At 41.6% G+C, this 115,343-nt stretch carries 107 protein-coding genes, 1 tRNA gene and 4 pseudogenes (1 of these 112 running past the window's edge); 55 read left to right on the top strand and 57 right to left on the bottom strand.

Annotation, left to right across the window (positions count from 1 at the left end; translation table 11 throughout):
* Positions 1–48 (top strand): annotated as a pseudogene (locus HWQ58_RS07325) (site-specific DNA-methyltransferase); it begins 857 nt to the left of the window's first position.
* Between the two features lie 73 nt (positions 49–121).
* Here the strand turns inward: HWQ58_RS07325 and HWQ58_RS07320 are convergent.
* Both HWQ58_RS07320 and HWQ58_RS38360 read right to left on the bottom strand, forming a co-directional pair.
* Entirely contained in the window at positions 122–334 is a 213-nt protein-coding gene (locus HWQ58_RS07320) for a hypothetical protein (protein WP_099099566.1), read from the bottom strand.
* Positions 335–549: 215 nt separating this feature from the next.
* Positions 550–693: pseudogene (locus HWQ58_RS38360) on the bottom strand (helix-turn-helix domain-containing protein); the annotation flags it as partial.
* Positions 694–1,299: 606 nt separating this feature from the next.
* Here HWQ58_RS38360 and HWQ58_RS07315 point away from each other — a divergent pair.
* Both HWQ58_RS07315 and HWQ58_RS07310 read left to right on the top strand, forming a co-directional pair.
* On the top strand, positions 1,300–2,355 hold the full coding sequence (locus HWQ58_RS07315; protein WP_292859698.1) for an SGNH/GDSL hydrolase family protein: 1,056 nt from the start codon (positions 1,300–1,302) through the stop codon (positions 2,353–2,355).
* Positions 2,356–2,422: 67 nt separating this feature from the next.
* Positions 2,423–2,779, top strand: a complete 357-nt coding sequence (locus HWQ58_RS07310) for a DUF4864 domain-containing protein (protein WP_292859695.1) — start codon at positions 2,423–2,425, stop codon at positions 2,777–2,779.
* 25 nt (positions 2,780–2,804) lie between these two features.
* Here HWQ58_RS07310 and larE read toward each other — a convergent pair whose 3' ends face one another.
* Positions 2,805–3,632, bottom strand: coding sequence for an ATP-dependent sacrificial sulfur transferase LarE (gene larE, locus HWQ58_RS07305; protein ID WP_292859955.1), 828 nt, complete (start codon positions 3,630–3,632; stop codon positions 2,805–2,807).
* 94 nt (positions 3,633–3,726) lie between these two features.
* A complete protein-coding gene (gene hrmK, locus HWQ58_RS07300) occupies positions 3,727–5,577 on the bottom strand; it encodes a hybrid histidine kinase/response regulator HrmK (protein ID WP_292859691.1) in 1,851 nt (616 codons plus the stop codon).
* Between the two features lie 208 nt (positions 5,578–5,785).
* Here hrmK and HWQ58_RS07295 point away from each other — a divergent pair, with 208 nt between their 5' ends.
* A complete protein-coding gene (locus HWQ58_RS07295) occupies positions 5,786–6,652 on the top strand; it encodes a branched-chain amino acid ABC transporter permease (protein WP_292859688.1) in 867 nt (288 codons plus the stop codon).
* Positions 6,653–6,673: 21 nt separating this feature from the next.
* Here the strand turns inward: HWQ58_RS07295 and HWQ58_RS07290 are convergent, their stop codons facing one another.
* Both HWQ58_RS07290 and lipA read right to left on the bottom strand, forming a co-directional pair.
* Positions 6,674–6,811, bottom strand: coding sequence for a photosystem I protein PsaX (locus HWQ58_RS07290; protein WP_292859685.1), 138 nt, complete (start codon positions 6,809–6,811; stop codon positions 6,674–6,676).
* A gap of 197 nt (positions 6,812–7,008) precedes the next feature.
* On the bottom strand, positions 7,009–7,929 hold the full coding sequence (lipA, locus tag HWQ58_RS07285) for a lipoyl synthase (RefSeq protein ID WP_292859682.1): 921 nt from the start codon (positions 7,927–7,929) through the stop codon (positions 7,009–7,011).
* Positions 7,930–8,163: 234 nt separating this feature from the next.
* Between lipA and HWQ58_RS07280 the strand changes: the two genes are divergently transcribed.
* On the top strand, positions 8,164–8,799 hold the full coding sequence (locus HWQ58_RS07280) for a response regulator (protein WP_292859679.1): 636 nt from the start codon (positions 8,164–8,166) through the stop codon (positions 8,797–8,799).
* Between the two features lie 384 nt (positions 8,800–9,183).
* Positions 9,184–14,862, top strand: coding sequence for an ATP-binding sensor histidine kinase (locus tag HWQ58_RS07275; protein WP_292859676.1), 5,679 nt, complete (start codon positions 9,184–9,186; stop codon positions 14,860–14,862).
* Positions 14,863–15,022: 160 nt separating this feature from the next.
* Here the strand turns inward: HWQ58_RS07275 and HWQ58_RS07270 are convergent, their stop codons facing one another.
* Together HWQ58_RS07270 and HWQ58_RS07265 are read right to left on the bottom strand one after the other, a co-directional pair.
* Positions 15,023–16,414 carry a cytochrome P450 gene (locus tag HWQ58_RS07270; RefSeq protein WP_292859674.1) on the bottom strand — a complete coding sequence of 464 codons (1,392 nt, stop codon included), beginning with the start codon at positions 16,412–16,414 and terminating at the stop codon, positions 15,023–15,025.
* 149 nt (positions 16,415–16,563) lie between these two features.
* Entirely contained in the window at positions 16,564–17,529 is a 966-nt protein-coding gene (locus HWQ58_RS07265) for a terpene synthase (protein ID WP_292859672.1), read from the bottom strand.
* A gap of 666 nt (positions 17,530–18,195) precedes the next feature.
* On the opposite strand from HWQ58_RS07265, the gene HWQ58_RS07260 reads away from it, so the two are divergent.
* The 6 genes from HWQ58_RS07260 to HWQ58_RS07240 all read left to right on the top strand — a co-directional run bounded on the left by HWQ58_RS07260 (position 18,196) and on the right by HWQ58_RS07240 (position 23,956).
* Entirely contained in the window at positions 18,196–19,515 is a 1,320-nt protein-coding gene (locus tag HWQ58_RS07260) for a response regulator (protein ID WP_292859669.1), read from the top strand.
* Positions 19,516–19,553: 38 nt separating this feature from the next.
* Positions 19,554–20,705: an FIST N-terminal domain-containing protein gene (locus HWQ58_RS07255; protein ID WP_292859666.1), complete on the top strand. Its 1,152-nt coding sequence runs from the start codon at positions 19,554–19,556 to the stop codon at positions 20,703–20,705.
* Positions 20,706–20,711: 6 nt separating this feature from the next.
* Positions 20,712–21,317 (top strand): hypothetical protein, encoded by a 606-nt coding sequence (locus tag HWQ58_RS38355; RefSeq protein ID WP_366837507.1) that lies wholly within the window; start codon positions 20,712–20,714, stop codon positions 21,315–21,317.
* Positions 21,318–21,395: 78 nt separating this feature from the next.
* Positions 21,396–21,749, top strand: a complete 354-nt coding sequence (locus HWQ58_RS38350; RefSeq protein WP_366837505.1) for an ATP-binding protein — start codon at positions 21,396–21,398, stop codon at positions 21,747–21,749.
* 189 nt (positions 21,750–21,938) lie between these two features.
* The gene (locus HWQ58_RS07245; RefSeq protein WP_292859663.1) at positions 21,939–22,481 is read left to right on the top strand and encodes a methanogen output domain 1-containing protein; all 543 of its coding nucleotides are present in this window, start codon (positions 21,939–21,941) and stop codon (positions 22,479–22,481) included.
* A gap of 86 nt (positions 22,482–22,567) precedes the next feature.
* Positions 22,568–23,956: an ATP-binding protein gene (locus HWQ58_RS07240; RefSeq protein WP_292859660.1), complete on the top strand. Its 1,389-nt coding sequence runs from the start codon at positions 22,568–22,570 to the stop codon at positions 23,954–23,956.
* 88 nt (positions 23,957–24,044) lie between these two features.
* Here the strand turns inward: HWQ58_RS07240 and HWQ58_RS07235 are convergent, their stop codons facing one another.
* The 4 genes from HWQ58_RS07235 to HWQ58_RS07220 all read right to left on the bottom strand — a co-directional run bounded on the left by HWQ58_RS07235 (position 24,045) and on the right by HWQ58_RS07220 (position 28,471).
* Positions 24,045–25,649 carry an NAD(P)H-quinone oxidoreductase subunit N gene (locus HWQ58_RS07235; protein WP_292859657.1) on the bottom strand — a complete coding sequence of 535 codons (1,605 nt, stop codon included), beginning with the start codon at positions 25,647–25,649 and terminating at the stop codon, positions 24,045–24,047.
* A gap of 331 nt (positions 25,650–25,980) precedes the next feature.
* Positions 25,981–26,253 (bottom strand): hypothetical protein, encoded by a 273-nt coding sequence (locus HWQ58_RS07230; protein WP_292859654.1) that lies wholly within the window; start codon positions 26,251–26,253, stop codon positions 25,981–25,983.
* Positions 26,254–26,329: 76 nt separating this feature from the next.
* Positions 26,330–27,388 (bottom strand): hypothetical protein, encoded by a 1,059-nt coding sequence (locus HWQ58_RS07225; protein WP_292859651.1) that lies wholly within the window; start codon positions 27,386–27,388, stop codon positions 26,330–26,332.
* A gap of 111 nt (positions 27,389–27,499) precedes the next feature.
* A complete protein-coding gene (locus HWQ58_RS07220; RefSeq protein WP_292859648.1) occupies positions 27,500–28,471 on the bottom strand; it encodes a GTP-binding protein in 972 nt (323 codons plus the stop codon).
* A 313-nt stretch (positions 28,472–28,784) separates the two neighbouring features.
* Between HWQ58_RS07220 and HWQ58_RS07215 the strand changes: the two genes are divergently transcribed.
* Positions 28,785–29,729 (top strand): all3515 family Zur-repressed PEP-CTERM protein, encoded by a 945-nt coding sequence (locus HWQ58_RS07215; protein ID WP_292859645.1) that lies wholly within the window; start codon positions 28,785–28,787, stop codon positions 29,727–29,729.
* Positions 29,730–29,781: 52 nt separating this feature from the next.
* Here HWQ58_RS07215 and HWQ58_RS07210 read toward each other — a convergent pair whose 3' ends face one another.
* From HWQ58_RS07210 to prfC, 5 genes are all read right to left on the bottom strand, one after another.
* Entirely contained in the window at positions 29,782–30,696 is a 915-nt protein-coding gene (locus HWQ58_RS07210) for an alpha/beta hydrolase (RefSeq protein WP_292859952.1), read from the bottom strand.
* Positions 30,697–30,791: 95 nt separating this feature from the next.
* Positions 30,792–31,226, bottom strand: a complete 435-nt coding sequence (locus tag HWQ58_RS07205) for a SufE family protein (RefSeq protein WP_292859643.1) — start codon at positions 31,224–31,226, stop codon at positions 30,792–30,794.
* 544 nt (positions 31,227–31,770) lie between these two features.
* Positions 31,771–32,280 (bottom strand): RNA-binding protein, encoded by a 510-nt coding sequence (locus HWQ58_RS07200; RefSeq protein ID WP_104907545.1) that lies wholly within the window; start codon positions 32,278–32,280, stop codon positions 31,771–31,773.
* Between the two features lie 646 nt (positions 32,281–32,926).
* Entirely contained in the window at positions 32,927–35,185 is a 2,259-nt protein-coding gene (locus HWQ58_RS07195; protein WP_292859639.1) for a M48 family metalloprotease, read from the bottom strand.
* 197 nt (positions 35,186–35,382) lie between these two features.
* Positions 35,383–37,011: a peptide chain release factor 3 gene (prfC, locus tag HWQ58_RS07190; RefSeq protein ID WP_292859636.1), complete on the bottom strand. Its 1,629-nt coding sequence runs from the start codon at positions 37,009–37,011 to the stop codon at positions 35,383–35,385.
* A 124-nt stretch (positions 37,012–37,135) separates the two neighbouring features.
* On the opposite strand from prfC, the gene HWQ58_RS07185 reads away from it, so the two are divergent.
* Both HWQ58_RS07185 and hemB read left to right on the top strand, forming a co-directional pair.
* Complete coding sequence (locus tag HWQ58_RS07185; protein WP_292859633.1) at positions 37,136–37,495, top strand: DUF4870 domain-containing protein; 360 nt, start codon at positions 37,136–37,138, stop codon at positions 37,493–37,495.
* A 466-nt stretch (positions 37,496–37,961) separates the two neighbouring features.
* The gene (hemB, locus tag HWQ58_RS07180; protein WP_292859630.1) at positions 37,962–38,945 is read left to right on the top strand and encodes a porphobilinogen synthase; all 984 of its coding nucleotides are present in this window, start codon (positions 37,962–37,964) and stop codon (positions 38,943–38,945) included.
* A 210-nt stretch (positions 38,946–39,155) separates the two neighbouring features.
* Here the strand turns inward: hemB and HWQ58_RS07175 are convergent, their stop codons facing one another.
* The 5 genes and pseudogenes from HWQ58_RS07175 to HWQ58_RS07155 all read right to left on the bottom strand — a co-directional run bounded on the left by HWQ58_RS07175 (position 39,156) and on the right by HWQ58_RS07155 (position 40,338).
* Entirely contained in the window at positions 39,156–39,380 is a 225-nt protein-coding gene (locus HWQ58_RS07175; RefSeq protein WP_292859627.1) for a type II toxin-antitoxin system HicA family toxin, read from the bottom strand.
* Positions 39,373–39,600, bottom strand: a complete 228-nt coding sequence (locus HWQ58_RS07170) for a type II toxin-antitoxin system HicB family antitoxin (protein ID WP_292859624.1) — start codon at positions 39,598–39,600, stop codon at positions 39,373–39,375. The genes HWQ58_RS07175 and HWQ58_RS07170 overlap by 8 nt, the downstream gene beginning before the upstream one ends.
* A gap of 119 nt (positions 39,601–39,719) precedes the next feature.
* Positions 39,720–39,929, bottom strand: a pseudogene (locus tag HWQ58_RS07165) (hypothetical protein); the annotation flags it as partial.
* Positions 39,926–40,072, bottom strand: coding sequence for a putative toxin-antitoxin system toxin component, PIN family (locus HWQ58_RS07160; protein ID WP_292859621.1), 147 nt, complete (start codon positions 40,070–40,072; stop codon positions 39,926–39,928). The gene HWQ58_RS07160 and the pseudogene HWQ58_RS07165, both read right to left, overlap by 4 nt.
* On the bottom strand, positions 40,069–40,338 hold the full coding sequence (locus tag HWQ58_RS07155) for a hypothetical protein (RefSeq protein ID WP_292859618.1): 270 nt from the start codon (positions 40,336–40,338) through the stop codon (positions 40,069–40,071). The genes HWQ58_RS07160 and HWQ58_RS07155 overlap by 4 nt, the downstream gene beginning before the upstream one ends.
* 291 nt (positions 40,339–40,629) lie before the next feature.
* Here HWQ58_RS07155 and HWQ58_RS07150 point away from each other — a divergent pair, with 291 nt between their 5' ends.
* Positions 40,630–40,776 (top strand): hypothetical protein, encoded by a 147-nt coding sequence (locus HWQ58_RS07150; RefSeq protein ID WP_292859949.1) that lies wholly within the window; start codon positions 40,630–40,632, stop codon positions 40,774–40,776.
* Positions 40,777–41,113: 337 nt separating this feature from the next.
* Here HWQ58_RS07150 and HWQ58_RS07145 read toward each other — a convergent pair whose 3' ends face one another.
* On the bottom strand, positions 41,114–41,326 hold the full coding sequence (locus HWQ58_RS07145) for a hypothetical protein (protein ID WP_292859615.1): 213 nt from the start codon (positions 41,324–41,326) through the stop codon (positions 41,114–41,116).
* Between the two features lie 501 nt (positions 41,327–41,827).
* On the opposite strand from HWQ58_RS07145, the gene HWQ58_RS07140 reads away from it, so the two are divergent.
* The 5 genes from HWQ58_RS07140 (at position 41,828) to HWQ58_RS07120 (ending at position 46,514) form a co-directional block, all read left to right on the top strand.
* Complete coding sequence (locus HWQ58_RS07140; RefSeq protein ID WP_292776035.1) at positions 41,828–42,811, top strand: alpha-ketoacid dehydrogenase subunit beta; 984 nt, start codon at positions 41,828–41,830, stop codon at positions 42,809–42,811.
* A gap of 144 nt (positions 42,812–42,955) precedes the next feature.
* Entirely contained in the window at positions 42,956–44,368 is a 1,413-nt protein-coding gene (secD, locus tag HWQ58_RS07135; RefSeq protein ID WP_292859947.1) for a protein translocase subunit SecD, read from the top strand.
* Positions 44,365–45,354 (top strand): protein translocase subunit SecF, encoded by a 990-nt coding sequence (gene secF / locus HWQ58_RS07130; RefSeq protein WP_292859612.1) that lies wholly within the window; start codon positions 44,365–44,367, stop codon positions 45,352–45,354. The genes secD and secF overlap by 4 nt, the downstream gene beginning before the upstream one ends.
* A 72-nt stretch (positions 45,355–45,426) precedes the next feature.
* On the top strand, positions 45,427–45,840 hold the full coding sequence (locus tag HWQ58_RS07125) for a hypothetical protein (RefSeq protein WP_292859609.1): 414 nt from the start codon (positions 45,427–45,429) through the stop codon (positions 45,838–45,840).
* Positions 45,841–46,019: 179 nt separating this feature from the next.
* Entirely contained in the window at positions 46,020–46,514 is a 495-nt protein-coding gene (locus HWQ58_RS07120) for a GNAT family N-acetyltransferase (protein WP_292859606.1), read from the top strand.
* 68 nt (positions 46,515–46,582) lie between these two features.
* Here the strand turns inward: HWQ58_RS07120 and HWQ58_RS07115 are convergent, their stop codons facing one another.
* From HWQ58_RS07115 to HWQ58_RS07090, 6 genes are all read right to left on the bottom strand, one after another.
* Positions 46,583–47,515: a HAMP domain-containing sensor histidine kinase gene (locus tag HWQ58_RS07115; RefSeq protein ID WP_292859603.1), complete on the bottom strand. Its 933-nt coding sequence runs from the start codon at positions 47,513–47,515 to the stop codon at positions 46,583–46,585.
* Between the two features lie 96 nt (positions 47,516–47,611).
* Positions 47,612–48,220, bottom strand: a complete 609-nt coding sequence (locus tag HWQ58_RS07110; RefSeq protein ID WP_292859600.1) for an L-threonylcarbamoyladenylate synthase — start codon at positions 48,218–48,220, stop codon at positions 47,612–47,614.
* Positions 48,221–48,285: 65 nt separating this feature from the next.
* Positions 48,286–49,176, bottom strand: a complete 891-nt coding sequence (prmC, locus tag HWQ58_RS07105) for a peptide chain release factor N(5)-glutamine methyltransferase (protein WP_292859597.1) — start codon at positions 49,174–49,176, stop codon at positions 48,286–48,288.
* 25 nt (positions 49,177–49,201) lie between these two features.
* Entirely contained in the window at positions 49,202–50,017 is an 816-nt protein-coding gene (locus HWQ58_RS07100) for a Tic22 family protein (protein WP_292859594.1), read from the bottom strand.
* Positions 50,018–50,608: 591 nt separating this feature from the next.
* A tRNA-Pro gene (locus HWQ58_RS07095) sits at positions 50,609–50,682 on the bottom strand.
* Between the two features lie 305 nt (positions 50,683–50,987).
* Positions 50,988–51,536 (bottom strand): GNAT family N-acetyltransferase, encoded by a 549-nt coding sequence (locus HWQ58_RS07090; RefSeq protein WP_292859591.1) that lies wholly within the window; start codon positions 51,534–51,536, stop codon positions 50,988–50,990.
* A 480-nt stretch (positions 51,537–52,016) separates the two neighbouring features.
* Here HWQ58_RS07090 and HWQ58_RS07085 point away from each other — a divergent pair, with 480 nt between their 5' ends.
* Positions 52,017–52,736 carry a hypothetical protein gene (locus HWQ58_RS07085; RefSeq protein WP_012410214.1) on the top strand — a complete coding sequence of 240 codons (720 nt, stop codon included), beginning with the start codon at positions 52,017–52,019 and terminating at the stop codon, positions 52,734–52,736.
* 114 nt (positions 52,737–52,850) lie between these two features.
* Complete coding sequence (locus HWQ58_RS07080; RefSeq protein WP_292859588.1) at positions 52,851–53,768, top strand: alpha/beta hydrolase; 918 nt, start codon at positions 52,851–52,853, stop codon at positions 53,766–53,768.
* Positions 53,769–53,810: 42 nt separating this feature from the next.
* Here HWQ58_RS07080 and tsaD read toward each other — a convergent pair whose 3' ends face one another.
* The gene (tsaD, locus tag HWQ58_RS07075; RefSeq protein WP_292859585.1) at positions 53,811–54,860 is read right to left on the bottom strand and encodes a tRNA (adenosine(37)-N6)-threonylcarbamoyltransferase complex transferase subunit TsaD; all 1,050 of its coding nucleotides are present in this window, start codon (positions 54,858–54,860) and stop codon (positions 53,811–53,813) included.
* Positions 54,861–55,183: 323 nt separating this feature from the next.
* On the opposite strand from tsaD, the gene HWQ58_RS07070 reads away from it, so the two are divergent.
* The 3 genes from HWQ58_RS07070 (at position 55,184) to HWQ58_RS07060 (ending at position 56,665) form a co-directional block, all read left to right on the top strand.
* Complete coding sequence (locus HWQ58_RS07070; protein ID WP_292859582.1) at positions 55,184–55,678, top strand: Photosystem I reaction center subunit III; 495 nt, start codon at positions 55,184–55,186, stop codon at positions 55,676–55,678.
* Positions 55,679–55,717: 39 nt separating this feature from the next.
* Complete coding sequence (gene psaJ, locus HWQ58_RS07065; protein ID WP_292776063.1) at positions 55,718–55,867, top strand: photosystem I reaction center subunit IX; 150 nt, start codon at positions 55,718–55,720, stop codon at positions 55,865–55,867.
* 276 nt (positions 55,868–56,143) lie between these two features.
* On the top strand, positions 56,144–56,665 hold the full coding sequence (locus HWQ58_RS07060) for a photosystem I reaction center protein subunit XI (RefSeq protein WP_292859579.1): 522 nt from the start codon (positions 56,144–56,146) through the stop codon (positions 56,663–56,665).
* A 62-nt stretch (positions 56,666–56,727) separates the two neighbouring features.
* On the opposite strand, the gene gmk is transcribed toward HWQ58_RS07060, so the two are convergent.
* From gmk to tyrS, 6 genes and pseudogenes are all read right to left on the bottom strand, one after another.
* Complete coding sequence (gene gmk / locus HWQ58_RS07055; protein ID WP_292859944.1) at positions 56,728–57,324, bottom strand: guanylate kinase; 597 nt, start codon at positions 57,322–57,324, stop codon at positions 56,728–56,730.
* 169 nt (positions 57,325–57,493) lie between these two features.
* Positions 57,494–57,760: an extracellular matrix/biofilm regulator RemA gene (gene remA / locus HWQ58_RS07050; RefSeq protein ID WP_073639751.1), complete on the bottom strand. Its 267-nt coding sequence runs from the start codon at positions 57,758–57,760 to the stop codon at positions 57,494–57,496.
* A 968-nt stretch (positions 57,761–58,728) separates the two neighbouring features.
* Positions 58,729–59,514, bottom strand: a pseudogene (locus HWQ58_RS07045) (serine/threonine-protein kinase); the annotation flags it as partial.
* A gap of 194 nt (positions 59,515–59,708) precedes the next feature.
* A complete protein-coding gene (locus HWQ58_RS07040) occupies positions 59,709–60,389 on the bottom strand; it encodes a hypothetical protein (protein ID WP_292859577.1) in 681 nt (226 codons plus the stop codon).
* Positions 60,386–61,102 carry an orotidine-5'-phosphate decarboxylase gene (pyrF, locus tag HWQ58_RS07035; RefSeq protein WP_292859574.1) on the bottom strand — a complete coding sequence of 239 codons (717 nt, stop codon included), beginning with the start codon at positions 61,100–61,102 and terminating at the stop codon, positions 60,386–60,388. The genes HWQ58_RS07040 and pyrF overlap by 4 nt, the downstream gene beginning before the upstream one ends.
* 39 nt (positions 61,103–61,141) lie before the next feature.
* Positions 61,142–62,332 (bottom strand): tyrosine--tRNA ligase, encoded by a 1,191-nt coding sequence (tyrS, locus tag HWQ58_RS07030; RefSeq protein WP_292859941.1) that lies wholly within the window; start codon positions 62,330–62,332, stop codon positions 61,142–61,144.
* Positions 62,333–62,505: 173 nt separating this feature from the next.
* Between tyrS and HWQ58_RS07025 the strand changes: the two genes are divergently transcribed.
* Positions 62,506–64,431: a transglycosylase domain-containing protein gene (locus tag HWQ58_RS07025; protein ID WP_292859571.1), complete on the top strand. Its 1,926-nt coding sequence runs from the start codon at positions 62,506–62,508 to the stop codon at positions 64,429–64,431.
* Between the two features lie 108 nt (positions 64,432–64,539).
* Here the strand turns inward: HWQ58_RS07025 and HWQ58_RS07020 are convergent, their stop codons facing one another.
* The gene (locus HWQ58_RS07020; protein WP_104907522.1) at positions 64,540–64,863 is read right to left on the bottom strand and encodes a DUF1825 family protein; all 324 of its coding nucleotides are present in this window, start codon (positions 64,861–64,863) and stop codon (positions 64,540–64,542) included.
* A gap of 126 nt (positions 64,864–64,989) precedes the next feature.
* Complete coding sequence (locus HWQ58_RS07015) at positions 64,990–65,922, bottom strand: DnaJ domain-containing protein (protein WP_292859566.1); 933 nt, start codon at positions 65,920–65,922, stop codon at positions 64,990–64,992.
* 347 nt (positions 65,923–66,269) lie between these two features.
* Here HWQ58_RS07015 and HWQ58_RS07010 point away from each other — a divergent pair, with 347 nt between their 5' ends.
* Complete coding sequence (locus tag HWQ58_RS07010) at positions 66,270–66,644, top strand: NINE protein (protein WP_194042368.1); 375 nt, start codon at positions 66,270–66,272, stop codon at positions 66,642–66,644.
* A gap of 14 nt (positions 66,645–66,658) precedes the next feature.
* Positions 66,659–67,192 (top strand): ComEA family DNA-binding protein, encoded by a 534-nt coding sequence (locus HWQ58_RS07005; protein ID WP_292859563.1) that lies wholly within the window; start codon positions 66,659–66,661, stop codon positions 67,190–67,192.
* Between the two features lie 85 nt (positions 67,193–67,277).
* Here HWQ58_RS07005 and lepB read toward each other — a convergent pair whose 3' ends face one another.
* Positions 67,278–67,850, bottom strand: coding sequence for a signal peptidase I (gene lepB, locus HWQ58_RS07000; RefSeq protein WP_292859561.1), 573 nt, complete (start codon positions 67,848–67,850; stop codon positions 67,278–67,280).
* Positions 67,851–69,463: 1,613 nt separating this feature from the next.
* Between lepB and HWQ58_RS06995 the strand changes: the two genes are divergently transcribed.
* Positions 69,464–70,372 (top strand): polysaccharide deacetylase family protein, encoded by a 909-nt coding sequence (locus HWQ58_RS06995; protein ID WP_292859559.1) that lies wholly within the window; start codon positions 69,464–69,466, stop codon positions 70,370–70,372.
* A 169-nt stretch (positions 70,373–70,541) separates the two neighbouring features.
* Positions 70,542–70,850, top strand: coding sequence for a PPC domain-containing protein (locus HWQ58_RS06990; protein ID WP_366837541.1), 309 nt, complete (start codon positions 70,542–70,544; stop codon positions 70,848–70,850).
* A 336-nt stretch (positions 70,851–71,186) separates the two neighbouring features.
* Here HWQ58_RS06990 and gltB read toward each other — a convergent pair whose 3' ends face one another.
* The gene (gene gltB, locus HWQ58_RS06985; protein WP_292859557.1) at positions 71,187–76,001 is read right to left on the bottom strand and encodes a glutamate synthase large subunit; all 4,815 of its coding nucleotides are present in this window, start codon (positions 75,999–76,001) and stop codon (positions 71,187–71,189) included.
* Between the two features lie 791 nt (positions 76,002–76,792).
* Between gltB and HWQ58_RS06980 the strand changes: the two genes are divergently transcribed.
* The 9 genes from HWQ58_RS06980 to HWQ58_RS06940 all read left to right on the top strand — a co-directional run bounded on the left by HWQ58_RS06980 (position 76,793) and on the right by HWQ58_RS06940 (position 86,496).
* Positions 76,793–78,838: a phosphodiester glycosidase family protein gene (locus HWQ58_RS06980; RefSeq protein ID WP_292859554.1), complete on the top strand. Its 2,046-nt coding sequence runs from the start codon at positions 76,793–76,795 to the stop codon at positions 78,836–78,838.
* 307 nt (positions 78,839–79,145) lie between these two features.
* Positions 79,146–79,565 carry a cupin domain-containing protein gene (locus HWQ58_RS06975; protein WP_292859551.1) on the top strand — a complete coding sequence of 140 codons (420 nt, stop codon included), beginning with the start codon at positions 79,146–79,148 and terminating at the stop codon, positions 79,563–79,565.
* 250 nt (positions 79,566–79,815) lie between these two features.
* Complete coding sequence (locus HWQ58_RS06970; RefSeq protein ID WP_292859935.1) at positions 79,816–80,139, top strand: iron-sulfur cluster assembly accessory protein; 324 nt, start codon at positions 79,816–79,818, stop codon at positions 80,137–80,139.
* 132 nt (positions 80,140–80,271) lie between these two features.
* Positions 80,272–80,655, top strand: a complete 384-nt coding sequence (rpsL, locus tag HWQ58_RS06965) for a 30S ribosomal protein S12 (RefSeq protein ID WP_012410236.1) — start codon at positions 80,272–80,274, stop codon at positions 80,653–80,655.
* Between the two features lie 547 nt (positions 80,656–81,202).
* Positions 81,203–81,673 (top strand): 30S ribosomal protein S7, encoded by a 471-nt coding sequence (gene rpsG, locus HWQ58_RS06960; RefSeq protein WP_069070112.1) that lies wholly within the window; start codon positions 81,203–81,205, stop codon positions 81,671–81,673.
* Between the two features lie 138 nt (positions 81,674–81,811).
* Positions 81,812–83,890 (top strand): elongation factor G, encoded by a 2,079-nt coding sequence (gene fusA / locus HWQ58_RS06955; RefSeq protein WP_292859548.1) that lies wholly within the window; start codon positions 81,812–81,814, stop codon positions 83,888–83,890.
* 23 nt (positions 83,891–83,913) lie between these two features.
* Complete coding sequence (gene tuf / locus HWQ58_RS06950) at positions 83,914–85,143, top strand: elongation factor Tu (protein WP_099099763.1); 1,230 nt, start codon at positions 83,914–83,916, stop codon at positions 85,141–85,143.
* A gap of 183 nt (positions 85,144–85,326) precedes the next feature.
* Complete coding sequence (gene rpsJ / locus HWQ58_RS06945) at positions 85,327–85,644, top strand: 30S ribosomal protein S10 (RefSeq protein ID WP_292859545.1); 318 nt, start codon at positions 85,327–85,329, stop codon at positions 85,642–85,644.
* A 204-nt stretch (positions 85,645–85,848) separates the two neighbouring features.
* On the top strand, positions 85,849–86,496 hold the full coding sequence (locus HWQ58_RS06940; protein ID WP_292859542.1) for an LON peptidase substrate-binding domain-containing protein: 648 nt from the start codon (positions 85,849–85,851) through the stop codon (positions 86,494–86,496).
* A 127-nt stretch (positions 86,497–86,623) separates the two neighbouring features.
* Here the strand turns inward: HWQ58_RS06940 and pheA are convergent, their stop codons facing one another.
* Complete coding sequence (gene pheA / locus HWQ58_RS06935; RefSeq protein ID WP_292859539.1) at positions 86,624–87,499, bottom strand: prephenate dehydratase; 876 nt, start codon at positions 87,497–87,499, stop codon at positions 86,624–86,626.
* Between the two features lie 453 nt (positions 87,500–87,952).
* Between pheA and HWQ58_RS06930 the strand changes: the two genes are divergently transcribed.
* Positions 87,953–88,540, top strand: coding sequence for a DUF1997 domain-containing protein (locus HWQ58_RS06930; protein ID WP_292859536.1), 588 nt, complete (start codon positions 87,953–87,955; stop codon positions 88,538–88,540).
* Between the two features lie 136 nt (positions 88,541–88,676).
* On the opposite strand, the gene HWQ58_RS06925 is transcribed toward HWQ58_RS06930, so the two are convergent.
* The 4 genes from HWQ58_RS06925 to HWQ58_RS06910 form a co-directional block, all read right to left on the bottom strand.
* Positions 88,677–89,336, bottom strand: a complete 660-nt coding sequence (locus HWQ58_RS06925; protein ID WP_292859533.1) for a ribonuclease HII — start codon at positions 89,334–89,336, stop codon at positions 88,677–88,679.
* A gap of 8 nt (positions 89,337–89,344) precedes the next feature.
* Positions 89,345–91,483, bottom strand: coding sequence for an Rne/Rng family ribonuclease (locus HWQ58_RS06920; RefSeq protein WP_292859531.1), 2,139 nt, complete (start codon positions 91,481–91,483; stop codon positions 89,345–89,347).
* A 937-nt stretch (positions 91,484–92,420) separates the two neighbouring features.
* Entirely contained in the window at positions 92,421–95,120 is a 2,700-nt protein-coding gene (locus HWQ58_RS06915; RefSeq protein ID WP_292859528.1) for a TIGR03936 family radical SAM-associated protein, read from the bottom strand.
* A 148-nt stretch (positions 95,121–95,268) separates the two neighbouring features.
* Positions 95,269–95,598: an STAS domain-containing protein gene (locus HWQ58_RS06910; RefSeq protein WP_292859525.1), complete on the bottom strand. Its 330-nt coding sequence runs from the start codon at positions 95,596–95,598 to the stop codon at positions 95,269–95,271.
* A gap of 472 nt (positions 95,599–96,070) precedes the next feature.
* Here HWQ58_RS06910 and HWQ58_RS06905 point away from each other — a divergent pair, with 472 nt between their 5' ends.
* The gene (locus tag HWQ58_RS06905; RefSeq protein ID WP_292859522.1) at positions 96,071–96,268 is read left to right on the top strand and encodes a hypothetical protein; all 198 of its coding nucleotides are present in this window, start codon (positions 96,071–96,073) and stop codon (positions 96,266–96,268) included.
* Positions 96,269–96,523: 255 nt separating this feature from the next.
* A complete protein-coding gene (locus tag HWQ58_RS06900) occupies positions 96,524–96,745 on the top strand; it encodes a hypothetical protein (protein WP_292859519.1) in 222 nt (73 codons plus the stop codon).
* 283 nt (positions 96,746–97,028) lie between these two features.
* On the opposite strand, the gene HWQ58_RS06895 is transcribed toward HWQ58_RS06900, so the two are convergent.
* Positions 97,029–97,394, bottom strand: a complete 366-nt coding sequence (locus tag HWQ58_RS06895) for a hypothetical protein (protein WP_292859516.1) — start codon at positions 97,392–97,394, stop codon at positions 97,029–97,031.
* Between the two features lie 295 nt (positions 97,395–97,689).
* On the opposite strand from HWQ58_RS06895, the gene clpS reads away from it, so the two are divergent.
* The 7 genes from clpS (at position 97,690) to HWQ58_RS06860 (ending at position 101,203) form a co-directional block, all read left to right on the top strand.
* Positions 97,690–97,971, top strand: coding sequence for an ATP-dependent Clp protease adapter ClpS (gene clpS, locus HWQ58_RS06890; protein ID WP_292859513.1), 282 nt, complete (start codon positions 97,690–97,692; stop codon positions 97,969–97,971).
* 72 nt (positions 97,972–98,043) lie between these two features.
* On the top strand, positions 98,044–98,877 hold the full coding sequence (locus tag HWQ58_RS06885) for a type II CAAX endopeptidase family protein (protein ID WP_292859510.1): 834 nt from the start codon (positions 98,044–98,046) through the stop codon (positions 98,875–98,877).
* Positions 98,874–99,809 carry a pentapeptide repeat-containing protein gene (locus HWQ58_RS06880; protein WP_292859508.1) on the top strand — a complete coding sequence of 312 codons (936 nt, stop codon included), beginning with the start codon at positions 98,874–98,876 and terminating at the stop codon, positions 99,807–99,809. Before HWQ58_RS06885 ends, HWQ58_RS06880 begins: the two co-directional genes overlap by 4 nt.
* 107 nt (positions 99,810–99,916) lie before the next feature.
* Positions 99,917–100,459, top strand: coding sequence for a hypothetical protein (locus HWQ58_RS06875; protein WP_292859505.1), 543 nt, complete (start codon positions 99,917–99,919; stop codon positions 100,457–100,459).
* A gap of 69 nt (positions 100,460–100,528) precedes the next feature.
* Entirely contained in the window at positions 100,529–100,705 is a 177-nt protein-coding gene (locus tag HWQ58_RS06870; RefSeq protein ID WP_292859502.1) for a hypothetical protein, read from the top strand.
* Positions 100,706–100,709: 4 nt separating this feature from the next.
* A complete protein-coding gene (locus HWQ58_RS06865; RefSeq protein WP_292859499.1) occupies positions 100,710–100,955 on the top strand; it encodes a hypothetical protein in 246 nt (81 codons plus the stop codon).
* 80 nt (positions 100,956–101,035) lie between these two features.
* Complete coding sequence (locus tag HWQ58_RS06860) at positions 101,036–101,203, top strand: virulence-associated protein VapC (protein WP_292859497.1); 168 nt, start codon at positions 101,036–101,038, stop codon at positions 101,201–101,203.
* 12 nt (positions 101,204–101,215) lie between these two features.
* Here HWQ58_RS06860 and HWQ58_RS06855 read toward each other — a convergent pair whose 3' ends face one another.
* From HWQ58_RS06855 to HWQ58_RS06845, 3 genes are all read right to left on the bottom strand, one after another.
* Positions 101,216–101,854: a pentapeptide repeat-containing protein gene (locus HWQ58_RS06855; RefSeq protein WP_292859494.1), complete on the bottom strand. Its 639-nt coding sequence runs from the start codon at positions 101,852–101,854 to the stop codon at positions 101,216–101,218.
* Complete coding sequence (locus HWQ58_RS06850) at positions 101,851–103,248, bottom strand: DICT sensory domain-containing protein (RefSeq protein WP_292859491.1); 1,398 nt, start codon at positions 103,246–103,248, stop codon at positions 101,851–101,853. Before HWQ58_RS06850 ends, HWQ58_RS06855 begins: the two co-directional genes overlap by 4 nt.
* A gap of 67 nt (positions 103,249–103,315) precedes the next feature.
* Positions 103,316–104,908 carry a photosystem II high light acclimation radical SAM protein gene (locus HWQ58_RS06845; RefSeq protein WP_292859488.1) on the bottom strand — a complete coding sequence of 531 codons (1,593 nt, stop codon included), beginning with the start codon at positions 104,906–104,908 and terminating at the stop codon, positions 103,316–103,318.
* 592 nt (positions 104,909–105,500) lie between these two features.
* Between HWQ58_RS06845 and HWQ58_RS06840 the strand changes: the two genes are divergently transcribed.
* The 4 genes from HWQ58_RS06840 to HWQ58_RS06825 all read left to right on the top strand — a co-directional run bounded on the left by HWQ58_RS06840 (position 105,501) and on the right by HWQ58_RS06825 (position 108,020).
* On the top strand, positions 105,501–105,896 hold the full coding sequence (locus tag HWQ58_RS06840) for a DUF1830 domain-containing protein (RefSeq protein WP_292859485.1): 396 nt from the start codon (positions 105,501–105,503) through the stop codon (positions 105,894–105,896).
* A gap of 171 nt (positions 105,897–106,067) precedes the next feature.
* Positions 106,068–106,529 (top strand): DUF4079 domain-containing protein, encoded by a 462-nt coding sequence (locus tag HWQ58_RS06835; protein WP_292859483.1) that lies wholly within the window; start codon positions 106,068–106,070, stop codon positions 106,527–106,529.
* A 68-nt stretch (positions 106,530–106,597) separates the two neighbouring features.
* Positions 106,598–107,164 (top strand): hypothetical protein, encoded by a 567-nt coding sequence (locus tag HWQ58_RS06830; RefSeq protein ID WP_292859481.1) that lies wholly within the window; start codon positions 106,598–106,600, stop codon positions 107,162–107,164.
* A gap of 82 nt (positions 107,165–107,246) precedes the next feature.
* Entirely contained in the window at positions 107,247–108,020 is a 774-nt protein-coding gene (locus HWQ58_RS06825; RefSeq protein WP_292859478.1) for an ATP-binding cassette domain-containing protein, read from the top strand.
* A gap of 61 nt (positions 108,021–108,081) precedes the next feature.
* Here the strand turns inward: HWQ58_RS06825 and HWQ58_RS06820 are convergent, their stop codons facing one another.
* Complete coding sequence (locus HWQ58_RS06820; protein ID WP_094349507.1) at positions 108,082–108,855, bottom strand: response regulator transcription factor; 774 nt, start codon at positions 108,853–108,855, stop codon at positions 108,082–108,084.
* Positions 108,856–109,446: 591 nt separating this feature from the next.
* Between HWQ58_RS06820 and HWQ58_RS06815 the strand changes: the two genes are divergently transcribed.
* Complete coding sequence (locus HWQ58_RS06815) at positions 109,447–109,695, top strand: DUF6761 family protein (protein WP_104907495.1); 249 nt, start codon at positions 109,447–109,449, stop codon at positions 109,693–109,695.
* A 355-nt stretch (positions 109,696–110,050) separates the two neighbouring features.
* Here HWQ58_RS06815 and grxD read toward each other — a convergent pair whose 3' ends face one another.
* The 7 genes from grxD to HWQ58_RS06780 all read right to left on the bottom strand — a co-directional run bounded on the left by grxD (position 110,051) and on the right by HWQ58_RS06780 (position 115,013).
* A complete protein-coding gene (grxD, locus tag HWQ58_RS06810) occupies positions 110,051–110,374 on the bottom strand; it encodes a Grx4 family monothiol glutaredoxin (protein WP_292859475.1) in 324 nt (107 codons plus the stop codon).
* Positions 110,375–110,461: 87 nt separating this feature from the next.
* Positions 110,462–110,719: a BolA family protein gene (locus HWQ58_RS06805; RefSeq protein WP_292859473.1), complete on the bottom strand. Its 258-nt coding sequence runs from the start codon at positions 110,717–110,719 to the stop codon at positions 110,462–110,464.
* 222 nt (positions 110,720–110,941) lie between these two features.
* A complete protein-coding gene (locus HWQ58_RS06800) occupies positions 110,942–111,550 on the bottom strand; it encodes a hypothetical protein (RefSeq protein WP_292859470.1) in 609 nt (202 codons plus the stop codon).
* Positions 111,551–112,314: 764 nt separating this feature from the next.
* Positions 112,315–113,073 (bottom strand): 1-acyl-sn-glycerol-3-phosphate acyltransferase, encoded by a 759-nt coding sequence (locus tag HWQ58_RS06795; protein ID WP_292859932.1) that lies wholly within the window; start codon positions 113,071–113,073, stop codon positions 112,315–112,317.
* A gap of 112 nt (positions 113,074–113,185) precedes the next feature.
* On the bottom strand, positions 113,186–113,671 hold the full coding sequence (gene tadA, locus HWQ58_RS06790) for a tRNA adenosine(34) deaminase TadA (RefSeq protein WP_292859467.1): 486 nt from the start codon (positions 113,669–113,671) through the stop codon (positions 113,186–113,188).
* Positions 113,672–114,077: 406 nt separating this feature from the next.
* A complete protein-coding gene (gene grxC / locus HWQ58_RS06785; RefSeq protein ID WP_292859464.1) occupies positions 114,078–114,392 on the bottom strand; it encodes a glutaredoxin 3 in 315 nt (104 codons plus the stop codon).
* A gap of 48 nt (positions 114,393–114,440) precedes the next feature.
* The gene (locus tag HWQ58_RS06780) at positions 114,441–115,013 is read right to left on the bottom strand and encodes a DUF981 family protein (protein ID WP_292859462.1); all 573 of its coding nucleotides are present in this window, start codon (positions 115,011–115,013) and stop codon (positions 114,441–114,443) included.
* Between the last annotated feature and the right edge of the window lie 330 nt (positions 115,014–115,343).

Below are 115,343 nucleotides of genomic sequence, written 5' to 3'. Positions count from 1 at the left end.
ATTAATGAAAGTTATGTAATTGGAAGTCGTTATCGATTTAGCCAATAACTAAATTAAGTAAAGAGTCAGGAGTGAGAAGTTAAAATTTATAACTTATAACTCTTAACTCATAACTACTCAATTAAATTTCTCCATTCACCTGCATTTGATGAACTTGATCTGCTAGCTCTTGACGACCTCGATCATCTAGTTTATCAATAGCTAACATCCCCATCAGAATAACTTCTTTCAGGGTCAAACGTGTGGAATGTGCCTGTTTTTGCACAATCTCTTTAATAATGGGACTGACACCAATCGCTGTACTAGCTCTTGCCACAGAAGAAAAGGAAAACACTAATGATTCAGCCTAAATCTTAGCACTTTCAATGAGGTTATTCTTTAGAGTTAAAACTTAATTTAAATGTATTTCAACTCATACTTCAATTAGTAAACATAAATTTTAAATTACGTATAGTGAGTTCTGAAATTCTCAGTATGGCAAACGTCATACTTGCTCATTGAGTACACATCATCGTATGATATCAATATTCTCAACAGTTATAATTTTGCCTATTTCTCCAAAATTTCCACCAAGTCCTCAATTGTCACATTAAAGGCAAGAGCTAATTTGTATATAGCAGGAAAGTCAACTGTTGTTATTTTGCGACGACGCACATAACTTATAACTGTGCTGCAAATTATCCCAGAACGGTCAGAAACTTCTTTTAATTACAATCATTTCACTTGTGCTAGTTCTCGAATCTCTAATCTGAACTAATCACATCTTTAATAACTGGTGCATTTGCATTGCTTAATTTCACATGACAAAGTGAAAAATGTAGACGTGTACTCCTGCTCTTAAGCAAGCTACGCGTAGTGTCTTTTAGAGAAATGGCTTGTCGAGCCAACTCTCACGCGATCGCAACAATTGACTGAAATCTAGAAACCTAAAATATGATGGTTATTTCACATACTAGCAACATCAAAAGCAAAAACCTCTGTCCTGAGATCCTCAAAAATCACTCATTAATTGCCGAGTTTGCAAACACTAGTAATATTTGTGATAACTGAGTTAAAAAAGTAGTCGGCTGATGAAAACAATGCTTTCAGTAGAAGTATTCGCACAAATAAGACTTGTATACCACCGGGAAAACCGTACTTTAAAGAGATCGTAAATTGTCAAATATAATCTCATAAACACGCTTTACAGAACTATACAGCGTAAATAAGAATAATAACTTAACCGAAGTAAAATTTTCCTGAATACAGGCAACTAATGCCGTGATATGGAAAAGCAGTGAGTAGAGGAGAGAAAAAGCGATGAGGGACCCTTATCTGTTGGCAGCAGGCTTGTTAACAGGATTAGCAATACCAGCATCGGCTCTTCCACATCTGTCAATTGTCCTGCCAGAAAGTTCTAGATTCCTGTGGGATTTAAAACAGGGTTCGCAGACAATAGCCAGTACAAAAATTATCAATAGCGTCGATCTCTCCTTACCAGAACTCAGCGGTCAAGCGTTCCAACCCCTAAAAAGTTCGCAGCCAATAGTAGGTGAGAAAAACGTCCCTAGCGTACCAGAATTCAGCAGTCAGGCATTACCAGTATCAACAGAGTCATCACTCAACCCCAGCGCCCAAACAACTAGCCTCTTATTGACATCTGGAAATCAACTTTACTACCAAAGATTGGCGGCTCTGAAAACAGGTCAGATTTATAAACGCGTAGATAATGATAATTTGCAATCATTGTGGGAGTCGATCAAGAAACGTCAACTAACTTACGACGACTGGAAAAGTTTACTAGCTTTAGAAGCTAGAGCGATCGCTCAAGGTCAAGGAGCCAATCATCTAAGTATTTTAGTTGGTGATTCTTTGAGTATGTGGTTTCCCAGAGAAAAACTGCCTGCTGGTAAATTGTGGCTGAATCAAGGCATATCTGGAGATACTTCTAGTGGCGTTTTAAAAAGATTGGGAGCATTTTCGGCAACGCGGCCAGATGTAATTTACATCATGGCTGGGATTAACGACTTACGAAAAGGCGCTACTGATGAAACAATTTTGCGTAATTATCGCCGGATTGTCCGTCGTTTACGGCAGGCTCACCCCCAAGCTCAAATCATTGTCCAATCAATTTTGCCTACTCGTCTACCAAAAATTTCCAATAGCCGCATTCGTCACATCAACATCCAACTAACCGTGATTGCTAAACAAGAAGGCGCTAATTATCTCAATATTTATAGCTGGTTTACGGATATGGAAGGCAATTTGCGTCCAGAGTTGACCACAGATGGGTTGCACCTGTCTCAAGAGGGATATGATGTGTGGCGAACGGCACTACAGCAGATAGAATACAAGCTCACTCGGCGTCAGAATTGAGCGATCGCTTTGCTGACCCTTGGAGCGATGTCTAAAGGCGGGCTGCGCCTACGCAATTTTTAAATTTATGGAAGTTCCTGATATCGATGCCATCAATATACGTTCTGTAATTGAATACCAATTGGCAGCTTTTAAAAAAGATGACGCCCAAAGCGCTTTTGCCTATGCTAGTCCGGCGATTCAGGCGCAATTCGGAACCTCAGAAAATTTTATGCAGATGGTAAAGACAAGCTATCCAGCAGTATATCGTCCTCGTTCTGTCTTTTTTGAGAAGATAACAACCATCCAAGGAAATATAACTCAACCAGTTTTGCTACTTGCTCCTGATGGAGTTCCCTTGAGGGCTTTATATTTTATGGAAAAACAGCCCAATAATATCTGGAGGATTAACGGTTGCTTCCTAGTTTCTCTAGAAGATAAATAAACTCTATATTTATACAACTAAAATCCTATACTTTAACGCCCAAGGCTTCCCTATTTAAAACCTGATTCAACTTACCGCTACGATAACCTTCTAAATCTAAGGTTACGTAGATAAATCCAAAATCTTGAAATGCTGAAACTAACGTTTGTAAATCGTTAGTCAACACAAACTCTTTGATTTGTTCTGGTGGTAATTCAATACGTGCTGTATCCCCTTGGGATCGCACGCGCAAATTTTGCCAACCTAGCTTTCGCAGATAAATTTCTCCTCTACCGACTCGTTGCAACTTAGCGACAGTAATCTCTTCACCGTAAGGAAACCGGGAACTGAGGCAAGGCTGGGCAGGTTTATCCCACCAAGGTAAACCGAGTTGTTGCGAAAGTTGGCGAACTTCAACTTTAGTGACACCCACTTCTGCTAAAGGCGATCGCGCACCTCTTTCCTTAGCCGCCTGAATTCCTGGGCGATAATCATGCAAATCATCAGCATTCACCCCATCTACTACATAGGGATAACCCAACTGTAAAGCTAAAGGTTTGAGAGTGTCGTGCAACTCACTTTTGCAAAAATAACAGCGATTAACAGGGTTAGAGGTGTAATTGGGATTTTCCATCTCGTGAGTCTGAACGATTTTATGAGGAATCCCAATAGTTGCAGCTTGAATTTTCGCGTCTTCCAATTCTTCTGGTAACAGTGAAGGAGAAACAGCTGTTACAGCCAAAGCGCGAGCGCCCAACACATCATAAGCAATTTTGGCAACCAAAGTGCTATCAACGCCCCCAGAGTAGGCAATCAACGCCTGCTCCATTTCTTTAAATAAGGTTTTTAATTGCTCAAATTTTTCTGTCAGCATCATTTCCCAATCCTGCCAAAACCTTACAGCACCCAATAATTTATATTGTAGTCATTAGTTATGGGGCATTGGGCATGGTTTCTTCTTGTCTCCCTCACTCTCTACTTTCTACTCCCCACTCCCCATCAACCAAGGTTGGTGCTTGACTGTACTTGGCCACCAAACTGGCTAAAAATGGTAAATCAATTGGTTTAGAAATATAGTCATTTACTCCAGCTGCTAGACAGGTTTCGCGATCGCCTTTCATCGCCATTGCTGTTTGAACAATTACCGGAATCGTCCGATATTGCCCATGTTCTCGCAGTTGTTGCACTAAGTTCAGACCATTTCCATCTGCCAGATAAACATCCATTAAAATCACAGCTGGGTCTAACTGTCTTAGAGCTTCCCACATCTGGGCAGCATTCTCAACCCAAGTCACCTGATATCCCAAATTACGTAAATAAATTTGCATCAAATCAGCATTGGGTAAGTCATTTTCTACCAACAAAATATCTACAGAGGAACTAGGAGTCAAAGGCAGAGGAGATGAGGAAAATTTTGCTTCCCCTGCTTCCTCTACTCCCCCCACTCCTACCTCTTGGTTAAGGGGAAGTATGAGGGTAAAACGGGAGCCGCGATCTACTTCAGATTCCACTTTCACAGAACCACCGTGAATTTGGGCGAGTTTTTGAGTCAGTGCTAAACCCAAACCAGTACCTTCAACACCATCAGCCTTGGCAATTTGAAAATAGCGTTGAAACAGTTGAACTTGGTCTTCTTGGGAAATGCCAGTGCCAGTATCCCAAACTGTAAAATGCACAAATACACCTTCAAGAACAACCTCTAAGCCAACACTTCCTTCGCTAGTGAACTTTAGGGCATTCAAGAGTAAATTCAACAGCATTTGCTTGAGTCGCAAATCATCAGCTACTAGGGTTGTGATATCGGGGTTAATTTCTTGACGCAGGTTTAAACCCTTATCAGCGGCTTTCTCTTTCACCAGTGCGAAAACACTGTCGCATACGAATCGCACATCTAGTGTTTCCCACTTCACTTCTAGCTGATTTGCTTCAATTTTAGAAAGATCCAAAATATCATTAATCAGAGCTAGCAAGTGCTTGCCACTAGACTGAATGATATTTAAATAGTTTCGCTGGCTTTCTTTAGTTGGTTCAAACCCTGGGGTTAAAAGCATGTAAACCGGCACAGTAATACAATTAAGCAGTGTGCGAATTTCATGGCTGGTGTTTGCTAAAAACTGATTTTTCAGTTGATTGGTGCGCTCCAATTCTTGATTAGAGTTACTTAACTGTTGATATTGTTGCTGCCAAGATAAAATATGTCTAAGTTGTACTAAGGCTGTTGTACAGTATTTGGCAGACCTTGCCATCAATTGCGATCTGAGTTGAGCTTGTGATTCTATGAGCGACTCATGATCGGAGCTTAGGGGCGCGGTGGCGATAATTAGCCAGCCCATAACGCTGCCAGAATCATCAGCTAACCGCCAAGCGCTTGGTAGTTGTTGATTCTCAAGCTGTTGCAAATCTTCAAGTTTTATGACCTCTTGCAACCTCAATAGCAGCTTTTTTTCTGCTGTCAGCACTTCTAGAAATAAAGGCTGTGAATTTGGGGATGGAGAACGAGAAATATAACAAACTGTGGCAACAGTTTCTTGTGGTTGACACATGGCGATGCCTACGGCACATTCTGTAAGTGCCAGATTACTGCTGTGAACAGCACTGTTAATTTCGTTAACCACGGTTCGTAAAATTTCCGCTTGTGCGGCTTCTGGCTGTGGGACAGTGTTACAAGCAGAAAGCAAGCAATCATTAAGGCGACTTTGCAACTGGTTTAAGCTGCTCTCCAGCCACAGCTGCGCGCTAAGTTGCTCAATTGTTGTCAAAAGTTTTGGCGTTGCATCTATCAGTGAGTTCTGGTCTGGTAAGCTTGAGTACTGCTGCATGGTCAACTAGACCGCTGAACAAGTTTAGCTACGCATAAAAATCCCAACAGGATTTTATGTATATTAGCGGACAATTCTTTTTTATTTATAAACGATAACTTATGTTGTTATAAACCATAACTTATGATGTCGAGTTTAGCAGCTAGTCCAAAAAAAAATTATTGTATGAACCACTAACCTAAAATTTTTTAAACGCAACTTAAGACTTATGGATACACAATTCGCCCAACTAATCGTTAATGGGATTGCGGTGGGGAGCATTATTGCTCTAGCCGCAGTCGGACTGACTCTTACTTATGGAATTTTACGGCTATCTAACTTTGCTCATGGTGACTTTCTCACCTTAGGAGCCTATCTGACTTGGCTGATAAACACCATTGGAGTCAATATTTGGCTGTCGATGATCTTGGCGGCGGCGGGAACAGTAGCAGCAATGCTGTCATCGGAAAAGTTACTGTGGTCAAAGATGCGCTCTATCCGTGCTACTTCCACTACGCTGATTATTATTTCTATCGGGCTTGCCTTATTTATTCGCAATGGGATTATTTTTATCTGGGGCGGCAAGAACCAAAATTATAATTTACCTGTTACTCCGGCTTTAGATATTTTGGGTTTAAAGATACCGCAAAATCAATTATTGGTATTAGGATTAGCGGTGCTAGCAATTTTAGGGCTGCATTACCTGCTGCAAAATACCAAAATTGGTAAGGCGATGCGAGCAGTTGCAGACGATCTGGACTTAGCCAGGGTTTCAGGCATCAATGTTGACAGAGTAATTTTCTGGACTTGGCTAATAGCTGGTACTCTTACGTCATTGGGTGGCAGTATGTATGGGTTAATTACAGCCGTGCGCCCGAATATGGGATGGTTCTTAATCTTACCATTATTTGCCTCAGTAATTCTTGGTGGGATTGGCAACCCCTATGGTGCGATCGCAGCAGCTTTTATCATTGGCATCGTCCAGGAAGTCAGCACTCCTTGGCTGGGTTCACAGTATAAACAAGGTGTCGCACTGTTGATCATGATTTTGGTGCTGCTCATTCGTCCCAAAGGTTTATTTAAAGGAACGATTTGAGCAGCACCACTCCACTTCTAATTATTCAATAATGTGGAAGTAGTAGGCTGCTACCAAAAAATTGATCGCTAACAAGAACAGTGCCCAGCCTGTGCGAAAGGCGTAGGGAGGTTTAGCGCCGCTGTCGGCAACGGGGGAATTCTTAGCTTTAGCAGTCATAATGCGATTCTCCTTATGTCATGACTTTTTAAGAAATACCAAACTGGCGTACCAAATACTCAAATTCTTTAAGAATATTTGTGTGAAGTTGGGAATTGGGGATTGGGGACTGGGGACTGGGGATTAGGGATTGGGGATTGGGGATTGGTTATTTTTTCTTTCCCTGCTCCTCTGCTCCCCTGCTCCCTGCTTCATCCCTACTCCCCACTGCCTACTCTCTCCTCTCCAGCATGATAGGAACTGCGAACCAGAGGCCCAGAACGAACATGGTTGAATCCCATTTCCCATGCTAATCTGCCGAGTTGATCGAATTCCTCTGGAGTCCAATATTTTTGGACTGGCAAATGTTCTAGAGAAGGACGCATATACTGCCCGATAGTCAAGCGATCGCACCCCACAGTCCTTAAATCAGCCATTGCTTCAATGACTTCATCAAGTGTTTCTCCGTGTCCCAGCATCAAACCTGATTTGGTGGGAATTGTTGAATCGATTTCTTTAACCATAGCCAGCACCAAGAGCGAGCGATCGTACTTGGCTCCCCGGCGCACTCGTCCAGTTAAGCGTTGCACTGTCTCGATATTGTGATTAAAACAAGCTGGTTTGGCTTTGACAATCGTAGCTATTCGCTGGCGTTGACCTGACTCTCCAACACCAGCACCACCCCAAAAATCTGGGGTCAGCACTTCAATTTGAGTCTCTGGGTTCAATTGGCGGATAGTCGCGATCGTCTTCACAAAGTGTCCTGCCCCCTGATCGGGCAAGTCATCACGGGCTACAGAAGTCAGCACCACATAACGCAATCCCAAAAGCTGCACCGCCTGTGCTACCTTTTGAGGTTCATCTAAATCAAGAGGCATCGGTGCATGACCTTTATCTACTTGACAAAAAGCACAAGAGCGTGTACACGTGGGCCCCATTAGTAAGAAAGTTGCAGTTTTTTGGGCATAGCACTCTCCCCGGTTGGGACAGCGTCCTTCTTCGCAAATTGTGTGAATTTGGCGCTGCTTAATAATGCGTTGTACGGTAGAGATTTCACTGGCTTTGCCAATTGGGCGACGTAGCCAGCTAGGCATTGCCGTAATTTCAGACTTTAGGTCGGTTTGTTGTGACGAAATCATAGACATCCCAGTAAGATGCGGATATAGATGTAGTGGTCTGTCGATTAAATATCACCATGACACAAATTGAAAAGAGCGCGAGCAAAAGTTTTGCACAACACTTCTAACAATGTCATTTATACCGAAATATACTATCCCCCAATTGCTAGAAATTATGTATATAGTGGGAGGATTCTCAAGGACAATCGGCAAAGCCGCTATTTACACTTATAGTTTCTGTTAGAGCAAACAGTCGTGGCAAGCAACAAGATTTTAGTTATCGATGACACTACGGTTGTCAGGGTAAAAGTACGAGAAATGTTGCCTCCGGGCAATTTTGAGGTACTAGAAGCAAAAGACGGTGTGGAAGGACTAAATTTTATCCTTCAGGAAAAACTCAGCCTGATAATGCTGGATTTCCTGTTGCCTAAAATGAGTGGCTGGGAAGTTTTTCAGCAAGTTCAAGCCCACCCAGAATTAAGAAAAATTCCTTTAGTGATCATGTCGGGTCGCAAGGAAGAAGTGACGGAGAAAATCACAGAACCATTTGAATATTTTGAATTTCTGGGCAAGCCTTTCGATCAGAAACAACTAATTAACGCGATTAAGTTAGCTATGGCTAAGGCGAAACAGCCACGCCCAGAACTAGTTTCAGTAGGAGCAGGAGTTTCCGTAAAAAATGGCACATCATCAACCTCTGATGTCGCCAATAGTACGGTAGTAGCCCCTAGCGTCGCAATTCCTAGTGTCGCAACCCCCACTAATGGAGGAGTCTCCGAGGCAGAAATTAATGCATTGAATGAGAAAATTGTCAAAATGCAAGCAGAAATTGATGGTTTGAAGAAACAGCTAACTCAGGTTGTGACTTTTATTAAACAAAAAATCAAGTAGTATTTGTGCTCGTTATTATTATCGCAGCCAAAAATACACCATCTATACTGGTGTCCGATTAAAAGCGGATAAAAATAGTTAGTTCAAAAACACTTATGTTGACAAATCATCATTATTTAGTGAGGTACAGCTTTACCTTAGCCTGGTAAAGCTGTACTTTATCTTCCCTCTTCGTAAGTTCGGCTATCCATTACCCGACTCTTTGTTAACATTCACTTGATGAGGAAACGCTACAGTTCAAGATTCAGATATTTAGTAAAAAAAATATATTAAAAGTCATATTTTCTAATACAAATTAAACAAAAAAATCCTATTTCATGATGAGGATAGCCTTTGCGCGGGAATAATAAGCCATAGAAACAATAATTATGAGCTTAGTCCGCAATGTTAGTAGTATTGGATACAATATATTCGTTTCCTGGCTATCGCATTACTGAACAAATCTACTCAGGCAGTAAAACCCTGGTTTATCGAGGTATTAGAGAAGAAGACCAAAAATCAGTCGTTCTCAAATTGATGCGGAATGAATATCCTACCTTTGCGGAAATAGCTCAGTTCCGAAATCAATATATCATCACCAAAAACCTCGATTTTCCTGGCATAGTCAAAACCTATAGCTTAGAAAATTACCGTAACAGCTATGTCTTAGTGATGGAAGATTTTGGCGGTATTTCCCTCCAAAATTGGCGAATAGAGGACAAGGGAAAAAAGGAAAACTGGCTTTCCCTGAACGAGTTTTTCCACATTGCGATTAAAATTGCTTCTACCCTGGAAAGACTCCATCGCGATCGCATCATTCACAAGGACATCAAGCCTGCCAACATTCTCATCAACCCTAGCACAAATGAAATCAAACTCATCAACTTTAGTATTGCCACCCTTCTGCCAAGAGAAATTCAATTTCTCACGAATCCCAACATCTTAGAAGGTACTCTGGCTTACATTTCCCCAGAACAAACCGGAAGGATGAACCGAGGTATTGACTACCGGACTGATTTTTATTCCCTTGGTGTCACCTTCTTTGAGCTCCTCACCGGACAGTTACCCTTCACCAGCAAAGATCCGACAGAGTTAGTTTATTCTCACATTGCCAAACAACCGCTAAGAGCCAGTCGGATTAACTCCAATATTGGGCCAATTTTGTCTGACATCATCAGCAAACTGATGGCAAAAAATGCCGAAGACCGCTATCAGAGTGCTTTGGGGTTAAAGCATGACTTGGAGACGTGCCAAAGCCAATGGCAAGAAACAGGAAATATTGCACCCTTTGAACTCGGTGTGAGAGACATCTCAGACCGTTTCATAATCCCTGAAAAACTCTACGGTCGCCAAAGTGAAGTTGAAACCCTACTCGCTGCTTTTAAGCGTGTAACAGAAGGGGCAACAGAAATGATATTAGTCGCAGGTTTCTCTGGCATTGGCAAAACTGCCGTGGTCAATGAAGTCCACAAACCGATTGTGCGGCAGCGTAGTTACTTCATCAAAGGAAAATTTGACCAGTTTCAACGTGACATTCCTTTGTCAGGATTAGTGCAAGCCTTTCGGGACTTAATCGGGCAACTGCTCTCAGAAACTGATGCCCAAATTCAACAATGGAAAGTCAAAATTCTGCGGGAATTGGGTACACAAACTCAAGTGATTATTGATGTCATTCCTGAACTCGAACAGATTATTGGTAAGCAATCTCAGGTTACAGAACTCTCTGGCAGCGCTGCCAAAAATCGTTTCAATTTATTCTTTCAAAAATTCATCCAAATCTTTACAACTAAAGAACATCCCCTAGTTATCTTTCTCGATGACTTGCAATGGGCAGATACAGCTTCTTTGAAATTAATTCAGTTATTAATGTGTGACAGCGGGTTGTCTGCTCTTTCAGAAGAGACAGAACAGATGCGTGAAACCAAAGGAGGCTTTTTGTTAGTTGGTTCCTATCGAGATAATGAAGTTTATAAGGCACATCCGCTTTATTTAACACCACAGGAGATTCAAAAAGCAGGAGCAATCATTAATACGATTGCCTTAGCACCTTTAAATCAGGGTGATTTAAATCATCTAATTGCTGAGACACTTCATTGTCCAGAATTAGTTGCTGTTCCTCTAACCCAGATGGTGTTTGCTAAAACTAAAGGCAACCCCTTCTTTTCTGTTCAATTTCTCAAATCTTTACACGATGATGGGCTAATTGTATTAAATTTTGATGTTGGTTATTGGCAGTATGATATTTCCAGAGTTAAAGATTTAGCTCTCACGGATGATGTCGTAGAATTTATTGCCATGCAAATAGAAAAATTACCAATATATACCCAAAAAGTTTTGAAACTTGCTGCCTGTATTGGGAATCAATTTGACTTAAAAACTCTGGCGATCATCAATGAAAAATCTGTAGTAGATACAGCATCAGATTTATGGCAAGCATTACTTGATGGGCTAGTTTTACCACAGACTGAAAATTACAATATATTTTCCAAAAATAATACTAATCAAGAATTCATTGTTCATGGAATAGAATCTACACAATTTTCAAATTATAATTTACAGCTACCCAAGTATAAATTTGTCCATGATAGAGTGCAGCAAGCCGCTTATTCTTTAATTCCTGAAGAACAAAAAAAGCCAATTCACTTAAAAATTGGGCTACTGTTATTGAACAATATTCCTGTTCTGCAACAGGAAGAAAAGATTTTTGAGCTTGTCAATCAGTTTAATATCGCAGTAGAATTCATCTCCCCTCAATCTAAACGAGATGAACTGGCCCAGATGAATCTAATTGCTGGACGTAAAGCTTTAGCATCAACAGCTTATCCCGCTGCTGTTAAGTATTTAACTATCGGCATCCAACTGCTGGCAAGTGATAGTTGGGAGACTAAATATCAACTAATCCTAGCTTTATATGAGACAGCAGCCGAGGCGGCGTACTTGGACGGCAACTTTGAGCAAACCGAGCAGTTAGCAGAGGTAGTGTTGGCACGAGGAAAAACTCTTATAGACAAAGTTAAAGTTTACGAAGTAAAAATTAAAGCCTATGGGGCACAGAACCAAGCACTCAAAGGAATTAATACTGCACTAGCCTTTTTGAAGCTTTTAGGAGTGGAGTTTCCTGAACATCCAAGCCAATCTGATGTTCAGCTAGTAATGGCAGAAATAGCATCAAATCTGGCTGGGAGGCATATTGAGGATTTAATCGACCTACCAGAAATGACAGAAGCTAAAACGCTGGCAGTTATGAGTATTCTATCAAGTACACATGCTTTGACCTATCAAGCTATTCCTGAGCTATTTCCACTGATTCTTGTTAAACAGATCAATTTATCCCTACAATATGGCAACGCACCATTGTCTGCCTTTGCCTATGTTAATTATGGAGTAATACTGTGCGGGCTAGTGGGAGATATTGAGTCCGGCTATCAATTTGGTAAACTAGCTGAAAATCTTTTGTCTAGGTTACAAATTAAAGAAATTAGTGTGAAAGTTCTTGGATCTTTTCATCCACTTGTTAGACCTTGGAAGGAACACGTAAAGGAAATATTAAAACCTTTAATGGAAGTTTACTTTTTCAGCGTAGAAACAGGAGATTTAGAGTTTGCATCTTATGCTTTACACGCTTATTCTTACGGTTCATATTTTATTGGGAGAGAACTGTCAGGGGTAGAACAAGAAATGGCAAATTACAATAATGCCATAAGAAAAATAAAGCAAGAAACAGTATTACAATGGAGTACTATTTATCGGCAGAGCGTATTGAACTTGCTAGGGCGTGCAGAAAATTCGTCTTGTTTAATTGGTGAAGTTTATAACGAAGATAAAATGCTGCCGATTCACCTGGAAACTAAAGATGGACTCGGACTTCTATATCTATATTTCAGCAAACTTCATCTCTGTTATCTATTTCAAGAATTTCATCAGGCAGTTGAAAATGCTACACTGGCGAAAAAGTATTTAGATACTGCAATAGGACATCTAGTTATTCCGATTTTCCATTTTTATGATTCTCTGGCAGGTCTGGCTGTGTATTCTGACGTATCCGGCTCTGAGCAAAAATGCATTCTCGATCGGGTTCAAGCCAATCAAGAAAAAATGGAGCATTGGGCACATCATGCCCCAATGAATTATTTGCACAAATATTATCTTGTAGAGGCTGAACGCTATCGGATTGGAAGTCAATATCTTGAAGCAATGGAATTCTATGATCGCGCTATCTTCCTTGCCAAAGAACATGAGTACGTTAATGAAGAAGCCTTAGCTCAAGAACTTACCGCCAAATTCTATTTAGAATGGGGTAAACATAAGATTGCTCAAACCTATTTAACAGATGCTTACTATAGCTACGTTCGCTGGGGAGCGTTAGCCAAAGTTGACGATTTGGCAAAACGCTATCCCCAATTACTGGCTCCTATATTCCAGCAAGAAAAACTGAGTATCCATTCCAGCGAGGAAAGCGCTTCTTTCAATAGCATATCTATATCATCTTTATCTACCCTAAGTAATCAACAAACTGTTATTGGCTCGAAGACAAGTATTTCTGATTCTCTGGATTTAGCCGCATTCATTAAAGCATCTCAAGCACTTTCTGGGGAAATCGAGCTTGAGCGACTACTTTCTACTTTAATGGAAGTTGTTATGGAGAATGCAGGAGCTTCTAAATGCGCTTTAATTTTGAGTGAAGGTGACAACTTAGCATTAACTGTCACAGCAGTTTGTTCAAGTTCAAATTTTGAGCATACCTACACTGAGTTTCCATCAACTTGCCTTGAGTCAAGCTACGATGTTCCCATTACTTTGATTAACTATGTTAAACGCTCTAGAGAAATCTTGGTTATTGATGATGCAATGGCTGTTTCTTTTCTAGTAGGTGATAGCTATATTCTTAGTGAAGAGCCTAAGAGTTTATTGTCTATACCTCTTCTAAATCAAGGTAAATTAATTGGGATTCTTTATCTAGAAAATCATCTAACGACAGGAGCATTTACACGCGATCGCGTAGAAGTCCTGAAACTCCTCACTACTCAAGCAGCAATATCTCTAGAGAATGCTATCCTCTACAAAAATTTGGCACAAGCTAAAGAAAGCTTGGAGGAATACAACCATACCCTAGAGGAAAAAGTCCAGAAAAGAACGCAGGAACTCAACGACAAAAATCAATGTTTACAACAAACCCTACAAGAATTGCAAAGTACCCAAATACAATTGATTCAAAGTGAAAAAATGTCCTCTTTAGGACAAATGGTGGCAGGAATTGCTCATGAAATCAATAACCCTATTAACTTTATTCATGGCAATATTAATCATGCTAGTGAGTATGTCCAAGATTTGCTGGATTTGATAGTTATTTATCAGCAAGAATATCCCCATCCTTCGCCTTTAGTTAAAGAGAAAACTGAGGAGATTGACATAGATTTTTTATCAGAAGACCTGCCTAAGATTATAGATTCAATGAAAATGGGGAGTTCGCGTATCCGAAATATTGTTTTGGGCTTACGTAACTTTTCTCGCTTAGATGAAGCTGAGATGAAGCCTGTAGATGTTCATGAGGGTATAGACAACACCTTAATGATTTTGCAGCACCGACTTCAAGAAAAGAGCAATTTACCTGAAATTGAAGTCGTCAAAGAATATGGGAAATTACCGGAAGTTATTTGTTACCCTGGTCAACTCAATCAGGTATTTATGAATATCCTCAGTAATGCGGTCGATGCTTTAGAAGAGGCATTTGCCATTGGTCATCTAGCATTGGTAAATGACAAGGAACAAATCACAAAGGGCATAGACGCGTTAGCATCTCCTCATAAAGTAGGAAAAATTCATATCTTTACTGAACTAACAGATTCTAATACGGCGATAATTCGGATTGCCGATAACGGTTCTGGTATGACAAAAGCGGTGCAGCAGAAAATATTTGACCCATTTTTCACTACCAAGTCGGTAGGAAGTGGCACGGGGTTGGGGTTGTCGATTAGCTATCAGATTATTGTGGACAAACACAAGGGTAGCTTAACCTGTGATTCCTCATTAGGAAAGGGGACTGAGTTCGTGATTGAGATCCCGATGCAACAGTCAGATATCTAGACTAGCAACACTTTTTTTAAAATACAAAGTTGGGTTAAGTAAAGTGAAATCTAACATTTGGAAGTGTGTCAAGTTTTGCTCTGCTCTACCTAACCTTGCATCTTAGAAGAAGTGGGTGGTTTCGGTTTCTAAGGCTCATCAAAACAACTCTGATAAGCTACTAGGATACGGGTGTAGTTGCCATATTAACTAAAGACTCTTGACGCGCACGTCGTCCTGTAATTACCATCTTGATTCCACTAGCAGGTGCCAGCATAAAACCTCGACGCTGAAGTCGCTCAGGTTGCTGATTAACTAGCGCGAACTGATAGCGTGACACGATGGTTGCTAATACTAGTTTCATTTGAAATAAGGCTAAAGCCTCACCCATACAACGACGGACACCACCACCAAAAGGCAGAAATTCATAGGGAGAAAATTGGCCTTCTATAAAGCGCTCTGGTCGAAACTCCTTAGGTTGAGGATATAAATCTTCACGTTGATGAGTAAGATAAACACTGGGAAGCAATACTGTTCCAGGCTCTAAAGGATGTCCCAAAAGTTCAACTGATTCTCGTACCACTCTAGGGAATAAAATCATCAAAACAGGATGAATTCGTAAGGTTTCATTACAGACAGCAGTGAGATATGGCAGCCGATAAATGCTCATAGGATCTGGGAAATCACCAAGGGTATCTAGTTCCTTGAACAGTTTTTCGCGGACTAGTGGCTTGTGGTAAATCCAGTAGAAGCCCCAAGCTATTGCTGTTGCCGTAGTTTCATATCCTGCAATTATTAGGCTCATCAACTGATCGCGCAATTGATGATCTGTCATGAATTGACCAGTTTCATCTTGAGCTGACATCAGCAAGGAGAGGATATCGACGCGTTCTGAATTAGGTTGTTGTCGGCGTTCGGCAATTTCAGCATAGAGCAATTGATAGATTGTCTCCCGATCACGTAGAAACTTTCCCCAATGACTCCAAGCTCCTAAATCCTGTTGCAAGAATCGGAAAAAGAAAAAACTGGAAGTGAGGGGTGAGCGAAACAAATCTAACATCAATGGCAGTAGATGCTTAAGTTTCTCAAATCTTTCTCCCTCATACAAGCCTAATACAATCTGTAAGATGAGTTCCAAGGATATGTTCTGTGCGACGTTACGAGCTAAGAAGGGCCGATCAAGTGGTAACTGACTAAAGACTTTATCACTCAGATTACAGATTAGTTGGCCGTACACTTGCATTCGCTGTCCATGAAAACAAGGCGTCATCAATTGTCGTAGCCATTTGTGAGGACTGCCATCAAGCATAAGAAGTGAATTTTCTCCTACAAAGGCTTCAGTAATTCTGTTGAGTTCACCAGCAGCTACAAATTTCTTTCTATCATTCGTTAAAATTTCTTGGATTCCCTGAGGATGATTGACAAATACGATGGTGTCCCCAAAGCCAATTGTCCTACCAGTAAAAATGTCAGGATATTGTTGAGCTGCATTTTCCATATAGCTCACAGGGTCAGCAACCCACTGAAGCTTTTGTAGTAAAGAAGGGGTTTTGAGAGGATTAGGTAGTTGCATGTGAATTTTAAGTCCAAACCAAAATCTAAAAGTTGCATTAGTAGGGTTAAACCCTTAACAGAATAAGGTGGAGTTTATCTGTGAGAAATTTTTAACGGAATAGTGTACTTATTAGGTACTTTTATTTCTTCTGAAGATAGAGTGGAGTTTTATTTAGCTAACTCCAATCTTTCTATAGTTTCATAACGACCAGAGTGAGAATACCAAGTCAGATTGGCAAATATCCAGCTATGTATTCCTGATATATATTTGGCAAGTTCAGCATCTAATTCTTCTCCAAAAGATGGAATAGATAATTCAAATTTTTGCAAGCAATTCACTTCTTTATCGTGCATTTCAATAGCCGCCACAATTGCCTTTTCTAAATAAATATTTTGTTGGTAATGAATTAGCAATACTAAATTATGAACATCGCCACTTGACATTTCTCTATGTACGGAGAAAATATCATTACACCAGGCAAGAATGTTAATTGTCATCACTTTTAACTCTTTCATCACCTCATGATTTCGGAGAAAATCAGGAATTGTTAAATAATTACAAAATTCCATCAATGCAAGGCAAAGATACCCCCCTAAACTTAACCTACGTATAAGCATATAGCTCTCAATATCGGGTGTAATTTCCTGTGCTCGATTAATTGCTTCTTGAACACATCCATCGAAGTAGCCTTCATAACGATCAACAAAGTAATGAAACCATTCTTTACTGCCTCTTTGAAGTATCCGTCGTCGTAAATCACTTAAGGCATAAGCAAGTGGTATATCATTACTTGTAAGTTCTGCACCATTCAATATTTCCAAAAATCTCTTATGAAAAGCTTTGAGAACATCAGGTTGTCTTCCTAAATTTGACAAATCACACTGGTCATCCCAAATAAATACCCAACTCAACCAATCATTTGCGATTTTCAATTCTTCAAGCTGGCAGTGAGGATAAGCACTTGCCGCTAGAAAGAAAAATTTTGATTTGCAAAAACGCTTATAAGATGATTCATTGACCAAGATATTAAAGTGAAGTACCCATTCAAGAGCGTGCTTTTCTAAAACATCAACATACTTATTGATATGGGATGAAAATGGACAGTATAAATTAGAGGAAAGTAGTTCCTTCATAGAAATATATTGGTTAGAAGTAACCAACATGAATTACAGGAGAACAAAATCAATAGACTCACTCATAGAGAGCCTATGACAATTCCTTGAAAAGAATTAGCTAAAACACCAGATGCTATATAGTGTGCAAATCATATTTGCATCACTGTTAGTGGTGTATAAATCTATCTGAATATTTCCTAACTTAAACAGTATTCTTCAATGTTTTCTTTAAAAGCATAACCGTAACTTTACTGAAATTCTCCAGAATTATATTTTTTTGATAAAAAGTTTATATCTATAAAGACTCATGATAAATACTATTGACTAACTAAAAAAATTAACTTATGGCATCAACAATCTTGAACTTTAATACCGCTACTTTTATAAAAAGACAAGGGTAATAATAACTAATTTTAAAGCGTTCGCTTCATGAAAGAGGATTTTCAACTTTAGTGAAAGTACAGATGAGTGGTTAATTTCCATGCTATAGCGATAGATAGGTCTGTTGGTTGCATAGGGCAATTTAGTCTGAAAATGTTGGTGTTATCAGAGTTTTTGGGAACTATAGGGTTGTCAGACGATAAATTTGCAGTCAGTATGCCAATAAAATATAGGGGACTTAGCTGCGCTCGCAGAGCAAATAGGGAATAACTAATAATGAATAAATAAAATTAATTTAAATATATGAATGAAAAACCAGATATGAGAATTCTTTATACCCCAGAAGATAGTTTAATCCTAGTGGTAGATGATACTACTACTAATTTAGAAATTGTCTTTAATATATTAACTAATGTAGGCTTTAAAGTTATCACAGAAAATAATGGAGAAAGAGCACTTAAGCAGGTTGAGTTTCAACTTCCTGATTTAATTTTATTAGATGTTATGATGCCAGGAATAGATGGATTTGAAACTTGTAAAAGACTGAAAGAAAATTCAGCTACTTGTGATATCCCCGTAATTTTTATGACAGCCAATTCTGATACTCATAGTAAGGTAAAGGGTCTAAATATAGGAGCAGTTGATTACATCACAAAACCCTTTCATGAAGAAGAATTATTAGCTAGAATTAAAACCCATCTTCAATTACGAAATCTCACAAAAACTTTAGAGAAACGAGTTTTAGAAAGGACATCAGCATTATCCAGGGTATTAAAAGACTTACAAGAGTCTCAACTTCAGCTTGTACAGACAGAAAAAATGTCTGCCCTTGGTCAATTAGTAGCAGGAGTTGCTCATGAAATTAATAATCCAGTTGGTTTCATTCATGGCAATCTTGGACACGCTTCAGTATATTTCCAAGACATGATTAACATTATTGACCTCTATCAGCAGCATTATCCTAATCCAGTTCCAGAAATTAAAGAGGAAATTGCAGCGATAGATTTGAAGTATATACTTGCCGATCTACCTAATTTAATTTCCTCAATGAAAGAAGGAGTTCAGCGCATTCGCAACATTAGTACCAGCTTGAGAACCTTTTCTCGAGCAGATAGCGATCGCAAAGTTTCTTGCAATATTCATGATGGCATAGACAGTACAATTATGATTCTCAAACACCGTTTAAAAGCATCTGAAGCTCGACCCGATATTCAAGTAATTAGAGATTACGATATATTGCCAGAATTAGAATGTTTTATCGGACAACTAAATCAGGTATTTATGAATTTATTAGCTAATGCTATTGATGCTTTAGAGGAGTCTAATGTAGGACTTACCTATATGGAGATTGAAGCAAATCCTAATCAAATTTTGATTCAAACTACTCTCACTGAAGAGAAAAATTATATCTTGATTAGGATTAAAGATAATGGCATAGGAATGTCGGCTGGTGTCCAACAAAAAATCTTTGACTATTTATTCACCACCAAGCCTGTGGGTCAAGGTACAGGATTAGGGTTATCAATTGCCCGTCAAATTGTTGTCGAAAAACATGGAGGAACTCTAGAGGTAAATTCATCAATAGGGCAAGGTTCAGAGTTTATCATTAAACTTCCCATTTAATAATTGTAGTAAGTTACGTTTATCAACATAATAAATTTATGTTCAAGGTAGTAGTAGGTCACAGTAACGATCCAGATTCTTTAGCAGCAGTTGAAGAAGTTCTTCAGCAATGTGCCAGTTCTCTTGCAGGAAATATACCAAAAGCTGGGATTATTTTTGCTGCAATTGACTTCGATCATTCTCTCATTTTGCAGCAAATCGATCGGGTTTTTCCGGGGATTGAGTTGATTGGTGGAACAACAGATGGAGAAATTTCTTCAGTCTTAGAGTTTCAGCAAGATTCAATCACTTTGATGTTGTTTTGTTCAGACGAAATTGAAATTTATGCAGGAGTTGGACGCAAAGTTTCAGACGATCCAATTACTGCAACTAAACAAGCTGTGGAGCAAGCCAAAGCAAAAAGTACCGCACCTCCAAAGCTATGCTTAACTCATCCAGAGAGCCTCACAACTAGTGGTGTCTCTATATTGAATGGCTTAAAGCTAGCTCTTGGTCAATATGTGCCGATATTCGGTGGTTTAGCAGGTGATCAATCAAGATATCAAAGTACATATCAATTTTTTCAAACAGAAGTATTAAGTGATTCTGTACCAATTCTGCTTTTTTCCGGCACAATATTGTTTTCTCATGCTGTTGCAAGTGGTTGGCATCCTATTGGTCAAACAAGCAAAGTGACTAAAGTAGATAAAAACATAGTCTATGAAATAGATGGTAAACCAGCTTTAGATTTTTATCATCATTATTTAGGTTTGCTTCCTCCTTCAATGGAATATCCACTAGCAGTCTTTGATGAGAATGAAGACAATTTTTATATAAGAGCACCTATTGCTTACAATCAAGAATCTAGTAGCATAACCTTTTTTGGAGATATTCCCGATCGAGCAATTATCCAGATTTCTGAAGCAGCTTATGAAGATATTTTGGCAGCTTCCAAAGCATCATTTATGAATGCCTTAGATAATTATCCTGGTACACAACCAAGTGCTGTTTTATTTTTTTCATGTGTAGCTCGTCGGCAAATACTTGGTACTAGGGCACAAGAAGAATATCAAAATACGAAACTTTGTCTGAGTGACTATTTACCTGCCTGTGGATTTTATTATTATGGAGAAATTGCTCCTATAGATGGAATTAGCCAAACGCAATTTCACAATGAAACTTTTGTAACTTTAATTTTGGGAAATCAGTAAAAGCTAATGGAAATTTTAGATTACCAAAAAGAAATTAATGAATTAAAAAAAGCCAATAGAATTCTCCAAAAAAAATTAGAGCGCTCTGAATCTGACCGGATAAAACTTGAAGAAAAAAATCGAAAAAAAGAATGTTTGCTCAGGAGAGTAATTGATGAATTAAAGGAATATCAAAATAAGTTAGAAGAAAGAAGCCATGAGCTAGAAATAATGCTTCTTAATCTTCAGATAATGGAGAATAAAATGTCTACTTTGGGAAGCATGGTAGCAGATGTAGCTCATGAAATTAACAACCCAGTTGGCTTTATTGCAGCTAATCTGACTCCGGCTAAAGAGTATATTGATAATTTATTACATCTAATTGACCTCTATCAGCAGACCTATCCCAAAACATCTCAGCAAATTCAAAAAACAATCGAAATGATTGACCTAGAATACGTGCGCGAGGATCTACCTAAACTCATTTCCTCAATGAGAGAAGGTACAGATCGTATTTCCAATATTAGCCACAGCCTACTAATTTTCTCTAGAGCAGATACAGAACAAAAAATTCTCTTTAATATTCATGAAGGTATTAAGAGTACTCTCCTCATTCTCAAGCACCGTTTATAAGCGAATAAGATTCGTCCTGCTATTCAAGTAGTTCAATATTACGAAGAATTTCCCTTAGTAGAATGCTTTCCGGGACAATTGAATCAGGTATTTATGAATCTCTTGGCAAATGCCATTGATGCTTTAGATGAGTCTACTGCTGGACTTAATTTTAATGATATTAAGCTAAATCCCAATCAAATTACAATTCATACTGCCCTCACTGAAGATAAAAATCATGTCTCGATTCGGATTCAAGATAATGGGGTGGGAATATCGGCTGATGTTCAGCAAAAAATGTTCGATCATTTATTCACAACAAAATCTGTGGGAACAGGATTAGGATTATCAATTGCTTATCAAATAATTGTCCAAAAACATAAAGGAACTCTAGAAGTAAATTCTGTATTAGGAAAAGGTTCTGAGTTTATAATCATTATACCTATTTATTAAAGTAGCAAAAATATGAATTAATAAACTATTTAAAAAATAAATGTTCAATATATTAGCAAGTTATAGTAACAAAATTATTTGTACTTCCTACCTTAAATTCTCAGAATAAAAAGATTAAGTAGTTACTTTAGAGGCATTTTGGGGAACTCTATATATAACTGTATTTCCAAGATTGTATCTTCAAAATTTATGATCGATGCACCTAAGCACTCAATAGCTACGCTTAATCTTTCTTTGGAACGCGATATATTTTTACGTACATTAATTAGAGAATTATCTGGTACTTTACAGGATGTAGTTGGTTTAGAAGAAGCTTCGGGATTTATTAGCGTTGTTGGTGAAAGGATGGGGAGGCAGATTAACCAAGATTATAAATCTGCCCTGGAAATCTCTAACCTTTCTCGTAAGCAGGTAGCTGATGTCTTGATTGATTTAAAAAAACGAATCCAGGGCGATTTTTATGTTATTGAGCAGAATGATGAAAAAATTGTCTTTGGCAACCGTGTTTGCCCATTTGGCGACAAAGTACTTAATCGCCCTGCCATGTGCATGATGACTTCAAACGTTTTTGGAACGATCGCAGCTAATAATCTAGGATATGCGAAAGTAGAATTGCAAGAGACGATAGCACAAGGCTATTCTGGATGTAAAGTTATTGTTTACTTAAAACTTACAGAAGAGGCAGAAGATGCAGAAGGTCGAGAATACTTTAGGGGACTAGAATCTGTGTAAATCCTTCACCATCAAACAAAATAACTCCAGAATTAAGCTTAGTGCAGATATGTAAACTAGAGTCAAACCGTGAAAGTTGAAGCCCCATGACTCCTGAACAATTTCTTGAACTTGCCAGAGTTCTACCAGAACCTTTACTCCTGGTGAGTGGAGAAGGTCAGTTGTTAGCTACGAATCAACCAGTAACAGATATGCTGGGGTTACGCCGTCAGGAACTGCGGGAAATAATGCTGTTTGAACTTGTAAGTGAGCCTGTCAACGATATTGTAAAGTACCTACAAGCTTGTTCAAGTAGCAGGGCAATGGTTATTGGCTCCTTGACTTTCCGAAAGAATGATGGACAAACGTTAATATGTCGTAGTCAAGGAGCAGTTATTCAACCTTGGTCTCCTGAATCTTCAGCTTTAATTCTCTTACGCTTGGAAAATAGAAACCTGGCCAGCAGTAATTTCGTTCTTTTAAACGAAAAAATCGATGAATTAGGAAAGGAAGTGCAGAGACGAAAACAAGCGGAGGAAGCGCTTTGGAAAGCGAATCAAGAGCTAGAAATTCGGGTTGAGGAACGTACAACTGCTTTACAAGAAACACTAAACGAACTACAACTTACCCAAACTCAGCTTATCCAAGCTGAAAAAATGTCTAGTTTAGGTCAGATGGTCGCTGGTATTGCCCATGAAATTAATAACCCTGTAAGTTTTATTTATGGGAATCTTCACCACGCCCATAAATACACTCAAGATTTACTAACATTGGTGCAAATTTATCAACAACTTTGTCCAAATATTCCTCCAGAAATCCAAGATAAAGTAGAAGAAATAGACTTAGATTTTCTGATTCAAGATATAACTAAACTCTTCCAGTCGATGAAAGTGGGAACAGAACGCATTCAAGAAATTGTTAAATCACTACGTAACTTTTCCAGACTTGATGAAGCAGAATTTAAGCAAGTTAATATTCATGAAGGAATTGATAGTAGTTTAATGATTTTAGAACATCGCCTGCAAACTAGGCATGAGTACCCAGAAATCAAAGTCATCAAAAAATACAGTCAACTGCCGAATGTAACTTGCTATCCTGGTGAACTTAACCAAGTGTTTATTAATATTCTTGCTAATGCGATCGATTCACTGGAGGCGTCGGCTAATAATGGTCAAAGGTCAGCAATAAATCCACAAACTACTGACAATCAAGAATTCGCAGAGAATAATCCTAAAATTCAAATAAAAACTGAGTTAATCGATCAAAACTGGATAGAGGTTACTATTGCTGATAATGGTTTAGGTATAAATGAACAAGTTCGCTCAAAGCTATTCGATCCGTTTTTTACCACGAAAGCAGTTGGCAAAGGCACTGGATTAGGGCTATATATAAGCTATCAGATTATAGTTGAAAAACATAACGGACAACTTAGCTGTTTTTCGGTTCCAGGAAAAGGTGCAGAATTTGTAATTAAGATACCTATTAACTCAGTCTGATTAAATTTAATTTAAAAGATATGATAAACGCCTGTCTGCTAATTTGCAAACAGGCGTTTTTTGAGTATAAAGTTTGATGGATAATCGGTTAAATCTTAGCAGTAGAATCAACTGAGGGTTGAGACTGACTAACCGAATCTAACTTTGGCAAAAGCAGTTGATTTTCTGCTTTTAGATTACTGTTGATTGTTGCTTGCAAAAATGGGGTATGGGAGATGGAATTGTTAGCCAATGTAAACAGTGGATTTGACAAAATCCCTGCTATGGAAGTGGCAATTAATGTTACTATCAACCCGACCTGTAAAGGTCTTAGCCCAGGCAAATCCCAACGCACTTGTGGATAATTCTTCACCACGTCGGACATTTCATGGGGTTCTTTGACTACCATCATCTTGACTACGCGAATGTAGTAATAAATGGAGACTACGCTGGTGACTAAGCCCAACAAAACTAACCAATAAAGTCCTGCTTGCCAACCAGCCCAGAATAAGTAAATCTTGCCGAAAAACCCAGCCAATGGTGGAATACCACCCAAAGAAAGCAGGGCGACACTCAACCCCAGTGTTAGGAGTGGGTCTTTTTGATATAAGCCAGAGTATTCGGCAATCTGGTCGGTTCCTGTTCGTAGTGAGAACAGGATGATGCAGGTAAAGCCGCACAGGTTCATGAACAGGTAAACCAATAGGTAAAATATCATACTGGCGTATCCTGCCTGTGTACCAGCAATCAAGCCAATCATCACAAACCCAGCTTGGGCAATGGATGAATAAGCTAGCATCCGTTTCATGCTGGTTTGGGCTAGGGCGACTACGTTACCCAAGATCATGCTGAGAACGGCAAGAGCTGTGAAGACAAACCTCCACTCGTCAGCAACAAGGGGGAAGGCTGTTGTTAGCAAGCGGATAGCTAGGGCAAACCCAGCTGCTTTGGAACCGACAGATAAAAAGGCAATCACTGGGGTGGGAGCGCCTTCGTAAACGTCTGGTGTCCACTGGTGGAAGGGTGCAGCGGAGATTTTGAAGCCAATACCTGCGATCGCAAAAACCAGGGCAATCACTAAACCTAAAGATTGTCCGACTTTCGCTGTGGCAATGCCATTAGCGATCGCACTTAGTTCAGTTTGTCCTCCAGATAGTCCATACAGCAGTGATACACCGTACAAAAATATTGCCGTACTGGAAGCTCCAATTAACAAGTATTTCAGCGCCGCTTCATTGGAGCGGGGGTCACGCTTGGTATAACCTGTTAACAAGTAAGAGGAGATACTCAGGGTTTCTAGGGAGATGAAAATCATCACCAACTCACTAGCCCCGGATAAAAACATCCCTCCTAAAGTAGCACTTAGCAAAATAGCGATGAATTCAGCTAAAGCGGTGCCGCTCTGCTCAACGTAGCGAATTGACATCAGTATAGTCGCGATCGCAGACAAGGCAATAATACCGCGAAAGACGATACTCAGGTCATCACTATTAAAGCTACCGGTAAAACCGATGGGATTAGGAGCGTCCCATTGAAAATATAGGGCGACAATCGAAGCAAATAAACCTGTGATCGCTAGATATCCAATCCAGCGTGCGGATGTACGCCCCAAAATCAAATCAACAATCAAAACCCCCAAGAGGGTGAGAATAACAATCCCCTCTGGCAAAATCGTTCCAGCGTTTAGCTGGGATGCAATATTAGCAAAATCCATGAGATGTATAGGTTTTGGCGATTAGACATTAAGGCTAACTCTACGTTCACTCTAGCAAGTTTTCTAATCCCCGGACTAGCTCTTTTAACAAGAGCTTAACAGCTTAGGTGCAGATGGCGAACGTACCAACTTCACTGACTTACCAGCAGCTTTCTCAGTATCTAGGAATTCACCTAACAGCTTTCCTACCTCGTTTTTTAGGCGCGAACTTCAGCGAATATCATAAATAATTATGCCGCAACCAGTGCGATAGTTAGGTACAAATAGCTTATAAAATTAATAAGGGCACAGCAATGCTGTGCCCCGACAATATTTATAACTCCTAAGTTTATTAAAAACCTGCTGATGGCAGCTTGCCTTGTAGTGACTGAAATTTGGCTTGAACACAGTTGGCACAATTGCAAGCAAGTTGATCAATAATCGAATTAGATGTTTGAATCAAGTTTAGTGTTACCAGGTCGGGAATTTGTTGTGTAGATACTACTGTCACAATTTGGGTAGCGTATGTAGATTTCAGGCTGGATGCGTTTGCTGGATTGACTACCAGCAGCATGGATACCAGAAATGCAGGACAGGCAAGTAGAATCAGTTTGATAATGTTCATAATTTACAAAGATACCTTTGCTGATACAGCATAGCCAATAAATTGTCGAGGTTCAACTTTAATTAGTGAGTATTGCTTAACTACGCCCAAATCCTTGACCCCGCAAAACCTTTGACCATACAACTAATTCGCCCTGTTCACCGCCTGCGGCCAGTAACTTACCTTGGGGATGCCAAGCTAGGCTAGAAAATCCTCCTGAGACACCTGTGATAATTTGGGATACTTCCTTGGCTTTGTTCCACAAACATAACCAGCCGTCAGCAGCAGCAGAAGCGAGAAGGAAGCTTTTGGGTGCAAAGGCGATCGCATTAATCACACCTACATGATTAGTTAATACTCGTGCTTCCCAACCTAAAGAATCATCCTCTAGCTTTTCCCACACTACAATACCTTCAACGCTAGAAGATGCCAGTATTGGCGCACCTACTTTAGTTATAGCTTCTGACCATGCCAATTGGCGAATTTTACCGGGGAAGCCACGCATTACCCAAGGATCGGGGTTGTTCCATTCCAAAACGGTGACACTACGATCCATATTGCCAGAAGCCAGGAATTTGCCATCGGGCGACCAAGCCATCGCTAAACTGACAGTAGTCATATCTAAGCTGTATGGTTCTTCATCCCAGCTTTGACTATGCCAAATCTTCACTCCCTTGTAACCACTAATTGCTAAGTATTGCCCATCAATGCGCCAATCTATACCCAGTACTGAAGAGTTGTCAAAATTCAGCGTCACGATAATTTCACGAGTACCTGCATCCCAGACTTGGACGTAACGCCCCAAACTAAAAGCCAGTTGGTTACTGGTGTAATTCCAAGCTAACTTGTCAACCCATGCAGGGGCATTTTCCAACGTCGCGATTAATTCAGTGTCGCACCAAATTTTCACCTGTCCATCTTGTCCGCCAACGGCTAAAAATTTGCCATCTGGCGAAAAGGCGAGACAGTCTACTGATTTACCGTTAGCTGTTTGTAAGGTTGTGAGTTCGCCATCATTCCACAAAACTACTTCACCGGCGGCGGAAGTTGCTGCTAAAGTTTGACCTTGTGGCGACCAAGCGATCGCAGTTACATAATCTGAAAGTGTCCCCGAATAGTTTTGTTCAAATTCCTTAGATTTGGTTGTGGAGTTCATATTTATTGGGTACTGGGTACTGGGGATTAGGGACTGGGGAGTAATGGCTAGGGACTAGAGACTGGATTCTTCCCAATCCCCAATCCCTAGTACCCAATCCCCAATCCCTATTTAAGCTAGACAAGTGAGAAAATCTTGCTTGAGTTGGGCTGCATCAAGATTGCGGCCGATAAAGACTAGTTCGTTTTTGGGGGTTTCGCTGGGTTTCCAGGGACGATCGGGTTTGCCATCAAATATCATGTGTACTCCTTGGAATACAAATCGATTATCTTCTCCAGCAATATTTAAAATGCCTTTCATCCGAAAAATATCTGGACCTTGGGTACGCAGTAACTCCGAAAGCCAAGTGTTTAATTTTTCTCCATCGACTGCACCTGCTTCTACTAAAGCCACAGAAAAGACAGTTTCATCGTGTACGTGGGCATCTTCACCTAAAAAATCTGGATCAATTTCTAATGCACGGTCTAAATCAAAGGCTTTTACACCTAACAAAGCATCCATTCCTAGTTCAGAATTGCGGGTACGGTAGATTTTTGCGATCGCATTCATCGCCCGAATCCGTTTTTCTAATTCATCTAATTCTTCTGGCGCGACTAAATCTGTTTTATTAAGTAAAATTACATCGGCAAAGGCAATCTGTTCTTGGGCTTCGTCTGCATCCCAGTGCTGCGAGATGTGCTTGGCATCTACGACTGTCACCACTGCATCTAGAGACAGTTGACTTTGCAAATCTTCATCAACAAAAAATGTCTGAATCACTGGTGCAGGATCGGCTAATCCAGTTGTTTCAATTACTAAATGGTCAAATTTATCGCGCCGCTTCATCAAATTGCCAATGATCCGAATTAAATCGCCGCGCACTGTACAACAGATACAGCCATTGTTCATTTCAAATATTTCTTCATCTGTATCGATAATCAATTGATTATCAATACCCACTTCCCCAAATTCATTGACAATCACAGCAACTTTTTTGCCGTGTTCGTAGGTGAGGATGTGATTGAGTAGAGTCGTTTTACCTGCTCCCAAATAGCCTGTAAGAACAGTAACGGGAACTGAATTGTTAATTACGTCAGCCACCATACTCTAAATTCCTCTTGTCTCACCTTATGGATAATCATTATCGCCCATGATAAATCTTTTTCTATTTTTGTGCGAACTTGCTGTTATTTTGGGTTTCAGCAAAATCATCACATAATTTAATCAAAAAACATTTTATTTTTATGCATCTGTAATAAGTAATAAATATTTACAAGTTGGACTAACCTGATAGGAATATTGCATAGAAAGCCAACCCACCCTGCGGGAAGTCGCAGGTTAGTACCTTGACAATGCCACAGAGTTCATGATAATCATTATCACAAATAAAGAAATTATACTTTGATGGAGAAGCGTGGTGGTTTCAAGAAACACTACTTGCTCGAAAAAGCAAGTAACTCAAACAGGGCAAGCATCTGCGTCTCTTGCAGTCAGTTTTTTAGTCGTTGCACCACTGGTTTTATTTACCGCTTTGGCACCCGCACAAGCAGATGATACTCATAATCATTCGGATGAAACCGGCTTTTACATTGGGTTAGATGGTTTGGATGTTCTCTCTACAGGGACATACGCAGGTTTGGAGAACCCTAACTACAATCGTTTGACCTTTCTATTTGCACACAGGAATGAAGACCAACCCGAATCAAGCCATTTCCACAGCATTGGTGCTTATAGCTACTCAGGGTCTTTAGATAACCTAACTATTAACCCAACCAATACAAATAACCGAATTCCTGAATCTTACTCAGAACAACCGCCGCTAACATTATTAGCTGGCACAGGGTTTTATACTGGTCGCTTGATTAGTACTCCCACAGATAAAGAATATGGCAATCTGACAATAGAACCTGTAGCGTCTCTAAAAACTTCAAAAGAATTAGACAACCAATATCTGTTCAATAGCTCTAATGGTCGTTGGCGATCGTCCCTTGAGGGTGCAAATATTGGTTTACAATTAGCGTCAATTAGTAGTGGATTAAATATTGGCGATTCAGCAGGCGTTAATATTGTCAACTCAGTCGGTGATATCTACACAATCGCCAGTGGTGATAATTTTTCGTTCACCCCTACCTTTTGGACTGATGCTGCTGCACCACTGGGAAATTACTCTGCATCATTCAAACTCGTGGATTTAGGCACTGGTAGTAACCCCACTCCCTTTGAGGAGTCTGGCACTTTCAGTTTTGATTTTGAAGTCAAGACAGTGCCTGAGTCATCAACTGTTTTTGGTCTTGGTATAGTCGGTCTACTGGCGCTTTCTCTTTCTCGCTTGCAAAAACTTACTCGCAGTAGCTTAAATTAATCTTAATCTTCTGCCAAGGCGCAAAATGATCTTTGCGTCTTGGTGTGAGGATTTAATTTTCTGGGGAGAACAAAAAATCTTGAACTGCTTCTAAAACAACTGCTGGGTATTCTTCATGTAGTCCCAGAGAACCAGGAATGACAACGCTTCTCACTCCTGGTAAGGCTACCAAAGCGTTCATTTCTTCTCGTGATTTCGGGGGGCTAGATTCTCCAATTACTACCATCAGCGGTACGGTTAAAGACTGCACAAGTTCTAAAAAATCAGATTGTTTGTGTACAGCATCAAGATTACCAGTTACAAAGGCAGCAGATGCAAATCGCGCTCCTGGTTGTTGAGTTGTTTGCCATTTCTTCTCAATGAAACTGGGTGTAATTTTAGCCGTGTCAGTAAAGACATGACGGCGGTACATAAAACTTAAGAAAGATTGGGTAGTGTTGAGTTTGTAGAGAGCTTGACCAAGTATAGGCGATCGCACCAATTCTCTTACAATGCCAGCTATTTGCTGACTTGCCCCCATTGTCGGCAAAGGCCCACGCCAAGTAGGAGCTAATAACACAATTCGTGAGAAAGCAGCCTGCTGTTTGACAGCTAATTGTAAAACGTAACTAGCAGCATGACCAGCCGCTACCACAGTAATAGGAGTATTAAAAACAGCTTTGACAAAATCTTCCAGAAATTGCTGATATATTTCTGGTCGATAATTCAAACTAGGGCGAGAAGATTGTCCAAATCCAGGCCAGTCTATGGCTACAACTTGAAAATAGGGAGTTAGTAACTTGGCAAGTTCGCCCAGTTCCAAACGCGTCGAAACACTGCTGAAAGCTGGTAGTAGCAATAGCGGTGAACCTTTACCGAGGGTTTCATAAACAACACGCAATTGCTGATTTTCCCAGTTCCAGAGATATTCTTGAACTACTCCACCAAAGCCAATAGCAGCAGAGGTAGATAATAAATTTGTTGACATTAGACTAAATTTTGGTAGTTGTACCTTATTTGTCATTTGTCAGTTGTCCTTTGTCATTTGTCCTTTGCTAATGACCAATGACTAATGACCAATGACTAATGACCAATTTTAGATTCCAATGCTTTTTTTTGCATGGTTTTAAAAATGTTGTAAAATCCATTGGCACGGGAAGGTGTCAGGCTAACATTTAAACCTGTTTCTTGAATAAAATCTGGAGTAAGTTGAACAATCTCAGTTGGCGTTAGTCCATGTAATCCCTCTACCAGAAGCCCTACTAATCCTTTGGTTAATTGGGAATCGGAATCGCCCTGAAACACAACCTTACCGTCATCCAAGGCTGCGGTGATATAAACTTGAGATACGCAACCAGGAACTTTATTTTCGGGTAATTTATCAGCTTCTGGGAACTCATTGAGCTTCTGAGCATACCAGATTAGCTGTTCGTAGCGTCGCTTCGGTTCAGAAGCGCGTTGAAAGCGCTGGACAATTTTAGCGAGCGCAGGTGGCAAAGAATCTAGAGTTGAGGACATAAACAGAAGCTGGAAACGATCGGTATCTCCTTGAGTGTAGATTATCTTTAAAGCGATGCCTACGGTGGGCTGCGCCTACGCGCCTCCGGTTCTCTTCGCATTACTGACTGTAATTTATCAAATCTAGCTAATTACTGCGATCGCATTGATAAAGATCGAGTTTTTTGATGTGTCTAATCATAAAAACTTAATTTTATGTTTTTATAAGCAAGTTTTAACAACAAGTCTACATAAACTATAGTTGCATCAATATATACTTATGACGCAAGTATGATAAATTCGTGAAACTTATGTGTCGTTTGATTTAATTAAAATGTAGATAGATTTTGTGGAGCTTGGTCGGTTTACACGCTTCTAGCTGCTAACTTTCAGGTACGCCTTATTGTGACTAGTGGCGATGCGATGCCTACGGCGGGTTGCGTCTACGTACTTACAAAATTAGCTGCAAGTTCATTAAACTAAGCAGCTAGATAATTATCAACAATTAAAAATTAAAAATCAAAAAAATTCTGATTTTTAATTTTTAATTTCTCTCCCTTGAGGATTAATTTGTAGTTTGTGCAGCTAGCATCTGCTTCAGCTTTTCTAATTCCGAAGCCCAACGAGGATCTGGACGAATAGCATCTGAATCGGTGGTTGTGGTGTTGTTTTCACGAGAACCGCCGCCGCCACCGCCGCCACGACGAGGCTTCTTAGAGCTTTTCTCGCGGCGGCTACCTTCTCTGTTGGGGCTAGGAGTTGGGGTACTATTACTAGCAAGAGTGACTGGTTTAGGAGCTTGCTCGTCACCCTCTTCACCCTTTGTCCGAGGTAATGCCTTCTCTAGCTTAATGGGAGTATCTTTGAACATCTGACCATTATACTTTTCAATAATTTCGTCAGCTTGTTCGTCATTGTTGACTGTAAGAAAACCGAAACCACGGCATTTGCCAGTTTTGCGGTCTTTAATTAATTTAGTAGTTACAGCATCCCCTTCTGCTGCAAAAACGGCTTGTAGATCTTGACGATCTATTTCATCTTTAGGCAAATTACCTATATATAGGCGAACGGACATGAACTATACCTCCAGAGTTGAATGAACATGGCAAGGCAAGAAAACAATCATTTAGCTTTAGCTTTTAAATAGATGCTATTGACCAAGACTGCCATAAACCAATTTTTTTGCTCGAAACTGTCAACCTATACAACAATACAGTTTTTCGTCGGGATCAAGCTTATTTAATCCAAAGGCTCACACTATGGTGAGCTAATAACACCTTAATTCTAAGAGTTGTAAATTTAATAGCCTATTGCCTGCTAAAGTACACGCTTTCTTTTATGCCCTTATTCGCAGAATCAAATACCATTCCTTACATTACCACGGTATATTCTACGTAGCTAGTTTAGCGCATACATTTCCGACATTAGTATTATTGCATCGTAACATAAAACACATTTTTTTATTCAAGTGAGCATATTTTGAAACAAAAACCAGCCAGTGGCTGGTTAATTTACTGCTGTGTTGGGAGGATAAAAAGGTATAGAGCGGGGAAAAAGCACCTAAATCCATAACTAAGCAGTGATGCTGAGTTATGTCGGTTGCTCTTGTTTGTGTAAAAAAATGTAACATTTTTTAAGAAGTCCTGCAACTTTTCTTTACATTCCGATTTGTCCTTTGTCCTTTGTCCTTTGCTAATGACCAATGACTAATGACCAATAGACTAACCAGTGAGAAAAACGTATGCGCCCCAAGCCTGTGCTGCAACAGCCAAAAAAGTAGACCAAATGGGATGAGGGCTATGAATGGTTTTACCACTTTGAGTTTCTAGGGTTTGGATATCGATCCAAGGTGTTGCTCCTCGCCGGAACCAACCTGTGACGATAATTTGCCGCCCAATTAGATCCTGGTGATTGACTGACTGTCCTAGCCAAGAAATATGGTGTAATTTCACCAAACCTGCGCTGGATTGAAGGATTAAATCTTGCGCTAGGGAGTTGCTAGTACCTTGACGACCTAATAATTTACCCACAAGACGCACGCTGACGCTATCAATAGGTAAGGCAGAAGGGTCAGCTAACAGGTTGGGTAAGCTGTCGTCAGTTTGTACGGTGGCAGGTTTAATATCGGGGAAGAAAGAATTAATCCGCATCACAGTACCAATGCTAAAGCCAATCAGAAGGCAGCCTGTAATGAAAGACCAATCTTCATATATCCACTTTAGATTTAAAAACTTGAGTGTGAATGCTAGTTGCCAGGTTAGCCAGACGAAAGCTGCAAACAGAACCCCTAGAGGAATTCCCAACCAGGGAGCGATTTGTAATAGAAAAGACTGACGCTTAACCTTTGATGGAACGCTTGCAAAATGTAGTTCGGTGTCTAGATGCCAGTGACGGGCTATTTGGCAGAGGCGTTCGAGGCGATCGCCCATTAAAGGATGGCTATTATTAATCGTAAACCATCGGCGATAGGAATTGGCTGTATCCCACTTCAAAAAGGATTCAAAAGATAGATTACTGGCAATAGTGCCCAAAGATAAACTCTGTTGGTAGCTGACTGGTGTTAAAAGATTTAAGCTTTCCAGTTGCCAACTGGTGTGTTCTTGTTTTTGGATATCAGCTGCAATGCCAATAGCGATTTTGAGTAAAGCGCGAATCAGGGCATTGGGATTACCAGTAATTTCAGCAGCAATGCGATCGCTATAATAAAGCCGCAACCGCGACAACCACAATGCAGTTCCAGTCAGCAAACACCAAACTCCATAAATTAGACTTGCCAGAATTGTTACTGGCCAGCGCCAAATTTTCGCTGATATTTTGTCTGCCAACTCCGATACTTGTTGATATAGCTTATGAGTTGGTAGTGTCACCAGCAGCAACAAAGACATTACAGCAAAGTCCCAGTGAGCAATATGCCCTAGCTGCGTGGCGTAAATAATGGCGATTTCATCATCTGCCAACTGCTCTAATAGCCCTTGACTCACAACAATTCTGGCATTACGTGGTAAACTACCATAAGTCAGGATAATTGGTGCAGCCGTTGGTAAAATCCGCAGTTTGGGTAACGGCCAGTGCCGCTGTTGGCAACAACGTTGTAGCACCCGAACAGCTTCGCGGCTATGGGTATTCAATACATCTTTGGGAAATTCTCGCTGACTATACAAGTTCGCTAATAGCAGATCCAGTAACCAAGGTGATACTCCGATTAAAATCACCAAGACTATTAGCAACAGTTGAGTAGGGTCGTAGTATAAAAGCTGTATCGGCTCTACATAAGGTAGTTTGACTAAAGTCTGGTTGATCAATCCTAGTGCTAACTTGAGGATTTCTCGGATCACCCAAAACAGGGCGATGAATGTTCCGGCTGACAATAGCCGCAAAGGAATTAATTTTGGTTTACGTAGTGGTTGCCATGCTCTGGCGCGTTGTGCTTGTCGCCAATAAATAACGCCGAATAATTTGGCTTGGGTGCGGGTAACAGAACCCATGAAGCCGCTTAGGGGCGTAGGTGGTGGTGGTGCTAATGTAGCTTTGAGTCTAGCTAGTGGTACCATCGCCGGGATGTCGTCGCTTTTGGTTTCTATTACTTGCTCGTTCGGCTTTTCCTCTAACGTAGGAGTTTCCGGGGGAGTAACGGGGGTTGAATCTGGAGTTGAATTATCAAAGGCAACAAATCCAGTTTCGACTTTTTTGGATTCTTGCTCAGATTTTTTACGTTTTGTCAGGTGTTCGAGAGCGCGTGTAGCCCACTCTTGAACTTGCGGATTGTTACTCTTAATGAGATTCTGGGAAATAGCGATCGCTTTGGGAACTTCGCCAGTGCGAGCATAAGCCATCACTAAACCAACCTGGGCTTGTAAGCTAGCAGTCGCATTGCTTTGGCTGCTAGCAATAGGTTCTAGTTGGGCGATCGCTGTTTGGTAATTTCCCTGCTTGAGGGCAACTAAACCAGCCTCCAAAGACGGTTTGGCATGTGAAGGCATACAAATTCTGGCACTCCAATCTCTTCTAAATGATCCACGTTTGTGCGAAAGCGCGAACCTCGGATACCGTGGAAATCAACCGCGCTCAAGTTTTGCTTGTCAAGTGAATGATAAAGATTGAATAAAGACGTCAGTCGTCAGAATTCAGTTGGCTCTTTTGTAGGAATAATTCTGAATTCTGGATTCTGTATTCTTCTTCACTCCTCCACTGGTTGTTGACTAGAAAATACTGGGGCAATCGCGCTTAATTTTAACTCTGGATGGTCGCCCAATAACTGTTGACAATTCCATTCATTACGGAATAGCAACACTGGTCGTCCCATGCTGTCTTTAACTGTAGTGGTATTGAATATTCGTCCCACTTTTTCTAATGCTTCCCAACCACCCTCAACCCAACGGGCGACACTGTAGGGCAATAAGTCTAGTATGGTTTCTACACCATACTCATTTTGTAAGCGAAACTGCACTACCTCGAATTGCAACTGACCCACCGCCGCCAAAATTGGATCGCGCTTGGCTTCATCAGTTGAATACATAATTTGTACAGCACCTTCTTCTCGCAATTCCGCAACGCCTTTTTGGAATTGTTTAGACTTCGAGGGGTTGGGATTCCTCAGAGACGCAAACAGTTCCGGCGAAAAATACGGAATCCCCTCATATTCGAGCTTTTGTCCCGTGTAAATTGTATCCCCGATCGCAAAAACACCGGGATTGTTCAAACCGATCACATCGCCAGGATAAGCCACATCAATCGATTCTCGCTCTTGAGCAAAAAGTTTTTGCGGGCGAGATAGACGGATAAGTTTACCAATGCGGGCGTGATTCACCATCATATCTTTTTCAAACTTACCAGTGCAGACCCGGATAAATGCGACGCGATCGCGGTGTTTTGGGTCCATATTCGCTTGCAGTTTGAAGACAAACCCTGAAAATTCCGGGTATGTAGGCGGAACTTCGCCAACACTGCTGACATGAGAACCGGGTTTGAGGGCATAGTCGAGGAAATACTTGAGAAATAACTCTACCCCGAAGTTAGTCATGGCGCTACCAAAGAACACAGGCGTCATTTTGCCTTGGTGTATCAACTGTAAATCTAGCTCTGGACCAACTCCTTCTAACAGTTCTAGATCGTTTTTCAGTTGGTAGTACAAGTTTTGTTCTAGCTGTTCTTCTATTCTCGGATCGCCTAATTCCACTATCGTATCACGGGCTTCTCGGCTACCGTGGGCGCTGCGTTCAAACAGGTGTATTTGTTGCTTGTGTCGGTCAAAAACACCTTTAAAGCGATCGCCCATACCAATTGGCCAATTTACCGCATAGGTTTGCAATCCCAATTCTTGCTCAATTTCATCCAACAGTTCCAGAGGTTCCCTTCCTGGGCGATCAAGCTTGTTGATAAATGTAAAAATTGGGATACCCCGCAACTTACACACTTCAAACAATTTGCGCGTTTGGGGTTCCAAACCTTTTGCCGCATCAATCAACATCACGGCATTATCGGCGGCGGCAAGGGTGCGATAAGTATCTTCACTGAAATCTTGGTGTCCGGGAGTGTCTAATAAATTAATTTGACAATTCCGGTATTCAAATTGCAACACTGTGGAGGTAATGGAAATACCCCGTTGTTGCTCCATCGCCATCCAGTCAGAAGTAGCCTTTCGCTGTGCCCGTCGTGCTTTGACTGCCCCAGCTTCGTGAATTGCACCCCCATACAGGAGTAGCTTTTCAGTTAGTGTAGTTTTACCTGCATCCGGGTGAGATATAATCGCAAAGTTGCGGCGAAGTTCAACTGCTTGAATCAGTTCAGACTGAAGTTCAGTAGACATAAATGTATTTGTTTGTTAGGTAGCTTAATTTTTTTTGACTCTGGCAAGTCTTTTAATCTTAAGACAACGATGCTCGTGATAGGGTCGTAGTATAACCAACAATCTGACTAAATAGGAGAAAGTAATGTACGACACAGACAAGCGAAAGCTTCTATCTGCCTTGTCTCATGGAGCGATTTTTTTCAGCACAACATTGGTATCTGTAGGCATACCTATCGCCATACTGCTTGTATCTGACGATCCTGTTGTTAAAGAAAACGCCAAAGAATCTATCAATTTCCACTTTAATGTTTGGTTTTATGGTGCAATTCTAGGAGCGCTGTTTTTTATATTCGGCTGGTTAGTCTTACCTTTATTATTGTTGGGGCCACTAGCTGGTGTGGGATATCTATTACACTGGGGATTAACAATTTGGGCGCTTATCGGAGTTTTCAGCAATCCTGATATACCCTTCCGTTATCCCTATATTTTCCGAGTTGTTTAACACAAATTATCATTGGGCATGGGGCATTGGGCATTGTCAATTATCTGCTACCGAGTACAAAATTTCATTAATTCGTAGCGAATTCTCTGCGTGCCTCTGCGTTGACCTCTGCGCCGGCAGTCACTCATGGGGTAAACCCCCTTGGCGCTAGCCTCTCCCTTTGGGAGAAGACCGCGCTTGCCTCCACTTTGCGTTTAAATTTCCACCCTCAATTCTCCAATATTTTGCCAACAGATGGTCTTATCATTTTGAATTTTGAATTGCTTCATAATGTTGTTTTTTTTCCAGTCCGTCGGATGGGTACAACCAAGCTGTAGAATACAAAATTGCCCTACAACTTGATTAAGAGTAGGGCAAAGGACAGTTAAGCACTGTTTGTAGTCTGTCTGACGGCAGGAAAATTTTAGCCTGCTTTTGTGACGCTTTGTTTTGTGTCCATTTGCGTTGTTCTTCTTCATAAAATTTTATGTTTCCTATACATCGCCCCCGTCGTCTGCGTACTCATCCTCAACTGCGCCGGATGGTTCGTGAAACTGTTTTAACAACAAGCGATTTAATCTACCCACTATTTGCTGTACCAGGTGAGGGAATCGCTAATGAGGTGAAATCGATGCCTGGAGTCTACCAACTTTCGGTAGATAAAATTGTTGAAGAAGCAAAAGAAGTTTACGACTTAGGAATTCCTTCTATTATTCTATTTGGGATTCCGGCTGATAAAGATGTGGATGCCACTGGCGCTTGGCATGATTGCGGTATCGTCCAAAAAGCAGCGACGGCGGTAAAAGCAGCAGTGCCAGATTTGATTGTAATTGCTGATACTTGTTTGTGTGAGTATACTAGCCACGGTCATTGTGGTTATCTGCAAGTTGGTGATTTAACAGGACGAGTTTTAAATGACCCAACTCTGGAATTGTTGAAGAAAACAGCGGTTTCTCAAGCAAAAGCTGGTGCCGATATCATCGCGCCTTCGGGGATGATGGATGGGTTTGTGCAAGCAATTCGTCAGGGTTTGGATGAAGCAGGATTTCAAGATACGCCGATTTTATCTTATGCTGCTAAGTATGCTTCGGGCTATTATGGCCCATTCCGGGATGCAGCAGACTCAACACCACAATTTGGGGACAGAAGAACTTACCAAATGGACCCAGGTAATGCCCGCGAAGCGATTAAAGAAATTGAATTAGATATCGCTGAAGGTGCTGATATGCTCATGGTTAAGCCAGCCTTGGCATACATGGATATTATATGGCGCGTTAAAGAAGCGAGTAACTTACCAGTTGCGGCTTACAATGTTTCTGGTGAGTATGCGATGGTGAAAGCTGCGGCTCTCAATGGTTGGATTGATGAAGAGCGAGTGGTTTTAGAAACTTTAACTGGGTTTAAACGCGCTGGTGCTGACTTGATTTTGACTTATCATGCTAAAGATACGGCGCGATGGTTAAATCAGTGAACAGTCAACAGTTAACTGATAATTGATAACTGTTAAAGTAGGCTAGGCATATTGAATACTAATTTAGTGGGAAATCTCACGCAGAGGCGCAAAGACACAGAGTTGTGTTTTAGTGTTTGGGCGTGAGATTCTTTGTTTATGGCTAGTGCGATGCCTGGGTTGGGCTACGCCTACGCAAGTTCAATATAAAGCGAAAAAGGCTTTTTCGCTTTAAGTAACTTCAAATAAAACACGAGGTAATCCTGACTGACGAATAATAGATCGCAAAGTACCGATGCGTAACTCTTCGTAATTAGGAATAGGAATAGTAATTGTTGAATCTTCGATTTGCATCTGCATGATAATGTGACTACCACGCTGGCGCACTTGTACAAAACCGTTCTCTTCCAGAATGCGGCAGACTTCTCTAGCAGAAAAAACACGCAGTTTACCCAATATTTACCTCTAGGCGTGTAACAAAAACTTCTGTGTGCAACCTTTGCTGAATTTCAGAAGGATCTGCTGTCTCAAAAAATAATTCTAATGCCTCAATTAGGTTATTCTGTGCCTCTTCAATTGTGTCACCTTGGCTGGCGATATCGAGTTCGGGACAGAGGGATACATAGCCATCCTTTTCGCGCTCAATGATAGCAGTAAATTGTGTTGTTTGCTTCATTTTTGTTTTTAGTGCAGTAGATATATCAATCTAAATAGTAAGTTACTTTAGACAGTATATTGTCAAAAGCCTTTTGAGCAGGTGTTTTAGGAATGCGATCGCTACTTAATTATAATTTTTCACCAGACACCACTACCTAAGATTCCTAAAATTTTATTGACATCTTTAAGATAATATTCACTTAAATCAATCTGGATAGATTGACCTTATAATTTTCAAAATTGCCAAATACTTCCAGTTGTGACAGTTCCATAAATTATCAAATTTTCATTACCTGCTTGTTCGTTAAATATTCTTGCTGCTAACATTTTGGCTACACATTGTCCTAAATTAAAGTTGTTTCTAGTTCTAATAAAAATTCAGAAGCAAATATATTAATTTGTTTATTTCTTGCTAAACGCAAGGTTTTACCAGGAACACCTCCCCACAACAAGGCTGAAATCCAAACATTTACATCAAGGATAACTCTCATGGATTAGACCATAACTCCTGTCTGACATCCTTAACAATTTCACTAATTTCTTCTAGCGTGGGTTGATTTGGATCGGGTTCTAATTGTTCAAGACTTTGTAAAAAATCATCTAAATCTACATTTTGCTGAGTAATTTTTTCTAAAACAATACAATTTTGCTTTAGAATTACTCTGTATTCATCACCAGGTATCAGTTGAGATTCAATTTCTGCTGGGAGATTTATTTGCTTTTCATCAGTGACTCTGATAATTGGATCTGTCTGCATAAGTTTACTCCTTTATCGCATTCTAATGAATACCTAATATATCAGTCCAAAGTTCTTGCCTAACTTATTTGACTATTTGGCTGATTTCTTCAAGCGTTGCTTGATTTATATCTGAACCAGTCTCTTTCACTCGTTTTCTTAATTATTTTAGTGTTAATCGGTTATAAGTTTTTTTGAAACCTATCTCATCTTCTGTAACCGAGACTTCATATTCAGTAGAAGGCTGAATTAGTCTACAACGATTTAGGAGAAAAGCAAGAAGCGCTCAAATACTACAACCAAGCTTTACCCATACGCCGTGCAGTGGGGGACAAGGGAGGGCTAGTCATCACCCTCTATAACATAGCTAAACTAGAACGCGATCGCGGTAATTTACAACAAGCCCAAACACATATTCAAGCAGCTATTGAAATCATTGAAGATTTACGTACCAATTAATTGGAGGTGAGCCATATATTATAGCACTGAATAATGCTGAAATTACGGACGCTGCTACAAATAGAGGGATAATCAATCTGGCGGTAAAAATTGATTTCTTGGATCGATTGTTTGGGAAAAATTAATTATTAGTTATTGGTGTAGATAATTGGTCTTTGAAGACGCGATTTTTCGCGTCTCTACATGAGGTTTTTGTTGCTCTATGTTAACTGTATTGAGTTATGAGTGCGCTTAACTCACCATACAAAACCATAAATTTAATGCCCAGATACCGGACTGATACATCAGAAGTCCGGTATATATCTTCATAAGCTTCGTTTGTTTTGTTGGAGAAGGTTTAAGCTTGCTTTCGTAGTCTTTCTAAGTTCTGTTGATGCAACTCTGGGAAGTTTTCTAAATCATCTATTGACTGCGGCGCAGGGAAGATTACAGCGTCTTCAGAGGTGAATCGATCTAAATAAATTTGAAAGGCTTGATCATCTTCTCTGTGGTCAAGGATATATTGACGCAATTGGACACGGGGCATTATCATAAAATCTGGCTTACTCATACATATCTCCACTTCCCGTCTAGGTAAATTATAATTTCATTTTCCTCGCCAGCGAGAATTACAAGATTTTTTGTTCGTTCATCGATTCGCACTAAAAACACAGGTAAATACATTTTAGTAGCCCAAAAACTTAAGATAAACAACGTTTTCAATTGTTCTACAGTAGGCATATTTAAATTATTGCTACAACAAATTTTTTACTCTGGTGTGACTAGAGTGAGTTAGAATCTTTCAATCAGAATTATTTTAGGTATATTTTACACATATACCTACGTTTTATTACATAGACAAATCAGCCGCATTTGCTAGAGTGGGAGGCGATCGCTTACAAAACCTCTAAAATCTAAGTTAAATAGCTTTGATATAGTTATGGCAATCACTCGCTCTATGCTAGGGGCCGTTTATTTAAAAAACCTAAACTCTAACTAGTGCGATCGCTCACTGTATTTGGGACAGCAGCACGATAAAATTCTAAAACCATAATCGTACTAAAAGGTCTAAATGGCAGAAACACTATTCTTCAACGCCTTACGGGAAGCCATCGATGAAGAAATGGCGCGTGACTCCAGCGTATTCGTTCTCGGTGAAGATGTCGGACACTACGGCGGTTCCTATAAAGTTACCAAAGACCTGTACCAAAAATATGGCGAACTCCGCATTCTAGATACCCCCATCGCTGAAAATAGCTTTACTGGGATGGCTGTAGGAGCCGCAATGACTGGGTTGCGTCCAATCATTGAAGGCATGAATATGGGCTTTTTACTGCTTGCCTTTAACCAAATATCCAACAACGCTGGAATGCTGCGCTATACTTCTGGCGGTAACTTTAAAATTCCGATGGTAATTCGCGGCCCTGGAGGTGTAGGACGGCAGCTAGGCGCAGAACATTCCCAGCGACTAGAAACCTACTTCCAAGCTGTGCCGGGGTTGAAGATTGTTGCCTGCTCCACACCAAGAAACGCTAAAGGACTACTGAAATCCGCTATCCGCGATGATAATCCAGTGTTGTTCTTTGAACACGTTCTGCTTTACAACTTGAAAGAAGATTTACCAGAAGAAGAATACCTGCTTCCCTTAGATAAAGCAGAAATTGTCCGTCCAGGAAAAGACGTGACAATTATTACTTACTCGCGGATGCGCCATCATGTAGTGCAAGCCGTAAAAACTCTTGAAAAACAAGGATACGATCCAGAAGTTATCGATTTAATATCCCTCAAACCATTAGATTTTGATACCATTGGTGCATCAATACGTAAAACCCATAAAGTCATTGTTGTGGAAGAATCGATGCGAACTGCGGGTATTGGAGCAGAAGTCATCGCCTCAATAAACGATCGCTTATTCGATGAATTGGATGCGCCAGTACTACGACTTTCTTCCCAAGATATTCCCACACCTTACAACGGCAATCTGGAACGACTAACAATCATCCAACCAGAGCAAATAGTAGAAGCTGTGGAAAAAATGGTGGCTTTGCGAGTCTAGGGACTGAAGACTGACGAGGCAGAGAGGCAGAGGGGCAGAAGGGCAAGAGAAGAATAACAATGCCCAATGCCCCATCCCCAAACTCCCAACTCATAACTCTTCAAAAGAGCGCTATTATAGCGTTTGTCAGTTGCGAGTTATGGTATGCAAAGACAGCGATCGCTATTAATTTTGATTTTAGTCCTGATAATCGCCGCTATTACGGTGATTGCCACAATTCCAATACCTCTTGGGCTGGACTTGCGCGGAGGTTCACAGCTCACAATTCAGGTGAAACCATCAGCGGATATTCCCAAAATCACCGACCGAGAATTAGAAGGTGTGAAGAAAGTTGTCGAAGGCCGGATTAATGGTCTGGGTGTTTCTGAGCCAGTAATCCAAACAGTCGGCGCAGATAAAATATTAGTGCAACTACCAGGAGTCAACGATCCAGAACAAGCAGAACGGGTGCTAGGGGGTACAGCACAGTTAGAATTTCGTACCCAAAAGCCGAATACAGAAACTCAACTGCTTGCTTTTCAAGCATCAAGAGCCGAATTGAAATTCAAGCAAGAAGAATTAAGAAAGAGTACCGACAAAGCAGCAATTGTCAAGAATCAAGAAAATTTACAGAAAAATAATCAAGCGATCGCAGAATTGTTTGAAAGCACTAATCCACCGCTCATTGGCAAATACCTCAAGGATGCCTATGGTGAACCCACTCAAGGTAACAACTGGAATGTTGCTATTCGCTTCGACCAAAAGGGTGGTGAACTGTTTGCCAATTTGACGAAAAATCTCGCTGGTACTGGGCGTAGCATTGGTGTTTTTCTGGACAATGAACTAATCAGCGCTCCCACCGTGGGTATAGAATTTGCTGCTACTGGCATTACTGGTGGTTCTGCCGTGATTACAGGACGTTTTACCGCCCAACAAGCCAATGACTTAGGCGTGCAGTTACGCGGTGGCGCATTACCCGTACCAGTAGAAATCGCCGAAAGGCGGACAGTCGGAGCAACCTTGGGTAAAGATAGCATTCAAAGTAGTATTTATGCTGGAGTCGGTGGTTTGACTTTAGTATTAATATTCATGGTGGTTTACTATCGACTACCAGGATTGATTGCGGATATATCATTAGTGATCTACTCTCTCTTAACTTGGTCAACCTTTGCTTTGTTGGGCGTTACCCTAACTTTGCCGGGAATTGCTGGTTTTATTCTCAGTATTGGGATGGCAGTTGATGCCAACGTGCTAATTTTTGAAAGGACGCGGGAAGAATTGCGGGCGGGTAAATCTCTGTATCGTTCTGTGGAATCTGGTTTTTATCGGGCATTTTCTAGTATTTTAGATAGCAACGTCACTACATGGATTGCTTGTGCTGCCCTGTTTTGGCTAGGGTCTGGTTTAGTCAAAGGCTTTGCTCTTACCTTAGCTTTGGGGGTAGCTGTGAGTATGTTTACCGCAATTACCTGTAGTCGGACATTGCTATTTTTGGCAATTTCAATTCACTCCTTGCGGAAGACAGAACTTTTCTGTCCAAACCTGCCAGCATCGAATAAGGCAGAGGTGACTCAATGAAACTGAGTATTAATAAATCGCGATCGCTTTGGTGGACTATTTCTGCCGCTATCATCCTCGCTGGTATCATCTCAATGGTGATTTCTTGGCAACAACCCAATATTCGTTCCCCCCTACGCCCCGGTTTAGATTTTATCGGTGGTACGCGGTTGCAGTTTGTCCGAGATTGCACCAAACCCGGTAACTGCGACAAACCAATTGATATCAACGCTGTCCGGGAAGTAGCAAAAGCACAGGGACTAGGTGATAGCAGTATCCAACTTGTCTCCGAAAATGGTGCAGAAAATGGTGTACTAATTCGATCGAAAGATTTGAGCGTCGATCAGCGTACCAAATTACAAAACGCTTTGAGCGAAGAAATCGGCGTTTTTGACCCACAAAAGAACCAGATTGACTCCGTTGGCCCCACCTTGGGAAAAGAACTGTTTACATCTGGGATGTTAGCTCTGATAGTTTCCTTCATCGGTATTACTATCTACATGAGTTTCCGCTTCCAGTTAGATTATGCTGTGTTTGCGATCGTTGCCCTACTCCACGATATCTTGATCACAGTAGGATCTTTTTCATTTTTGGGTTTGGTAGCAGGCATCGAAGTAGATAGCCTTTTTATCGTCGCCTTACTTACCATCACAGGTTTTTCAGTCAACGACACAGTGGTAATTTACGATCGCATTCGGGAAACCCTTAAAATCCATCCCGAACAGCCGATTGCCGAAATTGTAGATGATGCGGTTAACCAAACATTGACAAGATCGATCAACACTACCTTAACCGTATTACTGACATTATCTGCAATTTTTCTATTTGGCGGAGAAACACTGAAAAACTTTTCCCTCGCTTTGATTATTGGCTTCACAATGGGAGCTTATTCGAGTATTTTCATCGCCAGTACTCTTCTAACTTGGTGGCGAGAGCGTAAAGGGGAATCCCAGGTGTTAGACAACGCTGATTCAATTGATACATCTCCCAGTTCCCAGGATAGTTAAACTTGTGTATATTTCACAATTGGGTGAAAGCATTTTGAATTGCTCACCCACGCCTTGCACTCTTATTCCCCTATGGATCAACCGAAAGAACGATTAAATACTGTCCCAGATTCTGAGAAATCTGACCCATCGTTTGCTCAACAAGTACAAAGACTACATCAGCTAACAGTATATGGTCGGTGGCTGTTTGTCGGCTGTTTATGGCTAACCATTGCGCCTGTCTCCTTGTGGGGTCTACGTGCAGAAATTGCTCTGTGGCAACAATATTTTACCTGGGTGGCAGTGAGATTTGGATTGTTTTACCATCCACTGTCTACCTTCGGTCTAGCCTTTTGTCTGGGGATGACTGCTGCTGTTTTAGTTTGGCAAAGTCGAAATATTTTACTCGGACTGCCACCGCAGGAAAAACAACGTTTAGAAAAACAAGTTTATCAGATACGTCAACAGGGAGCAACTCATCCTCTATGGAAGTGGGTTTGTCATTAAATTTTATTTCTCTACACGTACAGCAATTTATAGCAAAATATGACTTAACCATACTAGACATCTGCTGAAAAAGAATGTAGAGACTTAGCAGTGCTACGTCTCTACAAGATTTCTGGATAATACATATTTAATTTCACCAAATATCTGCTCAAAGATACTGCCAAAAGTGGATGCCATACATGAACGATCTTCAGATTAAATTTAGCGACCGCAAGTCTGAAATTGACCTTTATCAACTCCAAGAACTGTTAAACGTTTCCGCTTTTTGGGCAAAGGGACGCAGTATTGAAGATTTAGGTATAGCTATTGCCAACAGTGAGCCAGTGATTTCTGTTTGCGATCGCGATCGACTCATTGGCTTTGCCAGAGCAACATCTGATGGCATCTATCGCGCCACAATTTGGGATGTTGTGATTCATCCAGAGTATCAACATTGTGGTTTGGGAAGCAATTTAGTAGAAACCGTTTTGAGACATCCCCGCATGAAGTCGGTTGAGCGCGTTTATCTGATGACTACTTACCAACAGGGTTTCTACGAAAAGATTGGTTTTCAATCCAACACTACCACTACGATGGTACTACATAACCGAGCTAACCGTACTTTCCTTGCTGCTACAGAAGTTCAGCTTCAGGAATCACCGAAACAGTTCCGAGCAATGAGTGCTGAGTGCTGAGTATAAGAACTGTAGTAGTAGGCTAGTCAAGAAGCAAGATTTCGTCTCTACTACTCAGGACTCAGCACTTAAAACTCAGTACTACTTACTAGGGGGATAGAGATTTGTAGTCTGGTAAGCTGCTGAAGTGGTTCCTTCATAGTGATCGAGGGTAGGATTTCTAACTTTCCTCCCATAACTTCCAGTAAAGTCTGATTGATTAATAGCCTCATTCCTGGGGAAATAGGGTTTTTGTAGTCAATCTGGTTCAACCGATCTTCAATTTTGAGCAAATCAATCGGCTCACTCCAAGCCATAGCATGGGTTGGGATATCTAGCCAAATGTTTACAAAATTGTTTGTAGGTAGGGTGCTACTGGAAATACAAATGCTGCCTTCCTCCATCTGAGTAATGGCAGTGTCTATTAAACTGATTAATACTTGGCGGAGCCAGAGGTAATCTGTCAAAACATAAATTTCTGGGTCGGCGGCTAATAGTTGTAACGGAAAATTGCGATTTGCCGCCAGCATATAAGTTAAGTCATGAACCTCATCTAAAATTTGGGCTAAGGGTCTGGGCTGAATATCTAATTTATTAGTGCCGTGTTCAGCTCTTGCAACATTAAGAATTTCATCCATTAGCTTCAGCAGCTTTAGTGTTCGCTCATGAGCTTGGGCAATAAATTCTCGCTCTTCAGCTGGATTTTCACACAAATCTGACAAAATTAATTGATGTAAGCCAATCAAACCATTAAAAGGCGATCGCAATTCATGGGTAGTCCGCGCCAAAAAACCAGCTTTAAACTGGCTCATCTCCCTTGCCATCAGGTATGCCAGCTGTGTTTGCTGTAGCTGTTGCGATATTGGTGGCATATCCTGTTCAGCTAATGGCGCTACTGGGGATGAGCTAGATGAAACATTAGGCGATGCCTGCGGTGGGCGTAGCCATCGCCCAAATAACTGACGGAAAACCATACCTAGTGCTATTCCTACTCCTAGATATATCCAGTTGCTCCAATTCATATCTGGCAATTATTAACTTGCTAATTAAATACAACAGCGCAAACTAAAGTTTCAGATTTCTCTGTTGTTAAAACACGAAAACAACATTATAGCTAGCTATACTTGGTTATCACTCGATAAATCTAACTCAATCGCACCTTGCCGCAAAATCTGCCAATTTATCCCTGTCCATTTAGCAACGGTAGAAGGTATACCCATCCCTGGTATTTCACCCTGGTATTCTGTCATTGATAAAGTCAGAACCTGGGGAAACTGATTCTCAATTTTTGCCATTGTTTGCAAAGGCGGCTGACCAGAAAAATTGGCGCTAGTGGTAGCAAGAGGGCCTGTTTGCGCCAAAATAGTTTGAGCGATCGTACTGTTTGGTACTCGAATGCCAATTGTTGTGGGATCGATGGGATTCATAACTTTTGGTAGGCGTTGACTCGCTGGCAAAACTAATGTCAGCCCTCCTGGCCAATATTTATCTGCTAGTTGTTGCCAAACTTTATACTCGTTCTCACTACCTTTGACATACAGCCACAAATCTTCAGCCCTAGCAGCCATCAAAATCAGGGGTTTGTCTTGACTACGTTGCTTCGCCGCAAAAATTAATGCTGCTTTTTCTGGTACTACTGCAAGTGCTGGAACAGTATCAGTCGGAAAGCTCACCAAAAAACCAGCGCGTGCGCCAGCTATTAGATTTGTTAGAGGAACTTGTGTCATTTTTATGGGGTTTGGCATGGGACATTTTTTCTATTCCCTATGCCCCATGCCCCATGCCCTATTTTCTAACTTTTATAAGCAAGGGCAAAGCGTTCAATTCCAGCTAAATCAGCGTGAATTTGAATCTTACAATAGCTACCTTGATTTTGCAAAAGTTCTTGCACTGTATCTGCCTGTCCAGCCATCATCTCAATCAGCCAGACGCCACCAGGTTGCAAATAACTGGGGGAGATTTCGATCAAATGGCGAATGCAATCTAAGCCATCAACGCCACCATCTAAAGCTAGATGCGGTTCATGGTTAACTACTTCTGGCTGCAAAGTAGCTAAGGTGCTGGTGGGTATGTAAGGGGGATTCGACACCATACCACTGAACTGACCTTTTAAGAATGCCAGTGGCTCCCACCAGGAACCTTGATAAAATTTTATCCGGTCTGCAAGACCCGAATTATCAGCGTTGGATCGAGCGATCGCCAGAGCTTCTAAACTGTAATCAACTGCATGAATTGTTGCTTTTGGCAAGACATTTGCTAATCCCAGTGCGATCGCTCCACTCCCAGTACCCAAATCTGCCCAGTGTCCTGAGGCATTGCTAGCAGATGCTTCAGCTAAATCAATTAAGCACTCTGTCTCTGGTCTGGGAATTAAAACCGCATTCGACACCCTAATTTTAAACTGACGCCAAGGTGTAACTCCGGCAATATACTGCACTGGTAAGCGTTCATTTAATCGCCTTTGCCACAGTTGGTCTAACTCTTCTAGCGGCAATTGCAGTTGAATTTGCGCCCAGTTTTTAAAAGACTCTAAACGCAGTGCCAAGCGGTCTAACCCAGCAACTTCTAAAAGTAGCCAATCTACTTCCATTGGTGGGACATCAGTGGCGATCGCTGCTTTCAGAGCTGCATTCCGCCACTGCCAAAGTTGTAAACCAGAGACTATTAAATGTTTCTCCCCCATACCTCAACCTTGGAGCGCATATCCGTTATTTTTTCGGAGCGGGGGTAGCTGGCTTGGCAGCTGGTGATTGATTTGGCGCAAGGGAGCGAATAAAATTGATCGACTCCCGTGATGGATACAGAACAATTTTATTGATACTAGGATCGCTGCTGCTATTGAGAGCCTCCATAACACCGTACAAATCCACCACCTGAATTTCAGTATTGGCTCCTTCTTTTGGCACGGCTTTTTTGAATTCCTCTAACAGAGCCACTGCTTGTTCTTTCTCAAAAAAGAAAGGGATGTATCGTTCATTACCTTTAGCAAGGGGAATAGTCAGATAACTATTATCTTTCTTAAATTTGGGTACAAATAAGGGAATACCATTGAATTGCTCTACCTTTTTACCATTTTGATTGAGCATACTTGTTGCCGAGGCTACTTGCTGTTGCGTCGGCACTAAAGTATAAATCACAGAATCTGATTTCTTTTTGCTTTCTTGGACTATTTTATAGTAGTCTGCCAAGGACAAAGGTCTAACCTGTAGCGTGCCTGCCAACTGGGGGTTTTCTTTTTTGAGTCGGCTGTCAAGGAATTTTTGAGCATCTTGCTTGCTAATAAAAAATCCTACTTGTGAGATCGTCTTTGATGCGTTGTTTCTCGAAAGAACTACGAATTCGCCTTTAGGATTGGTGAGCGTGAATACAGGTACTTCTTGGAGCTTTTTCACGACCTGATCTTGTGGCAACGCGATCGCCTCTAGATTGCCCAGTCCTGGCATATTGCCTATTCCTGAAAGCCCTGTTAAAAATACACTGCCAGCTATACCCAATGTCGCACCTAAGCGAATAAATGATTTCATGACTGCTCCTCGCATCAATAGTCCAATTAAATTAAACAAATGGTTGGATTTGCACAACACCAACTAGCTTTAGTTATATAGCAATTTATTTTAGTTTTGAAAAATTCATTGTGCGCGTTGAAGTTGAGTGTTAAGCCTCAACGGTCAAAATCCAATGTTTCCTAACTATTTAGAGTTGCTATAGTATCGTTTTCACAAATTGGCTGTGCTAACTTTGTGTTTTTCCAGGTTTTGCTTCGCTATTTACCGCGAAATGCCGTAGATGCCTATTATATGTCTTCTCAAACAGCAAAAAGTCTCTCGCTCTCTCCAACCTTGGAGATGATAAATGCCATTTTATCGGCTTTTTCTATTATTGGTTGACGCTATTACTTAATCAATCGTTCCATCTGCGATTGGTTTAATATCTTCTCAAATATATACAAAATTCAGTGTCAAAAATCACCTTACTACTTAATGACGAAATTTGCCTGTTAGGCTTCAACGGCAGAACAACCTAATTGGTATTCTCCGTAAAAATATCCAATTAAATAGCAGATTTAGCAAATAAAGCCTAGCTAATTACCTTAACTGTTAACTATATTAATTAAATCGGGATGACAGGATTTGAACCTGCGGCATCCTGCTCCCAAAGCAGGCGCGCTACCAAGCTGCGCTACATCCCGTTATACTTAATCTACTTTTTTGGGTTTGGTTTTAGTTTCCCATCAAAGCGATCGCACTTCACAAAAGCGTTAAGTCAATCATATCACATAACACCGCTCATGCCTAATATATTTATATCTTCTGCAAATTCGAGCTAAATTAGATAATTACACTGATAAAGGTTTGTCTGCCGACTTCGTTTTACAAGAGATATTACTTGTTCGTTCGTCGGCTAAACCTTGTCAAACCAAATTAAAATAATAGATTTATACTACTATACCTACCTGATTTTATTGTGCGAATCGGGTTTTATTTGGATTGAGTGTTAGTGAGGATACCAGAACATACCTTTGATGCCTTCTGGATCAGCCATAAACCCCATAGTTCGGTAGAAATCTACAACATGGGGGTCGGCAAAGAGAGTGACATTACTAATTTCTTCACTCCTAAGTTTTTTGAGAACATATTTCATCAGCGCCTTACCCAGTCCTTGACTTTGAAAGTCTGGGTGAACCACTACATCCCAGATAGTGGCATTAAATGCGTGATCTGAAGTAGCACGGGCAAAACCAATGAGCCGCTTTTGGTTTCCTCTCACTTGCCACATTGAGGCAACGAGAAAACTATGCTCAATAGCTTTTTTCACTTTTCTTAGAGGACGACGCGACCAACCAACTGCATCACAGAGTTCTTCTAGCTCATATAAGTCAATATCTCGTTCCGTGCTGAACACGATCCGAGCCTCCTTTGAAGAAGCTTCGCTAATACTACTGGGGCTATTGCCCGCAGTTTCTGCTGTATGCTCTTCAAAGAGGTTTGTCCTAGTTGTCCCTACAGATTCAGGAGTACTAAACCAAGTTTTCCAAAAACCCATGCCAACGCGGTTCGGGTAGTATAACTGAATTGGTTTCCACTCTCAGGAGTGTTGATTCACTTTTAACATCGCTACCCCCATTTACTACCCTTTACACTCAAAGTTTTTCGGTTGTTTTCGGGATTTGTAATGGTAACAGCCAGTTAGAGCGTGTTTCACACCAATCATTTTCAACTTTAGCATTTTGTTGTAAAGGCTAGGAGAAATTCACCAAAAGGGTAAGGATATAAACAATTCAAAATTCACGCATTCATAATAGAAAAACCTAATCCTGGCAATTGCTCCTATAGAGCTTAAATGCAAGTTAGCTTAGGAGTGAATTGTATACACAGGATTGGGCATTGGGAATTGGGAATTGGACATTGGGTATCGAGAACACTCTTTTGTTGTCCCCTTGTCCTCCCAGTCCTCAATCTCCAGTCCCCAGTCCCAAACACCCAGCCCCCAGATGACGAAAGCAAGCGAGTTTTACCCTTAACAATGGCTTCTGGTTTAAAATCTTCGACACTGGAACTCCTAAAGCGCTTTAACCGAGCGTTTCCCCAGTTTTATGAGCAATTCGTCAGTAGTGAAATTCAACTGCAAAATTTGCGGCTAGCCTACCGTCTCTATAAAACTAGACGCGCTGTTATTGAGCTGAAACCGGAAGGTAGCAAAAGTGCCCTGCATTTTGCTTACCGCAACCAGTCTTTTCTCCTCAGCGATATTTTTGGTGTACTAGCAGCTTATGGGTTGACTATCCACGGTCTGAGTCTATACGGTCAGATCCGTCCGCCAATGTTAGTTTTTATCAAACTTTTGGTATCTCGTGGTAGTAAAGCCTTGACCGAGAAAACCGCAGAAAATGTCTGTCGCGCCATTCGCGAGGCTTTAGGAGGTCGGTTTGAGGTAGAAGAGATGCTGGCAGTAGAATTTAATCTTGACACTGGCTTAGAGCAGGTACAAACTGAGTTCTATGTCGATCCGGTCTTTCATCTCCCTGCTCTAGTGATTGAAGCTGATAATCAACCAGGATTATTCTACAAAGTGATGTACGCTATCTGGCAGGAAGACCTTTTGGTAGTCAATGCCAATTTACTGGTTTGGCGCGGACGTACACGGCTAATTCTCTACTTGTTAGGGCCGAATGAAAGCCTCATTCCTGAATATCTGGGTCACAAAATTGCTGAAGGAGTGCGACAAAGGTTGCTGGGTAAATAAAAAAGTGAAAAGCTATGAGTTATGAGTTATGAATTAAAAATTTCTCACTCCTAACTTCTAACTCTTCCCACTTTAGTATTTAGTCGCACCCGTCCTTAAGGGTACGATATAAGTATGGCAACTATCGAAATCTTGGGCGTTCCACACGCATACGAGCTAACGGCTCCCACTTCCTGCCCCCATGCTTTAGTATTTATCCACGGTTGGCTCAATAGCCGTGGATATTGGCAACCTGTGATTTCCCGCCTATCAGATGATTTGCAGTGCCTGTCCTATGATTTGCGGGGTTTTGGTGAATCCCAGTCCCAGGTAAAAACCGATTTTAGTCGAGCACAAACGTTTTTGAGTCTGACGCCCATCTCCAGTAGTGCGGTTGACTCATCTTTCGATTTTCTTTATACTCCTGCTGCGTATACTCAGGATTTAGCAGCTCTTTTGAAACAGTTGAATATTAAAAGTGCTTGGCTAATTGGTCACTCATTAGGCGGGACGATCGCTCTTTGGGGAGCAGATCAAATACCTGAGTGTGTTAAGGGAGTTATCTGTATCAACGCTGGCGGTGGTATTTACCTCAAAGAAGCCTTTGAGCAGTTTCGCTCGGCAGGTCAGAAATTTTTGCAAGTCCGTCCGCGCTGGCTGTCCCAAGTGCCTTTGATTGATTTACTGTTTACCAGAGCTAGTGTGGCTCGTCCTTTGGAGCGCTATTGGGCACGTCAGCGGGTAATAGATTTCGTCGTGGCTGACCCAGAAGCGGCTCTGGGAACTCTGTTAGACTCCACAACTGAAGAAGAAATCAATCGTTTACCTGAGCTAGTATCCCAACTGAAGCAGCCAGTTTATTTTTTGGCTGGCGCCCAAGACAAGGTTATGGAACCCAAGTATGTGCGCCATTTAGCTAGCTTTCACAGACTTTTTCAATATTGTGGTGAAAATGTTCTGGAAATTCCTAATTGCGGACATCTGGCTATGTTAGAACAGCCGGATGCAGTGGCCGATCATATCCGAGCGATAGTCAATAGTTATAGGGTATAAGGTATAGGGCATTGGGCATTGGTAGTTACAAATGACAAATGACTACTCAACAGGTTGATACAACTTCATTACCTGAGTAAGCCCTAACCTAGACTCAACGCCTAGTGTGAGGGGGGATGTATGACCACGAGATAGATGGTCAGCAGCGGCACAGCCAATCATAGCGGCGTTATCGGTACAGAATTTTAAAGGTGGGAATAAGACGCGTAGGTTATGTTTAACGGCGGCGGCTTGGAGGTTTTTTCTCAACCCGCTATTAGCTGCTACACCGCCACCAATGGCAATTGTGTCTAGACCATAGTCAAGGGCACAGGCGATCGCTCTTTTGGTTAGTGATCGCGCTACGGTATCCTGAAAACTAGCTGCTACATCTGCCACTGGTACTTGTCCACTATCTTTCTCTAACTGCTGCACTAAACGTAATACAGCCGTTTTTAACCCACTAAAACTCGCATCATAACGATGAAACCCCCCACCAGGTAGAGAAACTCTTCCTTCTGGTAGAGCAAAGGCTTGAGGATTCCCCTCTTGTGCCAACTTGTCAATCACTGGCCCACCGGGATAACCCAGCTTTAACAATCGCGCCACTTTATCAAAGGCTTCACCTGCAGCATCATCACGGGTTTGTCCCAGAGTTTCGTATTGACCACAATCTTTGACATAAATCAAGCTTGTATGTGCGCCTGAAACCAGTAAGCTAAGGAAAGGGGGATTTAAAGTTGATTCGCTCAAGTAAGTTGCGTAAATGTGACCTTCAAGGTGATGAACTCCCAAAAATGGCTTGTTGTGTACCATTGCCAAGGTTTTGGCAGCAGTTAACCCCACTAATAGCGCTCCTACGAGTCCAGGCGCACAAGTGGCGGCAATTGCATCGATTTTTCCCCAGTCTAATTGGGCTTGCTCTAAAGCTTGTGCGATCGCTTCATTGATTGTTTCCAAGTGCTGGCGAGACGCTACTTCTGGTACTACCCCGCCATACTGCTGATGGACTGGAATTTGCGAGGCTACGATACTGCTGCAAACTTTACGGTTCTTAACAATTGCGACGGCTGTTTCATCACAACTGGTTTCTATTGCTAAAACGGTTGTCATTGAGAGTGCTGAGTGCTGAGTTTCTGAGTGCTGAGTGCTGAGTGCTGAGTGCTGAGTGCTGAGTGCTAAGTCCTAAGTCCTGAATAGTAAAGAGAAAATCTTGCTTCTTTACTACCCTACAACAACAATTCTTATACTCAGCACTCGTTACTCAGCACTCAGCACTAATTTTGGTTGAGAAGCTTTAACTTTTATTTACTTAAACTTTACTCGGTTCCCACCCAAGAGTATGATGACTTCCTAGTTATGCAAATAAACAACTGTACAAGCCGCTTCGTTTTGTACAAAGAACTTCTTGTTTTGTAATAAAAGGAAACAACTCTATGCGACGATTGTTTGCTTTGATGTTAGCGATTAGTCTTTGGTTCAACTTTGCCCCCCCAGCACAAGCTTTAGGGGCGAATTTGACACCGTGCAGAGACAATCCCGCTTTTCAAGAGCTAGCAGCTAATGCCCGTAATACCACCGCTGACCCCCAATCAGGGAAAAAGCGGTTTGAGCGTTATTCTCAGGAGCTGTGCGGCCCTGAGGGGTACCCCCACTTGATTGTTGATGGTAGTCTAAATCATGCTGGTGACTTTTTGATCCCTAGCATTTTGTTTCTATATATTGCTGGTTGGATTGGTTGGGTAGGTCGTGCCTATCTGCAAGCAATTAAAAAGGAATCTAACACTGAACAAAAAGAAATCCAAATCGATCTTGGTTTGGCACTACCTATCATGGCGTCAGGCTTTACTTGGCCAGTAGCAGCAGTCCAAGAACTTCTCTCTGGAAAATTAGCAGCCAAGGATACAGAAATCCCCATTTCCCCACGCTAAATCAGCTTAATTAATTCATTTGTTTTGGAGACTAAATTCATGGCAGACAAAGGCGACCAATCAGCTTATTTGATTAAATTCATTTCCACAGCGCCCGTGGCCACTACGATATGGCTGTTCATCACAGCAGGTATCTTGATTGAATTCAACCGCTTTTTCCCCGACCTACTTTTCCACCCATTACCATAAGTGTTAAATAGGATTTAGGACAGTTGAATCAATGTCTTATTTTTTGCTTAATATTGTGTAGTTGATGTATTCAGCTTAGTTAAGCAGAATTATCACCAAAATAGGCAGCAAAAATAGTTTTTTGAAACTCGCGATCTGTAAACAGGATCACGAGTTTCACAGTTTTTAAATAAGCTAAATTAATTTTTCTAAACTTCCTAGCAAAAAGACATCTTTGGCTACAATTATTATTAATATAAAAAGGCCACCATTTTAATTTAGAGGCGAACATAAAATATGGCACAAGCAGTAGATGCATCAAAGAATCTTCCCAGCGATCCCAGAAATCGGGAAGTTGTTTTTCCCGCATTTGGCGATCCACAGATAGGCAACCTAGAAACCCCGATTAATGCTTCTCCCTTGAGCAAGTGGTTCATTAATTATTTACCTGCCTATCGCCCAGGTTTGGCTCCTGCTAGACGCGGTTTAGAAGTTGGTATGGCTCATGGTTACTGGCTATTTGGTCCCTTTGCCAAATTGGGCCCACTGCGGGATACAAGTGATGCTAACTTAGCTGGGTTGCTGTCAGCCATTGGCCTGGTTGTAGTTCTCACAGGCGCTCTGTCACTATATGCCGGTAGCAATCCACCCAAAGCACTTCCTAGTGTTACCGTACCTAAGCTTCCAGCAGATGCTTTTAACTCTAAAGAAAGCTGGAACAATTTCGCCAGTTCTTTCTTGATTGGTGGTATTGGTGGTGCAGTAGTTGCTTACTTTTTGACTAGTAATTTGGCACTAATTCAAGGTCTATTTGGTTAATTACTAGGAGTTAGGAGTTAGGAGTTTAAATAATTCATAACTTCTAACTCTTAACTCCTAATTTATTTAAACAAAACTGCTTCAATATCATTTAAAGCAGTTTCAAAATCGTCATTAACGATTTTAATATCAAATTCATCTGCGGCTTGAATTTCTTCTTGGGCGCGGAGCAGACGGCGGGCGATCGCTTCTTCAGAGTCTTGGGCACGAAAGCGTATTCGTTTCTCTAATTCATCAAAGGAAGGCGGTAAAATAAAAATCCTGAGGGCACTGGGAAAGGAAGCACGAATTTGTCTTGCCCCTTCTAGTTCAATTTCCAGCACCACCAACTTACCAGAATTAATTTGGTTAAGTACAGCTTCACGGGGAGTGCCGTAATAGTTACCAGCAAATTCTGCCCATTCTAAAAATTTACCTTCAGCAACTAATTGTTCAAACTTACTGTGGCTGATGAAGTAATAACTTTTGCCATCGATTTCCCCTGGACGGGGAGAACGAGTTGTTACAGATACAGAATAATAGAGTTTTGGATGACGCTCTAGGAGCGATCGCATTAAAGTGCCTTTACCAACCCCACTGGGGCCAGTTAAAACAATTAACTTGCCTAAATGTAAGCATTCTTCAGTAGTAGCACTACTCTGGATGGGTAAAACTGGCATTATCCCTTCAACCTGTGAATCAATCAATACATATTATTCATTAGTCTTGTGTTCCTGGTCTAGTCCACTAGTGACTAAAGAATTTGTAGCAAGAGTGACAGAAAATTTGTCTAATTCACATGGTACTACCGATAAGGTACAAAGAGGAGTGGGAAAAACCCACTGCTAGTCAATTATCTACAGTTTGATGATCGCGAGAGATTACAAAGCGATTCGCTACCGTTTCCGGCTGAATTGCTGAGAGAATTACGTGGCTGGAATCGGTGATAATTACAGCTCTAGTGCGACGACCATAAGTTGCATCAATCAGTTGACCTCTATCCCGTGCATCGGTAATAATCCGCTTAATCGGGGCAGACTCTGGACTGACAATGGCAACTACTCGGTTGGCAGACACGATGTTACCAAAGCCGATGTTAATTAACTGAATGTCCATAAAAAACTGACGCTAAAGGCGGTTTGATAAAGCTTGAAATAAACTTCTTTCCATGTTATCGCCAAAAAACGGGAGTTACAACGCTTAAATTCAAGCCAATCTGCGTTTTTAAATAATGTCTGCTTCTTTTAGCTATATATTAGCTATTTTTCCTAAAAATCTTCCTAAAGATACAGGTAAAATTATACTGATACGAGCTAGTTAGGTGATGTATCTTCTATGAAAATAACTAGTACCGCAAGAGGCGAATTCAAAATTTACAATGACGCTTGCGGACTCGCGAACAAAATTCAAAATGAATACAGAGTAAGCATTTTACTGATTTGAAATGGGTAATTTATTTACGCCGTGTTGTAAAAAGTTAGCTTACCTTTAACAAGGGGCTATGCCGCGTAAGAGCATTTCAAAGGAAGTAAATAACTTTCAAATTTGTGTTATTGTTCATTACCCAATCTTTCAATCTCCTCAATCAAACGATCCTAATCAAGATGTTCTAAATCTCTTTATTGCAATTATTTCAATGTAGTTTTTAACCACAAGTGATAATCTTCTTTCTAAAGAATTTAAGTAGGTATTTTTAGATATTAGAACTATTGCATAAATATTTTGTGGTACTAAGTATTTTTTTAATTTCAATTTTGGGATATTAAAATAGTAAAAGGTTATCATTTTCTTATAGCAAGTATTATCTGGCGATCATTAATTAGAAAGATGTCAGCAAACATCACTTCAGTTATTGATTAATACTGAATGTAATTACAGCTTTCAACAATACCCACATTTCAAATTAAATGTGGTTTACTGTATTTGCTATTGAATAAATACATAAACTAAACAAATAGCTTTTATACTAGTGCCAACACGATAACCGAAGCGGCACAACTACTTTATTCGTGTATGTACCACCTTAAAACCTTTTCTCTACCTTCACCCTCCCATTGACTAACCAAACGTGATTTTTTAACCTGCTCCAGTACGTCCAATGCTACCTTAGCCGATTTTAGTCGTCGTTTTAAGCTCGGTTCAGTCATTAACTGTAGCCAATTAGCCAACGCAGGGCTGAGACTGACTATTTGCTCATAAGCAATCCGTCCATCATCTTGGGGTAACTCTGTTGGATGTCGCCCAGTTACTAGATAAATCAAAGTTGCCCCTAAACTGTAAATATCGGATGCAGGAACAGTTTGTCCACCAAATTGTTCCATCGGCATATAACCGTAAGTTCCAACTATCGTGATTGTTCCTTGAGGGATGTTAACAGCAGTTTGAACAGAGCCAAAATCTATCAGATACACCTTAGCAGAACTGTACTCTGTTTGCTCAGTTAAAAGAATATTACTAGGTTTTATATCTCGGTGAATGACGGGAGGTAGCCGACTATGAAGATAAGTAAGGATTTCTAAGATATCTATAGCAATCTGTTTGACTGAAAATTCTTTAAAAGTTCTACCCGCTTGGACGTGTTCTTCAAGTGACCTAGCATTGATATAGCTTTGAACTAGGGCAAAACCCCGCTCAATCTCAAAGTAGTTGAGATAACGAGGAATAGCGGGGTGATCCAATGATTTTAAAACTTCTGCTTCTCGTTCAAAAAGTTTTAAGGATTGCCATTCAAAGTCTTCATTAAATGTCAGTAGCTTAATTACAACTAACTCTTGAGTTTGATGATCGATAGCCAGCACAGTTTGACGGCCGGAATTTTTACCCAGTTGTTTTTGAATTTCGTAGCGACCAATCAACATCTGATCTAGCATAGCTTTTTCAAAATCTTACTTGATTTATTACATAACCTGAGTTCGGGATAAGCTGAAACCCTTATTATACCGTTGCTTGATTTTGGGATATATTAACGTACTTGTGTCGTTTCAGACTGTTAAAGTTAAATAAACCTCCTTAACCCGAACTGACGTTAATATTCTTCTAATTTACGAAGATTGGGAATTAGGTTTTATTGACGTAAACTTCCAGCTTCACAATCGCGCAACCAAGCTTTAACCCCTTGGGCAACAGTACCGTTACTACTATCTCGTGGTGGAGATAATGGCTGCTGTTGTAAATAGGAACCAACTTGAGAAAACATCATCACTAGTTGCCAACCATTTTTAGTTTTAGTCAATAACAGCCAGTGAAATTCTTGCAATTCTACAGCTTTCTTATCTATGTACTGCCGCTCCAAGGTAGTAAAGAAAACTTGCTCAACTCCTGATGCAGCACTTTTAGACGCATCTGCACTATATTCTTCAAGGTTAAGGGGCAGAGGAGTAAACTCAGGTCTTCCTGCCACTAACATATAACTGTAAACTTGACTGCTTCTACTGAGGCGGCGGGCGCGTTGACTAGCGCGATTGGTATAACTAGGTAATTTTTGCAGTAGCTGTATAGTTAATGTTTCTAAATTTTGCTCAGAACACAAAGAACTCGCATCACTGTTAACATTTTCCCTTTCTGCTAGCGCTGAGGGTTTAGGAGTGGGGTTTATCGAGAAGGCTGGGTAAGCAAAGCTATTTGAAACTACAACCCAGAAGCCACAAGCAAACAGGAAACTATAATTTTTCTGACTGAGCGAAGAAGCGAGATTGTTCTCCTCTACACCCTCCACTCTGAGTTTCTCACTGACTCTTAGCTTCATGCCACCGTGATTAACTCCTCAGAAATCCGCTTCCAGGCTAACTCAGGCTCAGTAGTAGCGGTGATGGGACGACCAATCACTAGATAATCTGCACCGGCTTTAATGGCTTGGACTGGAGTGAGCGATCGCTTTTGATCGCCTTTGTCTGCCCAAGTTGGTCTAACCCCCGGACAAACAAGCAAAAAGTCATCTCCACAAGTTTGTCGTAGCTGTGCCACCTCTTGAGGCGAACAAACTACCCCATCCAAACCAGATTCTTGAGCCAGCAGTGCCATTTCTAGAGCATATTCTGGCAATTCTAGAGGTATTTTTAAATCAAATGCCAACTGCCGAGCAGAAATGCTCGTCAGCAGGGTAATAGCAATTAACTTTGGTGGCTGTACACCTGCTTTTGCAGCCCCTGACTGTGCCGCCTCAGTTGCGGCTTTCAGGGCATCTCTACCAGCAGTAGCATGAATTGTCAGTAAATCCACTCCGTATCTAGCTGCACTCCGGCAAGCACCAGCAACGGTATTAGGAATATCATCAAACTTTAAATCCAAGAAAATGCGCTTTTGGCGAGACTTTAACACTTCCAGAATTATCGGGCCAGTGCTAGTAAACAACTCTAAACCGACTTTCCACCAAACCACTTGCGGTAGCCGATCTATAAGAGCGATCGCAGCTTGTTCATCCGGCACATCTAAAGCCACAATTATTTTGTCATTGGTCATTGGTCATTTGTCATTAGTTTTTTCATTCTCACTCCCAATTTAGGGTACTAAGCGCACAAACTTATTTTTCCCAACTTGTAAAACTTTACCGTGTAATTCACTAGGAGCATCGAAAGTGGTGTCAGCATCAGTGATGCGATCGCCATCTAGGCGTACTCCACCTTCTTGAATTTTCCGCTTTCCTTCCCCGGTACTTTTGCACAAGCCAGTGACATTGAGAATATACGCTAACTTAGTAGGAAATTGCTGCACGCCAGCTAGAGAAAATTCTGGAACAGCACCTTCTTTGCCGCCGCTTTGGGCTGCAACTTTTGCTTCTTGGGCTGCGGTTTCACCGTGGTACTGTTTAACAACTTCCCATGCTAAGAGTGTTTGGCGATCGCGGGGATTTTCTGGCAGTTGATCCAAAGGTAAATCTGTCAACAGTTCAAAATACTGTTCTAGTAGATTATCGGGAACTCCTTGCAACTTTTGATACTTTTGTCCTGGGTGTTCTGACAATCCGATATAATTACCTAAAGACTTAGACATTTTTTGCACGCCATCCGTGCCAATCAAAATTGGCAGCAGCATACCAAATTGGGGCTTTTGACCAAAATGGCGCTGCAAATCTCTGCCCACAGCAAGGTTAAATTTCTGATCAGTCCCTCCCAATTCCACATCTGCCTCAACGGCAACGGAATCAAAACCTTGCATTAACGGGTACAGGAACTCATGGATAAAAATCGGATTCTCTTTTTTATAGCGATCGGCAAATCCTTCCTTCGCTAACATCTGTCCCACCGTCATCGTGGAGAGTAACTCCAAAATTTTCTCTAAGTTTAACCCAGAGAGCCATTCGGAGTTATAGCGCACCTCTAACCTTCCTGGTGTGTCAAAATCCAAGATAGGACGTACTTGATCTAAATAAGTCTGAGCATTTTTAGCTACATCTGCTTCTGTAAGCTGACGACGCACTTCAGATTTACCAGTTGGATCGCCAATACGTGCTGTAAAATCGCCAATAATTAAAACTGCTGTATGACCTGCATCTTGAAATCCTCGCAGTTTTCGTACTGGTATGCTATGACCAAGATGAATATCAGTACCTGTAGGGTCAATCCCTAATTTGACCCTTAAAGGTTGTTGTGTAGTTAGTAAGAGCCTTTCTAAACTTTCGCTGTTAACATCATCTGATTGTGGGAATACTTCTACTACACCACGACGCAAACAATTCATATCTTGCGTCATCCGAAGAGATTCATTATTAGCTATGTTTTGCACACTAGAAGTTAAGTTGGTTATATTCACTGGCAATTTATCCACTTTCTTATCTGCCAAACTACTATAATTGCAAAAAACTAACCGCCTTGCTTCACCCAATCAATTACAGTTAAATTTACAAGTGAGGAAGTGAAATAGCCGTGTCGTCGTCTAGGACTTTTGAAGATAAACAGCCACAGCGTCGGGCTTCATCAGGTTTTGAGTTTTTGAAAGGAGTCGGTCAGGTAACTGGCGGTACTCTCCTCTCAATCACCATGCTGGCAAGTTCCATTGTAGCCGGAGGACTGGTTGGTTTAGCCATCAGTTTCCGTAATTTGCCAGATGTGAGACAGCTACGTAACTTCTTTCCCTCAGAAACGACTTACATTTATGACCTTAAGGGCAAACTCTTAACGAGTATTCACGGGGAAGCCAACCGGGAAGTTGTACCTCTAGACAGAATTTCGCCGAATTTAAAACGGGCAGTGTTGGCAAGTGAAGATAGCCACTTTTACGATCACCACGGTATTAACCCCGTCGGCGTTGGGCGTGCTGTAGTAGTTAACGCAGCAGCAGGTGGAGTCAAAGAGGGTGGCTCTACTGTCACCATGCAATTGGTAAAAAATCTATTTTTGTCTCGCAAGCGTGCCTTTACCCGCAAGTTAGCAGAGGGGGTGCTAGCAATCCGGTTAGAGCAAATTCTCACTAAAGACCAAATTTTAGAAATGTACCTCAATCAAGTTTATTGGGGTCATAACAATTATGGTGTACAAACGGCAGCCCGCAGTTACTTTAATAAGTCATCAGAATATTTAAGCTTGGGTGAGTCAGCAATGATGGCGGGTTTGATCCAAGCACCAGAAGAATTCAGCCCGTTTGTGAGCATGAAGCTGGCAAAACAGAAACAAAAAGAAGTGCTGAAACGGATGCTGGATTTGAACTGGATCAGCCAGTCAGAATACGACAATGCCCTCAAGCAAGAAATCAAACTTGGGAGAATTAAATCCTTTCAAGGTAGTGCTCTACCTTATGTAACCAATACTGTAGCGCAGGAGTTGGCTAAAAAGTTTGGGCGTGAGACACTACTTAAAGGCGGGATGCGGGTGCAAACTACAGTTGATGCCAACTTCCAAATCATGGCAGAGGAAACTGTTACTAAGTGGCATAAAACACTTCTGGGGCAAGGATTATCTAAGAATCAAATGGCCTTGGTGGCAATAGATCCGCGCACACATTTTATCAAAGCACTGGTGGGTGGTATAGATCCTAAGACCAGTGAGTTTAATCGTGCAACTCAATCTCAGCGCCAGCCTGGATCTTCTTTTAAACCGTTTGTATACTACACTGCTTTTGCTACTGGTAAATATGGGCCAGACTCAACGGTGGTAGATGCTCCAGTTAGCTATCGAGATGGTAACGGTTGGTACTTTCCCAGAAATTATGATGGCGGTTTTAGCGGAGCTATGCCAATCCGTAGAGCTTTAGCCCAATCGCGCAACATTCCGGTCATCAAGATTGGTAAGGCTGTAGGGATGAATAGAGTCATAGAAACCTGTCGTACCTTGGGCATTATGAGTCCAATGGAACCTGTGACTTCCTTACCACTTGGGGCAATTGGTGTTACACCTCTGGAAATGGCTAGTGCCTATGCTACTTTTGCTAATTATGGCTGGCAATCTCCACCAACTGTAATTGCTCGTGTTACCGATAGTAGTGGTAACGTGTTGCTAGATAACACGCCTAAACCGCAGTTAGTTCTCGATCCTTGGGCATCAGCAGCAATTCTAGATGTGATGCGATCGGTAATCACTGAAGGTACAGGTAAAGGTGCTGCTCTCGGTCGCCCAGCCGCAGGAAAAACGGGAACAACATCATCAGAAAAAGATATTTGGTTTGTTGGTACTGTGCCACAGTTGACAACTGCTGTCTGGGTAGGGAGAGATGACAACAGACAATTAGCTGACCATGCCACAGGTGGTGTGATGGTCGCTCCCATTTGGAAAGATTTTATGGAGAAGGCACTCAAGAACGTACCTGTAGAAAACTTCAAGCCACCTTCGCAGTTTTCTCGTCCCAAGTCACAATAATTTAGTTTTAGATTTTGAATTTTGGATTGCCAATGAATCCAAAATCTGGCTTGGAAAGTTGGAGTGCCGACTGCGGGCGATCTGACTTTCCACAAAATCTAAAATTGACTAGGGCTGTTTTTCTAGCTCGGCTTTCATCCGTTCTAAAGTGAGGTGCATTTGGTCAAACATTTGTTGCGGGGTGACACCGAACTGACCTAATTGCGTTTTCAGTTGTTCTACTGTCATTTGTGCCATGAAATCTTCTGATAGCTCGAAGCGCTTCATAAAGATGCGATACCGATCCATCATCGCTTCCATTTGCTCAATAAACAGCTTTTTGCCGTCGCGGTCAAATTTGCCGTAGCTGTTGCCAAGCTTGATCAGCGCTTGATAATCCTCAAACAGCTGTTTTGCTTCTTGTTGAACTATTTCAGAATCGAAGAATCCCATATTGCTTATATTAAACTGAGTGCCCAGACTCAGTAGCTTAATAGCTTTACTTCTATTTATTATTTTAGTCTAGGGGAGTAATCTAGTCACGAAGCTTCGGTTTTAGTACGGTTTGTTACCGAAATTTCAACACTTGACTTGAGAACGTTTTCCCTTGTTAAATCGACTTAATAAAGCCGCAATACTCAGAGCTTTAGCCATTGATTTAGGATTGGTGTTTTCACCCGGTTCAATTTTTAATCTGGTAGCGTATTTTTGAGCTAGTAAATCTTGCGGGTTAAGTTTTAATGCCTGACGGATGTAAACCCTAGCCATCCCGATAAATTTCTGTTTTAGATGTACTAAACCTAATAACGCATAATAGTCGCTGTTATTTGGCTCTAACTTGATGGCATCGCGCAGTTCTTGCACGGCTAAAGCCCAATTGGCTAGTCTGACGTACTCAATCGCTCGCTGGTAGTGACGTTGGGCGTAGTTTGTCAAAACTGGTTTGACATTAGTTTTTTCATTTAATGTCAATTCAACTGGCTTGACTTCTACTTCAGGGATGATGGGAACAACTTTTTGCGGTAGAAACAGGTCAGGTTTATGCAACTGTAAATAAACTAAGTTTAGTATACTAATTTGTTGCGTAACTTGATAAAACTGATGGAGTGATTTGTATTGAGCTTCTGCATAGGAGGCGATCGCTTCTTCATAAAACAATTCTGCTTGGGGTGGTGACATTTCCATAATTTCTTCAGCTATGGCACTTTGCCCACACAAAGCTTGCTGCTGTAATACTCTTGCGTCTGATCGCAACATGGCTATAGCAATCAAGCGCTTGTGTCGATGTTTGAGTTGTTCGTAAGCTGGATTGATTAAATAGCTAAGTATTGCCGTTGCCAATTCTTGGTCTGGATTGCAGCTTTTAGCATAGCGATCGGGATGTAGGAGTTTCGCTAAAGTGTGATAGCGTTTAAAAATCTGGCGATCGTCAGCACTCACAGAAATTCCTAGCACAGCGTAAGGATCACAAAGCTGTTTAAACCATTCTGGCGGTAGGAAGGTCTGTGACATCGTAGTAATCTAAATCCATTAAAAACTTAAAATTAGCATCAAAGCTCAATGCACAGTCATGTGAAACTTACTCAAATTTCTTCAAATATTTATTAAATTGTGGGACTTACCACCCAAAAGTCTGAAAGTCCGAAGGGCAAGACAGGGTAGTTGACTAAAATGAATTTATATGGTGACTAGTGATTATAAATTTAGCAATATAGCCAGGATGTTTACTAAATTACTTTTCTTCTCTACGAGACGCTACGCGAACTTATGGAATTTTGAATGATTGAGTTTTGAATTGTTTCTGTGCCTTTTGGCTGTCTTATTGTAGGAACTGTGGTATTCGTATATTTATTAGAAATATGTTGACCAAGCGCAAAAGTCGAAGTGTTGCTGCTGTTTTAGCTTTTTCTGGCACGCTGACAATTTCAGGATTACATAAATTCTACCTGGGACAGCCTTTGTGGGGTGTTTTGTATGTGTTGCTTTCCTGGACGCCTATCCCCAAGGTAGCTAGTGCGATTGAGGGAGTTTGGTATTTAGCCCAAGACGAAGAAGCTTTTGATCGTAACTTTAATCTAGGCAAGTCAGCGGCAAGGAACTCACAAAAAGCGATTAATCAGGTAGGAGCGATCGCTGACGCAATGCGGGAATTAGATGCTCTGCGCCAGGATGGACTGATTTCAGAGTATGAATTTGAACAAAAGCGCCGCCAATTGCTAGACCAGATTTCTTGAGGTAAGCGACAATCATGAATAACTGGCTACCTTTAAATTCCAGACTGCAAAAACTCCGCGCCAAGCTCCTCAACGATCCCTACTATCGCCTACAATCTGGGGAAGAAATTCAGATAGCGGCTCAATTAGGTATCCGCATTGATGCTAATCAAGCCACTGTAGATGATTGGTTACGCCTACCAGGTTTGTCAATTCACCAAGCGCGATCGCTTGTGGAACTTTCACATTCGGGTGTGAAATTTTACTGTATTGAAGATATCGCTGCGGCTTTGGGTATACCAGCGCCGCGCCTAGAACCATTAAAGCCTTTGCTGAATTTTATTTACTATGACCACGAATCTTTAGAAAATCCTACCTATTTAGTCAACCCAAATACAGCAACCGTTGAAAAATTAGCACAAATTCCATTTATAGATTTGTCTTTGGCGGAAACAGTAGTGCAAAATCGGCAATCAGCCGGGCCTTACCGTAACCTGGCTGATTTCCAACGGCGGTTAGAGTTAACTGGTGATGCGATCGCTCAGATGATGTATTATTTGAGGTTTTAAATTAAAAGTTAGAAGTTTTAAAATAACTTCTAACTCTGGAAATTTGGAATTTTGGATGGAAAGAAAATCTAAAATCCAAAATTGATTAAATGAACCCAATGCGATCAAGAGGCCAAAAGCGAAACGTTGCTCGACCGATGACATTTTTTCTGGGTAAAAAGCCCCAATAGCGAGAATCATTACTATCGTTGCGATTATCTCCCATAACGAAAAATTTGTCTTCTGGGACTTTTACTGGTAGATATGGCTGATTTGGAGGTTCAGCGATGTAGTCTTCTGCCAAGGGTTGACCGTTGAGGTAGACTTTGCCAGAAGCAACACTAATTACCTCACCCGGCTGGCCAATAACTCGCTTGATGAACGCTTGGTCTTTGGGATATCCTCGACGTTGTAATTCTGCGGGTGGCTGAAAAACAATAATATCTCCAGTTATGGGAGGGTGAAAATGGTAGGAGATTTTTTCAACTACCAAGCGATCGCCAGTATGTAAGGTTGGTAACATTGAGTCAGAAGGTATATAGCGCGGTTCGGCGATAAAAGTCCTGATTAAGAATGCCAAACCTAGTGCGATCGCAATTAAAATCAGATTTTCTTGCCAACTACGCCATACTTTTAACGACGCACGCTCTTCTTTTGCATCACTTTCGTGAGGAATCATAAAAGTTTCTAGCCAGTTTCAGAAGTGAGACAAATACCTTGATTATTTTGACTCAAAAGGTATATTAATAGGAAAACAGGGTTTAGGGTCAACCTATACAGACATTAAATAATACACTTATCCATTTACCAAAGATGAGCAGAAGTGCTGTAAATAAACTATGACTTGTCTAAGATAATATAAGCTAATAATTAGGATTGCTAAATAGATAATTAAAAATAAAAATTCTAATTGCTGTAATTATAAGGCAAGTTATGAGATAATCGTAAGTTTTGTCTCTTTCTGCAAAAGAAGCTAGTTACAGACTGCTAGAGGGATACAACCAGTAGGTTTTTTCTTTAAACAGAAAATTGGTCGTAGAGTCGCAAAATAGTCTACCCCATGTTTGACAGTATCTACCTCACTTTACTGAAAAAAGGCAGAGGGTAGTTTTGCTGGAGGTCAAGTTGCAAGAAAATATATTTTGGTCTGTATTATTAAGTGATATTACATAAAATTAGTCAAAATGTAAATATATTTTTAAATGCAGAAATATAGTTGAATAAGGGTTTTTAGTAAAAAATACTACTTTTCAATATTAAATATAGACTTTAATGCTTCAATGGATAGATGTCATCCTATTCTCATTTTAATCACTTGCCTATATATACGAAATTAATTTCCGTAATTACACGGTGACAGTGCATATTAAACTGTACTATTAATTAAGATATAAACATACTTAATTATCGAGAAAAACATTCACAGACAGAAAGCTACTAGCTAGCAATTTCGGCTAAAGTATCAGCATCCGAAAGAGAAGTAAGCTGCTGATAGAATTATTTTTGCTGAATCAGTCAAAGATGACTAGATTTAAAGAATAAATGCCCCTTGGCAATGAGAAACTATATTGAATCAATTTTCGTCTGGTCTATTTCATAGAAAGTACAAGGTAACATTCTGTTAGTTGAAAATTTAACTTTTTCTTAAAAAAGAAATAATGGCAACAGGCAGTAAAATATATCCTATCAAGAATAGAACTAATAGTTTACCAGACTCTTTTTTTAAAGACAACCCGCCCTTGTAAGTAGTTTTGTATGTTAATCAAACAATTCACTTAAGTTATAAATTATACAGTTTTACTGTCAGAAAGTCTGGCTAAAAAAAACTTCAGTCTGCTAAAAGTGCAAATTGTCGGTATGACAGCTTAGTTGATCTTATTTGAAAATCTATAAAACTTCAAAGGATAATGCTGCCTTAACGGTGAACTGAAAAACAGCAACTAATTCATAACTCCTATTTAAGAGGATTTTGGGGTGTGGTTAATTATCTGATTGTGTTCCTCTCCTTCTTAGAGCTAGCGGTAATAATGTGGAAGGGCAGAGCTTACCTTTTATGACTAGGTTGAAATTAAACAGTACCAAGTATTGTATATTCAACGCTGTCCAAATCTAGAGCATATAGATTTCAGTTAAAGCAATATAGTCTGTCTTATCAATTCTGAATTCTCGTTAGTACCAATACCAATTTTCATGATTACCAGAAAGCAGCTGGTATCTAAATATCTAATAAAAATGTGCTATAACGTACCGTCATAACCGTGGTGATGGTTCGATCTTTGAAGGAGCTTTGAGGTGGAAAACAATAAGTCGTTTCTGTGGCCAGAAGGAATATTAATTGCGCTACTTGCTTTAGGTGGTGTTTTTAGTCTTGCTTTTATGATGCTTCTAAGACCAAATGCTTCAGAGGCTCAGAGTAGACCAAGTATAAATATTAAGGATGTATCTGCAAACGTAGGAACTCAGCAGCGCATTGAGAAATTAAAGGCGACGATGCTTACAAGTTGGCAGCAAGAAGCACAAACAAAGGGTATAGCCTACCCTATACCATCACGTTTTCAAGGGGAAATCATTAAGGCTGCAAAGCTTACTCAGGGTGAGAAAGTGATTGCTCTCACCTTTGATGATGGCCCTTGGCCTCAGACAACAGAGCAAGTGCTAAGTATTCTGAAATCAAATAATATCAAAGGGACGTTTTTTGTAGTCGGGCAGAATCTAAAAAATTATCCAGAGTTAGGAAAGCAGATTGTCGCTCAAGGTCACGTCATTGCCAACCATACTTGGCATCACTGGTATCACTTCTTTAATCAACAAGCAGCTGCTTTTGAAATTGAGCGCACAACAGACTTAATTTATCAAGTTACAGGTGTCAAAACAAATCTGTTCCGACCGCCTGGTGGCATGCTACACAATGGATTAGCTGGTTATGCTAAAGGACAAAAGTATGCTGTGGTGATGTGGTCGGCTGATTCCACAGACTACAAGTTACCAACTGTACCAAAGTTGATCAATAACGTGATTAAAGATTCTAAACCTGGTGGGATTGTGTTAATGCATGATGGTGGTGGTAATCGTTCCAGAACTGTGCAAGCTTTACCAGAAATTATTAGCAACTTTAAAAAGCAAGGCTATCGCTTTGTGACTATTCCAGAACTTTTAGAAATCGAAGATACAGACCAAAAGTTGCTTGCTAACAAAAAGTAATAATTATTAATTATAGGTAATTTGTCAATACTAACTTGAACACTGAAGTTTCAGTCAGATATACTTGACCAATTAGCTCTTAGTATTATCGCTAAAATTAGATTTTTATTGAAAATGAATAAGAGATGCTTCAGCTTGAGTTGTTAAGCTTCAGGCTTGACGGCTAAATATATGTGAGTTTGGTAGCAACATTTCCAGATCCCAAAATGATTTTGTTGGCAGCAGCGATCAATTCGATTACTACAAATTTAGTGTCAGCGAAGGCGGAAATTATAGAGTGCGAATTGACAATCTAGCAGCAGATGCCGATCTCACACTGTATAATAGCAATCAAGTTTTCCTTGGTTCTTCCGTTAATAGTGGGACTACATCGGATGCGATTACTAGTAACTTAACTCCAGACACTTACTATGCAAGGGTTGCGTCCTTCCTCAATACTAACAATACCAATTACACTGTGACAGTAGAGCCTGTGTAAAAGTAGAGTCTGTTTTTTGAAAAGATGTAACCGTTACACTCCTCCCTACCTCTCAACAATAAATCAAGCTTTTCGTCGATTTTGCTGGGGGGTTTAAGAATAAAGTTTATATTCTTAAACAATTATGCTTATACCTCAAGGGTGTTTCCCTTGGGGTATTTTGCTTGTTAGGGTGCAATATATTATTCGGGTTACGAGAACCATTGTCATAGAAAACCAGATTTAGCGTTGTTAGATAAATAATACAAAAGTTTTTTGACGCCAAAACCCTTGTTTTATCGAAAGGCAGGCCGGAAAGCCTGCCTCACAAGATTGAATTTATTTGTTGTCAGTCTCTTAATGACTGCTTACTAAACTGAACTCAGTTGTTTTTTCAGGATTGGCTTCTGGACTATCAGCTTCAGAAGGCGGAACTAACTGCCAGAATTTCGGCAAAAATTCTTGCCAATTTTGCAGAATTTTCTTTGCCTTTGGTGAACCAGTGCGTTCTGCATGAGTTTGGATTAATTCTTGCAGTTGCTTTGCACCTACTTCGGTAATCACCCGCTGAATTTTGACAATTTCTGGGTTGACTAACTCACGAAATAAGTCGTCTTCATCCAAGAAGTATGCCAGTCCACCAGTCATTCCCGCTGCTACGTTACGTCCTACTTTGCCAAGGACAACAATCACACCACCTGTCATGTATTCACAGCAGTGATCCCCAGCGCCTTCAATCACTGCAATGCCTTTGGAGTTTCTCACAGCAAAGCGCTCTCCTGCTAATCCGTTGGCAAATAATATGCCACCAGTAGCACCATAGAGGCAGGTATTGCCAACTATCACGTTTTGTGATGCGTTATAGGTAGCATCAGTTGGAGGTTTAATGATGATTTCACCACCATGCATCCCTTTACCTACATAGTCGTTTGCTTCTCCTTCTAGGCTCAGAATTATGCCTGGGAGGTTGAAAGCACCAAAGCTTTGTCCAACACTACCTGTAAAGTTGAGATTAATTTGTCCTTCAAAGCCACTGTCACCGTACTGGGAAGCGATCGCTCCCGCTAATCTTGTGCCTACTGTTCTGTCAGTATTGATAATTGGGTAAGTCTTGGTGACAGTAGACTGATTTCTAATAGCAGTCTGAATTTCGGCATCGGCAAGGAACTTGTCATCCAAAACCACGCCATTGCTGTGAACTTCTTCATGCACCAACCAGCTACGATTGTCTCTGCTATTTGGTAGCTGAAGTAAACAGTCCAGATTTAGCGATCGCGTTTTGGTGAGTTTTGCCTCTTGGCGCAGTTTTAACAAATCTGCACGTCCAATGATTTCTGATAAAGAACGGTAGCCAAGTCGGGCTAACAAACTACGCACTTCTTCAGCGATGAAATAGAAGAAGTTGACAACTTGTTCTGGTATTCCTGTAAACCGCTTACGGAGTTCTTCTTTCTGAGTAGCAACACCTACAGGGCAGGTATTCATGTGGCAAACTCGCGCCATGATACAGCCTTCAGCAATCATGGCGATGGAGCCGAAACCAAATTCTTCACCGCCCATCAATGCACCTATTACCACATCCCAGCCACTCTTGAGTCCGCCATCTACCCGCAAAATCACGCGATCGCGCAAACTATTTTCCATCAAAACGCGATGCACTTCACTTAAACCGAGTTCCCACGGCGAACCAGCGTGCTTAATCGAACTAAGTGGTGATGCCCCTGTACCACCATCATGACCAGAAATCTGGATGATATCAGCGTTTGCTTTGGCTACACCAGCAGCGATCGTACCAATGCCAACTTCTGCAACTAGCTTCACCGACACCTTTGCTTTCGGATTTATTTGGTGCAGATCAAAAATCAGTTGTGCTAGGTCTTCAATCGAATAAATATCGTGGTGCGGTGGTGGTGATATCAGCGTTACACCTGGCTTGGAGCGCCTTAACATCGCAATGTATTGGCTTACTTTGGGCCCTGGCAGTTGTCCACCTTCCCCAGGCTTGGCACCTTGGGCAATTTTGATTTCAATTTGTTTGGCGTTAACTAGGTACTCTGGCGTCACACCAAAGCGTCCCGATGCAACTTGCTTAATGGCACTATAAGCTCGATCGCCATTCTGCAATCCTTTTAAATGAGGTAGGGTTGGCGAGTAACCAGACTCATCCACATCATCTAGAACTGTGTAGCGCACTGGATCTTCGCCACCTTCTCCAGAATTTGATTTCCCGCCAATGCGATTCATAGCGATTGCTAAAGTTTCATGGGCTTCTCTTGACAAAGCACCCAAAGACATGCCACCTGTGCAGAAGCGCTTGACAATTTCAGTTACCGACTCTACTTCTTCTAGAGAAATTGGGCTGCGATCGCCTTGGAAGTCTAGCAAGTCCCGCAAGGCTGTTACTGGTCTGCCTTGGAGGTGCTTTTTGTAAACTTCGTAGTGGTCGTAGTTTTTGCCATCTAGAGCTTTATGCAACGCCTTAACCATTTCTGGGCTATTCATGTGGTACTCGCCGTTAGGACGGTATTGCACAAAGCCCAGGTTTTCTAACTTATTGGTCGTCAGTTCTGGGAAAGCTTTGCTGTGGAAGGAAAGTACTTCATCAGCGAGTTCGGTAACACTCAAACCACCGATGCGGGAAGTCGTACCACGAAATCCCAGTTCGATTAAATCTCCACCAATGCCAATCGCTTCAAAGATTTGGGCTGCTTGATAGCTGGAGAGCAGAGAAATTCCCATCTTGGAGAGAATTTTGAGCAAACCTGACTCTACTGCTTTGCGATAATTTCCTAAAGCTTGTTCTAGGGTGAGGGTGGGAATTTTTTGTACCCCCATTAACTTTTGAGTTTTGGGATCAGACCACCAATCACGCACCGTATCTAAAGCCATATACGGACAAACTGCACCAGCACCGTAGCCAATCAGACAAGCAAAGTGATGGGTACTCCAGCATTGAGCAGTATTCACAATCAGGGATGTTTTCATTCGCAACCCCTCACGAATCAGATGGTGATGTACAGCGCCCACTGCTAACAGGGGGGGAATGTAGGTGTATTCCGTGCTGATACCTGCATCAAGAGAGCTTGAGGGGATCTGGTCGCTTAATATTAAAATCTTTGCACCTGCGCGGACTGATTCAGCTGCTTGTACTTGTAAAGATTGGACTGCGGACTTTAATCCTTCTGGGCCGGTGGCGATCGCAAACAGGGTTGACAACTCAGCCGTCGCAAATCCTGACAGCTTAATCGCCTCTAATTCACCATCCGTTAACACTGGCGATTCGAGTTTCAATCTCCGAGCATATTCTGCCTTGGGTTCTAATAAGTTACCCCGTTCACCCAGTTCAACTTTCAGAGACATTACTAGCTTTTCCCGCAGGGGATCGATCGCCGGGTTTGTCACCTGAGCAAAGCGCTGTTTGAAATAGTCATAAAGCAGGTGTGGCTTTTGTGATAGCACCGCTAAGGGAATATCATCACCCATGCAGAAAGTCGGCTCAGAACCTGCGATCGCCATTGGATGAATCACCATTTCCACATCTTCTGTGGTGTACCCAAAGGCAGTTTGACGCTGAAGTAAGGTTTGCTTGTCAATAGTCAATTGTCCTTGGTCAATAGTCAATTGTCCTTTGCCATTGCCATTTGCTAATGACGGATGACTAATGACCCCTTCAGGGTTCGCCAATCGCTCATGGGGGAGACCCCCAGACGCTCGATGACTCGCTAACGCTGCGCTATCGCCCTTGGCGTCTCCCCTTGGGAGAAGACCGCGTTGGCTCACCAATGACTTTAATTCTTGACGGTGCTGTTGCAGCCATTCTCCATAAGGGTGCTGCTTGGCGATGCGCCCCTTTATATCCCAATTCTTCAGCACTTCATGATTTTCTAAATCTACGGCGATCATTTGCCCTGGGCCGAGTCTACCTTTCTCGACAATATCGGCTTCTGGGAAGTCCACCACACCAGCTTCCGAAGCTACAACAATGTAATCATCTTTGGTGATCGCGTAACGAGCTGGTCTTAAACCATTACGATCTAGAGTTGCACCAACTTTTTTGCCATCGCTGAATACTAAAAGTGCTGGCCCGTCCCACGCTTCTTGCAAACCACTGTAATATTCGTAGAAATCAACAATTTCTGGAAATTTATGTAAAGAAGGCTGATTTTGGTAAGCCTCTGGAACCATAATCATTAAAGCCTCCAAGGGGCTGCGTCCAGAGCACACCAGTAATTCCACTACGTTGTCTAGGGTGGCTGAGTCACTGTTATCAATATGAACTAATGGCTTGAGTTCCTCGATGCGATCACCCCATACAGGATGATTCAGACTAGCTTCTCGTGCCATCATCCAGTTGATGTTACCCAATAAGGTATTGATTTCACCGTTGTGACCCAAAAGCCGCATCGGTTGGGCTAGGGGCCACTTGGGCATGGTATTGGTACTAAAGCGGCGGTGATAAACAGCAAAGGCGCTTTTGTAAGCTGGATTTTTTAAATCGTCGTAAAAGCTGCCCAAGACAGCGGAACGCACCATACCTTTATAGACAATTGTGCGACTTGACAACGAACAGATATAAAATTCTTCTGAGATGTTAGTTGCAGCTTTACTAATTCGGCGGCGGGTAATGTACAATTGGCGTTCCAATTCATCGCCGCTTTTGTCAACAGAAGCTAACAAAACTTGTTCAATCTGGGGTTGATTTTCTCTTGCTTGTACCCCCAACAAATCAGGTTGCACTGGCACTACTCGCCAACCCAATACAATTAATTTCTCTTCAGCAGCTACTTGCTCAACAGTCACCCTAGCTTTTTGTGCAGCTTGCTGTTCTTGTGGGAGAAATATCATCCCCACAGCTATATTATTGGTGGATGGAAATTCCTTCCCCCTTTGGGCAAAGTCTTGTTGGAACAACTCCCAAGGGATTGCTGTCAATACTCCAGCACCATCACCAGAGTCGCGATCAGCGCTACAACCTCCCCGATGTTCTAAGCAGGTTAAAGCAGCTAAGGCTTTTTCGACAATTTTGTGGCTGGTATGATTCTGGCGATGAACAATAAAACCTACACCACAGGCATCTCGTTCCTCTACTAACCACTTTTGCCCCTGATAGGTATCTCTTGAGTTGATATCCGCTGTGATTTCCTGGTCTTGATTCATCGGTTTATTATTCATACCCTGTTCCTGAAGTATTGAGTTACTAATTTTGCCACTACATTATTGTGGGAAAAAATTTCTAAATTCAGCGATGGAAAAATATATAAGCACCGAAATTTAGGGAAAAAAAATTTTAACTTCGGTTTTACTTTATCAGTTCCCCGTGTTAAAATGATTGCGTGTTTTTTATGTGTTTATGCGGTGTTAGACAAGTTACCTCCGCCAAGACATTATTTTTGCCCTGACAGTTTCTTTTTTATATTTTGAAGTTAAGTATTTTCTCAATCCCTTTTTTCCAGATGCACACTAGCTACTTACCGAGCCTATTTTTTTTGGCTCACCTAAAACAAAACTAAAACTAAACGCTGTACTATGTTCTAAAGCCAAAATCATCCCGATTCAGCAATAAAATCAGCGTATTACAATATATACCCATTTGACAATTCCCAAATATTTTTGTTGTCTATAATTTTGCCGCTTCCCAGTTGCCGCATGTATTACTATGAACTAGACATTACTGAAATAATCATATTAGCAACCTTCAGCTAGGATTAAATATCTTAATCCAGTTTTGATAACCAAAACTACCGTATATGGTGTGGTTAAAATTAGTGGGAGTTAAAACACTTGATTGCAGTGGCTTTAGCGTCTAAATAAATTAATCTGTGTTTAAAAGAGATAAATAGCCAACATATAGACTAACATATTTATTCAAAAATAAAGTCATGCTTTCTTTATATTTCCAAATAATTAGTTAGTTTATACCTGGGGTGATAGTTTTCAAAAGTACTTAGTAAATTATGGTAAAAATGCCGAATTGTTGCCAATCAGGGATTCGCGATGGCTCCGTCAACACCAAGGGCGAACGCAAATTTTTTCTGGCTACTGTGTCACCAATACTTTTGACAGTACTGTGCTTAATTACTACCTATCCTCTCAACGCCCAGGAGTCCCTAAAAACCACCAAATCAACACCCAAGTTAATCTCACAGTTACCTACACCTCTTTTAACAGGCACGGCATTTTCTGGTAATCAAATTTCCCTCAATGGTCGTACTCTACCAGGAACTTGGTTGCAGCAACCTGGAAAATCTGGTCAGGTGACAACTCATCTCAATGATGGGGCATTCAGGCAATTAATTGGAGTAAATTTCTTAAACAGTAGTAATTCAGCGAGGCAACCAATACAGTGGTTTTCGCCGATAACAACGCCACAAGTTTTAGCCGCTAGGCTAATAGGGGCATATCGCTATCTGGATATCACTAATTTTGCTCAAACATCAGGATGGCAAATCCAAGCTAATGGCAACACCTTGGAAATTGCTACCCCAAAAGCACAAGTCACAAATATTGTTCAGAGTCAGGAACCTCCAGAAGCAAGTGCCCCTTTGCAACAGACTCGAATTCTTGTCAATTTAGATCGTTCAACTCCCTGGCAAGTTGCACAAGGGTCAGCGATCGCCAAACTGCAAACTCCCTCTTCCGATCCAGATACGCCAACTCCCAAATCCACTGTACCGCCAAATAGACAGTGGACAATTACCCTGGATGGAATAGCTGACCCTGTTTTGATAGAACGCTATACCCCCCAGCCACCAGCAGCACCACCAACATTGCTGCCAAACCTGCTCAAACAATTATCACCAGCGACACCAACACAACCAATACTACCAGCCCCTGAACCACTGATTCAAAAAGTGGAGGTGATGAAAAACCAAACGATTATTAGTCTAAGCGTTCCCTTTGGTCTATCGCCTCAAGTTAGTACTGTCGCTAACCCCAATCGCCTGATTATCGATATTCGACCCGATCCTTTAGAAGAGCGGGATATTACTTGGGCCCCAGGATTGCGCTGGCGACAGCATTATGTCAACTTAGGCACAGAACGCTTTCCTGTGGTCTGGTTAGAAGTTAATCCCCGCAAATTTGGGCTAATTTTGAAACCTATGTGGGCTAGTCCTGATGGACTTGCAGGTACTGCTCCCTTAATTCAAACAGCACAACGTTACTTAGCAGTAGCTGGAATTAATGGTGGTTATTTTAACCGTAATAACAGATTGCCATTGGGTGCAATTCGTCGGGATAGTCAGTGGTTATCAGGCCCAATTCTTAACCGGGGTGCGATCGCTTGGAATGATTCAGGCCAATTTTACTTCGGTCGTCTCACCTTGGAAGAAACTTTAATTACAGCAAATGACCAGCGCCTACCAATTCTGTTTCTCAACAGTGGCTACATTCAAAGTGGCATTGCTCGTTACACCTCAGCTTGGGGATCAACTTACACACCCCTAACAGATAACGAAATTATCTTAGTGGTACAAAAAAACCAAATTACCAATCAGTTACCAGGCGGCAAAGTTGGTGAGACAGCAGTTCCAATTCCCCAAGATGGCTACCTGCTAACTTTACGCGCTAACGCTGCTAGTGCTGCCTCACAACTACCTATTGGAAGCGCAGTAAGTATTTCCAGCGCCACTACTCCAGCTGATTTTAGTCGTTATCCCTACATTATCGGTGCTGGGCCGCTATTAGTCCAAAATCGTCAAATTGTCCTTGATGCCAAAGGCGAAAAATTTAGTAATGCCTTTATTGCCGAAAAGGCTATTCGTAGCGGTATTTGCACAACAGAAACAGGCACAGTGATGATTACTGCCACACATAATCGTGCCGGCGGTTATGGCCCTAATTTGGCAGAACACGCCCAATTGATGCAACTCATGGGCTGTGTGGATGCCCTAAATTTGGACGGCGGTAGTTCTACCAGCCTTTATTTAGGAGGGCAACTACTCGATCGCTCGCCCAGTACCGCTGCTCGTGTTCATAACGGAATTGGTATTTTCCTGCAACCACGATAATCAGGGAATGGGGAATAGGGAATAAGGAATAAGGAATTCTCTTAATCACCAATGCCCCATGCCCTATGACCAATCCCCAATCCCTAGTCATTTTTTAAAGTTTAGAACAAGCTGTCATTTAGCTTGATGAAGACTTGGTGTAGACATCAGAGTTTTAGTAGTGATGGTTTACACCATAAGGTTTGATTTTGCTATGTTTATCAAAGTGCGACAAAATTGCTGATTTTTAAGGTTGCAAGATAGCGCCAGATTTTTTATCAATAATTAAGAGTACCAACGGTTTGTTATGTCTTCAAATGAGGTAACTATGGCTCGATATCAAGAAACTACACAGACTGAAACTCTACACCTCCCTCCAAACATAACTTCTAGGGGCTCTGCTGCAACTGAATTACGTCCTTGGGGTGCTTTTACAGTTTTGGAAGAAGGGCGCGGATACAAAATTAAGCGCATCGAAGTTAAGCCAGGACACCGCCTCAGTCTACAAATGCACCATCACCGCAGCGAACATTGGATTGTCGTCTCTGGTACAGCTAGAGTAGTTTGTGGTGAGAAAGAAGTCTTACTGAGTAATAATGAGTCAACCTATGTACCTCAATGTACATCTCATCGTTTAGAGAATCCTGGCGTGATCCCCTTGGTGTTGATTGAAGTCCAAAATGGCGAATATTTAGGAGAAGATGATATTATCCGCTACCAAGATGACTATGCCCGTACCAAAGATTAAAACCAAAAGAATGCTATTAAAGCTTTAATCTCAAAGCTGAATACATTTTTATGTAAACCGTCTTTGTAAACGAACTATTGCACCCCAGAAGTCCCTACCTTGTTAAGGTGGGGACTGAAGCATGTTAGTGTTATAAATGTAGTAATAGTGATCGTGCTCATGCCTTTGATGATTTGGAATTTTGCACAAGCAAGGGTCAACCTATCTGTAAAATGGAAGATGGGGTATTCAATTGCAAAAAACGAGTTCCATGATTCATCTGAGTCAAGCAGCCGTAAGTGAGATTGGGCGAATAAAGTCCAAGCAGCAAAATGTCTTATTTCGATTGGCAGTAAAACCAGGTGGTTGTTCTGGATTCTTTTATGATATGTCCTTTGATGAAGCAATAAAAGTCGGCGACCAGGTTTTCGAGTTGGATGAGATTCAAGTAGTCATTGATGCCACAAGCTTAAATTACCTTAAAGGTTTGAGGGTGGATTATTCAGAAGACTTAATGGGTGGTGGTTTTCGCTTCCACAATCCTCAGGCGATCGCTACCTGTGGCTGTGGCAATTCCTTCTCCTTGAGTCATTAGTGATTGAACATTAGTCAAAAAACAGATGTTCAATCACTAAGCAAAAATAACAATTGACATAAGACCGAAAAAAAAGATATAATCAGGATTTGTTAAAACTTAGACCATAAGCAGCTTTACGCGCTGTAACTCATGCCAACAATACAGCAGCTAATCCGAAATGAGCGCGAACAAGCGCGTCAGAAAACCAAGTCCCCAGCTCTGAAACAATGCCCCCAACGTCGGGGAGTTTGTACCAGAGTATACACGACCACACCAAAAAAGCCTAACTCAGCCCTACGCAAAGTAGCAAGAGTTAGACTTACCTCTGGATTTGAAGTCACAGCTTACATTCCAGGCATTGGTCACAACTTACAAGAACACTCAGTTGTGATGATTCGTGGCGGTCGGGTTAAGGATCTACCAGGCGTGAGATACCACATTATCCGTGGCACCCTAGATACAGCCGGAGTCAAAGACCGCAAGCAAGGCCGTTCCAAGTATGGAACCAAGCGTCCTAAAGAAGCAAAAAAATAGGATTAGGCGATTAATCGCATTTAACACGATTAATCGTCTACCTTGAAAGCGCTGAAGGGTAAAAGAAGGAGCGCCGTCTTTGTTCTAACAGTAGTTATGAAGACCGCCAAAGTCTGTTTCAAGAAATCAAGCAAGCTTACATCTACACTAAGCGAGCAAGTGTAGAAGTTCTGAGGAGGAAAATACTGTAATCTACAGCTAATTTCTCATCTGAACATTAAAGTTTATAATCTTGTCGCCTTGAGTATTTCGTTGCAGGTAGCAAGTCAAACAATTTTAGATTCTTAGATTTGCGATTTTGGATTGGTCGATCCCACAAGGGAATTAGGCTTACAGACTTTTGATTTGTTCAGATCCTTGGGATCGGAATATATACCGAAAACTTTTAATCCAAAATCCAAAATCAAGAATTGGCATTCAATTAAGTCAGTCTTGCTGCAACGGTCGAAAAAAATAGAGGAAGTCTGAGGGTTGGGTTCTACCGCTTTTAGTTTCCGGTGTCTGATAGCATATAATTTCGTTGCCAATTCCGAATTAAAGGTGAAGTATGTCTCGTCGTGGTGTTATTCAAAGGCGCCCAGTTCCGTCTGACTCTGTATATAACAGTCGCCTTGTGAGCATGATTATCAGACGGATCATGCGTCATGGCAAAAAATCACTTGCCGCACGCATTGTTTATGATGCATTAAAAACTATTGAAGAACGCACTGGTGCTGGTGCGTTGGAAACCTTTGAAAGAGCAGTGCGAAATGCCACGCCTTTAGTAGAAGTAAAAGCTCGGCGAGTTGGTGGAGCAACCTACCAAGTACCAATGGAAGTGCGTACAGAACGGGGCACTACCCTAGCACTGCGTTGGTTAGTGCAATATTCCCGGTCTAGACCAGGCCGGACAATGGCAAGCAAATTGGCAAATGAGTTAATGGATGCTGCCAACGAAACAGGCAATGCCATTCGCAAACGTGAAGAGACGCACCGGATGGCGGAAGCTAACAAAGCATTCGCACATTATCGTTACTAAGTAAAAAAGCGATATATCGCCTTGCCGAAGCGCTATATCGTGGATTTACAAAAAAAAGACGGTTTTCCGTAAAAGTATAGAATCTTAACAAAGAGTAATATACAAGATATCATGAGGCAAAAACTATAGGAGGTAGCTGTGGCACGCACGATCCCGCTAGAGAAAGTACGCAACATTGGTATTGCGGCGCATATAGATGCGGGCAAAACAACAACAACAGAGAGAATATTATTTTACTCTGGAATAATTCATAAAATTGGCGAAGTTCATGAAGGAACTGCCGTCACAGACTGGATGGAGCAGGAGCGGGAGCGGGGAATTACCATTACTGCTGCTGCGATCAGTACCAGTTGGAAAGATCATCAAATTAACATTATCGATACTCCGGGTCACGTAGACTTCACAATTGAAGTTGAGCGTTCCATGCGCGTGTTAGATGGTGTAATCGCAGTATTTTGTTCTGTGGGCGGCGTGCAACCGCAGTCTGAGACAGTGTGGCGGCAAGCAGAACGCTACAAAGTTCCTCGGATAGCCTTTATCAACAAGATGGATCGCACCGGAGCGAACTTTTATAAAGTTCACGACCAAATCCGCGATCGCCTGCGGGCGAATGCGATCGCCATTCAACTACCAATCGGTAGTGAAAACGACTTCCAAGGTATCGTTGATTTAGTACGGATGCGTGCGTATATTTACGCAAATGATCAAGGAACTGATATCCAAGAAACCGATATCCCGGAAGCATTGCAAGCGCAGGTAGACGAATTCCGCACTAAGCTAATAGAAGCCGCGGCAGAAACAGATGATGCTCTGATGACTAAGTACTTCGAGGGCGAAGAACTTACAGAACAGGAAGTTCGGACTGCCCTGCGTAAAGGCACAATTGCGGGGACAATTGTACCAGTACTTTGCGGTTCGGCATTCAAAAACAAAGGTGTACAGTTAATGCTGGATGCCGTTGTCGATTACCTGCCAGCGCCAAGTGAAGTACCGCCAATTCAAGGCTTACTGCCCAATGGCGATACTGTTGAGCGGCGGGCTGATGACAACGAACCCTTAGCAGCCCTGGCATTCAAGATTATGGCTGACCCTTACGGTCGCCTGACATTTGTTCGTGTTTATTCTGGTGTCCTGAAAAAGGGCAGCTACGTTCTCAACGCTAGTAAGAATAAAAAAGAACGGATTTCCCGCTTAGTTTTAATGAAGGCAGACGATCGGCAAGATGTCGATGAACTGCGAGCAGGTGATTTGGGAGCAGCTTTGGGATTGAAAGACACCTTGACAGGTGACACGCTCTGTGATGATGGATCGCCAGTAATTCTGGAATCCCTATTCATTCCTGAGCCTGTGATCTCGGTGGCGGTTGAACCCAAAACCAAGAACGACATGGACAAGCTGTCCAAAGCTCTGCAATCTCTCTCAGAAGAAGATCCCACCTTCCGCGTCCGCGTCGATCCGGAAACAAACCAAACCGTAATCGCGGGGATGGGAGAGCTACACCTAGAAATTCTAGTAGACCGGATGTTACGAGAATTCAAGGTGGAAGCGAATGTAGGTGCGCCGCAAGTAGCTTACCGAGAAACAATTCGGAAAGCTGTAAGCAAAATTGAGGGCAAATTTATCCGCCAAAGTGGTGGTAAAGGCCAATACGGTCACGTTGTGATCAATTTGGAGCCTGGAGACCCAGGTACTGGCTTTGAATTCGTTTCCAAAATTGCTGGTGGTTCAGTACCTAAAGAGTACGTTGGCCCCGCAGAACAAGGAATGAAAGAAAGCTGCGAATCCGGTGTTCTAGCTGGATATCCGTTGATTGACGTCAAAGCGACGCTAATTGATGGGTCATACCACGATGTAGACTCTTCGGAAATGGCTTTCAAAATCGCTGGTTCAATGGCGATGAAAGAGGCTGTGCTAAAAGCTTCACCCGTCCTCTTAGAGCCTATGATGAAAGTTGAGGTTGAAGTTCCTGAAGACTATATCGGGAACGTCATTGGCGACCTCATTGCTCGCCGAGGGCAAATTGAAAGCCAAAGCACCGAACAGGGACTTGCTAAGGTCGCATCCAAAGTTCCACTGGCGACCATGTTTGGCTACGCCACTGATATCCGGTCAAAGACACAAGGTCGGGGTATCTTCACGATGGAGTTCAGCCACTACGAAGAGGTGCCTCGCAGCGTAGCTGAAACTATCATTGCAAAAAGCAAAGGGAACGCTTAGTTAAAATAAGGAAATGAGCATTCATGGCACGCGCAAAGTTTGAAAGGAATAAACCCCACATTAATATCGGTACAGTTGGTCACGTTGACCACGGTAAAACTACCTTGACAGCAGCCATCACCATGACCTTGGCAGCTATGGGTCAGGCTGTAGCTAAGGGCTACGACCAAATTGATAATGCTCCAGAAGAAAAGGCACGGGGTATTACCATCAATACTGCTCACGTAGAGTATGAAACTGCAAGTCGGCACTATGCTCACGTAGACTGTCCAGGACACGCTGACTATGTGAAGAACATGATCACCGGTGCTGCACAGATGGACGGAGGTATCCTCGTAGTTGCTGCTACCGATGGTCCTATGCCGCAAACCCGCGAACACATTCTGTTGGCAAAACAGGTTGGCGTTCCTAGTCTGGTTGTCTTCTTGAACAAAGAAGACTTGATGGATGACCCAGAACTCTTGGAACTAGTGGAACTAGAACTAAGAGAACTGTTAAGCAGCTATGATTTCCCTGGCGATGATATCCCTATTATCAAAGGCTCTGGTCTGCAAGCTCTGGAAGCAATGACCAAGAATCCCAAGACCCAACGAGGAGAAAATCCTTGGGTAGACAAAATCTATGAACTGATGGATGCTGTAGATTCTTACATTCCCACACCTGAGCGGGATGTTGATAAACCCTTCCTGATGGCTGTAGAAGACGTGTTCTCAATCACAGGTCGTGGTACTGTAGCCACTGGTCGGATTGAACGCGGTGTAGTCAAAGTTGGCGATAACGTTGAACTAGTAGGTATCAGAGATACTCGCGCTACTACTGTAACTGGGATTGAAATGTTCAAGAAGAGTCTTGAGCAAGGTATGGCTGGAGATAACGCTGGCGTACTACTCCGGGGTATCCAGAAGGCTGATATTGAACGGGGTATGGTAATTGCCAAACCAGGTTCAATTAAACCTCATAATGAATTTGAAGGTGAAGTGTACGTCCTAACAGAAAAAGAAGGTGGTCGTAAGACTCCATTTTTCGCTGGCTACCGTCCCCAGTTCTACGTGCGGACAACCGATGTAACTGGTACTATCAAAGCCTATACTTCCGATGAAGGCAAAGAAGTAGAAATGGTGATGCCAGGCGATCGCATCAAGATGACAGTAGAATTGATCAACGCGATCGCGATTGAACAAGGAATGCGCTTCGCTATCCGCGAAGGTGGTCGCACCATCGGTGCTGGTGTCGTCTCCAAAATTATCAAGTAGCACCTTTTTGCTCATAACAAAGGAGCAGAGATGGTATGTATTTTGCCTCTCTGCTCCTTTCTCTTCCCTCTATAAATAAGGTAATAGGTTACAGGAGACAGGTGATAGTTTTCTGTAACCTTTACCCTGTAACCTTTAACCTGTAAATACTCCCCTAATTACGCAGAACCTGGAAAATTAAAGATGACAACTCTACAGCAGCAGAAGATTAGAATTCGCTTACAAGCTTTTGACAGGCGGTTATTAGATACATCTTGCGAGAAGATTGTAGACACGGCTAACCGCACCAACGCTACAGCTATAGGCCCAATTCCTTTACCAACAAAACGCCGGATCTATTGTGTGCTGCGATCGCCCCACGTAGATAAAGATTCACGGGAGCACTTTGAAACCCGTACTCATCGCCGGATTATTGACATTTACCAGCCCTCTTCTAAAACTATTGATGCCCTAATGAAATTGGATCTACCATCGGGTGTAGATATTGAAGTCAAACTTTAATTTAGTCATTAGTCATTGGTCATTTGTCATTAGCAAAGGACAAGGACAAAAGATAAATGACATTAGTATGAATTTTTACACAGCCCTGAAGAAATATATCTCAGGGCTTTTATTTAGCTAGGAAACAAATGATAGAATGTAGATAAAGTACGGGAAAAGCAGAGAAAAAGAAATTTTAAAGATTAAGTTTATCCCAAAGCAACAATGACATCATCTTCTAAAATTGCAGTTCGCGAACTACCTCTGTTCCCGTTACCCGAAGTAGTTCTGTTTCCTACCAGGCCATTACCCCTGCACATATTTGAATTTCGCTACCGAATCATGATGAACACGATTTTGGAGAGCGATCGCAGGTTCGGTGTTTTAATGTTCGATCCAGTCAAAGGTACAATTGCAAACACTGGTTGCTGTGCCGAAATCATTCATCACCAACGGCTGCCAGACGATCGGATCAAAATGATGACTTTAGGGCAGCAAAGATTTCGTGTATTAGAGTATGTTCGTGAAAAGCCATATCGCGTTGGCTTAGTTGAGTGGATTGAAGACCAACCACCTACTAAGGATTTGCGACCTTTATCAACTGAAGTAGACCAACTACTGCGAGATGTTGTGCGTCTGTCAGCCAAATTAACCGAACAAAACATTGAATTACCAGAAGATTTGCCCGATCTACCAACAGAGTTATCTTATTGGGTAGCCAGTAATCTTTATGGTGTCGCCGCAGAGCAGCAATTATTGTTAGAAATGCAAGATACTGTAACTCGTCTAGAGCGGGAAGCAGAAATTTTAACTTCTACTCGGAATCACTTGGCAGCTCGCGCTGTTCTCAAAGATACATTTAGTCAAAAGTGAGGAGTTAGGAGAGACGCGATTAATCGCGTCTGTACTGAGTTAGGAGTTAGAAAGAAATAACAAAAAATAAAAGATTGACAAATTATAATTTATAGTCTCTAACTAATAACAGATAATTCCTAACTTCTTAAGTAACGCCGCTGATCGGTAAAACATTGTAAGCGCCAAGAATTTTTAAAATCTCTGTGTGGATAGTTAATTCGGCTAAAGCAGATTGCATTTGTGCTTCCTTCGCATCTGCTTCTAAATCCATGAAAAACAAGTATTCGCCTAGCGATCGCTTTGTCGGACGAGATTCAATGCGGCTGAGGTTAATCCCTAGTTGAGCAAATATTTGCAAAGGTTTGACCAATGCTCCGGGTGTGTTGGCAGGCATACTAAAAGCCAGCGATGTGTGGCTGGCGCGTGTTGTTGATGCTTGATATCCAACTTCCGCTTCACCCTGACTTACTACCCAAAAACGAGTAAAGTTTTCTGGGTTGTCGTTGATGCCACTAGCAAGTATGGGCAGGTTGTAGAGTTGAGCTGCTCTACTAGAAGCGATCGCTGCTGTTGTTGTCTCTTGTTCCAATCGCTGTAGTGCTTCGGTTGTAGAATTGCTGGGAATAATCTGTACAGTCGGGAGAAACCGCTCTAACCATCCCTGACATTGTGCCAAAGCTTGCGGGTGAGAGTAAACAGTTTTAATTTTATCTAAATTAGATGCGCAGGAAATTAACGTATGGGCAATGGGTAATACCAAAGCCAACTGAATACGCAAACTGTCCAACTGCCATAGTGTATCCATTGTTGTAGTCACACTCCCTTCAATAGAATTTTCTACTGGCACAACAGCCAAGTGAGCTTGACCATTAGCAACGGCGTGCAGTGATTGAGGGATAGTGGGATAGGGGCATAATATAGCTTCAGTTCCCGTACTTTTGCTCAACCAGTTGACATAAAAAACAGCTGCTTGTTCTGTGTAAGTGCCGGGAGGCCCTAAATGTGTGATCGATAAAGTCATGCTTTTAGCCTTGAGTTGCGAGTTTAATGCGTAAACAGAGATTATGATATTTTGGTTTGGCAAATATATCCAACATCTACTCTTACTAAACACTGTTATCTCTAAAATTTACGCACTAAACGGATAGAACGAAATATGTATCCAAGAAAATCAGTCTTCTAGCAGATACATTTCCTAGGAGTTTTTTTTGCTAAATCCCTCTGAAGATTCAAGAGCAATTATATTGGTTTCTAACCAAACAAATAAGCATATTATTGATTTTTTGTCAATACTTAAATCCTAATCTATATTTATTGAACTAAAGATAGAATGAGCGTACCAACTTTTTGCTAATGATGTATACCTGATAAGCAACAATCGTTTTTATAGTCAATAAATTTTGTACTTTTCTAATAATCAGAACTAAGTTGTTAAAAAATATTAAAATTAAGAAACAGATATTTTTATCAGCTCATGGCTACCCGGTTTACTGCCTCCCAATCGGTTGAAATCGCTGTTCCAGAGCAGCCTATTCCCATTCAGCACTACTTGCGTCAGCCTCAACGTCTGGTTAAGGCTTTGGTTGACAATAGCCGGATTCAGCAACTTTCTGAGGAAGTATTTCGCTTGAAAATGCGTCCGCTGACTTTTATGTCATTGAGTATTCAACCTACTGTAGACATGAGAGTCTGGGCAGAATCAAATGGAATAATTTATTTGCGATCGCTAAACTGCGAAATTTTAGGTTTCGAGTATATTAACCAGCGCTTTGCTCTCAATTTAAAAGGGTATTTGTCTCCGAAAGAGTTTAGCACTGGCACTCGCCTGCAAGGAAAAGCTGATTTAGAAGTGCTGGTGGATTTCCCACCGCCATTTTCCTTCACTCCTAAGCCGATTTTAGAAGCTACTGGTAATGGTTTGCTTAAAAGCGTCCTGTTATCGGTCAAGCAAAGGTTATTAAATCAACTTTTGACTGATTATCGCTATTGGGTGATATCACAAACTAAAGATAGAGGACTTGACAGTGATAGTACTGAATTACCAATCCTGAATGCTGAGTAATTTTTTAACAAACAGAATTCAGGAGTCAGTCGCCAGAATACCCTTTCAGGGAAGCAAGCTACAGAATTGAATTCTGTAATTAGTAGAAGGTCTGAATCCCCGATTAATTCATTCTGAATTCTGTATTCTTCTTCAATCACTCAACACTCAGACCTTTGATTTGGCAAGGACGAAAAGACTGACGATGTAGGGGCGAGGGCCCGTATTGTTGCAAAGCCAGCAAATGCCGCTGGCTACCATAACCCTTGTTATTTTCCAGGTTGTACATAGGGTACTTTAATGCTAAATGCATTACCAGATCGTCACGCCAAACCTTAGCGATAATACTAGCAGAGGCAATAGCGAGCGATCGCTCGTCTCCTTTGACTATTGTTTGTTGCGGTAATAGCAAATCTTTGATTGACTGATTGCCGTCAATCAAGCAAAGTGCAGGCTGTACTTTTAACTTCAGCACAGCCCGCTTCATTGCTAACAACGTTGCTTGCAAAATATTTATCTTGTCAATTTCGGCAGTAGAAGCAAACCCAATTTTCCAGTCTATAGCCAGCCCACAAATTTGCTGCACTAGCTGAGTTCTCCGAGAACTAGACAACTTTTTACTGTCTTTGATTTTAGCTGCCATCAGTATTGGCAAAGCGCGATCTGGTAAGATCACTGCTGCCGCCACCACAGGGCCAAATAGAGCACCTCGCCCTACTTCATCCACACCTGCAACCAACCCTGGAATCTCTGACAACAAGGTAGAAAACTCCAACCAAGTGGATTGTTCCAAAAGTGTTGGCGATGTTTCTAGCATAAAGTAAATTAATTATCCTCAATCGCAGAGGAACGGCGGCGGCGACGGCGGCTGGCAGTGGCGCTGCTATTAGCTTCGCTTTCATCTGCGATCTCGTTCGCGGCGGTTTTCGCAGACAAGCGTCCCGAAGGATTCATAGTCAACTCCGATGGTTCAGTTGTCTCTTCGCTCAAAGATTTTTGTTCTGGCTCAATAACTTTTGGTGTCGGTATTTTGCTTGCAGTTATTTCAGGTGTTGCCTTTTGGGCAATAGTGATTATTTCAGGTGTTGCTTTTTGGACAATAGTTGATTCTGAGGTTGATTCAATTGGGGTCGTTGGCTGTTGACCGGGCTGAATCACATTAATAATCACAGATTTGGTATTTTTAACCTCTTGCTCTAACTTCACCAAGGGAGATATTCCCATCAAGGCAAATATATCCTGTTCTTGGAGGCTCATTTCTACAGTTCTAATCTCCGGTGGTTCTACCACTGGCTTAACTGGTTCTGCCTTGATAATTTTAGTGCGCTCTACTCTTTCACTCCAGCCTGGTTTACCAAGGGTGGGTGAAGGAATTTCTGGCGCAACTCCTAGTTCTGGTTCCATATCAAGGTCTAAGTCTGGCTCATTAACAAAAGCCAGAGGATTGGGAACAATCCGAGCTTCATCTTTCCCGTTTAATCCATTGACACCAATTCGACTGCGGCGAGTGCGGGTACGGCGCTTATCATTAAGTTCTTGATAACTAGGATGATTGATCAGATTGAGGTTGCTCAATTCCGAGTCGCCGTCAAATGCTTCCCCAAATCCATCATAGGTTTCTCGTGGTTCTGGGATGCGGGCAGATGGCTGACGTGGTTCTCGGTGAGGCAAGGATACAAAACGCTCGCGCTCTGGTGTCTCTGCCGGTATCGGTAATCGGTTTTCGAGTTCTCCAGGCAGACGCACGGTATGTCCTAAACCGCCACAGGTGGGGCAAGTTTCACCAAACAATTCATAAATATTTTGACCCTGACGTTTGCGGGTCAATTCTACTAGACCTAGTTCGGTAAGTTGGGCAATCTGGGGACGAGCTTTGTCTGCTTTGAGTGCTTTATTAAAGTGTTCGAGAACTTGCAGTTGGTCACGTCGCGATTCCATATCGATAAAATCAACGACGATCACGCCAGCGATATTTCGCAGACGCAACTGGCGAGCAATTTCTGTTGCTGCTTCGCAGTTTGTCCACAAAACTGTTTCTCTAGCAGTTGCCGATCGCGTGAAGGAACCTGAGTTAACATCGATTACGGTTAATGCCTCCGTTGGCTCGATGATAATGTAACCACCAGAAGGTAGGTCTACTCTCGGTTTCAGGGCTTCTCGAATCGCAGCAGTGATGCGGAAGTACTCTAAAATTGGGGAGCGATCGCGATGATGGTCAATCAACAATCCCTGCGGTGTTTGACCGCCACTCCAATTCTGCAAGTACTGTTTGACGCGCTTTAAACCAGTGCTGGAATCCACGACAATCCGATTGACATCCGCGCCGTACATATCCCGCAATACGCGCTGGATAAAGTCATCGTCTCGGTTGAGCAGTGCTGGAGCACGGGTGGAATGCGCTTCCTGCTGGATAGCCTCCCATTGCTTTTGCAGCAATTCCAAATCTTCCATAATCGCTTCTTCGGGTTTGCCTTCTGCTTCTGTACGCACAAGCAAACCCATTCCCGCCGGTTTGACCAAAATCGCCAGCGCTCGCAAGCGGTTGCGCTCACTTTCACTTTTAATCCGTCGGGATAAATTGACGCCCCGACCGTAGGGCATCAGTACTACGTAGCGTCCAGGTAAGGTAATATTACCCGTGAGCCTGGGTCCTTTTGTCCCCGTTGGCTCTTTCATTACTTGCACCAAAACTTTCTGTTGTGGTGCTAATAGTTCTGTAATTGCCGCAGCGGTACGCTTCAGCTTCAATGGCCCCAAGTCGGTAACATGAATAAAACCGTTGCGCTCTGGGTCACCAATATTGACAAAAGCCGCATCTATCCCAGGTAATACGTTTTCTACTACTCCTAAGTAGATATCACCTATTTGATGATGACCCGTAGCAACAACGAGTTCCTGTATTTGATCTTCAGAAAAAACCGCAGCAATTTGGTGCTGCTCCGCGATAATAATTTGTTTTGGCATTCAATTTCCTCAAAAATTGGCAGCACTTACAGGTTTGAGGTTTGTTGTATCAAGTCCGGTTAATTACTTAATAATTCAAAACTACTTGCGTCTTGGCGTTAGTTTTAATTACTAGTGTTTTCTCGGTTTGATATTATACTTTCGCTGCCCTCGCAACCCTCAAAAGGCGCTACTGATAATAAAAATCGCAAATCTGAGCTTCTAAGTTAAATAGCTATTGGCGCTCTTAAGAGCGTTTTTACGGCTGATTATTCCTGAACTGCTACATATCGTTTAAGCAATTAAATCAACCGTCCGTGGTTGATTTGTGATGCAATACCCTCAATCAAGAGAGTTCTGAGTTGAAAGTTCTAAATCCTGAGTGGGCATTTTAACTCAGGATGCTTTATTTGAGAGTAACCTACTGAATTCGTTAAGAAAAAGAAACTATTTCTATTTTCCATTCCCCGGATTTATCTTAGGGCTATACTCAGCTGCGCCAGTTGCTAACCTGTCTTGAGCCGCTCTAGCCTAAGACAAGCAGCGCTTTGCGCGTCTCGTATACGTCTACAAGTCGGCATAACCGACAGCGGTTGCTTTAACTCTAAAAAAGTAATGCACTAGCTCTTGGGCACTACCTGGATTAGACATTCAGCAGTTGTTTAAAAGCATGGATTTAGAGAAGCTAACCGAGCCTGCTGTTAGTTACTGATTCACAGGGTAGCTATAGAGAGAGTGTGCATTCTTTAATCTACTTTTTGATTTGTCTAGGATAAAATCCTAGAAGTTGCACTCTAATATCTTTGCTTTCGCCCCCAGAATACCAGGGTAGTGAACCAGCTAATTCAATGCAGCGCCAGAAAATTTCTCTTCACCCTATTCTAACGCAACCTTGCTAAAAATCAATTCCTGCAAACTGCCATCTTAGGACAAATACTAGCAAGTTGCCCTATAGGGATTATACCCCTAAAATTAGCCGATTGCGGTGGATGTGCAGGAGTTGAAATTCTACACCAGCCACCATCCCTAGCATAAACAGGATTTGTTCGGGACGCAACAGCAAACCGTCCTGGCGATAGCTACCTAGATAACGGATTACAGATGACATAGATTCTGCAACGCAGTTGTAGTTTTCTACTAACTCCAGTTCAAATAAGCGATCGCGCAGATTTATTAACTGGCTTTTGCCTGATTTAGTTATTTGCTCGTACCAAAGTTCCTCTTTTGCTTTGATTGTATCAATCCAGTTTTGCCATTGTATGGGTGTTGTTTCTGCAAGTGCTGCTACAGTAATTAAATACTCTGCGGACTCTAGCAGTTGGGTAGCGGCACTAGCTTTTAAATCTATCTGCTCTACATTATATATAGGTATGTCTGTGGGCATTTCACAAGCTAACTGTTCTCGGAAAGTATCAACTTCCACTGGCACTGTTAACTCAAAATCTGCAATTTCACCGCTGCTAGTAGCCCCTAGAGCCAAAGCAGTTGCTAGAGAAATCCGTGGCATTGGGTGAAACCCACCAGTAAAAGCAATTGGTAAACCTGCTCGCCGTACAACTCGGTCAAACAGACGGATTAAATCGAGATGGCTGATCAAAGCCATATTACCTTGTTTTCCAAACCAAACTCGCAGTCTTTGCGCCTTAGTTGTGTTGGGGACAAACTCGCCAGCAAATTTTGGGATAGCAGGTGATTCAATCACCACGTTATGCCCAAAGTCGGTGCCACAGACACCACAGTGAGAACAACCTTCAAAAGAGCAGTCAGGTACAATTGCAGCTTCTAGAGCGCGTTGCAAGTCTTCTTGAAGCCACTTTTTGTCAATCCCGGTATCAATATGATCCCAAGGTAGGGGAATATCGAGGGAGTGAGTGCTGAGTGGGGTATTCTCCTCTGCTCCTCTGCTCCTCTGCTCCTCTGCGTGAAACAAATTCCATTCGCCATTTTCTACTTGGCGGTATTTCCAATCTAAATCGGCTTGGACGATCGCAGACCCCCAAGCGCTAAAAGCCCGATCTAAATTTTCATACCAGGAATCCATACCTGCACCCAATTCCCAGGCAAGGCGGACTACTTTGCTCAAATTGCGATCGCCTCGTCCCACAAAATCTTCCATTGCCGAAATGCGGACATCGGTAAAATTTACCTTCACTGCCTTTATTCGGCGGAATTCTTGCCGCAACAGGTTTTGTTTTCGCTTAAATTCAGCGGTAGAAACTGAGTGCCACTGGAATGGTGTATGGGGTTTGGGCGTAAAGTTAGAAATTGTCAGGTTAAAGTTTAGGGGTTTTCTTCCCTTACCTCGACATTCTCGCTGTAGCCAGCTTACCGTTTCCGCAATGCCCACAACGTCAGCATCCGTTTCACCCGGCAAGCCAATCATAAAATACAACTTTATTTTATCCCAGCCTTGTTCCCAAGCGGTTTTTACTCCCCGCAACAATTCTTCATTTGTCAACCCCTTATTCACAATGTCTCGCATCCGCTGAGTACCAGCTTCTGGAGCAAAAGTTAGTCCACCTTGCCGTGTGCCTCCCAGGATATTGGCAATATTCTCATCAAATCTGTCTACCCGTTGACTTGGTAGAGTCAGAGAAATATTTTCATTTTTTAAGCGATTTTTGATTTCCATCCCCACTGCTGGTAGGGACAAATAATCAGAACAACTCAGAGATAGGAGGGAAAACTCATTGTAACCAGTTGCCCGCATACCTTGTTCAATTGCTTCTACAACCCGATCGGGTTCTACATCCCGTGCTGGTCGAGTTAGCATTCCTGGTTGACAGAAGCGACAGCCACGAGTGCAACCACGCCGAATCTCAATACTCAAGCGGTCATGCACCGTTTCTACATAGGGAACTAGACCAATGGAATATGCTGGTATGGGAGTTGCAACCCGTCGCAGAATTCGTTTTGGCACGTCTGGGCGACGAGGATGAACTGAGCCATTCTCTGCCATATCGTAAAACTGAGGGACATATACGCCAGGTATCTGTGCCAAATCAAGTAACAGATGTTCCCGACTCAATCCTGCTTGTTTGCCTTCTTCCAACACCAAACCAATTTCTGGCAGTAGTTCTTCTCCATCTCCAAGGGCGAAAAAGTCGAAGAAGTCAGCATAAGGCTCAGGATTCGATGTCGCTGTTTGCCCACCAGCAAAAATCAACGGAAAAGGAGATGAGGAGGATGAGGGTGGTATTGCTTCCTCATCTCCCGTTACTTCCTCATCTCCCATTACTTTCCCTGCTTTTTGCCTTTCTCGCCACGTCAATGGAATTCCAGCCAAATCCAACATTTCGAGGATGTTAGTTGCACCCAGTTCGTAACTGAGGCTAAAGCCTAAAATGTCGAATTCTGTCAGCGATCGCTTTGACTCTACCGCAAACAATGGCGTATTAGTTTCGCGTAGTTTGGCTGCCAGGTCTTTTCCTGGGAGGTAGGCGCGATCGCACAATTGACGCGGTTGCGCATTCAAGATGTTATAAAGGATGATGTGCCCTAAATTAGATGCACCGACTTCATATACTTCTGGGTAAGTTAAAACCCAATGTATTGCTGTCGTATCCCAAGGTTTGTGTACTGCTGACAGCTCGTTACCCAGGTAACGGGCTGGTTTTAAAATATCCGACGTTATTAATCTTTCAACTGCAACAACCACTGTGCTATCTTCTAGCTACCTTAATTACAGCTACCCAATCCCAACCTTAGCATTGAATTAGGTCTTATAACAGAATTTATCGTTGTAACTTACAACTCCTTTACAAAAACTCTACTTATTGCCCAAACCTTTGTGCTTTTATATAAAGTTATGTTTGGGCCAACTCAGCTTCAGCATCTAATATTTCAAATACCCTATCGAGTTGCGTTAGTTCAAAAATAATTCTAATTTGTGGAGCAACAGCACAAAGTCGGCAACTTCTTCCTAAAGTAAGAGCCTGCTTGTGTGTAGATAACAATGCCATCAACCCCGCGCTGTCTAACGATTCTACTGCTGCGAGGTCTACTACCAAGATGGAAATACCATTTTGCGCCAACGCTGTAGTCATATCTCGTTCAAATTCCAAGGCGTTTGCAGCATTTAAACACCCTTGGGGGCGAATAACTGCAATCTTGGGATAGTTAAGCACTGCCTGCATAGTTACATCCTATTAAGAATTTTGAAGCGTCAAGCTAAGGATTATTTGAACATAAACTCTATTTTGTTGCATCGACCATACGTCTTAGCTCTCTTTGCTAAATCTTTATTGCTTTAGTATGTCTGTTTAAAGATTGTTATAATTCCAGGTTAAAATGTGTTTATATATACTTTTTTTTTATGTCACTTCAAAAACAATCAACTATAGACAGCCATAGAGCAGACAAATTATCAGTAACTATGCTGATAAACCTTGCTTAGTCTATAACTAAAGCTAATTTAGCCAAGTCTTAACGTTAGGTTAAATCTCCCACTTTAGCGTTGCTGATGGCATACGGCAAAGTCATAGTGAATTATCTATCTAACTAATTAAATTGTGATATATATCACTAGCAAGTTAGTATTTGGATCACTCTTTATACTGAGGCTGATCTGGGATGATTAGTGCCATATTACAGTTGGATTATTACTCTATGAGAACTCAGTACGCTATTCGTAAATTGGTAGAAAAAGCTCTTGACATTAAAAAACTAACTCCTGAGATAGAGAATGAAATAAACTCAGAACTGACAGAACTGGGTTACATTTCTGATGTTGATTACGAAGCCCTAGAATTATTAATGGCAGAGATGGATGCTGGGCGAATCCAGTTGGTTCCTAGCCTATTTTAAAATAATTCATAATGACGCTCTCTACGAACGCGAACAGCGTGTCGCAGACAGAAGTTGTGTGTAGCTTGCTTCTCTGTAAGGATACGAGGACTCTCTAACGTAATTCGTAATTAAATTTAGCAGAGGGATACAAGGGCGATATCATTGCTAGTATTTTTCTATGAGGTTGATTATTTAAATACTTAAGGTGGCGTAAACTGTGCTAATGAACCTCTACATTGTGCATTCGTAGTAAATCTTCATACAGTTCGCTAAATGCCTAAAAAAATTCCTCCCAATCTGTTTGCTGAATTTGTCCACAAGCGGAATGAACTCGTTGCTAAGGGAGTTGATATCATCAATATGGCTACTGGCGATCCAGATAAACTGACTTCTAGTCATATACTTCAGGTGATGCATGAGGCGATTGACGACGCTGTTAACCACAATTATCCACCTTACCAAGGAACGAAAAAATTTCGGGTGCGAAGGATGTAGCAATCGGATTTCCCAGTATTCAACGCATGAAAGATGCTGGTATTCGCTACAGTTGAGGAAGAGACTGGAAATTAGGGACACTTCGGCAGTTCAGTGCATCGCTGGGACTGGGAAGATAAGGGGGACAAGGAAGACAAGGAAGAATTATTCAAGAAGTCTCTATGTTGTCTATTCCCAATGCCCACTTGCCCTGATCGTACCCCTGCTCTTAAAGCTTGCTACGCGTAGCGTTTCCAAGAGTTGCCGTTCGCGTAGCGTCTCGTAGAGAAGGGATGCCCAATCCCTAATCCCCAATCACCAATCCCTCTTGATATGCTTGCCAAAGTTGGTGAATAAACTGATTGAGTTGCTGCTTTGCGACTGAATCAGGTTCAGTTTTTGGTTCTTTCGCTAAAAGTTGGCTCAAGAAGGTAATTACTTCTGTGTCTAATGCTGGGCGAAATAAATTGGCAGGCCAAAGTAAGTCAGATGCATCTCGCAAATCGGTAATTAGCGGTGATTCTTCTATGAAAGTAACCATTAATAAAGGACGCACCCAGCATAGCTGGCGGGAAACTACAAATTGAATGACTTCTGCATACAGGTTCCTGTCGCCATACTCTAGAGACACAATTTGTCCCGCTTGAAGAAAATCTAGGCTCATGTCCATCTTGGGCAGGGGCAAGGATTATTTTGCTTGCAACTTGCTTAATCTTAAAAGTGAAAATGCGCTACTTTAAGAAAAGCTTCTGTAAGATTAGGGTAGCACTCTTATGGCAGGCATGTCTTAGACGTGTGCCTTATCTAAGTGGCTACGCAAAACTAATACAACCAATCCCTGGCAGCCAAAGGTTTTCCTAGCATAGTATCTGAGCAGAAATACTATAGAATAGGTAAATAACTGTTGAGCGATCGCAAAACAGAGATTTTGTTGTAGTGAAGTAACGAGAAAAGAGCAAAGAGCCGTGTCAGTTGAAACCATTGAAAAGCCTTCCACAACCCGCAAGCTCGCGCCTCGGTATCGCGTTTTGCTCCATAACGACGACTACAACTCTATGGAGCATGTTGTACAGTCGCTAATAGCCACTGTACCTAGCCTTACCCAACCCCAAGCTGTGAGCATCATGATGGAAGCCCATACTAACGGGCTAGCTTTAGTCATTGCTTGCGCCCTGGAACACGCTGAGTTTTATTGCGAAACATTGAAAAGTCACGGTTTAAGTAGCACGATTGAACCTGATGAATAGTCATTAGTCATTGGTCATTGGTCATTGGTCAAAATTTGGAGTATTGACTAGTGATTGATGACTTAACTTAGTATGAAAAAAAACCTTGTCCGTTTAGCTGAACGCCCTGCCCCTATTAGGCTGGGTGCTTTTATTTTGACTTTATTGTTGCTATGGTTGCCATTGGCTACACCAATATACTTACTAGTGCATGATTCAAATTTAGAAAGTATATTGACATTGGTATTGTTATATGCAGTATTTATTTTTATTCTGAGATTATGGGGTAAATATGTCTACCAGCAGCCCCAAATTCTGCAGCATTATGGCTTAGAATTCACGCGGCAAAACGGTGTAGATTTACTGCGTGGCTTGGCTATGGGGATAATTAATATTCTGATACTTTTTGGGGTAGAAAGTTTGTTGGGTTGGTTGGTGTGGCAACAACCGAAAGTTTTTTTGCTGAAAGTAATTTTAGAGGGTTTACTTGTTGGCTTGGGCATCGGTTTTGCTGAGGAATTGTTATTCAGAGGCTGGTTGCTAGATGAATTACAACGAGATTACAGTCCGCGTGTGGCACTGTGGACAGATGCAATTGCGTTTGCTACATTGCACTTTATTAAACCCTTGGAGGCAATTATTCATACACTGCCGCAATTTCCAGCTTTAGTACTGCTGGGGTTAACGCAAGTATGGGGAAAACGTTGGCGGAGGGGACGCTTAGGTTTACCAATTGGTCTGCATGGTGGCTTCGTATGGGGTTACTACATTATTAATGTGGGTAAATTAGTGAAATATTCTGGTCAAGTTCCTGATTGGGTAACTGGTGTAAATAATAATCCTCTACAAGGAGTGATGGGGGTGTTGTTAATGAGTGTACTAGCTTTGTGGATACGGGGAAGGACTGAGCGATCGCGTCATATATGAAAATAAAAGTATTAATCGTATCAGCTTTATTACTTACTTTTCTTTCTAGTTGTAAAGATTGTCAGGCTAAAAAAACTTCAAATCCGGCTCATGTGAAGCAGTTGCTAACAACTAAAAAATGTCCCAAGTGTGATTTAGGTGGTGCTGATTTAACAAATACTGATTTAGCTGAAGCAGATTTAAGAGAAGCTGAACTGACTAATGCTAAATTAGACGGAGCCAATCTACAAGGGGCTGATTTAACTAAAGCTGAACTAAGATGGCGAGATGATGTTGGCGACAAAGGGAAAATGGGTATATCAGAAATTGGTGATGATTACTGTAATGTTACCTATGAGGCTTCATTAAAAGGAACTAAATTGAAGGGAGCGAAACTTATTCAAACTGACTTATCAAGTTTGGATTTAAGCGAAGCTAATCTAAGTGATGCTGATTTGACTAATGCAAAACTAAACTGGGCAAAACTCAATAAAGTAAATTTAGAGAAAGCTAATTTAAATAGCGCTTTCTTAGAGTCAGCAGAACTAGATTACGCTAATCTAAAAAAAGCAAATTTACAAGGTGCGAATTTAAGTTTGAGTAGCTTGTATCATGCAAATCTCAAAGAAGCTAACCTTACAAATGCCAATCTAGATCACAGTTCACTTTTAGGTGCAAACTTGCAAGAAACACAGTTTATAAATGCTAATTTGGAAGCAGCTCTACTGAGCGGCGGTCATCTTGTTAATACTAATCTAAGTGGAGCTAACCTGAGCAGTGCTTCTCTAAAAAATGTTAATTTACAGAAGGTTATCTACGATTCTCATACTATTTGGCGTGGAGCCTCTTATAGCGAGCTTACACAGTTTCCTAATGAATTTAATTCTATAAAAAAGCAAATGAAATTTGAAAAGCTATTTATTGATAAAGTAAATATCAAGAAGAGGGATTAGATTAAAGACTAAATAGTAAAATCTTAAGCCCGTATGTAGTGGGCATTGTCCACCCTATAAATACTAGCTTTGTGGATACGATAGCAACCTGAGCGATCGCTTCATATATGGAAATAAAAATATTAATCGTATCAGCTTTAGTACTAATTATTCCACTAAACTTACTTTTTAGTGGGTGTAAGAATGAAGACGAAAATAAGGCAATGGATGAAAAGATATCAAGACTTGAGAAAGAAGCAGAAAAACATATTATATATAAGATTCGGGAGCAACAGAGCTACTTCTCCAAACACAAAACCTTTTTTAAACCTCCTGATGAACCAGGAACTAAATATGGTTCCTTTCCACCAATTTTCGGAACACAAATTTGTTATCGTTACTATACTGATTTAAATCCTGACGTTATCTCTAAGACAACTACTGATGCTGTTTATAGCTATGGCGTTCAAGACTATTGTAATGGAAAGTGGGGCTTTGAGCTTAAGTCGTATGTTGGAGCAGTCTTTGCTGTTCCCATTACTGGAGATAAACAACTGAAAACCCTAAGTATTGTTTGTAAAAACGTTGAAATTTATGGTCGTATACCCTCTCGACCAGAATACATAAACGGTGTAGTAAAATGCCCCAATAAGACAACGAAAGTATATTAACGCGAAGAAGGACTGAGCGATCGCCTCTCTGATAATATCAGCACTGGCTTACATACACACTTACCATTTGTGGAACCTATAGAAGAGCAATACTTAGTAATAAATGCCCTAGAAGCTCTAAATTTACTTGTTTGGAGATTAAATGATGAAGACACAGGGTATTGGCATATTCAAACTCCTAGCACTGTTTTACCCTTGGCAACGATATTACAAAACGGCGAAGTAGTGACCTTCGGATGGGAATAAAACGATGACGCAATCTAACACCATTAAACAGCAGCAAGCGCAAAGAATATTAGAATTATTTGCGATCGCACGTCAGCGATATTTGGATGCTGGAGGAGATCCTCGATGTACTCCACGGGGACTCAAAGGAGATGATTATATGACAGATGAGGAAAGGCAAGAAGCGCTGGTATTAGGAAGGCAAATTTTTCCACAAGAATATATTGATAATAGAGTACGCAGCATCAAATCTCCTCCCGTGGAAAGCTAGTCTATTCTTCACCACGGGCTTAGATAAGCTGTTCAACTTACAGCTTGTTAATCGATGAAATTGTGCTTTAATCCTGCCCAATGACCTATCAATACCTGTTAGACACCAACATCATTTCAGATTTGGTAAGGCATCCTCAAGGTTTGATGTTTCAACGACTCGCAGCCGTAGACGAAAACTGGATTTGTACCAGCATTATTGTGGTGTTCCTTGCTAGTCTAGTATATTATTCATCGCAGTCTGTATAAATTAACGCCTATTCAAAACGCAGCTTCCACAACTGTCCCCACCACACACGCTTTATTCAAATTAACGCCGTTTAAATTTGCACCTTCTAACTCTGCACAAAGCAAATTCGCCCCTGAAAAATTCGCCCCTGCTAAATTCGCCCCCCGCAAGTCAGCTTCTTCCAGGTTTGCTTCACTCAACAATGCCCCTTGCAAATCGGCACGACTCAAGTCTGTACCTTTGAGATTTGCTCCAGTCAGGTTTGCACCGCGCAGATCAGCACCGCGCAAGTCAACGCCTTGCAAGTTCACATTCATTAAATTAGCACCACTCAAGAAAGCACCCACCAATGACACATCACTGAGTCTAGCTCCCATCAAGTTAGCGCCACGCAAATTGCTACCCCGCAAGTCAGCGCCTGTTAAATCTGCTTGCATCAGGTTTGCTCCCATCAGGTTCGCGCGCAAATCAGTTTCTTGGAGGTTGGCTCCCATCAAATTTGCCCCCTCCAAATGTCCACCTTCGAGTTTGGAAGCCGCGAAATTAGTGCCGACAAGGGTAGCACCAGCAAGATTAATCCGGCTTAAATCCAGTCGGGAGAGTTCTTCGTCTTCTAAATTTGCCCCTGGAAGTTGTTTGAGTTTTCCTAATCTAATGGCTTCAATGTTCATGTAAAGTAACTACCAATCTGCTCACTTATCTTGCTGTGGCTATCCCATTGGGAATCAAGTATCCAGATGCCAGCGCTGAATTTGGGTGTCATCAAGGGTAAGTCAAGTCCCTGTTGTAAACCCATAACTAATAAAGCTAGGGTATCTACAAGTTTAGGGTCAAAGCGGGTAGATTGTTGCTGTCTGCACTCATCTAAAGCTTGAGTACATATCTGCTCCTGGCTTTGATTTGACGATTTTCGCTGATTGAGTCGCAACTGAAAGTCTGCCAATAATGCCAAAATTCTCGACTCTAGAGGTATTTCATCTCCAGCTAAACCTGCTGGTTCCCCTGTGCCATTCCACCACTCGGTTTGATGAGTAATAATTTGGGCAACTGCTCGCAGTCGTGGCATAGTTCGCAATACCTGGGCCCCTGGTACTAAGGGGCAAGTTAAGGGAGAACTGGGGGCATCTTCTTGGTAGCGTATGGATATACCACCAGTGAGAACGCTTTCTGCTTTTTGTAATGGATCTATGCGATGCAACAAAGCCGCTAGCCGCAATCTTTTAATCTGCCATGCGGGAAGATCCAAAAGCTGGGCGATCGCTTCCGCAAGAACTACTACTTCCGCAGCTGCCATTGGATTGTTGACATCTGCCATATCCATCAGTTGCGCCATTCGCAAAAAGGCTTGGATTTCGTTAGAAACCAAGTTGCGATCTAGGGTTTGTTTCTGAAGCGCTGTGGGGATGGATAAATTCTCTTGCCCAGTCTGGAGGTAATCTACTACACGAGAGACAACTGCACCTAAATTTTGGGATCTGTCCATTGAAGGTACAATTTGCTGTTTATCGGCTGTGAGTTTTTGTGCCAGTTCTGGGTTGTATTTACTGATGTGAGCGATCGCTATTTCTGCTGTCTCTTGCACTAACTCTGGCTCAAATGTCCACAAGCCATAAAATTTGCGCTCTAAGTCTGATGTCGGTACTCCAGCGTTGCCATAATCAGCCTCTGATAATTCTTGACAAATTACCATTGCTGTGTATTTTGGCGATAAAATAATTAAATGCCACTCTTGCGCTACTGGATCGCTTGGATCTAATCTTACTAAGTCTACATTGGGTAGCTGGCTGGTAGGATGTTCAGCAAAGCCGGATTCAGAGGCAGCCATGATGGCAATTTGGCGGCTGCGCTGGGCGATGTCTGCATATCGTTCAGCTTCTTGTAGATACCATTTACCCTGTTGGAAGGCTGTGATGACTAAGGGTGTACCGTCATCGGTTAAGATATGGTCTTCGAGAGCGTGGCACAGGGCAACTAAGGTGTTTTTGTAGTAAACACCGAATCGAATTGGCCTGGTGGTGTGGCGATGGGCTGTTTCTAGCTGTTGTAGGATTGAACCTTCTAACATGGGATTTGATAAAAATAACCGCAGAGGCGCAGAGGACACAAAGGAGGAAAATTATAATTCGTGTTTACTAGGATACACCTGCTAACTGTTTTTCTTTCGTTTCTAATGGTGCTGTCAGTGCTGCTTCTAAGTCAGCACAACCCAGCTTTTCTTCTAAGATTTTCATAACTTCGCGTCCGAAGTCGTTGGGGTTTTGTTGCCAAGCTTGCAAGCAGACTTCGCCGAAAAATGAACCAAGGGGTTCGGGATTCCAGAGAAGTTTTTTGGCTGTCCACGGCATCAAACTCATTGGATTGTACCCTGGTTTGAGGATGCCTTCTTTGAAAGCGTATTCTTCTAAATGGGTATGGGGTTGTAGTCCAATAAAGAAGATGGCAGGTTCGACTTTATCAGCGCCAAAAATCCGTTCTAGTTCGCGGTGGTAAGCGATGGTTTGGCGGATGGTTTCGGGACGTTCGTCAATCACGTTAAAGGAGTAGTTGACGGAAACTAAGTCGTTGAAACCAGCAGCTTTTAAGTCACGGCAGTTTTGCAAGACAGTTCGCAGATTGTACCCCATCCGCATTTTCCGCACAAGTTCTTGAGAACCACTAGTAATCCCGATTTCAAAATAGTTCATCCCGGTTTTCGCCATCAAGTCACACAATTCGGGTGTCAAATTGTCGGCTCTGATATATGCTGCCCAGTGGATATCTGTCATACCAGAATCGACGATTTTTTGCAATAGTTCTATGGCATCGGCGATAAATTTTTTCGCGGGGATGAATTGGGCATCGGTAAACCAGAAGTTGCGAATGCCGTGATCGTATAATTGGCGGATCTCAGCAACGACTTCATCTGCTGGGTTGATGCGTACTTGTTTGCCTTCGACGACGGTGTAGACGCAATAACAACAGTTGTGGGGACAACCACGTTTAGTTTGTACACCTATATAAAAGTCTTGCTCTTGTAAGTAATAGTTAAATTCCGGCCAGATGCTTTCGATGTAGTCGTAGTTACAAGCTGTTTTTTCTATTGGGGTAGGTTGTTCGTGAATTAGCCGTTTCCGTGGTTGAGTTTCTCCGGCAACGTAACAGCGTTCATCTCGAAAATCTCTGCCACTTAAAAGTTTTTCCAGCAGGGTTTCGCCTTCACCCACAGAAATAATTGTCCCTTGGGGTAAGCTTTTACCCAGTTGCTCGTAAAATACGCTGACTGCACCCCCACCGACAACTACACGAGCATTAGAATTATATTTTTGGGCACGTTTTAAACCGCGTTTGATTAAGCTTTGGTTGCGCCACAACTCTACATAGTAAGCGATGAATATTCGCAAACCGCCTAATCCGCCGCGTAGTTTCAATAGAGGATTCTTAGCGTAGTAAAATTCAAAAGCATTTTGCAGCGGGTTACCACCACGTCCGCCAACTGGGGCATAAATTTGAATATCCCGCCAAGAAAATACTAGTAGTGTCGGTTTAAATTCATCAATACAACGATCCAGAGCCGAACTGTAGTCTAAAGGTGGCACCGTTCCCAAATCAAAGATGCGCTGTTCAATATTAGGAAACTGCTTGTGGACATGATCGCTCAGGTAGACAACCCCTATAGGAAAGATAGGGTTACAAGGAAGCCGAACATAAAGAATTCGATTTTCTATCATCTGTGTTTTAACTTCCATCTTGCCAATCTGTGGAAAAAGCGAGAGAAACATCCAGTCTTAAAATATGTGCTTGTTTTATTTGGTTTTATCGGTCGCAATCGTGCTTGACATTTCAGCCGATTATTGGTAAATCCGAAGAAACTACCGTTAGCAACTGCGGAAAACGCTAAAATTTCTATGCATAAAACATACATAGAATCTATAGAGAGCTTTATGAAGTCATTTTTTCATATAGCTTTACCATAACATTGAGTTTATTCATTAAGCGATGATCCCCGTCGATTAATCCTGGGATAGATGAAACAGCAAAACTCACTTCCTCGCTATGCAAAAAGCAAGGGGATCGTTGTTATGTCAATTCCCTAACAATCTGTTTTAAGAGAATTGAAACTTTCATACTAGAAAAAAATATCAAAAACTTTTATCTATAGTGTATAATTCCGAAAAAGGTGTGAATATTTACAAAATTTTCATAACTAAAAATATATCTTTAGACAGAAATAATCTACAACTACTCAGTTGGTATTCGCAGTTACAGCAACTGGGGATCAGTGGGTGCTAGGCTTGGCTAGTGTAATGTAAAATTGTGGCGTAAAGCTCCTCAGCAGTTATGGCTCAAATATTAGATCCTCTACCACCTGAGCAATCAGGAAAAATTCTCTGCTGCTACATTAATGCCACGAGCAAAATACAGGTAGCTCGCATCTCCAATATTCCCAACTGGTACTTTGAAAGGGTTGTTTTCCCTGGACAACGTTTAGTTTTTGAAGCTCCGCGAAAAGGTCAAGTGGAGATTCATACAGGGATGATGGCAAGTGCAATTTTATCCGATAAGATTCCGTGCGATCGCCTGATGCTCGAAGAACCCAGTACTTATGAGTTTGATACAGACTCATCAGATGGAAAAGACCCTATTAATACCAAATTAATGGTGCAGCAAATTAATACAAAAATCGGAGATACTACAAAACCCTTGCAAATCCTTGGTTTAGCCTCGGTTGATTAAAAAAAACAATTTTATCTAAATTTAAGGGTTGCTAATTCAGCAGCCCTTTTTGTTTGTTATTTATTGGGCATTGGGCATGGGGGAAAAACTTACTGCAACTTCTCCTCTGCTCCCCTGCTCCTCTGCTCTCCCTCATCCCCCTCATCCCCTATCTCATCTACAATCAATCTTATGAATCTGCCTTCATTTCTTTGGTTGTGGAAAATAGCCGCCTGGTCAATGGGATTATCCCTGCTGGCATATCTGATGTTAGCAGTTACTGGCGTTTGGATGTTTCGGGCGAGAACTTCGCAGCAATTCCCTTTTATTACCCCATTTATCGGCGGTAATAAAGAGGTGCGATCGCTCCACTATACAATAGGCATCAGTATGGTAAGTTTAGTGCTACTACTGCTAGCGATCGGCATTGTTGGCACTTTCGGGCACTTTGGCTCTTTAGGTCACTCGTCACACCTAATCGCTGGGTTGGTAGTGGTAGCATTAGTTCTACTGTCTGCTTTTAGTGCGACCCAAATTAGTGTCAGACGACCTTGGGCCAGACCCTTACACATCGGCGTCAATATTATTTTGTTTATAGGATTTGCCTGGGTGTCCCTTACTGGTTGGATTGTAGTGCAAAAGTATTTACCGTGAACTACCACACCCCAACCACCAGGGAGATAGACCTACCCTACAATGAAGAAAAGCATTGTAATTGAGCCGTGACAGCAAACTCAGCCAATATCTCAGCTTCTGTTTTTCGTCTGTCTCCTTTGATTCGGATAACGTTGCTGAGTCTATACATAGCACTCACAGTCCCATTACCCTTCTTATCGCAGGTAACAGCTGCACCCGTATCTCCAGAATTATTGTGGATAGGGATTGGCATCGGTTTAGTTGCCTTGTACGCAGTATTAACTGAACAAGTAACGGTAGATGACGAGGGAATTCAGGTTACTTACCCCGCCTGGGTGCCTCGCTTTTTTCGTAAAGGCTGGTCTTTACCTTGGTCACAAGTTAAAGAGTTAAAACCCCGCACCACTGGTCAAGGAGGGCTAGTTTATTACTTCCTCAGCCAGGATGGAAAAGCTTATTTACTACCGATGCGTATAGCTGGATTTGCCCGTTTGGTGCAAATTGTCCAAGCAAAGACGAGCATTGACACCACAGATGTTCGCCCTTTAGCGCAGCCCTGGATGTACCTGATTTTACTAGTATTCACTCTGCTGCTACTATTAGTCGATGGCTGGGCGATCGCTACAGCATTAACTACTGCACAATTAACTTAAAATTGGGCATGGGGCATGGGGCATTGGTTATTTCTCCCTCATCTCCCTCATTTCCCTCATCTCCCTCATTTCCCCACTCCCCTTGAATACAGCAAAAGCCACACTCAGGCTAGAGCAAGTTAATCTGTTTACAAAGCTGAAAACCCAACTTCCCAGCAATCAGCAGGGATACCCCATATTGCAGGATATTTCCTTAGAGGTATTCCAGAGCGATCGCATTGCCATTGTAGGCCCAGTAGGCGCTGGTAAAACTTCGTTATTACGCCTCCTCAACCGCCTAATTGAACCCACGAGTGGTAAACTCTATCTAGAAAATCAAGAATATCGCCAAATTCCCGTTATCCAGCTACGGCAGATGCTTGTACTTGTATTGCAAGAATCAAAGCTGTTGGGGATGACAGTTGGGCAAGCCTTGGCTTATCCTTTAGTTTTGCGTGGTTTGCCCAAACAGACAATTCAGGAACGAGTCAATTACTGGACAGACCAACTGCACATTCCCAATGAATGGTTAGAGCGAACAGAGGTGCAACTTTCTGCAGGACAACGACAACTAGTAGCGATCGCTCGTGCCTTAGTCATCCAGCCTAAAATATTATTATTAGACGAGCCAACCTCTGCCCTAGATGCTGGTACGGCTATTCATCTAATGCAAGTCTTAACCCAGTTGAGTCAAAGTCATCAAACCACGATTCTCATGGTCAATCACCAACTGGAACTAGCCCAGATGTTTTGCACTCGGTTATTACACCTACAACAAGGTCATTTATTCGCAAATCAAACAGCCTCAGAGATAGACTGGATTGAATTACGAAAAAGCCTGATTCAAGCAGCAGCTCAGGACGATTTTGGATTTTAAATTTTGGATGAGACAGGAATCAGGAATCGTTTTCTTACTCCCCCTCACCCCAATGCGCCATTCACACTTGACTACTAGTAAGTGTTGAACGTTGATTATTAAATCTCTCTCTAGCTAACTTTGTTGTCTGTGACTGTGAAATATTGGTATTCAAAATTTCCATGTTAAAACGGTATCCAACATTGCGGATAGTTTGAATCAAATTGGGTTGCCGGGGATCTAATTCAACCTTTTTCCGCAGCGATAAAACGTGAGTATCAATGGTACGAGGGTTATCAATAGCGTCAGGCCAAGCACGACGCAACAATTCTGATCTACTTAAAGGTACTCCTCCAGCTTGTGCTAAAACGTACAGCAGACTGAATTCCTGGGGCGTTAAATCAATAAACTCCCCCTGAAAGCGGACACGACGCTGAACTAAATCGATTTGCAAAGTGCCATAATCCAAATAAGCTGGTGCCGTAGGTGTGCGCTTCCGGCGAATCAGTGCCTCTACCCGTGCCAAAAACTCTTGCATTCCAAAAGGTTTGCTCAGGTAATCATCTGCACCCGCCTTTAAACCTGCGACTATATCAGCTTCACTATTACGGGCAGATAGCATTAAGATTAGAGGCTGCTGCTGACGATGCAACCAACGACAAAACTCAATACCATCACCATCAGGCAGGTCTGCATCTAAAACTACCAGTGTTGGTTGATGGCTTAAAAATACTTCCCTTGCTTGATAAATACTGGCAGCTTGATGCACGCGGTATTCCAGTTGTTGCAAGTGCCAACCCAACAACGATCTCAGATGAGGATTCCCCTCAATGATTTCTATACAAACCGAACCCACGGTGGCAAGATCCCTTAGCGTCGATGACTTTCAAAGTAACAAGCCCATCTCTAAGGTTTTGTAGCCTTTGTTACTTCAATTGCGATTAACTTTACATTTCCTAATAAAATGAGTGTTAATATCTTTAACTTATGCCTTTATGCCTTGCCAATAGCCGATTATAAATATTATTAAATTTTTATTAAATTTTTAGAAAGTGTTGTTAGACTTATGAAAAGTTCTTTTAGCTTAACATTTTGCTTTTAGATGGGTGTTATATGACAAATATCTAGAACCCAATCAGCTAACCTTACTACAACAGCTTTTCAACCTGATGTGAAAGTCGATTTTTTCGCAAAAATTTTAGTGCTTCTATCAAGGAATATAACATCAATACAATTGGGCTGTTGATTGTGAAAATCAAAAAAATAACTCAACAGCTAACTAGAATCGATGTTTTCTGGAATAGGATTAAAGAAGCTTGTAGCTGCTATGAGGGTATTACCCAAAGTAGATGTGTTGACTTTGAGTTAATGCCAAAGTGAAATTACAGTTCACATTTGAGCGTGAATCATTTACAATTCTCATTCCAAAGAGATTAATACAGCAGTTATGCTCCAAGACACACAAACCATCCGCTATTACCAAAGACTCACCGACGCCTTCGTCGAGCTATGGAATCGCGGTTATCGCACAGATGATATGCGGATGTATTTGGATGGATATCTAGCCGCACTGCGACATAGCAACGTCATTGAACCTTTTCTGATTCATCGCCTAGAAGAGGAAGCCAGCCGCTACTTGTACGATGGATCGAACTTTGCAGTCCCGCAACCACAGCCACAACCCGATTACTACTAAGTACCATTTACCTGGTCATTGATAGTAACCGTTAATTACCGCAGATAATTATAGCATATTATCTGTATTGGTCAACGGGTTGTCGTGGTGTGAAATTTTGGAGATATTTATTGTATTGATTAAACGCATCCCCTTAGTCCTATATTGGTTTTGCCAATGCGACTGAGGGGATTGTTGGCTAGCTATAAAATTAAGTCCAACAAAGAGTATTTTTGTGAGAAACCGATTAAAAAACCCTTGAAAGGGGAGAGAATATAGTGTCTCTCCTTTCTTTCAAGGATATTAAAAACGGCACATTGCCTTGATTGCGAAGGGCAAATTCAGCAGCATATCCTTTAATTTGCGTAAAGAAAGATTAAGAAGCTAATGCTACTTCTACCTTTTGCTGCAATTCACCTTTTTGGTACAGTTCAATTAAGATGTCAGAACCGCCAAGGAATTCACCATTGAGATACACTTGGGGAATTGTGGGCCAGCTAGAGTATTCTTTAATACCTTGACGAATTTCCGGGTCTGATAGAACGTCAACCGTCTCAAAGGGAACTCCCAAGGTATTGAGAATCTGCACAACATTGTTGGAGAAACCACATTGGGGCATTAACTTGTTTCCCTTCATGAAAACTAAAATCTTGTTTTCTTGTACCAAGCTATCAATTTTGTCTTTGAGTTCTGGTGTCATGGTATTTATGTTTCCTATGTTGGATTCAACAGTGAGGAGTGAGGAGTGAGGAGTCAAAATTCATAACTCCTAACTTCTAACTCTTATTTACGAAGCTGCTGTTGCTTGCCAAGCTTCGGGAGTGTATGTTTTCACCGCCAAGGCATGAATCGCTTCAGTTGACATAGCTTGACCCAACGCACCATAAACTAACTGGTGCTGTTGCACTAGTCCTTTACCTGCAAAGTGCGATGAAACTACTGTCACCTGATAGTGGTCGCCGCCCCCAGTCAAGTCTTGCACCTGAACCTGTGCGTCTGGCAGTTCCGCCTTGATCATTTCCTCAACCTGTTGCGGACTAATCATCGCAATTCCTGAAAAAACTTACTTTTCTATTATTAACAGATATAGAGCAAATGCCTGTGCCAACTTCAGGCTTTGGCAAGGCTGTAGACAAAGGCACCTCTGGGGTGTATTGCTTGAGAACGCTGGGTCAAGGTTACGGCAGATAGCTCTATCCTAGCACTGGGGCGTTCCCAAGCAACTGCTTAGGAAAATGTAGGTAAAAAGAGGTAACAAAAATTTAATTTATTTTTTTGGAGATGAGGAGGATGAATTACCACCTTCTCTGGGATAGGGAGAATCAACAAAACCCAACTCAAACAACTGTTTATAGGCTTTTTTGCCTAAATCCCGCGTTGGGTTTTGACTCTTAATTATTTGAATCAACAATGGTACAGCTAATTCTGGCTGATTTTGTGCCCGATGTACCAATGCTAGCTGAAAAGTAGCTTCATCTCGCTTTTGGGCTGTTAATAGAGCTTTTTGACGCTGAGAATCAGAAACTCTGTTGTCAATTCCCGAAAAGCTAGAATTTAACTCTTGATAAAAATTAGATAGCTGATTATAAACTTGACGTGCTTCTTGCAGTTTCTTGGCAGCTAAGGGGTAGTTTTGAGCAGAAACGGCTTGTTCTGCATCTTTTACTAAGCGATCGCCACCTGCAATGCTCAAAAGGCTGTTACTTTCGGTTATGGGGCGGAGATTATTAGGAGCGTTGGGATCAATGAGTTGTGGTTGGCTGGTAGTGCCTGGTGACTGTGATACCTGAGCATTCACAGGTGATAGCAGGCTGAGGACTGCTATAACTGATAAAACAGTATGGTGCATCAAGGTAACAGCGACAGCAGTGTTCATGGGATCAATTAGTGCGACAACTATATAAAAGAGTTACGGAAACTTCGGGTATCTTAACTCTGTTTTGGTCTTGGACAAAGCAAAGTTACATCCTAAGTATCTCTGATTTAGACTAAAAATCAGTTTAATAGAGTTCCCATTACCCCTGTATACCAACTAACTTATATCGCCGCGATCAGTGATACCTACGGTGGAGTGCGTTACCATCTGTCTGACTACCGACTTTCTTCCCCAATAATTATCTCAGCTTAACTAGAATATTTGGCAGGATAATTTTCCCAAAGCACTGCTTGAAGTATTTGCGTAGGTTAGCAAAAACCGTAGGCATCGCACCAAACTAGTACCGCAAGGCGGAATTCAAAATTCAAAATTCAAAATTCAAAATTAATACAGCGTAAGCATTTCATTGGTTTTGAATGGGTGGTTTATTTACGCGGTACTGTACTAGTTCAGAATAGCGATATCCTCAGTCCGCGCTTCCCAACTTTTTACTTAACTGTCTGACTAAATAGTGAAAATATTTATCATCAAGCTATTCAGTAGTTTGCAGGCAATTAATTAGCTATTGCAAAAAAATGCCAATTTGGCTGAATATATCATTAATAGAGGGTAATCTATATATATACATACTCAAAGGTTGCAAAACACCACTAATCTTTTGTGACTTACTTAGGATGAATATAGCAGTTAGCAATTAGTGTCAAATATTGAAAAGGTGCAGTTTCTAAATTATGCACGGTCAATAATTATCAGGTTTGACTATATCAAGAATTAGTAATTTCTGCAAATGCGTGGTTAGTAATTTTTGTTTCTTGATGACTTAACTGTTGCAGTGCCTTTGCTAAATCAGTTGTAATGCTTTTGGCATCTTGTTTTATAGAGCCATTCATGTAATCCGCGACTTTGATTGGAGAGCCAATGTCAATACTTACATCTGTACCCCAATTGGGATAAGGTTGGCTGTAGTTAATGCCTATGGGTATAATTTTCACTCCTAGCCCGGAATGACTAGATTCAGCACTCAAAGCAAGACGAGCAATTCCTGGCTTCAATTGGTGAACTTGGCCATCACGAAAAATGTTACCTTCTGGAAAAATCACCAAGGTTTTATGCTGCTGAAGTAGCTCTACTCCATGTCGCAGCGTGCGGATTGACGGATGCTTAGAATTTACAGGAAACCCCCCCAAACGTTGGACAAACCAGCCTTGCAAACCTTGGCATTCGTCAATAGTCACCATAAACCGCAGGTCTTGTTCTCTGCGACAATCAGAGGTAGCGTAAGGTACGAGCAATGCATCCCAACGCGCCCTATGGGTAGGCGCAAGGATCACAGGCCCAGTTCTAGGGATATTTTTTTGTCCGGTTATTCTAATTTGTCCAAAGAATAATGGTAATAGGCAGTGACGCCCTAATAAATATGCCAGAGGACTTAACCAAGGAGAAACCCTTGAGGTAGTGCTATCTACCTGAGGATTTGTCGGGGTTTGCTGGCAGGTATCGGATGAAGAGTAAAATTCCATCATGACGGATGTAGCTGATTGACGGGTAAAATTTAACAAGATGCCTGATTAGTTACACCGTAGATTCTCTTGTGTGACTTGTGTCGTACTAGATGGACAGTTTTACCTCTGTCCGTTATTTTACCTGACGCCGCTTAGTAGCAAACCAAATCTGTAATTGCTGACGACAAGCTGACTCTAGTATGCCTCCGATTACCTGTAAGCGGTGATTAGAAGCAGCGCTATCGGGGATGTTAATAACTGTACGAATTGCGCCAGTTTTTGTATCGTCTACTCCATATACAAGTAATCCTAATCGTGATTGGACGATCGCACCTGCACACATCGGGCAAGGTTCGAGAGTTACATAGAGGGTGCATTCATTAAGATGCCAATTTTGTAAACTTGTTGCCGCTGTCTTGAGAGCGAGAATTTCCGCATGAGCGGTGGGATCTTTGTCGCGCTCTTTTCTGTTTTCTCCTTGCGCTAGCAATTTGCCTGTCGAATCAATGATAACAGCACCTACAGGGATTTCACCTGCATCACCTGCTGTTTTTGCTAATTCTAAGGCATAACTCATCCATTGTTGATGTATAAGATATTCTGTATACTTAGTTAGCATATTCTTATCAATTCGATATTCCTTGCCCTAAAGGTGGGCAAACTTGCAGTACAGTTTACCAACTCAGTACTGAGTGCTGAGTTCTGAGTGAAGAAAAAGTACTCGGTACTGATGTACTTGGGTTTTAGCCCCGCCCGCAAGTGGCGCGGAATCTTTTTTTCAGGAGGAGGTTGATACCCCACCCGCAAGTGGCGTGGTCTTTCAACTCAGCACTCAGCACTCGGAACTCAGCACTATTTATTGGCACAATGTCTAAGCTAGTAATGAAAAGTTTGTAGTAAGCACTTTAGTGCTTAGAAAATTAAGGACTAAAGTCCTTACTACGAACTTGCTCACCGAGCAATTTAAAATCCAAAATTGCCCAACATCACATCACCAAAGAAATTGTTGGGGGCTAATTTGATTTCTAAATAGCGGCTTGGGCTAAAAGGGGATCGAGTTGACTTTGTGTGTCTAATTGATAGAGGTCATCGCAGCCGCCAATGTGCTGGTTATTGATAAAAATTTGTGGTACGGTACGGCGACCTTTGGCGCGTTCTGCCATTTTAGCTCTGGCTGCTTCGTCACCGTCGATTTTGTATTCAGTAAAATTTACACCTTTCCACCACAGCAGTATTTTGGCACGAATGCAGTAAGGACAAGTTTGCCAGGTGTAAAGTTCGACGTTGGCTTTGACTCGCTCTGGATGGCGATTTAAAAGGGGATTAAGAAAGTCCAGCATATTGATCTTAAGCAAGGTTTTCACTATGTCTCTAGCCTAGATCATTGCTTACCGCATCGGCGCAGGAACCCACTTTTGGAAACTCTCTAAATGATTCCAGTAAGATAAATATCCAGTCAATGCCCAAATTAGAGCGGCTACTATCAGCACTGCTACGCCAATTAGCCGCCAAGTTCGGTTGGTTTTCCAATAAAGAGTTGGTGCTGCAAAAATACCACCTAACCCAGTTAATATAAAGCCGATTCCTGATAAAAGCGGTTGCTTTGTCAAATTCAAGTTGATGATCCGGATACCCACTACGATCGCAACTACACCAGCAAAAAAGCCGTAAATTGCTATTGTCAATAAATCCCAACCTTGAGCCAGGGCGAGCGCTGCTGCAATAAACAAGATTCCAAATAAGACACTTGTTTCACCGAAGGCAATATTGAAGCTACCGATGACTGGCCAGGTGAAGCTCATGTGTAAACCAGTTGTTAAGGCGATCGCCCCAGTAATTCCAAATCCCGGAATCCACGGTTTTTGGTTAGAATTATCTATACCACGATACACATAGTCAGCGAGTAGAAATAACCCAGCTACCATATTGATCAACATGAGTGTGATGTAGTCGATAAACACGATTAACCTCTGAATTTGACAAGCTTTTTACTCTGCGCTTCGTTTTTTAGTTTTTAGTGAATTCACCAGATTTTTTTCTTTATTATTTTATACCTAAAGATAAACACTCAAGAAAAGCAATGTTCTAGAGATACACTGCTAGCCATTTGTGCTAGTTCTTATACCGTTTCTTTGTAAAGCTGCATATATTTACCCCTGGCTACGCCGTCCTCCCTTACTAAGGGTACCGTGTACACACAAGTCGAATTTCTTCTTAAATCCCAAAGATTACCTACTTAATCGCAGTGATGGTTAGGGTGGGGTAAAACTAAAGCTAAAACCTTAGTAAAT

It is taken from the genome of Nostoc sp. LPT (assembly GCF_017115165.1).
Classification (GTDB): domain Bacteria; phylum Cyanobacteriota; class Cyanobacteriia; order Cyanobacteriales; family Nostocaceae; genus Nostoc.
The sequence above is the reverse complement of the archived record's forward strand: the minus strand, read 5'-3'. Positions and strand labels throughout refer to the sequence as shown.

What these genes read in the sequence shown, in the direction of transcription:
- HWQ58_RS07315 (WP_292859698.1), top strand. Translation starts at nt 1,300, where the DNA reads ATGAGGGACCCTTATCTGTTGGCAGCAGGCTTGTTAACAGGATTAGCA.
- HWQ58_RS07310 (WP_292859695.1), top strand. Translation starts at nt 2,423, where the DNA reads ATGGAAGTTCCTGATATCGATGCCATCAATATACGTTCTGTAATTGAA.
- larE (WP_292859955.1), bottom strand. Translation starts at nt 3,632, where the DNA reads ATGCTGACAGAAAAATTTGAGCAATTAAAAACCTTATTTAAAGAAATG.
- hrmK (WP_292859691.1), bottom strand. Translation starts at nt 5,577, where the DNA reads ATGCAGCAGTACTCAAGCTTACCAGACCAGAACTCACTGATAGATGCA.
- HWQ58_RS07295 (WP_292859688.1), top strand. Translation starts at nt 5,786, where the DNA reads ATGGATACACAATTCGCCCAACTAATCGTTAATGGGATTGCGGTGGGG.
- HWQ58_RS07290 (WP_292859685.1), bottom strand. Translation starts at nt 6,811, where the DNA reads ATGACTGCTAAAGCTAAGAATTCCCCCGTTGCCGACAGCGGCGCTAAA.
- lipA (WP_292859682.1), bottom strand. Translation starts at nt 7,929, where the DNA reads ATGATTTCGTCACAACAAACCGACCTAAAGTCTGAAATTACGGCAATG.
- HWQ58_RS07275 (WP_292859676.1), top strand. Translation starts at nt 9,184, where the DNA reads ATGTTAGTAGTATTGGATACAATATATTCGTTTCCTGGCTATCGCATT.
- HWQ58_RS07270 (WP_292859674.1), bottom strand. Translation starts at nt 16,414, where the DNA reads ATGCAACTACCTAATCCTCTCAAAACCCCTTCTTTACTACAAAAGCTT.
- HWQ58_RS07265 (WP_292859672.1), bottom strand. Translation starts at nt 17,529, where the DNA reads ATGAAGGAACTACTTTCCTCTAATTTATACTGTCCATTTTCATCCCAT.
- HWQ58_RS07260 (WP_292859669.1), top strand. Translation starts at nt 18,196, where the DNA reads ATGAATGAAAAACCAGATATGAGAATTCTTTATACCCCAGAAGATAGT.
- HWQ58_RS07255 (WP_292859666.1), top strand. Translation starts at nt 19,554, where the DNA reads ATGTTCAAGGTAGTAGTAGGTCACAGTAACGATCCAGATTCTTTAGCA.
- HWQ58_RS38355 (WP_366837507.1), top strand. Translation starts at nt 20,712, where the DNA reads ATGGAAATTTTAGATTACCAAAAAGAAATTAATGAATTAAAAAAAGCC.
- HWQ58_RS07245 (WP_292859663.1), top strand. Translation starts at nt 21,939, where the DNA reads ATGATCGATGCACCTAAGCACTCAATAGCTACGCTTAATCTTTCTTTG.
- HWQ58_RS07240 (WP_292859660.1), top strand. Translation starts at nt 22,568, where the DNA reads ATGACTCCTGAACAATTTCTTGAACTTGCCAGAGTTCTACCAGAACCT.
- HWQ58_RS07235 (WP_292859657.1), bottom strand. Translation starts at nt 25,649, where the DNA reads ATGGATTTTGCTAATATTGCATCCCAGCTAAACGCTGGAACGATTTTG.
- HWQ58_RS07230 (WP_292859654.1), bottom strand. Translation starts at nt 26,253, where the DNA reads ATGAACATTATCAAACTGATTCTACTTGCCTGTCCTGCATTTCTGGTA.
- HWQ58_RS07225 (WP_292859651.1), bottom strand. Translation starts at nt 27,388, where the DNA reads ATGAACTCCACAACCAAATCTAAGGAATTTGAACAAAACTATTCGGGG.
- HWQ58_RS07220 (WP_292859648.1), bottom strand. Translation starts at nt 28,471, where the DNA reads ATGGTGGCTGACGTAATTAACAATTCAGTTCCCGTTACTGTTCTTACA.
- HWQ58_RS07210 (WP_292859952.1), bottom strand. Translation starts at nt 30,696, where the DNA reads ATGTCAACAAATTTATTATCTACCTCTGCTGCTATTGGCTTTGGTGGA.
- HWQ58_RS07205 (WP_292859643.1), bottom strand. Translation starts at nt 31,226, where the DNA reads ATGTCCTCAACTCTAGATTCTTTGCCACCTGCGCTCGCTAAAATTGTC.
- HWQ58_RS07200 (WP_104907545.1), bottom strand. Translation starts at nt 32,280, where the DNA reads ATGTCCGTTCGCCTATATATAGGTAATTTGCCTAAAGATGAAATAGAT.
- HWQ58_RS07195 (WP_292859639.1), bottom strand. Translation starts at nt 35,185, where the DNA reads ATGCCTTCACATGCCAAACCGTCTTTGGAGGCTGGTTTAGTTGCCCTC.
- prfC (WP_292859636.1), bottom strand. Translation starts at nt 37,011, where the DNA reads ATGTCTACTGAACTTCAGTCTGAACTGATTCAAGCAGTTGAACTTCGC.
- HWQ58_RS07185 (WP_292859633.1), top strand. Translation starts at nt 37,136, where the DNA reads ATGTACGACACAGACAAGCGAAAGCTTCTATCTGCCTTGTCTCATGGA.
- hemB (WP_292859630.1), top strand. Translation starts at nt 37,962, where the DNA reads ATGTTTCCTATACATCGCCCCCGTCGTCTGCGTACTCATCCTCAACTG.
- HWQ58_RS07170 (WP_292859624.1), bottom strand. Translation starts at nt 39,600, where the DNA reads ATGAAGCAAACAACACAATTTACTGCTATCATTGAGCGCGAAAAGGAT.
- HWQ58_RS07160 (WP_292859621.1), bottom strand. Translation starts at nt 40,072, where the DNA reads ATGAGAGTTATCCTTGATGTAAATGTTTGGATTTCAGCCTTGTTGTGG.
- HWQ58_RS07155 (WP_292859618.1), bottom strand. Translation starts at nt 40,338, where the DNA reads ATGCAGACAGATCCAATTATCAGAGTCACTGATGAAAAGCAAATAAAT.
- HWQ58_RS07145 (WP_292859615.1), bottom strand. Translation starts at nt 41,326, where the DNA reads ATGAGTAAGCCAGATTTTATGATAATGCCCCGTGTCCAATTGCGTCAA.
- HWQ58_RS07140 (WP_292776035.1), top strand. Translation starts at nt 41,828, where the DNA reads ATGGCAGAAACACTATTCTTCAACGCCTTACGGGAAGCCATCGATGAA.
- secD (WP_292859947.1), top strand. Translation starts at nt 42,956, where the DNA reads ATGCAAAGACAGCGATCGCTATTAATTTTGATTTTAGTCCTGATAATC.
- secF (WP_292859612.1), top strand. Translation starts at nt 44,365, where the DNA reads ATGAAACTGAGTATTAATAAATCGCGATCGCTTTGGTGGACTATTTCT.
- HWQ58_RS07125 (WP_292859609.1), top strand. Translation starts at nt 45,427, where the DNA reads ATGGATCAACCGAAAGAACGATTAAATACTGTCCCAGATTCTGAGAAA.
- HWQ58_RS07120 (WP_292859606.1), top strand. Translation starts at nt 46,020, where the DNA reads ATGAACGATCTTCAGATTAAATTTAGCGACCGCAAGTCTGAAATTGAC.
- HWQ58_RS07115 (WP_292859603.1), bottom strand. Translation starts at nt 47,515, where the DNA reads ATGAATTGGAGCAACTGGATATATCTAGGAGTAGGAATAGCACTAGGT.
- HWQ58_RS07110 (WP_292859600.1), bottom strand. Translation starts at nt 48,220, where the DNA reads ATGACACAAGTTCCTCTAACAAATCTAATAGCTGGCGCACGCGCTGGT.
- prmC (WP_292859597.1), bottom strand. Translation starts at nt 49,176, where the DNA reads ATGGGGGAGAAACATTTAATAGTCTCTGGTTTACAACTTTGGCAGTGG.
- HWQ58_RS07100 (WP_292859594.1), bottom strand. Translation starts at nt 50,017, where the DNA reads ATGAAATCATTTATTCGCTTAGGTGCGACATTGGGTATAGCTGGCAGT.
- HWQ58_RS07090 (WP_292859591.1), bottom strand. Translation starts at nt 51,536, where the DNA reads ATGGGTTTTTGGAAAACTTGGTTTAGTACTCCTGAATCTGTAGGGACA.
- HWQ58_RS07085 (WP_012410214.1), top strand. Translation starts at nt 52,017, where the DNA reads ATGGCTTCTGGTTTAAAATCTTCGACACTGGAACTCCTAAAGCGCTTT.
- HWQ58_RS07080 (WP_292859588.1), top strand. Translation starts at nt 52,851, where the DNA reads ATGGCAACTATCGAAATCTTGGGCGTTCCACACGCATACGAGCTAACG.
- tsaD (WP_292859585.1), bottom strand. Translation starts at nt 54,860, where the DNA reads ATGACAACCGTTTTAGCAATAGAAACCAGTTGTGATGAAACAGCCGTC.
- HWQ58_RS07070 (WP_292859582.1), top strand. Translation starts at nt 55,184, where the DNA reads ATGCGACGATTGTTTGCTTTGATGTTAGCGATTAGTCTTTGGTTCAAC.
- psaJ (WP_292776063.1), top strand. Translation starts at nt 55,718, where the DNA reads ATGGCAGACAAAGGCGACCAATCAGCTTATTTGATTAAATTCATTTCC.
- HWQ58_RS07060 (WP_292859579.1), top strand. Translation starts at nt 56,144, where the DNA reads ATGGCACAAGCAGTAGATGCATCAAAGAATCTTCCCAGCGATCCCAGA.
- gmk (WP_292859944.1), bottom strand. Translation starts at nt 57,324, where the DNA reads ATGCCAGTTTTACCCATCCAGAGTAGTGCTACTACTGAAGAATGCTTA.
- remA (WP_073639751.1), bottom strand. Translation starts at nt 57,760, where the DNA reads ATGGACATTCAGTTAATTAACATCGGCTTTGGTAACATCGTGTCTGCC.
- HWQ58_RS07040 (WP_292859577.1), bottom strand. Translation starts at nt 60,389, where the DNA reads ATGAAGCTAAGAGTCAGTGAGAAACTCAGAGTGGAGGGTGTAGAGGAG.
- pyrF (WP_292859574.1), bottom strand. Translation starts at nt 61,102, where the DNA reads ATGACCAATGACAAAATAATTGTGGCTTTAGATGTGCCGGATGAACAA.
- tyrS (WP_292859941.1), bottom strand. Translation starts at nt 62,332, where the DNA reads ATGACGCAAGATATGAATTGTTTGCGTCGTGGTGTAGTAGAAGTATTC.
- HWQ58_RS07020 (WP_104907522.1), bottom strand. Translation starts at nt 64,863, where the DNA reads ATGGGATTCTTCGATTCTGAAATAGTTCAACAAGAAGCAAAACAGCTG.
- HWQ58_RS07015 (WP_292859566.1), bottom strand. Translation starts at nt 65,922, where the DNA reads ATGTCACAGACCTTCCTACCGCCAGAATGGTTTAAACAGCTTTGTGAT.
- HWQ58_RS07010 (WP_194042368.1), top strand. Translation starts at nt 66,270, where the DNA reads ATGTTGACCAAGCGCAAAAGTCGAAGTGTTGCTGCTGTTTTAGCTTTT.
- HWQ58_RS07005 (WP_292859563.1), top strand. Translation starts at nt 66,659, where the DNA reads ATGAATAACTGGCTACCTTTAAATTCCAGACTGCAAAAACTCCGCGCC.
- lepB (WP_292859561.1), bottom strand. Translation starts at nt 67,850, where the DNA reads ATGATTCCTCACGAAAGTGATGCAAAAGAAGAGCGTGCGTCGTTAAAA.
- gltB (WP_292859557.1), bottom strand. Translation starts at nt 76,001, where the DNA reads ATGAATAATAAACCGATGAATCAAGACCAGGAAATCACAGCGGATATC.
- HWQ58_RS06980 (WP_292859554.1), top strand. Translation starts at nt 76,793, where the DNA reads ATGCCGAATTGTTGCCAATCAGGGATTCGCGATGGCTCCGTCAACACC.
- HWQ58_RS06975 (WP_292859551.1), top strand. Translation starts at nt 79,146, where the DNA reads ATGGCTCGATATCAAGAAACTACACAGACTGAAACTCTACACCTCCCT.
- HWQ58_RS06970 (WP_292859935.1), top strand. Translation starts at nt 79,816, where the DNA reads ATGATTCATCTGAGTCAAGCAGCCGTAAGTGAGATTGGGCGAATAAAG.
- rpsL (WP_012410236.1), top strand. Translation starts at nt 80,272, where the DNA reads ATGCCAACAATACAGCAGCTAATCCGAAATGAGCGCGAACAAGCGCGT.
- rpsG (WP_069070112.1), top strand. Translation starts at nt 81,203, where the DNA reads ATGTCTCGTCGTGGTGTTATTCAAAGGCGCCCAGTTCCGTCTGACTCT.
- tuf (WP_099099763.1), top strand. Translation starts at nt 83,914, where the DNA reads ATGGCACGCGCAAAGTTTGAAAGGAATAAACCCCACATTAATATCGGT.
- rpsJ (WP_292859545.1), top strand. Translation starts at nt 85,327, where the DNA reads ATGACAACTCTACAGCAGCAGAAGATTAGAATTCGCTTACAAGCTTTT.
- HWQ58_RS06940 (WP_292859542.1), top strand. Translation starts at nt 85,849, where the DNA reads ATGACATCATCTTCTAAAATTGCAGTTCGCGAACTACCTCTGTTCCCG.
- pheA (WP_292859539.1), bottom strand. Translation starts at nt 87,499, where the DNA reads ATGACTTTATCGATCACACATTTAGGGCCTCCCGGCACTTACACAGAA.
- HWQ58_RS06930 (WP_292859536.1), top strand. Translation starts at nt 87,953, where the DNA reads ATGGCTACCCGGTTTACTGCCTCCCAATCGGTTGAAATCGCTGTTCCA.
- HWQ58_RS06925 (WP_292859533.1), bottom strand. Translation starts at nt 89,336, where the DNA reads ATGCTAGAAACATCGCCAACACTTTTGGAACAATCCACTTGGTTGGAG.
- HWQ58_RS06920 (WP_292859531.1), bottom strand. Translation starts at nt 91,483, where the DNA reads ATGCCAAAACAAATTATTATCGCGGAGCAGCACCAAATTGCTGCGGTT.
- HWQ58_RS06910 (WP_292859525.1), bottom strand. Translation starts at nt 95,598, where the DNA reads ATGCAGGCAGTGCTTAACTATCCCAAGATTGCAGTTATTCGCCCCCAA.
- HWQ58_RS06905 (WP_292859522.1), top strand. Translation starts at nt 96,071, where the DNA reads ATGAGAACTCAGTACGCTATTCGTAAATTGGTAGAAAAAGCTCTTGAC.
- HWQ58_RS06900 (WP_292859519.1), top strand. Translation starts at nt 96,524, where the DNA reads ATGCCTAAAAAAATTCCTCCCAATCTGTTTGCTGAATTTGTCCACAAG.
- HWQ58_RS06895 (WP_292859516.1), bottom strand. Translation starts at nt 97,394, where the DNA reads ATGGACATGAGCCTAGATTTTCTTCAAGCGGGACAAATTGTGTCTCTA.
- HWQ58_RS06885 (WP_292859510.1), top strand. Translation starts at nt 98,044, where the DNA reads ATGAAAAAAAACCTTGTCCGTTTAGCTGAACGCCCTGCCCCTATTAGG.
- HWQ58_RS06880 (WP_292859508.1), top strand. Translation starts at nt 98,874, where the DNA reads ATGAAAATAAAAGTATTAATCGTATCAGCTTTATTACTTACTTTTCTT.
- HWQ58_RS06875 (WP_292859505.1), top strand. Translation starts at nt 99,917, where the DNA reads ATGGAAATAAAAATATTAATCGTATCAGCTTTAGTACTAATTATTCCA.
- HWQ58_RS06865 (WP_292859499.1), top strand. Translation starts at nt 100,710, where the DNA reads ATGACGCAATCTAACACCATTAAACAGCAGCAAGCGCAAAGAATATTA.
- HWQ58_RS06860 (WP_292859497.1), top strand. Translation starts at nt 101,036, where the DNA reads ATGACCTATCAATACCTGTTAGACACCAACATCATTTCAGATTTGGTA.
- HWQ58_RS06855 (WP_292859494.1), bottom strand. Translation starts at nt 101,854, where the DNA reads ATGAACATTGAAGCCATTAGATTAGGAAAACTCAAACAACTTCCAGGG.
- HWQ58_RS06850 (WP_292859491.1), bottom strand. Translation starts at nt 103,248, where the DNA reads ATGTTAGAAGGTTCAATCCTACAACAGCTAGAAACAGCCCATCGCCAC.
- HWQ58_RS06845 (WP_292859488.1), bottom strand. Translation starts at nt 104,908, where the DNA reads ATGGAAGTTAAAACACAGATGATAGAAAATCGAATTCTTTATGTTCGG.
- HWQ58_RS06840 (WP_292859485.1), top strand. Translation starts at nt 105,501, where the DNA reads ATGGCTCAAATATTAGATCCTCTACCACCTGAGCAATCAGGAAAAATT.
- HWQ58_RS06835 (WP_292859483.1), top strand. Translation starts at nt 106,068, where the DNA reads ATGAATCTGCCTTCATTTCTTTGGTTGTGGAAAATAGCCGCCTGGTCA.
- HWQ58_RS06815 (WP_104907495.1), top strand. Translation starts at nt 109,447, where the DNA reads ATGCTCCAAGACACACAAACCATCCGCTATTACCAAAGACTCACCGAC.
- grxD (WP_292859475.1), bottom strand. Translation starts at nt 110,374, where the DNA reads ATGACACCAGAACTCAAAGACAAAATTGATAGCTTGGTACAAGAAAAC.
- HWQ58_RS06805 (WP_292859473.1), bottom strand. Translation starts at nt 110,719, where the DNA reads ATGATTAGTCCGCAACAGGTTGAGGAAATGATCAAGGCGGAACTGCCA.
- HWQ58_RS06800 (WP_292859470.1), bottom strand. Translation starts at nt 111,550, where the DNA reads ATGAACACTGCTGTCGCTGTTACCTTGATGCACCATACTGTTTTATCA.
- HWQ58_RS06795 (WP_292859932.1), bottom strand. Translation starts at nt 113,073, where the DNA reads ATGATGGAATTTTACTCTTCATCCGATACCTGCCAGCAAACCCCGACA.
- tadA (WP_292859467.1), bottom strand. Translation starts at nt 113,671, where the DNA reads ATGCTAACTAAGTATACAGAATATCTTATACATCAACAATGGATGAGT.
- grxC (WP_292859464.1), bottom strand. Translation starts at nt 114,392, where the DNA reads ATGCTGGACTTTCTTAATCCCCTTTTAAATCGCCATCCAGAGCGAGTC.